This window comes from Capnocytophaga sp. H4358 (genome assembly GCF_002302515.1).
In the GTDB taxonomy this organism is placed as follows: domain Bacteria; phylum Bacteroidota; class Bacteroidia; order Flavobacteriales; family Flavobacteriaceae; genus Capnocytophaga; species Capnocytophaga canis.
This window is the reverse complement of record NZ_CP022380.1, coordinates 402,501-517,843: the sequence shown is the minus strand read 5'-3', so window position 1 is coordinate 517,843 and position 115,343 is coordinate 402,501. Positions and strand designations below refer to the sequence as shown.

Annotated in this window: 97 protein-coding genes, 1 rRNA gene and 1 pseudogene (2 of these 99 cut by a window edge); 64 read left to right on the top strand and 35 right to left on the bottom strand. The window is 35.2% G+C overall.

The window, feature by feature from the left end:
- From serC to CGC49_RS02060, 27 genes are all read left to right on the top strand, one after another.
- On the top strand, positions 1-104 hold the 3' portion of the coding sequence (serC, locus tag CGC49_RS02190; RefSeq protein ID WP_095893311.1) for a 3-phosphoserine/phosphohydroxythreonine transaminase. 958 nt of this gene lie to the left of the window's left edge; only the last 104 of its 1,062 coding nucleotides appear in the window; the start codon falls outside the window, past its left edge; its stop codon occupies positions 102-104.
- Positions 105-253: 149 nt separating this feature from the next.
- On the top strand, positions 254-643 hold the full coding sequence (locus CGC49_RS02185; RefSeq protein ID WP_231554060.1) for a helix-turn-helix domain-containing protein: 390 nt from the start codon (positions 254-256) through the stop codon (positions 641-643).
- Positions 644-722: 79 nt separating this feature from the next.
- Positions 723-3,017: a GH92 family glycosyl hydrolase gene (locus CGC49_RS02180; protein WP_095911749.1), complete on the top strand. Its 2,295-nt coding sequence runs from the start codon at positions 723-725 to the stop codon at positions 3,015-3,017.
- Positions 3,018-3,121: 104 nt separating this feature from the next.
- On the top strand, positions 3,122-3,811 hold the full coding sequence (locus tag CGC49_RS02175; protein ID WP_095893309.1) for a GLPGLI family protein: 690 nt from the start codon (positions 3,122-3,124) through the stop codon (positions 3,809-3,811).
- 14 nt (positions 3,812-3,825) lie between these two features.
- Positions 3,826-6,483: a carboxypeptidase-like regulatory domain-containing protein gene (locus CGC49_RS02170; protein WP_095911748.1), complete on the top strand. Its 2,658-nt coding sequence runs from the start codon at positions 3,826-3,828 to the stop codon at positions 6,481-6,483.
- 260 nt (positions 6,484-6,743) lie between these two features.
- On the top strand, positions 6,744-9,119 hold the full coding sequence (locus tag CGC49_RS02165; RefSeq protein ID WP_095911747.1) for a TonB-dependent receptor: 2,376 nt from the start codon (positions 6,744-6,746) through the stop codon (positions 9,117-9,119).
- 1 nt (position 9,120) lies between these two features.
- The gene (locus tag CGC49_RS02160; protein WP_095911746.1) at positions 9,121-10,023 is read left to right on the top strand and encodes a DUF4249 family protein; all 903 of its coding nucleotides are present in this window, start codon (positions 9,121-9,123) and stop codon (positions 10,021-10,023) included.
- A 123-nt stretch (positions 10,024-10,146) separates the two neighbouring features.
- Positions 10,147-11,136 carry a glycosyltransferase family 2 protein gene (locus tag CGC49_RS02155; protein WP_095911745.1) on the top strand — a complete coding sequence of 330 codons (990 nt, stop codon included), beginning with the start codon at positions 10,147-10,149 and terminating at the stop codon, positions 11,134-11,136.
- Positions 11,137-11,174: 38 nt separating this feature from the next.
- Positions 11,175-12,041 (top strand): OmpA family protein, encoded by an 867-nt coding sequence (locus CGC49_RS02150; protein ID WP_042008015.1) that lies wholly within the window; start codon positions 11,175-11,177, stop codon positions 12,039-12,041.
- A gap of 264 nt (positions 12,042-12,305) precedes the next feature.
- A complete protein-coding gene (locus tag CGC49_RS02145) occupies positions 12,306-13,247 on the top strand; it encodes an energy transducer TonB (protein WP_095911744.1) in 942 nt (313 codons plus the stop codon).
- 6 nt (positions 13,248-13,253) lie between these two features.
- Positions 13,254-14,297: a glutaminyl-peptide cyclotransferase gene (locus CGC49_RS02140; protein ID WP_095893303.1), complete on the top strand. Its 1,044-nt coding sequence runs from the start codon at positions 13,254-13,256 to the stop codon at positions 14,295-14,297.
- 245 nt (positions 14,298-14,542) lie between these two features.
- Positions 14,543-16,630: a carboxy terminal-processing peptidase gene (locus CGC49_RS02135; RefSeq protein ID WP_042342951.1), complete on the top strand. Its 2,088-nt coding sequence runs from the start codon at positions 14,543-14,545 to the stop codon at positions 16,628-16,630.
- 226 nt (positions 16,631-16,856) lie between these two features.
- Positions 16,857-17,597, top strand: a complete 741-nt coding sequence (gene cmk / locus CGC49_RS02130; RefSeq protein WP_095894424.1) for a (d)CMP kinase — start codon at positions 16,857-16,859, stop codon at positions 17,595-17,597.
- A 141-nt stretch (positions 17,598-17,738) separates the two neighbouring features.
- Positions 17,739-18,398 carry an ABC transporter ATP-binding protein gene (locus CGC49_RS02125; RefSeq protein WP_042008007.1) on the top strand — a complete coding sequence of 220 codons (660 nt, stop codon included), beginning with the start codon at positions 17,739-17,741 and terminating at the stop codon, positions 18,396-18,398.
- Positions 18,395-19,162 carry a TIGR02757 family protein gene (locus CGC49_RS02120; RefSeq protein WP_042008005.1) on the top strand — a complete coding sequence of 256 codons (768 nt, stop codon included), beginning with the start codon at positions 18,395-18,397 and terminating at the stop codon, positions 19,160-19,162. Before CGC49_RS02125 ends, CGC49_RS02120 begins: the two co-directional genes overlap by 4 nt.
- Positions 19,163-19,248: 86 nt before the next feature.
- Entirely contained in the window at positions 19,249-19,797 is a 549-nt protein-coding gene (locus tag CGC49_RS02115) for a glutathione peroxidase (RefSeq protein ID WP_042008003.1), read from the top strand.
- A 12-nt stretch (positions 19,798-19,809) separates the two neighbouring features.
- Complete coding sequence (gene bshB1 / locus CGC49_RS02110; RefSeq protein WP_042008001.1) at positions 19,810-20,526, top strand: bacillithiol biosynthesis deacetylase BshB1; 717 nt, start codon at positions 19,810-19,812, stop codon at positions 20,524-20,526.
- Between the two features lie 14 nt (positions 20,527-20,540).
- Complete coding sequence (locus tag CGC49_RS02105) at positions 20,541-20,732, top strand: hypothetical protein (protein WP_042007999.1); 192 nt, start codon at positions 20,541-20,543, stop codon at positions 20,730-20,732.
- A gap of 27 nt (positions 20,733-20,759) precedes the next feature.
- Positions 20,760-21,293 carry an RNA methyltransferase gene (locus CGC49_RS02100; RefSeq protein ID WP_042007997.1) on the top strand — a complete coding sequence of 178 codons (534 nt, stop codon included), beginning with the start codon at positions 20,760-20,762 and terminating at the stop codon, positions 21,291-21,293.
- A 232-nt stretch (positions 21,294-21,525) separates the two neighbouring features.
- Positions 21,526-23,265, top strand: coding sequence for an ABC transporter ATP-binding protein (locus CGC49_RS02095; protein WP_095911743.1), 1,740 nt, complete (start codon positions 21,526-21,528; stop codon positions 23,263-23,265).
- Between the two features lie 57 nt (positions 23,266-23,322).
- Positions 23,323-24,042: a dipeptidase PepE gene (gene pepE / locus CGC49_RS02090; protein ID WP_095911742.1), complete on the top strand. Its 720-nt coding sequence runs from the start codon at positions 23,323-23,325 to the stop codon at positions 24,040-24,042.
- Between the two features lie 273 nt (positions 24,043-24,315).
- Positions 24,316-24,807: a phosphoribosyltransferase family protein gene (locus CGC49_RS02085; protein WP_095911741.1), complete on the top strand. Its 492-nt coding sequence runs from the start codon at positions 24,316-24,318 to the stop codon at positions 24,805-24,807.
- 222 nt (positions 24,808-25,029) lie between these two features.
- Positions 25,030-25,569, top strand: coding sequence for a nucleotide exchange factor GrpE (locus CGC49_RS02080; protein ID WP_042007991.1), 540 nt, complete (start codon positions 25,030-25,032; stop codon positions 25,567-25,569).
- An 11-nt stretch (positions 25,570-25,580) separates the two neighbouring features.
- Positions 25,581-26,693: a molecular chaperone DnaJ gene (dnaJ, locus tag CGC49_RS02075; protein ID WP_095893301.1), complete on the top strand. Its 1,113-nt coding sequence runs from the start codon at positions 25,581-25,583 to the stop codon at positions 26,691-26,693.
- Positions 26,694-27,005: 312 nt separating this feature from the next.
- A complete protein-coding gene (locus tag CGC49_RS02070) occupies positions 27,006-27,764 on the top strand; it encodes a carboxypeptidase-like regulatory domain-containing protein (protein ID WP_095912663.1) in 759 nt (252 codons plus the stop codon).
- A gap of 471 nt (positions 27,765-28,235) precedes the next feature.
- Positions 28,236-30,941 carry a TonB-dependent receptor gene (locus CGC49_RS02065; RefSeq protein ID WP_095911740.1) on the top strand — a complete coding sequence of 902 codons (2,706 nt, stop codon included), beginning with the start codon at positions 28,236-28,238 and terminating at the stop codon, positions 30,939-30,941.
- Between the two features lie 742 nt (positions 30,942-31,683).
- The gene (locus CGC49_RS02060) at positions 31,684-32,886 is read left to right on the top strand and encodes an IS256 family transposase (RefSeq protein WP_095911739.1); all 1,203 of its coding nucleotides are present in this window, start codon (positions 31,684-31,686) and stop codon (positions 32,884-32,886) included.
- Between the two features lie 56 nt (positions 32,887-32,942).
- On the opposite strand, the gene CGC49_RS02055 is transcribed toward CGC49_RS02060, so the two are convergent.
- The 12 genes from CGC49_RS02055 to CGC49_RS02000 all read right to left on the bottom strand — a co-directional run bounded on the left by CGC49_RS02055 (position 32,943) and on the right by CGC49_RS02000 (position 48,977).
- Positions 32,943-33,683, bottom strand: a complete 741-nt coding sequence (locus CGC49_RS02055) for a carboxypeptidase-like regulatory domain-containing protein (protein ID WP_095893298.1) — start codon at positions 33,681-33,683, stop codon at positions 32,943-32,945.
- On the bottom strand, positions 33,670-34,389 hold the full coding sequence (locus tag CGC49_RS02050; RefSeq protein WP_095911738.1) for a hypothetical protein: 720 nt from the start codon (positions 34,387-34,389) through the stop codon (positions 33,670-33,672). Before CGC49_RS02050 ends, CGC49_RS02055 begins: the two co-directional genes overlap by 14 nt.
- Positions 34,390-34,475: 86 nt before the next feature.
- The gene (locus CGC49_RS02045; RefSeq protein ID WP_095911737.1) at positions 34,476-35,690 is read right to left on the bottom strand and encodes a metallophosphoesterase; all 1,215 of its coding nucleotides are present in this window, start codon (positions 35,688-35,690) and stop codon (positions 34,476-34,478) included.
- Positions 35,691-35,771: 81 nt separating this feature from the next.
- The gene (locus tag CGC49_RS02040) at positions 35,772-36,554 is read right to left on the bottom strand and encodes a glycoside hydrolase family 16 protein (RefSeq protein ID WP_095911736.1); all 783 of its coding nucleotides are present in this window, start codon (positions 36,552-36,554) and stop codon (positions 35,772-35,774) included.
- A 126-nt stretch (positions 36,555-36,680) separates the two neighbouring features.
- The gene (locus CGC49_RS02035; RefSeq protein ID WP_095911735.1) at positions 36,681-37,403 is read right to left on the bottom strand and encodes a copper homeostasis protein CutC; all 723 of its coding nucleotides are present in this window, start codon (positions 37,401-37,403) and stop codon (positions 36,681-36,683) included.
- A 5-nt stretch (positions 37,404-37,408) separates the two neighbouring features.
- Positions 37,409-39,772: a 3-hydroxyacyl-CoA dehydrogenase/enoyl-CoA hydratase family protein gene (locus CGC49_RS02030; RefSeq protein WP_095911734.1), complete on the bottom strand. Its 2,364-nt coding sequence runs from the start codon at positions 39,770-39,772 to the stop codon at positions 37,409-37,411.
- Between the two features lie 256 nt (positions 39,773-40,028).
- Positions 40,029-40,652, bottom strand: coding sequence for a PolC-type DNA polymerase III (locus tag CGC49_RS02025; RefSeq protein WP_042008091.1), 624 nt, complete (start codon positions 40,650-40,652; stop codon positions 40,029-40,031).
- A gap of 201 nt (positions 40,653-40,853) precedes the next feature.
- Entirely contained in the window at positions 40,854-41,444 is a 591-nt protein-coding gene (locus CGC49_RS02020) for a non-canonical purine NTP diphosphatase (RefSeq protein ID WP_095911733.1), read from the bottom strand.
- Positions 41,445-41,557: 113 nt separating this feature from the next.
- Positions 41,558-43,309 (bottom strand): DUF349 domain-containing protein, encoded by a 1,752-nt coding sequence (locus CGC49_RS02015; protein ID WP_095912662.1) that lies wholly within the window; start codon positions 43,307-43,309, stop codon positions 41,558-41,560.
- Between the two features lie 342 nt (positions 43,310-43,651).
- Positions 43,652-44,941, bottom strand: a complete 1,290-nt coding sequence (gene fucP, locus CGC49_RS02010) for an L-fucose:H+ symporter permease (RefSeq protein WP_095911732.1) — start codon at positions 44,939-44,941, stop codon at positions 43,652-43,654.
- 452 nt (positions 44,942-45,393) lie between these two features.
- Complete coding sequence (locus tag CGC49_RS02005) at positions 45,394-47,190, bottom strand: L-fucose isomerase (protein WP_095911731.1); 1,797 nt, start codon at positions 47,188-47,190, stop codon at positions 45,394-45,396.
- A gap of 251 nt (positions 47,191-47,441) precedes the next feature.
- Positions 47,442-48,977 carry a YifB family Mg chelatase-like AAA ATPase gene (locus tag CGC49_RS02000; RefSeq protein ID WP_042345736.1) on the bottom strand — a complete coding sequence of 512 codons (1,536 nt, stop codon included), beginning with the start codon at positions 48,975-48,977 and terminating at the stop codon, positions 47,442-47,444.
- A 716-nt stretch (positions 48,978-49,693) separates the two neighbouring features.
- Here CGC49_RS02000 and CGC49_RS01990 point away from each other — a divergent pair.
- Positions 49,694-50,890, top strand: coding sequence for a heparan-alpha-glucosaminide N-acetyltransferase domain-containing protein (locus CGC49_RS01990; protein ID WP_095911730.1), 1,197 nt, complete (start codon positions 49,694-49,696; stop codon positions 50,888-50,890).
- Positions 50,891-50,902: 12 nt separating this feature from the next.
- Here the strand turns inward: CGC49_RS01990 and CGC49_RS01985 are convergent, their stop codons facing one another.
- From CGC49_RS01985 to CGC49_RS01970, 4 genes are read right to left on the bottom strand one after another with little or no spacing between them, the layout of a single operon-like run.
- On the bottom strand, positions 50,903-52,117 hold the full coding sequence (locus tag CGC49_RS01985; protein ID WP_095911729.1) for a folylpolyglutamate synthase/dihydrofolate synthase family protein: 1,215 nt from the start codon (positions 52,115-52,117) through the stop codon (positions 50,903-50,905).
- Between the two features lie 2 nt (positions 52,118-52,119).
- Positions 52,120-52,977 (bottom strand): energy transducer TonB, encoded by an 858-nt coding sequence (locus tag CGC49_RS01980; RefSeq protein ID WP_095911728.1) that lies wholly within the window; start codon positions 52,975-52,977, stop codon positions 52,120-52,122.
- Positions 52,978-52,984: 7 nt separating this feature from the next.
- Positions 52,985-53,371: a biopolymer transporter ExbD gene (locus CGC49_RS01975; protein WP_042007961.1), complete on the bottom strand. Its 387-nt coding sequence runs from the start codon at positions 53,369-53,371 to the stop codon at positions 52,985-52,987.
- Positions 53,372-53,392: 21 nt separating this feature from the next.
- On the bottom strand, positions 53,393-54,091 hold the full coding sequence (locus CGC49_RS01970; RefSeq protein ID WP_042342983.1) for a MotA/TolQ/ExbB proton channel family protein: 699 nt from the start codon (positions 54,089-54,091) through the stop codon (positions 53,393-53,395).
- 168 nt (positions 54,092-54,259) lie between these two features.
- Here CGC49_RS01970 and CGC49_RS01965 point away from each other — a divergent pair, with 168 nt between their 5' ends.
- Positions 54,260-55,510, top strand: coding sequence for an IS4 family transposase (locus CGC49_RS01965; RefSeq protein ID WP_095893286.1), 1,251 nt, complete (start codon positions 54,260-54,262; stop codon positions 55,508-55,510).
- A gap of 141 nt (positions 55,511-55,651) precedes the next feature.
- Here CGC49_RS01965 and recO read toward each other — a convergent pair whose 3' ends face one another.
- The gene (recO, locus tag CGC49_RS01960) at positions 55,652-56,368 is read right to left on the bottom strand and encodes a DNA repair protein RecO (protein WP_095893285.1); all 717 of its coding nucleotides are present in this window, start codon (positions 56,366-56,368) and stop codon (positions 55,652-55,654) included.
- Between the two features lie 105 nt (positions 56,369-56,473).
- Between recO and CGC49_RS01955 the strand changes: the two genes are divergently transcribed.
- The 9 genes from CGC49_RS01955 (at position 56,474) to CGC49_RS01915 (ending at position 70,216) form a co-directional block, all read left to right on the top strand.
- Positions 56,474-61,924: an alpha-2-macroglobulin gene (locus CGC49_RS01955; protein WP_095911727.1), complete on the top strand. Its 5,451-nt coding sequence runs from the start codon at positions 56,474-56,476 to the stop codon at positions 61,922-61,924.
- A gap of 217 nt (positions 61,925-62,141) precedes the next feature.
- Positions 62,142-62,660 carry an inorganic diphosphatase gene (locus tag CGC49_RS01950; protein ID WP_042007953.1) on the top strand — a complete coding sequence of 173 codons (519 nt, stop codon included), beginning with the start codon at positions 62,142-62,144 and terminating at the stop codon, positions 62,658-62,660.
- Between the two features lie 17 nt (positions 62,661-62,677).
- Positions 62,678-63,760 carry a glycine cleavage system aminomethyltransferase GcvT gene (gcvT, locus tag CGC49_RS01945; RefSeq protein WP_095893283.1) on the top strand — a complete coding sequence of 361 codons (1,083 nt, stop codon included), beginning with the start codon at positions 62,678-62,680 and terminating at the stop codon, positions 63,758-63,760.
- Positions 63,761-64,271: 511 nt separating this feature from the next.
- Positions 64,272-64,472, top strand: coding sequence for a cbb3-type cytochrome oxidase assembly protein CcoS (gene ccoS / locus CGC49_RS01940; protein ID WP_042009732.1), 201 nt, complete (start codon positions 64,272-64,274; stop codon positions 64,470-64,472).
- 12 nt (positions 64,473-64,484) lie between these two features.
- Positions 64,485-66,662, top strand: coding sequence for a cytochrome-c oxidase, cbb3-type subunit I (gene ccoN, locus CGC49_RS01935; RefSeq protein WP_042009730.1), 2,178 nt, complete (start codon positions 64,485-64,487; stop codon positions 66,660-66,662).
- A gap of 6 nt (positions 66,663-66,668) precedes the next feature.
- Positions 66,669-66,866, top strand: a complete 198-nt coding sequence (locus CGC49_RS01930) for a cytochrome c oxidase subunit IV (RefSeq protein WP_042009728.1) — start codon at positions 66,669-66,671, stop codon at positions 66,864-66,866.
- Entirely contained in the window at positions 66,863-67,693 is an 831-nt protein-coding gene (locus CGC49_RS01925; RefSeq protein WP_042009726.1) for a cbb3-type cytochrome c oxidase N-terminal domain-containing protein, read from the top strand. The genes CGC49_RS01930 and CGC49_RS01925 overlap by 4 nt, the downstream gene beginning before the upstream one ends.
- A gap of 238 nt (positions 67,694-67,931) precedes the next feature.
- Positions 67,932-69,356 (top strand): cytochrome c oxidase accessory protein CcoG, encoded by a 1,425-nt coding sequence (gene ccoG / locus CGC49_RS01920; protein ID WP_095893280.1) that lies wholly within the window; start codon positions 67,932-67,934, stop codon positions 69,354-69,356.
- Between the two features lie 488 nt (positions 69,357-69,844).
- Entirely contained in the window at positions 69,845-70,216 is a 372-nt protein-coding gene (locus CGC49_RS01915; protein ID WP_095893279.1) for a hypothetical protein, read from the top strand.
- 187 nt (positions 70,217-70,403) lie between these two features.
- Here the strand turns inward: CGC49_RS01915 and metE are convergent, their stop codons facing one another.
- Together metE and metF are read right to left on the bottom strand one after the other, a co-directional pair.
- Positions 70,404-72,707, bottom strand: a complete 2,304-nt coding sequence (gene metE, locus CGC49_RS01910; protein ID WP_095911726.1) for a 5-methyltetrahydropteroyltriglutamate--homocysteine S-methyltransferase — start codon at positions 72,705-72,707, stop codon at positions 70,404-70,406.
- A 60-nt stretch (positions 72,708-72,767) separates the two neighbouring features.
- Complete coding sequence (metF, locus tag CGC49_RS01905; protein ID WP_042009719.1) at positions 72,768-73,724, bottom strand: methylenetetrahydrofolate reductase [NAD(P)H]; 957 nt, start codon at positions 73,722-73,724, stop codon at positions 72,768-72,770.
- A gap of 346 nt (positions 73,725-74,070) precedes the next feature.
- Here metF and CGC49_RS01900 point away from each other — a divergent pair, with 346 nt between their 5' ends.
- The 3 genes from CGC49_RS01900 to mazG all read left to right on the top strand — a co-directional run bounded on the left by CGC49_RS01900 (position 74,071) and on the right by mazG (position 77,249).
- Positions 74,071-74,853, top strand: a complete 783-nt coding sequence (locus CGC49_RS01900) for a hypothetical protein (RefSeq protein ID WP_042009717.1) — start codon at positions 74,071-74,073, stop codon at positions 74,851-74,853.
- Between the two features lie 97 nt (positions 74,854-74,950).
- Positions 74,951-76,285, top strand: coding sequence for a tRNA (N(6)-L-threonylcarbamoyladenosine(37)-C(2))-methylthiotransferase MtaB (gene mtaB, locus CGC49_RS01895; RefSeq protein WP_095911725.1), 1,335 nt, complete (start codon positions 74,951-74,953; stop codon positions 76,283-76,285).
- A gap of 181 nt (positions 76,286-76,466) precedes the next feature.
- Positions 76,467-77,249 (top strand): nucleoside triphosphate pyrophosphohydrolase, encoded by a 783-nt coding sequence (gene mazG, locus CGC49_RS01890; RefSeq protein WP_095911724.1) that lies wholly within the window; start codon positions 76,467-76,469, stop codon positions 77,247-77,249.
- A gap of 137 nt (positions 77,250-77,386) precedes the next feature.
- On the opposite strand, the gene CGC49_RS01885 is transcribed toward mazG, so the two are convergent.
- The gene (locus CGC49_RS01885; RefSeq protein ID WP_042344983.1) at positions 77,387-77,650 is read right to left on the bottom strand and encodes an Ada metal-binding domain-containing protein; all 264 of its coding nucleotides are present in this window, start codon (positions 77,648-77,650) and stop codon (positions 77,387-77,389) included.
- A gap of 250 nt (positions 77,651-77,900) precedes the next feature.
- On the opposite strand from CGC49_RS01885, the gene CGC49_RS01880 reads away from it, so the two are divergent.
- Positions 77,901-78,191, top strand: coding sequence for a DUF493 family protein (locus tag CGC49_RS01880; protein WP_042009711.1), 291 nt, complete (start codon positions 77,901-77,903; stop codon positions 78,189-78,191).
- 108 nt (positions 78,192-78,299) lie between these two features.
- Complete coding sequence (gene gldA / locus CGC49_RS01875) at positions 78,300-79,223, top strand: gliding motility-associated ABC transporter ATP-binding subunit GldA (RefSeq protein WP_042009708.1); 924 nt, start codon at positions 78,300-78,302, stop codon at positions 79,221-79,223.
- Here gldA and CGC49_RS01870 read toward each other — a convergent pair.
- The 7 genes from CGC49_RS01870 to panC all read right to left on the bottom strand — a co-directional run bounded on the left by CGC49_RS01870 (position 79,220) and on the right by panC (position 86,487).
- Positions 79,220-80,740, bottom strand: coding sequence for a sulfatase (locus CGC49_RS01870; RefSeq protein ID WP_042009706.1), 1,521 nt, complete (start codon positions 80,738-80,740; stop codon positions 79,220-79,222). The genes gldA and CGC49_RS01870 overlap by 4 nt on opposite strands.
- A 132-nt stretch (positions 80,741-80,872) precedes the next feature.
- On the bottom strand, positions 80,873-82,153 hold the full coding sequence (locus tag CGC49_RS01865; protein ID WP_095911723.1) for a replication-associated recombination protein A: 1,281 nt from the start codon (positions 82,151-82,153) through the stop codon (positions 80,873-80,875).
- Between the two features lie 12 nt (positions 82,154-82,165).
- The gene (locus CGC49_RS01860; protein WP_042009700.1) at positions 82,166-82,486 is read right to left on the bottom strand and encodes a translation initiation factor; all 321 of its coding nucleotides are present in this window, start codon (positions 82,484-82,486) and stop codon (positions 82,166-82,168) included.
- A 5-nt stretch (positions 82,487-82,491) separates the two neighbouring features.
- The gene (locus CGC49_RS01855) at positions 82,492-82,779 is read right to left on the bottom strand and encodes a hypothetical protein (protein ID WP_042009698.1); all 288 of its coding nucleotides are present in this window, start codon (positions 82,777-82,779) and stop codon (positions 82,492-82,494) included.
- Between the two features lie 8 nt (positions 82,780-82,787).
- Positions 82,788-83,747, bottom strand: coding sequence for a ribonucleotide-diphosphate reductase subunit beta (locus tag CGC49_RS01850; protein ID WP_042009695.1), 960 nt, complete (start codon positions 83,745-83,747; stop codon positions 82,788-82,790).
- A 213-nt stretch (positions 83,748-83,960) separates the two neighbouring features.
- Positions 83,961-85,439 carry a proline--tRNA ligase gene (proS, locus tag CGC49_RS01845; protein ID WP_095911722.1) on the bottom strand — a complete coding sequence of 493 codons (1,479 nt, stop codon included), beginning with the start codon at positions 85,437-85,439 and terminating at the stop codon, positions 83,961-83,963.
- A gap of 205 nt (positions 85,440-85,644) precedes the next feature.
- Positions 85,645-86,487 (bottom strand): pantoate--beta-alanine ligase, encoded by an 843-nt coding sequence (panC, locus tag CGC49_RS01840; protein WP_095912660.1) that lies wholly within the window; start codon positions 86,485-86,487, stop codon positions 85,645-85,647.
- 109 nt (positions 86,488-86,596) lie between these two features.
- Here panC and CGC49_RS01835 point away from each other — a divergent pair, with 109 nt between their 5' ends.
- The 5 genes from CGC49_RS01835 (at position 86,597) to CGC49_RS01815 (ending at position 92,130) form a co-directional block, all read left to right on the top strand.
- Positions 86,597-87,403, top strand: a complete 807-nt coding sequence (locus tag CGC49_RS01835) for a glycogen/starch synthase (RefSeq protein WP_042009687.1) — start codon at positions 86,597-86,599, stop codon at positions 87,401-87,403.
- A 32-nt stretch (positions 87,404-87,435) separates the two neighbouring features.
- Positions 87,436-89,019 (top strand): DUF4270 domain-containing protein, encoded by a 1,584-nt coding sequence (locus CGC49_RS01830; RefSeq protein WP_042009684.1) that lies wholly within the window; start codon positions 87,436-87,438, stop codon positions 89,017-89,019.
- A gap of 95 nt (positions 89,020-89,114) precedes the next feature.
- A complete protein-coding gene (locus CGC49_RS01825; protein ID WP_042009681.1) occupies positions 89,115-89,834 on the top strand; it encodes an ABC transporter permease subunit in 720 nt (239 codons plus the stop codon).
- Positions 89,831-91,507 carry a gliding motility-associated ABC transporter substrate-binding protein GldG gene (gldG, locus tag CGC49_RS01820; protein ID WP_095911721.1) on the top strand — a complete coding sequence of 559 codons (1,677 nt, stop codon included), beginning with the start codon at positions 89,831-89,833 and terminating at the stop codon, positions 91,505-91,507. The genes CGC49_RS01825 and gldG overlap by 4 nt, the downstream gene beginning before the upstream one ends.
- A gap of 86 nt (positions 91,508-91,593) precedes the next feature.
- Positions 91,594-92,130 (top strand): DUF4199 domain-containing protein, encoded by a 537-nt coding sequence (locus CGC49_RS01815; protein WP_095911720.1) that lies wholly within the window; start codon positions 91,594-91,596, stop codon positions 92,128-92,130.
- Between the two features lie 477 nt (positions 92,131-92,607).
- On the opposite strand, the gene CGC49_RS11335 is transcribed toward CGC49_RS01815, so the two are convergent.
- The 6 genes and pseudogenes from CGC49_RS11335 to CGC49_RS01790 form a co-directional block, all read right to left on the bottom strand.
- Positions 92,608-92,736: a hypothetical protein gene (locus CGC49_RS11335; RefSeq protein WP_255407631.1), complete on the bottom strand. Its 129-nt coding sequence runs from the start codon at positions 92,734-92,736 to the stop codon at positions 92,608-92,610.
- Between the two features lie 94 nt (positions 92,737-92,830).
- Positions 92,831-94,032 (bottom strand): annotated as a pseudogene (locus CGC49_RS01810) (IS256 family transposase).
- Positions 94,033-94,139: 107 nt separating this feature from the next.
- Positions 94,140-94,532, bottom strand: coding sequence for a DUF4252 domain-containing protein (locus tag CGC49_RS01805; protein ID WP_095911719.1), 393 nt, complete (start codon positions 94,530-94,532; stop codon positions 94,140-94,142).
- A gap of 14 nt (positions 94,533-94,546) precedes the next feature.
- Entirely contained in the window at positions 94,547-95,047 is a 501-nt protein-coding gene (locus CGC49_RS01800; protein ID WP_042345769.1) for a DUF4252 domain-containing protein, read from the bottom strand.
- An 18-nt stretch (positions 95,048-95,065) separates the two neighbouring features.
- The gene (locus tag CGC49_RS01795; protein ID WP_042344970.1) at positions 95,066-95,494 is read right to left on the bottom strand and encodes a hypothetical protein; all 429 of its coding nucleotides are present in this window, start codon (positions 95,492-95,494) and stop codon (positions 95,066-95,068) included.
- Positions 95,495-95,555: 61 nt separating this feature from the next.
- Complete coding sequence (locus CGC49_RS01790; RefSeq protein ID WP_095911718.1) at positions 95,556-96,083, bottom strand: RNA polymerase sigma factor; 528 nt, start codon at positions 96,081-96,083, stop codon at positions 95,556-95,558.
- A gap of 77 nt (positions 96,084-96,160) precedes the next feature.
- On the opposite strand from CGC49_RS01790, the gene CGC49_RS01785 reads away from it, so the two are divergent.
- The 6 genes from CGC49_RS01785 (at position 96,161) to bcp (ending at position 103,734) form a co-directional block, all read left to right on the top strand.
- Positions 96,161-97,654: a S41 family peptidase gene (locus CGC49_RS01785; RefSeq protein WP_095911717.1), complete on the top strand. Its 1,494-nt coding sequence runs from the start codon at positions 96,161-96,163 to the stop codon at positions 97,652-97,654.
- Between the two features lie 99 nt (positions 97,655-97,753).
- Entirely contained in the window at positions 97,754-98,794 is a 1,041-nt protein-coding gene (locus CGC49_RS01780) for a ferredoxin--NADP reductase (RefSeq protein ID WP_042344968.1), read from the top strand.
- Between the two features lie 124 nt (positions 98,795-98,918).
- Entirely contained in the window at positions 98,919-99,491 is a 573-nt protein-coding gene (locus CGC49_RS01775; protein ID WP_095911716.1) for a DUF3365 domain-containing protein, read from the top strand.
- Positions 99,492-99,557: 66 nt separating this feature from the next.
- Entirely contained in the window at positions 99,558-100,856 is a 1,299-nt protein-coding gene (sufD, locus tag CGC49_RS01770; RefSeq protein WP_095911715.1) for a Fe-S cluster assembly protein SufD, read from the top strand.
- A 319-nt stretch (positions 100,857-101,175) separates the two neighbouring features.
- Positions 101,176-103,071 (top strand): SLC13 family permease, encoded by a 1,896-nt coding sequence (locus CGC49_RS01765; RefSeq protein WP_095893259.1) that lies wholly within the window; start codon positions 101,176-101,178, stop codon positions 103,069-103,071.
- Positions 103,072-103,272: 201 nt separating this feature from the next.
- Positions 103,273-103,734 carry a thioredoxin-dependent thiol peroxidase gene (gene bcp / locus CGC49_RS01760; protein ID WP_042005812.1) on the top strand — a complete coding sequence of 154 codons (462 nt, stop codon included), beginning with the start codon at positions 103,273-103,275 and terminating at the stop codon, positions 103,732-103,734.
- Between the two features lie 90 nt (positions 103,735-103,824).
- On the opposite strand, the gene hemG is transcribed toward bcp, so the two are convergent.
- A complete protein-coding gene (gene hemG / locus CGC49_RS01755) occupies positions 103,825-104,349 on the bottom strand; it encodes a menaquinone-dependent protoporphyrinogen IX dehydrogenase (RefSeq protein WP_042345396.1) in 525 nt (174 codons plus the stop codon).
- A 9-nt stretch (positions 104,350-104,358) separates the two neighbouring features.
- Complete coding sequence (hemH, locus tag CGC49_RS01750; RefSeq protein WP_095912659.1) at positions 104,359-105,381, bottom strand: ferrochelatase; 1,023 nt, start codon at positions 105,379-105,381, stop codon at positions 104,359-104,361.
- 333 nt (positions 105,382-105,714) lie between these two features.
- Here hemH and CGC49_RS01745 point away from each other — a divergent pair, with 333 nt between their 5' ends.
- The 10 genes from CGC49_RS01745 to CGC49_RS01705 all read left to right on the top strand — a co-directional run.
- A complete protein-coding gene (locus tag CGC49_RS01745) occupies positions 105,715-107,355 on the top strand; it encodes a CTP synthase (protein ID WP_042005816.1) in 1,641 nt (546 codons plus the stop codon).
- A 133-nt stretch (positions 107,356-107,488) separates the two neighbouring features.
- A complete protein-coding gene (gene yidC, locus CGC49_RS01740; protein WP_095911714.1) occupies positions 107,489-109,354 on the top strand; it encodes a membrane protein insertase YidC in 1,866 nt (621 codons plus the stop codon).
- 148 nt (positions 109,355-109,502) lie between these two features.
- Complete coding sequence (gene gpmA, locus CGC49_RS01735) at positions 109,503-110,249, top strand: 2,3-diphosphoglycerate-dependent phosphoglycerate mutase (protein WP_042344794.1); 747 nt, start codon at positions 109,503-109,505, stop codon at positions 110,247-110,249.
- 636 nt (positions 110,250-110,885) lie between these two features.
- Positions 110,886-111,014, top strand: coding sequence for a hypothetical protein (locus tag CGC49_RS11330; RefSeq protein WP_255407619.1), 129 nt, complete (start codon positions 110,886-110,888; stop codon positions 111,012-111,014).
- Positions 111,015-111,202: 188 nt separating this feature from the next.
- Entirely contained in the window at positions 111,203-111,763 is a 561-nt protein-coding gene (locus tag CGC49_RS01730; protein ID WP_042007825.1) for a hypothetical protein, read from the top strand.
- Between the two features lie 312 nt (positions 111,764-112,075).
- Complete coding sequence (locus CGC49_RS01725) at positions 112,076-112,585, top strand: hypothetical protein (RefSeq protein WP_157908982.1); 510 nt, start codon at positions 112,076-112,078, stop codon at positions 112,583-112,585.
- 190 nt (positions 112,586-112,775) lie between these two features.
- Complete coding sequence (locus CGC49_RS01720) at positions 112,776-113,372, top strand: lipocalin family protein (RefSeq protein WP_095911712.1); 597 nt, start codon at positions 112,776-112,778, stop codon at positions 113,370-113,372.
- A gap of 21 nt (positions 113,373-113,393) precedes the next feature.
- Positions 113,394-113,822, top strand: coding sequence for a hypothetical protein (locus CGC49_RS01715; RefSeq protein WP_095911711.1), 429 nt, complete (start codon positions 113,394-113,396; stop codon positions 113,820-113,822).
- Between the two features lie 266 nt (positions 113,823-114,088).
- Positions 114,089-114,304, top strand: coding sequence for a hypothetical protein (locus CGC49_RS01710; protein WP_095911710.1), 216 nt, complete (start codon positions 114,089-114,091; stop codon positions 114,302-114,304).
- Positions 114,305-114,606: 302 nt separating this feature from the next.
- Positions 114,607-115,343, top strand: a 16S ribosomal RNA gene (locus CGC49_RS01705) (it continues 781 nt past the right edge of the window).

Below are 115,343 nucleotides of genomic sequence, written 5' to 3'. Positions count from 1 at the left end.
ACCGAAGTGTGGGAGGTTATCGAGCATCTATCTACAACGCAATGCCTTTAGAGAGTGTACAACTGTTAGTGGAAGTCCTCCAGTTACTTGAAAGAAAAAGCTGAAGGTAAAGGATTACATTAACTTTATCATCTCTCTCTATATAGTATCATTAATCCTTAGCCCTATCAGCTTTTCGAGGGTGCAAAAATAAATATTTTTTTGGAATGCCCAAAAATGTTTTTATATTTGTATGTTTAAAACGTATAATAATATGCAAAATATGTATAAAATAGGGGTAAACATTCGTAAAGTAAGAGAACTACGGGGGTATTCACAAGAATATGTGGCAAATAAACTAAATATCAGTCAAGCGTCCTATGCACGAATGGAAAGTGAAGATACTAAGATTACAGTGGATAGGTTATTTCAGATAGCCAAAATTTTAGAAACAAATGTGAGTGATTTCTTTGATAACAGCGGAATAAACATTCATTCACAGGTCTATAACGGTGAAGCCTACTGCAATGGATATATACAAAATTTGGTTGTAGAAAATAAAGATACGGTTAATAAATTAATTGAACTATATAAAGCACAGCTACAGGATAAAGATAATCAAATTCAGTATTTAAAAAGTCTTTTGGCTCAATTTACCCCCTGAAATATTGCTATTTTTTTGACAGTTTTCGAGCCAAAAGAAGTCAAAAAATATATCAACCGACCTAAAAAAATATAAATCTATGAAAATCAGACTTTTATTTTTGTTATCTTCTTTTTTTCTCTATGGATGTCACCACCAAGAGAAACCTATTTTGGAGGAGCAGACTCCACTGATTGACTATGTGAATCCTTTGATGGGAACAGATTCAAAGTTCGAGCTTTCCAATGGAAATACGTATCCAGCCATAGCTTTACCTTGGGGAATGAATTTTTGGACACCTCAAACCAATAAAATGGGCGATGGATGGACGTATCAGTATCAAGCCAACAAAATTCGAGGATTTAAACAAACCCATCAACCCAGTCCATGGATCAACGATTATGGAGCTTTTGCTTTGATGCCTGTGGTGGGCGATTTGAAAATTGAAGAAAGTGAACGAGCCTCTTGGTTTTCGCATAAAGCAGAGATAGTTAAACCGCATTACTATAAAGTATATCTGGCTGATTATGATACTACTGTTGAAATAGCTCCAACCGAAAGAGCAGCTCAATTTAGGTTTACATTTCCAGAATCGCAGAAGGCTTACATACTTTTGGATGCTTATTTCAAAGGGTCGATGGTAAAAATTATTCCTGAAAAACGGAAAATTATAGGTTATGCTCGGAATCATAACGGAGGTGTTCCTGATAATTTCCATAATTATTTTGTAGCAGAGTTTGATACTGATTTTGAGAATGTTAGTACTTGGGGCGATCAATGGAGATTGTTGGAAAACAATACTGAAAGTGAAGGAAATCACGTTGGAGCAATTGTGAAGTTTGCTACCAAACGGGGGCAAGAAGTGCGAGTGAAAGTAGCTTCATCGTTTATCAGTTGGGAACAAGCTGAGCGTAATTTGAACGCTGAAATAGGCAACGATTCGTTCGAACAAACCAAAAATAAGGCTCTGAACCGTTGGGAAGAAGAACTTACTAAGATACGTGTCAAAGATAGTAATATTGATAATATACGAACATTTTATTCATGCCTCTATCGTGTGTTACTTTTTCCCCGAACGTTCTATGAATTGGACGAAAAAGGCGAAATTGTACATTACAGTCCCTACAACGGAAAGATCGAGAAGGGTTATATGTTCACTGACAATGGTTTTTGGGATACATTTCGAGCTGTTTTTCCGTTCTTTAATCTGATGTATCCAGAGATGAATCAGAAATTTATGAAGGGATTGGTAAATACCTATTTAGAGTCAGGTTGGTTACCCGAATGGGCGAGTCCGGGGCATCGTGATTGCATGATTGGGTCAAATTCAGCTCCTATCATAGCTGATGCTTTTCTAAAAGGAAATATTTCCAATGAAGATGCCGAAATTTTGCTTGAAGCCATGTTGAAAAACGCTACTCAAAACGAAGGACGACCTGTCAAATCCGTGGGGCGTGAGGGTGTTGATTTCTATAATAAATTAGGATATGTTCCTTACAATGTGGGTATTAATGAAAATGTAGCTCGTACTTTGGAGTATGCCTATGCTGATTTTACCATTTACCAAATGGCTAAAGCGATGGGTAAAAACGACATTGCTCAGACTTACAAACAAAAATCGTTGAATTATCGCCATATGTTTGACAAAGAAAGTGGTTGGATGCGAGGAAAAAACGAAGATGGGACATTTCAATCACCTTTCAATCCACTGAAATGGGGTGATGCTTTCACCGAGGGTAATAGTTTGCACTACACTTGGTCAGTTTTCCATGACATTCAAGGATTAGCCAATTTGATGGGAGGAGGTGCTACCTTTGAGAAAAAATTAGATGAGGTTTTTGAAATGCCACCTCTGTTCGATCACTCGTATTATGGATTTACTATTCACGAAATCAGAGAGATGCAGATTATGGATATGGGCAATTATGCACATGGTAACCAACCGATTCAACATATGATTTATTTGTACAACTACGTTGGTAAGCCTCATAAAACCCAAGAGAAAATTCGTGAGGTAATGACCAAACTTTATGCTCCTACCCCCGATGGATATTGCGGAGATGAGGATAATGGACAAACATCGGCTTGGTATGTGTTCAGTGCGTTAGGATTCTATCCTGTGACTCCTGCCACTGATGAGTATATTATCGGAAGTCCAATTTTTGAGAAAGTAACAGTACAACTTCCAAATGATAAAAAGCTCATCATCAATGGTGTTAAAAACTCTTTGGAAAACAAATATATTGACCATGTCGTATTAAATGGAAAAACTTGGGATAAACCTTACATTCCTTTTGAGTTTTTCAAATCCAATGGACGTATTGATTTCCATATGACCCATATGCCGTCAGATAGTGGTATTGCAGGAGAAAAACCGTATTCAATTAGCAAGTGAAAATTGATAATTATTTTGAAAATTAGGTACTTTTATGATGAGATATCTATTTTAAAAATCATGTGAATATCTAAAAAGAAAGGAATCGCAAAAAAAAATAAATTATGAACCGAAATCTATTATCTCTGTTGTTTTTTATCATAAGTCTTTCCGCTTTTTCTCAGAATTACCAAGTGATTTATAAAACGGAAGTCAATATCGATAATCTCAAAAACATCAAAGACCCTATAATCAAAAATAATGTTGAGAGCAAATTAAAAGCAAAACGAAGCCACAGATTTCAGCTATTAGTTGCAGGGGACAAAGCGGTGTATTCATTTTATGAGCAAATGCTCCCTGAAGGAATACAACTTCCTAAGGTCGAAAGATTCTATTACAAAGGAAATCAGGTTGTTGCAGAAAGAGAAGGCGTATTTGTGAAATATGATTTGAATCATCATCAATGGACAATTACCGATGATTCGGTTACTATAAATGGTTATGTGTGTTATCGTGCTTTTACCAAACGGCCTCACCTGATAGAAGCCTTGGGAGATGAGGAACAGGAAATGGAAGCGTGGTTTTGTCCCGATTTTCCTGTCAAATACGGCCCTGAAGATTTTTTTGGACTTCCGGGGTTGGTACTTCTTGCGGGAACGAAGGGAGCGACAAGCAGTTTGGTAGTCGAGAAAATCATACCCCTAAAATCTGCTCCCCAATTGAAATTCCCAAAAATAGATAAAACGCTTACTCCTGAAGAATATAAAGTCTTTGTAAATAAAGAAGTTAATGAGTTTCTTGAAAAATTGAAATAAACTTCCCTTTTTGAATGCGTTTATTTTTCTTTCTGCTTATATTGTGTTATTTTTCAGGTTATTCCCAAGAAAGCGTGTTTGAAGGAACGGTCAGAGATAGCCTTGCTCCGTTGGAAAATGTAAACTTGTTGGCACGTCCTGCCCAAAAAGGAGGTCGAATATTGTTTGCTACGACCGACAAACAGGGGCGGTACAAATTTAACCTGCTTCGTAATGTGGAATATGTGATTTCAGTGTCCTATTTGGGATATACTCCTCAGAATGCTACGATTACGGCAACGGAACAACGTTTGGAACATCATTTCGTATTGAAAAATACGGGAGTTGAATTGACCGAAGTAGTCATTTCTGCCGAAAGGCTTCCTATCACTGTTAAAAAAGATACGACCGTTTATAAAGTTGATGCTTTTGTGTTGGGTAACGAACGCAAAATGAAGGAAGTACTGGAAAAACTCCCAGGTGTGGAGGTGGACGATGATGGCATAATCAAGGTACAGGGCAAACAAGTAACTCAAATGTTAGTAGAGGGACGTTCCTTTTTCGGAGGGAGTTCAAAATTGGCTGTTGAAAATATTCCTGCCGATGCGTTGGACAAAATTGAAGTAATTGACAATTTTAACGAGGTCAGTTTTTTGAAAAATGTATCAAGTTCTAATGAGTTGGCAATGAATGTTTTACTGAAAGAAGACAAAAAGAAATTCGTTTTTGGTGACCTCGAAGCTGGGGCGGGAAATGATAGTCACCACTTAGCACATACCGCCTTGTTCTATTACCATCCCGAATTGAATTTGAACCTTATAGGCGATGTTAACGATTTTGGAAAATCGGCGTTTTCTTTCCAAGATTTGATGCGTTTTCAAGGAGGACGCAGTCGGTTCACCAAGCAACGAGGTTTGTCAGTGAATCTTTCTACGTACAGCCAAAATAACCAAAATATGTACCGCCACAATGCACGTTTTTTAGCGTTTAATTACGGGTATATGCCTACCTCCAAACTCTATCTGTCGGGGTTTAGTATTTTTTCAAAATTGCTAACTAACTATAAAAAAGATACTTCCATTGAATATCTTACCAATCAGAAACCTCTTTTGGAATGGCAACAGCTTACTAACGAGCAACAGAATCTGTTGGGAATGGGGAACATCAAGGTGGATTACGCTCCTTCGTCTGATGAAAAATGGTTCTATAATGCTCAATTTGATGCTAATAACAATCACATTTCCAATGATTTAATTTCCGAATCACCTCTCCGAATTCAGAAGATACATTCATTGACCGATGCGGATAACATTTCATTTAAGCAATATGTGGAATGGCATAAGGTTTATAACCCTAAGGAAACGACTACCTTTGTCATAAATCATAGTTATGACAAAATTTCTCCTAATAATCAGTGGATTACGAATCAGTTGACTTCTTTACCGTCTTTGTTGCCATTGCTAACCGATACAGAATATCATTTGGTACAAACCAAACAGACCAAGAAACATCAAATAGATGCTATTTTTAAACACTATTGGACGATTAATGATTTGAATCATTTATATACCAATGTAGGTAGCAATTTGGAAATGAGTTTGTTAAATGGAAATGAGAAACAATTACTTACTGATGGAAGTTCTAATAACTTTGTTTCGGCAGGTTTTGGAAATATGTATGATTACACCTTGGCAGATGCTTTTTTAGGGTTGGAATATCGTTTTAAGATTAATAAATTGGTTTCAAAAATTTCTACATTTTTACGATATTATAGGCTTAAAAACAATCAATTAGTCAATAAAAGAACGTCTGATTTGTTGGCTTTTGAACCTGCTTTTGAAACTACCTATGAGTTTAGTAATTCAGAAGAAATTAAATTTCATTATGCCAAACGAAATATATTTCCTAAAGAAGAAATGCTATTAGAAAATTTTTCGTTACTGTCCTATAATGCCATTACACGGGGAAATCCTATGTTGGATAATGAGTTATTTCATTCATTTTCATTAAATTACAGAAAAAGTAGCTTTTTCAAAGGAATGACACTATTCGCCCATTTGTCATTCAATAGAAAAACGAAAATCATAGGTAGTGAGTATATTTTTGAGGATATTAATCGTTTTTCGTCTTGGTTTCTGAGCCATAAACCTCAAACTTCGTGGAATTTCATGACGACCTTTGAAAGGAAAATTTTGGGTATGCGATGGGGATTGACGTATTCAGGTTTATGGAGCGATTATACACAAAAAATGAATCGTATTATCACAGAAAATCATCGAATGAATCATAGTGTAAAGGCTTATACAAGAGTTACTTACAAGAAAGCAAATTTAGATGTTTCTTATACAAAAAGTTGGAATGAACATCGGGGAACTTCTTTGTCAAAACTCACGTCTGATTATTGGCTCGCTACGGCAGATTATCGTTTTACAAACGATTTTTCGACAAAATTGCAATATGCTTATTTTAAGAATGAGCAACTTAATTTAAATCAATCAGCTGATTTTCAGTATTTAAATATCTCGTTGGATTATCAGAAATCCAAAAGTTCGTGGGGGTTTCATTTGGCGGGGAATAATATTTTGGGAACAGAGACCAAGGTAAATAGCAGTATGTCAAATTATTATGTGGCGATGCAAACCACCTACGTGATGCCTCGAACGATTGTTTTTTCAATTCGGTATAAACTCTAATCTACATCGAAAACTTGAGTTCTGTTAGGTTAAACACATATTACAAATTGAATTATAGAAATATAGAGTTCATTTTATATTTCTACTTGGTTTAAAACAAATTGCGTAAACTTTATGTTTTTTCAACTTTGAAGGTTAAAAATACTTTAAATAAATAAATCAAAAGTTGATAATTTTTTGTGTTAAACCTAAAATTCCTATAAAACTGATATGAAAATTAAATAAAAAATGTACCTTTGTCCAAATATTCATATTTTAGCATGACAAGGAATTTTTTTTTGTTATTTTTTTTAGGCATATTCTTAACTACTTCGGTATATGCTCAGAAAAAATATACTTTTAGTGGGCATTTTGTTGATGCCTCAAATGGAGAGTTGTTGTTGGCAGTTAATTGTATTATCAAAGAATTAGGTACCGGAACAACTTCCAACGAGTATGGTTTTTTTTCCATTACACTTCCCGAAGGAAAATATACCATATCTATTGAGTCTATGGGATTTATGACCATTACGGAGGAATTGGTATTGGATAAAAATATCCGTAAAGATTACAAATTATCTGCCGAAGCAATTGAATTGGATGGAGTAGAGGTGTTTGCCAACACTTCCTCAAAGGTGGATATCCGAAAACCTGAGATGAGTACAGTTTCCGTCCCTATTTCGACTATTAAAAAGCTACCCGTACTCATCGGTGAAGTAGATATTATAAAAACTTTGTTACAGATGCCTGGAGTGAGTAACGCAGGAGAAGTGTCATCAGGCTTCAATGTGCGGGGTGGTGGAGCTGACCAAAATTTAGTACTTTTGGATGAGGCTACCATTTTTAATTCATCACATTTGTTTGGTTTTTTAAGTGTGTTCAATGCCGATGCAGTTCGTGATATGAAACTTTACAAAGGAGGAATTCCAGCGCGTTATGGAGGTAGAACTTCTTCGGTTTTAGATATTTACCAAAAAGATGGAAATCGGAATGATTTCGGAATGACAGGTGGTCTGGGGATTTTGTCCTCAAGGTTGTTAGCTGAAGGCCCTATCGTTAAGGAAAAGAGTTCTTTTCTCATAGGCGGACGCGCTTCGTATGCTCATTTGTTTTTGAAGTTTACAGATAATAAAAATTCGGCTTATTTCTACGATCTAAACACAAAATTGTCCTATAAACTGAATGATAACAATACACTCTATTTATCCGGTTATTTCGGTCGTGATTTTTTTGATTTGAGCGATAATTTGAGAAATGTCTATGGTAATGCTTTGTTTAATTTACGCTGGAATCATTTGTTCAACGACAAGCTTTTCTCTAATTTATCGTTGATTTTTAGTGATTATTATTACGGTTTTATGTTTAATTACATTGGATTTCAGTGGGATTCAGGTATCAAAAACTTCAATTTGAAATATGATTTTAAAAATTATATATCTGAAAAATTCAAACTTTCCTATGGAGTTCAAGGTTTGTACTACGTTTTTATACAAGGAAAATTATCCCCAAGTTCTCCCGACTCGAATATCAAAGAGCAATATCTACCTAATAAATATGCCTTTGAAAATGGGTTCTACATTGATGCAGAACATAGTATAACCTCTTCGTTGAATTTGTCTTACGGACTTCGATTAAATTCCTTCTACCATTTGGGAAGTCGAGAAATAAACCGTTATGCTAACGATCAACCAGTTACGTTCAATCCTAATCGAGGTGTATATCAAAAAGGAGTTCCTATCGGTACTGATTATTACCCTAATAATAAGATAATAGATTTGTTCAGTCACCTTGAGCCACGTTTGACCTTATCGTATGCTCTGAATGATAATCGTTCGTTTAAAGCAAGTTATGGTAGAAATGCTCAATATTTGCATCTCATTTCAAACACTTCATCACCAAGCCCATTAGATGTTTGGACGCCAAGTGACCAATATTTAAAGCCACAAGTTAGCGATCAGTATGCTGTCGGATTTGCTACTAACTTTGCTGAAGACAGGTATAGTTTTGAGGCTGAAACCTATTACAAAACTACCCGAAATAGGTTGGATTATATTGATGGAGCTGATTTGATTGCGAATAAAGCCATAGAACAAGTGGTGTTGAACGGGCATAGTCGTGCTTATGGTTTGGAGTTGTTGTTGCGTAAAAATACGGGAAAATTAACAGGATGGATAGCCTACACCTTGTCTAAATCCGAGCAACAAACCCCAGGTCGCACACCTCAAGAAACAGGAATTAACAACGGAGAATGGTATAGTACACCGTATGACAAACCTCATGATTTGTCCATTACGGCAACCTATGCTTTGAGTCCGAAATGGACTTTTGGGGCTGTTTTTAATCTACAAATAGGACTCCCTGCTAATTTCCCAGTGGGAACATATCAATATCTTAATATGATTGTTCCAAACTATAGCAAACGCAATGAATATCGTTTACCAACCTATCACCGATTAGATATTTCAGCAACTTACACGCCTCAAAAACAACATAAGCGCTGGAAAAGCGAATGGAATTTTGGAATTTATAACCTTTATAACCGAAAAAACGCTGTTTCTATTTCCTTTCGTGAAAATTCAGATACTCACTTGAATGAAGCTGTCAAGTTGTCGATTTTTGGGATTATTCCAAGTGTAACCTATAACTTTACTTTTTAAAATGAGAAAAATTTATACCATAATATGTATGCTTTCGTTCGCACTGAGTTCGTGTGAAGAAGTCATTACTTTAGACATAGATAATGAAAAACCTCAATTGGTGGTAGATGCCTATATTGATTGGAAGAAAGGAGATACTCAAGCCATTCCCGTAGTGCATTTGAGTTACACAACCGATTATTACAGCAATCTTCCTTCGCCAAAAGCCACTGGAGCAGCTGTTAAAATTACTACTTACCATAGTGAAGAATATATTTTGCAAGAGATTAGTCATCAGCAATTTGCAAATATTTTTCCACCGACAGAATACCCAACAGTATCCAACCATATAGGAGGAACTATTTACGCCTTTCCTGACGGAATTACTCCTGTTTTGGGGCGGGATTATATCTTGCATATTGAGTATGAAGGGGAAAAATACGTAGCTAAAGCTCGTATGAAGGAAACAGCTATTGTTGATGCCTCACGAACACAACAAAATGACAACGGAGGAATTTTTGGAAATAAAACCGAAGCTCGATTCTTCTTTAATGGATTTGCTAATGAAGAAAATGCTTATTTGGTGCGAATGAAACACAAACAGAAAGAAGATAGATATACTTTGGATGATAAATTCATCGCTGATCAAAAGTTCTTTTTCACAACCAATGGTTTCCAAGAGGAGTTGAAAAAAGGTGATCAAATTTATGTCTCTTTATATCGTATATCATATGAATATAAACAAATTATAGACTTTTTGGCGGACGTAGCCATTAACGACCAAGGTAGGGGAGCAGGACCTCCATCCAATAACATTCCTGCTCGTATTTTAGGAAATGTAACACATGAAACCAATCCGAAGAAAAATCCGTTAGGAGCTTTTCGTGTGGGGCAGTATTCTGAATTTCAATATATTGTTAAGTAGAAGTGCAATGTTTTGATTATTGTTCTGAGATTAAAAACATAAGTTTAATTTCATATTGGTTTTCTTGATATTTTCGAACTTTCGCCTTTGTTTAAGTTCTGCTAAATCGCACAAATATAAAAAATGAAAATAGCTGTTGTAGTTCTAAATTGGAATGGAAAGCATCTTTTGGAAAAGTTTTTACCTTCATTGGTAAAATATTCGCCTCAAGCATCTCTTTATTTGGTTGACAATGCCTCGACAGATACCTCTGTGGAATACGTTAAAAATACGTTTTCGGATGTTCATATTGTTAGTTTACCTACTAACGGGGGCTATGCTCGAGGGTACAATCAAGGGTTACAGCAGATTGAAGCAGATGTATATTGTTTATTAAATTCAGATATTGAAGTAACTGAAAATTGGTTGATTCCGATTGAAAAATTGTTCAAAAACCCTGAAATAGGGGTTGTACAGCCCAAAATATTAGATTATAAGGATAAAAACCACTTTGAATACGCTGGAGCTGCGGGTGGTTTTATTGATAAATATGGTTTTCCTTTTTGTAGGGGACGTATTTTTGATGTTGTAGAGCAAGATTTAGGACAGTACGATACTGAAATGGATGTGTTTTGGGCATCGGGAGCCTGTTTTTTTATTCGTTCAGATGTTTTTAAACAGATGAATGGATTCGATGAGGATTTCTTTGCTCATCAAGAAGAAATAGACCTTTGTTGGCGGATACATAGATTTGGAAAACGGGTTGTTTATACTCCAAAGAGTAAGGTTTTTCACGTAGGTGCGGCTACCCTGCCTACCGATAATCCTAAAAAGACCTATTTGAATTTCAGGAATGGATTGTTCATGCTACTTAAAAATTTGCCACAGAAGAGAAAATATCGAATTTTATTTTTACGAATGTTGTTAGATGGAATTGCAGGAGGACGTTTTCTTTTCCAAGGAAAAATAAGCTTTACATGGGCAATTTTCAAGGCTCATATGAGTTTTTACAGATATTTTTTTAAATTTAAAAACAAAAGAAAAGGAACTGATTTTCTGTTATATTATGAAGTAGAATCTATTGTTTGGGAATATTTTATTAAAAATAAAAGAACTTTTAACAAATTAAAATAGTATTTTTGCCTTTATATAAACCTTTAAAATTAAATATAATGAGAAAGATTTTTGTAGCTATTTCATTAGTGAGTTTGGTAACAGTTTCGTGCGTATCGAACAAGAAATATGCAGAGCTAGAACAAAAGTACAAACAAACAGATGAATTACTAAACACGGCAACTGTCAAATTGAATGCTTGTTTGAAAGATTATGAAAAATTGCAGTATCAAGTGTCAAGCCTAAAAAATGAAAATGATTTGTTGCGTGAAAACAATCAGCAATTGATTAATAATATGGGTAATTTGACAACCTTAACCCAAAAAGGAGCTGAAAATCTTGAAAAATCATTGGAAAGTCTTCGTGAGAAAGATTTGACAATCAGAAACTTAAGAGATGCAGTAACTCGTCGTGATTCTATCAACTTAGCCTTAGTGCAAAGTTTAAAGGGAGCCATTGGTAACTTAGACGACCAAGATATTGAAGTGAAAGTTGAAAAAGGAGTTGTTTTTGTAAATATTTCTGATAAGTTGCTGTTCAGCAGCGGAAGCTATGCAGTTACTAACCGTGCTAAAGAGGTGTTAGGTAAAGTGGCTTTGGTTGTGAAAAATAAGCCTGATTTTGAGTTTATGGTTGAAGGACATACTGACAATGTACCGTATAAAGCTAATACAGTTATTAAAGATAATTGGGATTTGAGCGTACTTCGTGCAACTGCAATCGTTCGTATATTACAAAAAGATTTTGGTGTAAGTCCAGAGCGTATGACGGCAGCAGGACGTAGCGAATACATACCAGTTACAACTAATGACACCAAAGAAGGAAAAGCTCAAAACCGTAGAACACGCATCGTAGTACTTCCTAAACTTGATCAATTCTATAATATGATAGAAGAAGGAATGAAAGATCCGGCTATTAATAAATAATTAAATAGTTTAAAGAAGCTGTCCAAAAAGTAATTTGTTGTTTTGTTATTTTAGTTTGTTGAGCTCTTGTTCAATTGTAGATATAAATCTTGCAAGTACAGATTTTCTAATTTCAACACGAGAATATTGCTCAACAGAATCTAAATCAATTGCAAGAGAAGAAAAAAAATACTTTTATGACAGCTTCTTTTTTATTGAAAGTTATTCCAATTTAATTATATTCAGTATCTTTGTCATTGGATTTGTTTAAGAATCCGATAGATAATGAAGAAAAAAAAGAGAAAATATAATAAAAAACCATCGGTTCAACCTCGAAAGTCTGATGTTACCACACCTCAATTACCGAAACCCAAAGAGGATGTTTCTGAGGAATCTAAACCTAAGGTAGACACTTCTCAAATTCCTATTGTAACAGATATAAACCCTAAAATACATAATTCAAGACCGCGTTCAAAGAAAAAAAGTAGAAGAGGGGATTGGCAAACTTTCTTACCAGAGGTTAGGAGGTTTATTGACATGCTCTCGCCTATAGAAAAATCGGTAATCATTACGCTTTCTTTCATAATATGTATTTTGGTCTTAATGTTGCGTGTTCAGCTTAAAGCTAAGGAAGTTGAAATTATGTTGGAAATGAATTTTACTCCAGAAGTTGCTCAATTTGATATTCCTCCCGAAGAAAGCAAGGCTGAACAAGGCATAACGGAACAAACAAGGATTACTATAAAAACTTATAATGAAGCAGATAGAGCTTTAAAACACGCTGATGAGCCTTTCAAAACCTTAGATGAAATTTTAGCAGAACGCGAAATGAAAGAGGCTAGTGAGTCATTGCTAACGGATAAAATTTCCGATGTTGTAGTTACAACAGATGTCGGGATAGAACAAAACCAGCAAGGCGTCAAAAGAGAAGAAGTTGTCAATAAAAACACTTTAATAAAGTATGCTTTAGTCGATAGAGAAGTCAGGGGCGATTTGCCTAATCCTGTATTTACGTGTGAGGAAGAAGGCAAGGTCGTTGTTGACATAAAGGTCAATGAAGAAGGCAAAGTAGTAACAGCTTCCATAAATCGAGAGCATTCAACTACCACTAATGGTTGCTTAGTTGAGAATGCTCTGGCGTATGCTCGTCAAGCACGATTTAATGTCTATTTGGACAGAAAAATGCAAAGCGGTACAATCACCTATTTTTTTCAATCTAAACGATAAAATCTTATGATAAAAAATGTAATTGTTTTTTTTACAATAGTTTGTGTGTTTTTCTCATGCAATGGTTTGGGATCACAAAAAACACGCAATTACAATCTCAAAGTTCAACCACAAAAAAAGGAATATCATCTAAACGATACCGTTCAACTCTCTGTTTCTGATAATGATTTTGGAGAAGCGGTGGCTTCGGTAAGTTATAAAATCAATGGAGAGGAGCTTACGTTCATGGAAGGATCTTATCTTTTAAAAAATATAAAATTAGGTAAGCAAATTATTGAAATTGAGGTGGTAACAGAGAGTGGGAAAGAATATACGTTCCAAAAAGAATTGACAATTTTGGCAGATAAAGCCCCCAAACTCTACACTTACAGAATTATAAATCAATACGATCATGATAAAACTGCTTATACCCAAGGGCTTGAATTTGTGGGAGATACTCTTATAGAAAGTACGGGGCAATATGGAAAATCAACTCTACGAAAGTGGAATGTTTTTACAGGACAAGAGTATAAAAAAATCAATTTAGCGTCTCAGTACTTTGGGGAAGGAGTTACTGTTTTTGATAATAAAATTTTGCAACTGACATGGCAAGAAAACTTAGGTATTGTCTATGATTTGGATTTGAATCAGCAGCAAACATTTGCCTACGGGAAAAGTAAAGAGGGTTGGGGTTTGTGCTACGATGGAAAAAAAATCTATAAAAGTGATGGTACGGAGAAAATTTGGATATTAAATCCGAATACGTATCAAGAGGAAGATTTTATACAAATTTCTACTGATAAATCCTTATTTTCAAATGCAAACGAGTTGGAATGGGTGAACGGGAAAATTTACGCCAATACCTACCAGAAAGATGGAATAATGATTATCAATCCCCAGAATGGGGCTATTGAAGGTATTGTGGATATGCGTGGGTTGAAAGAAAAAGTGGAACAAATACCTGAATTAGATGTGTTAAATGGGATTGCTTATCACCATAATAGAAAAACGTTTTTTATAACAGGAAAAAATTGGAATAAAATTTTCGAAGTAGTTTTTGAAGAAAAGTAGGGACTTAGTTTTCTACGTTTTTTCTCTATCATCACATACACGACCTGATTTTTAAAATCGTGAATAAATTCAACTTGAGGTTTAATTGGTTGGTATGTAGATAGTTAATAGGATAAAACTGATAAACCTTTTTGATAATACGTCATAAATCATTTTTTTTATGTAAGTTTGCCAAGTTACAAGTATATTTTGGCACTTATTTTGCCCTTTCACAGAGAATTAATTAATATAGAAAACCTGTAGTAATGAAAAAAATTTCAGCATCTTTACTTTTATTTTTCATATCCTTTGCATCCTGTAGTTTTGCAAAAAAGTTTGAAAATCCTGACAAAGACAAACTATTGTTGGAGATTGTACAGTACGTGCTTAGTAATGGACATTTCAGTCCTATGCAAATCAACGACGAGTTTTCTAAAAAAATGTACAAAAGCTATATCGAGCAATTGGATAGCCAAAAACGTTATTTTCTACAATCGGATATCAACGAGTTTAAAAAATACGAAACTCGTTTGGATGATGATTTGAAACGAGGCGATATTTCATTTTTTAATCTCACATACAGCCGTTTGATGCAACGAATGAAAGAATCGCAAGAAATTGCAAAGCAGATATTTAAAAAACCGATTGATTTTAATTCTAAAAAAACAATAAGCACTGATTTTGAAGAAATTCAATATGTTAAAACAAAAACCGAAATGCAAAATCGATGGAATCAGATCATCACTTTTTCGGCTATTTCCAATTATTTAACCAAAGAAAAGGAAGAAAATACAAAGTTGGAGAAAGATAGCACCTACAAAGTGAAGTCTGCTGAGGAATTAAAAAAAGAATCGGTGGAGAATGCTGAAAAAACACTCACAGAAATTTTTTCGATTTATGACGATATGCTCGAAGAAGAATGGTTTTCCATATATGTGAATGCTTTTGCTGAGACCTTTGATCCACACACCAACTATATGGCTCCCGACATCAAAAAAAGTTTTGATCAAGGAATGTCAGGAAAATTTGAAGGTATTGGAGCTCAATTACAGAAAAAAATTGACGGTATTCGAGTTACGACAATCATTTTAGGAGGGCCTGTTTGGAAAGCTAAAGCATTGGAAGTGGGAGATTTAATTCTCAAAGTAGCTCAGGGCAAAGAAGAACCTGTTGATGTTGTTGGAATGCGTTTGGATGAGGCTATTAAACTCATAAAAGGGCCAAAAGGGACTGAGGTGCGTTTGACTGTTAAGCGTGTGGATGGAACTATCGAAACGGTGGGTGTGATTCGGGACATTGTTGAAATGGAAGAAACCTATGCAAAATCAGTGATAGTGAATCATAACGGCAAAAAATATGGAATTATAGACTTACCTAAGTTTTATATGGATGTGGAGAACTACAATTCCAAAAATGCCGCAACCGATATGGCAATTGAGGTTGAGAAGTTAAAAAAGCAAGGTGTTGCTGGAATCATTGTTGATTTGCGAAACAATGGTGGTGGCTCGTTACGTTCAGTGGTCGATATTGCAGGGTTGTTTATCAAATCAGGGCCTGTGGTGCAGGTCAAATCTTCCCAAGGGCGTGTTGATAATCTCGCTGACACCGATTCACGTACGCAATGGGATGGTCCCTTGGTAATTATGACTAATGAATTGTCAGCTTCAGCATCCGAAATTTTAGCGGCTGCAATGCAAGATTATAAACGTGCTATTGTTATGGGGGGTAAACAAACTTTTGGGAAAGGAACGGTACAAACTTTTGCTGATTTGAATCAGTATGTTCGACAAAATTCATTCGGCGATTTGGGAGCTTTGAAGATTACGATTCAAAAATTCTATCGTATTAACGGGGGGTCAACTCAGCTCGAAGGTGTGAAAAGCGATATTGTTATGCCCGATAAATACAAGTATATTGATGTGGGAGAACGCGATATGTCTAATGCTATGGTTTGGGATAAAATTAAAAGTCAGCAGTACGTACCTCTGAAAAACGATGAGTTGTTTGCACGTGTAATAGCTAATAGCCAAAAGAGAATACAAGAAAATCCAAATTTCAAATTGATAGACGAAAATGCGAAATGGATTAAGCAACAACAAGATGAGAATATATTTCCATTAAACTATGAGGCGTACAAAAAACTCATGGAAAAAAATGAAGAAGAATCAAAGCGTTTCAAAGCTATTTCCGAATATAAATCAAACTTAAAGTTCTCTTCTTTGCCAAGTGATGAAGCTAAAATTGGTAAAAACGAAGATTTAAAGCTTCGTAGAGACCGTTGGCATGAAAACTTACAAAAAGACATTTATTTGGAAGAAGCCGTGAATGTTTTGGAAGATTTGGCTCAAAAATAACAAATGAAATATTGAGATTTAGAGTTTCTGAATCTCAATGTTTTTTTTAATCGATGTTTTCAGTTCCAATCTACGAAGTACTTTTATCAGACGACTAAGTGAATCTACACAAAAAGCGTTCTTTTGTACTCAAATTGAAATTAAGATTGTTGAGGTAAACATAGCGTTTAATATAAAAGATATTGAAACTAAAATTGTATATTTGCCGACAATAAAAGAAAGGGAAATGCAGAAAATAATTATCGCTATAGACGGATATTCATCCACGGGGAAAAGTAGTACGGCTAAGGTTGTTGCCAAGAAATTAGGGTATGTTTATGTGGATACTGGAGCAATGTACCGAGCTGTAACTTATTTGGCAATGCAAAAAGGATTTGTTGAAAAAAAAACAGTAGAAAACACTGATAAACAGCAAGATGAACAGACAGTTTATCTTAAAGAGCAAGAATTACTGACGGCTTTAAAAAATTCAGATATTAAGTTTAAATATAATCCCGAGTTACAGTTTTCTGAAATCTACTTGAATGATGTTAATATAGAGAAAGAAATCCGATCAATTGAAGTAGCTAATTTGGTGAGTGAAGTAGCAAAAGTAGCGAGTGTACGTGCTTATTTAGTTGATTTACAAAGGAAATTTTCAGAAGAGAAAGGCATTGTAATGGACGGAAGGGACATTGGTTCAGTAGTGTTCCCCAATGCAGAGCTGAAGATTTTCATGACAGCTTCCGAACAAATTCGAGCTGAGCGTCGCTACAAAGAATTGCTAGAAAAAGGCGAAGAAGTATCGTTTGAAGAAGTTTTAAAAAACGTTCAATATCGAGATTTTTTAGATACCACACGCAAGGAGTCTCCTTTGTTGAAAGCCAAAGATGCTGTTGAAATCGATAATTCCAATTTGACGTTTGACCAGCAAGTACAGAAAATACTCGACTTAGCAAACCAGCGAATTTCAGACGAAACAGTTTAATTCCTTTAACCAAAAAAATCAAAAGTTTCGTTTTGGAGCATATTCGAATTATTTAAATTAATTATCACTGAATTAATTATTAAATTCGTATTTATTCAAAAAATATAGCAATTTAAAGCTATAAAATCACTTTCTATATAAATGATAAAAGCAACTAATATACATAAAACATACAGCGGTTTAGAAGTACTCAAAGGAGTTGATATTCACGTACATAAGGGAGAAATTGTTTCGATTGTTGGAGCTTCAGGAGCTGGGAAAACTACGCTTTTACATATTTTAGGTACACTTGATTTAGCAAATCAACAGCAAGATAGTTCATTGGTAATCAATGACGTAAATGTTAATGAACTATCATCGAAGTCCTTGTCGAAATTCCGTAATGAGCATATTGGGTTTATTTTCCAATTTCATCAGCTACTACCCGAATTTACAGCACTTGAAAACGTGTGTATTCCCGCTTTTATTAAAGGAACAGCAAAGAAAGAGGCGGAAAACAGAGCTAAGGAACTGTTATCATTTTTAAATTTATCAGACCGTATTCATCATAAACCCAGTGCTTTATCAGGTGGAGAGCAACAACGTGTTTCGGTAGCAAGAGCTTTGATGAATCATCCAGCAGTAGTACTTGCTGATGAACCCAGTGGCAACTTAGATTCGGAAAGTGCCGAGAATTTGCATCACTTGTTCTTTGAATTGCGAAAAACTTTTAATCAGACTTTTGTGATAGTTACACATAATGAGGATTTAGCGAATATGGCAGACCGAAAATTAACAATGCTTGATGGTAAATTCATATGATAATTAGTGATTTAAAAGATTTTTTAGACGAGAAAGTACTGAAATATAATCGACCAGAATTTGTTGAGACCGATCCCTTACAGATTCCTAAAAGGTATTCCGCTAAGGAAGATGTAGAAATATCAGGTTTTTTAGTTTCGGTTATTGCGTGGGGATTGCGAAAGTCTATTATAAATAACGGATTGAAAATGATGGACTTAATGGGGAATGCACCTTACGATTTTGTGATGTCGCATACTCAAAATGATTTGAAACGTCTGCAAAATTTTGTCCATAGAACGTTTAACGGACAAGATTTCGAGCAATTTATTATCAGTTTAAAACATATTTATACGCATTATGATGGATTGGAAAACGCTTTGGCTGATAGTGTTGAAAACAACGATTTACAGTTAGGAATTTCAAATTTTAAAAGTTTGTTTTTCAAAGATTTAAAATATAATCGTTCTCTCAAACACTTGCCTGACCCTCGTAAAGGTTCCGTAGCAAAACGTATCAATATGTATCTGCGTTGGATGGTTCGCAATGACAATTCAGGGGTCGATTTGGGTATTTGGAAGCGTATTTCCCCTGCGATGTTATCCTGCCCGTTAGATGTACATTCAGGTAATGTGGCACGTTCTTTGGGGCTGATTACGCGTCCGCAAAATGATATAAAGGCTTTAACGGAATTGAACGGTCATTTACTACGATTCGACCCTAACGATCCCGCTAAATACGACTTTGCTTTGTTTGGATTAGGAATCTTTGAAGGTTTTGCATGATGGTAACTATTTATCTTATGGAAGTCTTATAAAATTTATAAATAATAAATCTTATTGAAGTTTAATTTAAAAAATAATTGTAAAAAATGAAAAAAATATTCACTATTTTAGCTTTATTGATGTTTGTATTGGTAAAAGCACAAACAGGAACGGAAAAAAATACTATTTATCAATTTACTGTTAAAGATATTAGTGGCAAAAAGTTTGATTTTTCGAAACTCAAAGGAAAAAAAATAATGATTGTCAATACAGCTTCCAAATGTGGGCTTACGCCTCAGTATGAGGGATTGGAGGCTTTGTATAAAAAATATAAAGACCAGAATTTTATAATTATTGGATTCCCTGCTAATGATTTCAAATCGCAAGAACCAGGTACAAATTTTGAAATTGCACAGTTTTGTAAAGTGAATTACGGCGTAACTTTTCCTTTGATGGAAAAAATTACAGTAAAAGGAGATGACATTCATCCCATATATCAATTTTTGACTCAAAAGAGTAAAAACGGAGTGCAAGATTCTGAAGTACAATGGAATTTCCAGAAATATTTAATCGGAACAAACGGAAAATTAGAAAAAGTAATTTCACCACGCACCCAACCGGATGATCAGGAGATTATCAATTGGATTGAAAATTAAGTTATTACATAGATGAAATTAGATATATTAGCTTTTGGAGCACATCCCGATGATGTAGAATTAGGTTGCTCAGGAACGATTGCTAAAGAAGTGTCTCTTGGTCGGAAAGTAGGAATTGTAGACCTTACACAAGGTGAGTTAGGTACACGTGGTAACGCGCAAATCCGTAAGCAAGAGGCTAGGGAAGGAGCAAGGATTTTAGGAGTGGAGATACGTGAAAATTTAAAATTTGCTGATGGATTTTTTGTTAATGATCAAGCTCATCAGTTGGAAGTTATCAAAATGTTGCGTAAATATCGTCCTGAAATTGTACTTTGTAATGCTATTGATGACCGGCATATAGACCATGGCAGAGGTAGCAAATTGGTAAGTGATGCTTGTTTTTTGAGTGGGCTTCGGAAGATAGAAACTGTACACGAGGGAGTTACACAAGAAGCATGGAGACCCAAGGTTGTTTATCATTATATTCAATGGAAAAATATTGAACCAGATTTTGTAGTTGACATTTCAGGGTTTATGGATAAAAAATTAGCATCGGTTTTGGCATATAAAACTCAATTCTATGATGCAAATAACAATGAACCTAATACCCCGATTTCTGATAAAAACTTTTTGGATAGCGTAACCTATCGAGCCAGAGATTTAGGTCGGTTGATTGGTGTGGATTTTGCTGAGGGATTTACAATGGAACGCGTGGTAGCTGTAAATACGTTATATGATTTAAAATAAAAATAGAAAGAAAAATGAAACTTATTTTATTGACAATAGGGATTTTAGCACTTTGTATAGCAGGAATAGCTATTAAAATATGGGCAAAAAAAGGTGGAAAATTTTCAGGTACGTGTGCCAGTCAAAATCCGCATTTAAACAAAACGGGAGAACCTTGTGGTTTCTGCGGAAAGATGCCTGAGCAACAAGAATGTGGTAAGGAGTAAATTCTCGAAAATTAGGATATTCACAAAATGCGAAAATTAGCAAATAGCGAATTGATTCGATTGGATGTTGATGCGTTTAAAAAAGCTCCAAAAACTCCATTAATAGTTATTTTGGATAACGTTCGGAGCCTAAATAACATAGGTTCTGTTTTTAGAACAGCAGATGCTTTTTTGGTCGAAAAAATATACCTTTGTGGCATCACGGCAACTCCTCCAAATAAAGAAATTCACAAAACAGCATTGGGAGCTACAGAAAGCGTCTGTTGGGAATATGCCGAAGATACACTTTCAGTAGTGAATAGTTTAAAGACTCAAAATGTGAAAGTTATCAGTATTGAACAAACTGAAAATGCTGTAATGCTCAATGAGTTTCAGCCTCAAAAGGAACAAAAATACGCTTTAATCTTTGGAAATGAAGTCAAAGGAGTGGAGCAAGAAGTGGTTTCGGCTTCTGATGGGGTCATTGAAATTCCTCAATATGGAACGAAGCATTCACTCAACATCTCAGTAAGTGCAGGAATTGTTATTTGGGATTTATGGCAGAAGATTTATGGTAATTAAATTTATCAAAAAACAAATGAATCGACAAAATGATATATACATTTGATTTATCATTTATCTGTAAAAATGTAACGACACGGCTAAAAGGCCGTGTTTTTTATTCCAAGTTTATGTATTAAGATTTAATCAATCGTTTTGAGAAGTTTGTATACTTATTGAGCTGAGGTAGCCGAATGAATCAATTTGTCATTTGCCAATTAATACGTACCTTTGCGGTCTAAATATACGAACAATGGCACATTTACGATATGTACGAAAATATTTTTTTAAATACCGATACCATCTGATTTTAGGGATATTCATCACGATTTTAGCACGTATTTTTTCGCTATTTATGCCTGAATATGTTCAAAATTCGATTATAGCCATTGAGGAATATGCTAAATCATCGGATAAAAATGGAAACATTGTTCAACTTTTGATACAATATGCTTTAATAATTATCGGAGCAACTATAATTTCGGCTATTCTTACGTTTTTTATGCGTCAATTAATCATAAATGTATCTCGATATATTGAATTTGATCTAAAAAATGATATTTTTGTTAAATATGAAGAGCTTTCATTGAGTTTTTACAAAAGAAATCGTACAGGTGATTTGATGAATCGCATCAGTGAGGATGTAAGTAAGGTACGCATGTATGTTGGTCCAGCTATCATGTACAGTGTTCAAACCATTACTTTATTTGCATGTGTTATTCCGTTGATGCTTTACACTTCGGTGGAATTGACGCTTTATACTTTAATTCCTTTACCGATTCTTTCAGCTTTGATTTATGTGATGAGTAGGAAAATAAACCGCGAAACTTTGGTTGTTCAGCAGTTTCTTTCCGATTTATCAACATTTTCGCAGGAATCTTTTTCAGGAATAAACGTCATTAAGGCCTACAATAATGAGCCTTTGGTTAATCAGCAACTTTCCGACCTAGCGGAACGAGGACGTCAGAAGAATATCAAATTAGCTAAAATTCAAGCTATTTTCTTTCCTACTATGATTCTAATGATCGGGTTGAGTTTGATTTTTGTGATTTTTATGGGAGGTCGGTTGTACTACTTAGGAGAGATTACCTCTATTGGAGTGATAGCCAAATTTAGTATTTATGTGATGATGCTCACGTGGCCAGTAGCTACGGTAGGGTGGGTAAGTTCGATAGTTCAACAAGCCGAAGCGTCGCAAAAACGAATTAATGAATTTTTGGCAGAAATTCCTGATATTCGTAATCATAATCCTAATATTGAAAAAATTAACGGGAATATTCGCTTTGAAAATGTGAGCTTTACATATGCAGATACAGGTATTGAAGCGTTGAAAAATGTATCATTTGATATTCCTAAAGGACAAACTGTAGCTATTATTGGAAAAACAGGTAGTGGGAAAACTACAATCATCGATCTAATTGCTCGGATGTATGATGTGTCGAAAGGAGAAATTTATATAGATAATAAGCCTATTAGACAGGTAAATTTGCACAGTTTGCGAGAAGCCATTGCTGTGGTGCCACAAGAATCATTTCTGTTTTCCGATACCATAAAAAATAATTTGTTATTTGCTAATAAACAAGCAACTGATACTCAAATTGTAAAAGCCACTCAAGAAGCAGTCGTACACGATAATATAATGGATTTTACCCATCAGTATGATTCTATTTTGGGTGAGCGTGGTGTTTCGCTTAGTGGGGGACAAAAACAACGGATTTCCATTGCACGAGCTTTACTTAAAGATGCAGAAATTTATTTATTAGATGATTCACTTTCAGCTGTGGACACAGAAACGGAGGAAAAAATATTACAGAATTTACACGACACATTAAAAAACAAAACAGTGGTTATTGTCAGCCATCGAGTATCGGTGGCTAAAAATGCAGATAAAATTTTTATGCTCAATGAAGGAGAATTGGTAGAAAGTGGTACGCATGAATACTTGTTGCAACAAAATGGATTCTACAAGGCGTTTTATGATTCTCAAGTGTGATTTTGATATTTCCGGATTTATTGCTACCTTGCGACGTTGTTTTTCTCAAATGATTCTATGAAAAAAATATTATTAGCCAGCACATCAACTATTTATGGAGGTACCTACTTGTCATATTTGCAGGAAGAGTTAGCCGTTTTTTTTGCAAATGTTGATGAAATTTTGTTTGTACCCTACGCACAGCCTAGTGGTGTGTCATATGATGAATATACGCAAATTGCTCAAAAAGGATTTGAGAGTATAGGTAAGAAAATTGTGGGATTGCATACTTTTGAAAATCCCAAAGAAGCAATTTATCGAGCCAAAGCCATTTTCACAGGCGGAGGCAACACTTTCCTATTAGTTACTCGGCTTTATCAGTTTGATTTGATGGGAACGCTACGAGAGGTTATTGAAAGCGGAATACCCTACTTTGGTACCAGTGCCGGTAGTAATATTGCAGGGCTAACGATGCAAACAACCAATGATATGCCTATAATTTATCCCCCAAGTTTTGATACTTTGGGAGTAGTACCTTTTAATTTGAATCCACATTATCTTGATCCTGATCCCGACAGTAAACACAAGGGTGAAACTCGGGAAACACGGATTAAAGAGTTTCATAAGCTTAATGATACTCCTGTGGTTGGGTTGCGTGAAGGTAGCAGTATTCTTTTCGAAAGTAATAGATTTATTTTAAAAGGGACATTAACTGCTCGTATATTTCTTAAGGACAAAGAGCCTTTTGAAGCTACTAATGAGGATTTTTCATCATTATTTAAGCAAATGGATAGATAATTTCAGAATTTTCAGTTTACGAGAATGCTCAGTATCAGTAATTGATTTTATGTTTTGAATCCATTGTAAGTCAAAAAGTTGCATTATAAGATTATTTGGTTGTGTTATAAAAAGTATGATGTTAGTTTTGATTGTCAGGCTGAGCGTAGTCGAAGCCTCGTAATTACAGGGCTTCGACTACGCTCAGCCTGACAGAAATATCCACTTTATTAAAAGTATCATACTTTTTACAACACTTCCGATTATTTGAACCATTCAATAAGAAATAATAAAATGACAACAATACTAAATCACCAAGATATAGAAAACAAAATTCGGCGTATTGCATATCAAATTTACGAAAAACACTTAAATGAATCGGAAATCATTTTAGCAGGAATTGAAGGTAATGGATATCTGTTTGCTGAGAAATTAAACGCTTATCTTTCAGAAATATGTTCGTTGAAAGTAGCGCTTTGCAAAGTGAAAATGAATAAACGAAATCCTTTGGAAGGAATTTCAACGTCTATAGATTCAGAGGATTATAAAAATAAATCGGTAGTACTGGTCGATGATGTACTGAACTCTGGTCTGACTTTGATTTACGGAGTTAAACATTTTTTAGAAGTTCCGCTAAAACGACTTACTACCGCTGTTTTGGTCAATCGTAATCATAAAAATTTCCCTATTAAGGCAGATTTTAAGGGTATTTCCCTATCCACCAGTTTGCAAGAGCATATTTCTGTGGATTTTACAGAAGGGAATTATGTTGCTTGTTTGAACTAGTTTAGTAGCTACAGAAGAGATTGGAAGAGTTTCATTTTTAGGGTGATGTTGTACAAATTATTTCATCCGTGTAGGGAAGTAAAGCGTTTTGTTTTATAAGTTTGCGATAAGCTTAGTTATAGAAAAATCAAATTTTTATATCACAATGCCAAATTGACATATAAGACGTCATTGGCATACTTTTTTATATATGATGGAGTAGTAAAATTAAATGAATAGATAATGAGTACAGAAAAACACGTTCAAGAAGAGCCTTTATCAAACGAAGAAGTTAAAAATGAAGGTATTACGAATGAAGCAATAGAGAATATAGAAGATAAAAGTTCCATTGAAGAAGAGTTAGCAAAGGAAAAAGATAAATTTTTGCGTTTATTTGCTGAGTTTGAGAATTATAAAAAACGTACAACTCGAGAGCGTGTTGAGTTATTCAAAACCGCAGGACAAGACATTTTGTCATCGATGTTGCCTGTGATTGATGATTTTGACAGGGCGTTGGTTGAAATTTCAAAATCAGAGGATAAAAACATGTTGAAAGGAGTGGAGCTTATTTATAATAAATTTATAAACACCTTAAAATCAAAAGGTTTAGAAAAGGTAGAGGTTGCTCCTAATGATGTTTTTGATAGCGAAATTCACGATGCCATTACGCAAATTCCAGCTTTGACCGAAGATATGAAAGGGAAAATTATTGATGTGGTTGAAAAAGGATATAAATTGGGAGATAAAATTATAAGATACCCGAAAGTAGTTGTAGGACAATAACTTATCATTAAATGAAAAAAGATTACTACGAAATATTAGAAGTTGAAAAAACGGCAAATGCCGCTGAAATAAAGAAAGCATACCGCAAACAAGCCTTGAAGTATCATCCGGATAAAAATCCTGGAGACAAGGATGCAGAAGAGAAATTCAAGTTAGCAGCGGAGGCATATGAAGTGTTGAGTGATGATACCAAAAGAGCTCAGTACGACCGTTTTGGACACGCTGCTTTTGAAGGAGCAGGAGGTGGATATCATTCCTCAATGGAGGATATTTTCAGCCATTTCGGGGATATTTTCGGAGGTCATTTTTCTGGATTTTCTGGTTTTGGTGGATTTGGAGGTGGAAGTCAAACGCGTTTGCGAGGTGAAAACTTGCGAGTTCGTTTGAAAGTTACCTTAGAAGATATCGTTAAGGGAGCCGAGAAAAAAATTAAAGTTAAAAGAAAAGTGAAGGCTGAGGGAGTTACCTATAAAACTTGTCCCTCTTGTAATGGTTCAGGTCAAGTAGTTCGCCAAATGCAAACCATGCTTGGAATGATGCAAACCTCAGCACCATGTTCGTCATGTCAAGGAAGTGGTCAGATTATTGAAAATCGACCTCCTGAATCTGATAGTCAAGGGCTTAAAATATTTGAAGAAACTATTAGTGTGAAAATTCCTGCAGGTGTAATGGAGGGTGTACAGCTTAAGGTTAGTGGCAAAGGAAATGAAGCGATGGGGAAAAATAGCGTTCCAGGGGATTTATTAGTTCTCATTGAAGAACAGGAACACGAGACCCTCAAACGAGAAGGAGAAAACTTACATTACGACCTATATATCAGCTTCCCAGAAGCTGTTTTAGGAGCTTCAAAAGAAATTGAAACGGTCACAGGAAAAGTGCGATTTAAGCTGGATGAAGGAGTGCAATCTGGAAAGATATTGCGATTGAAAGGCAAAGGGATTCCCAGTCTAAATGGTTATGGGACAGGTGATTTGATTATTCACGTGAATGTTTGGACACCTAAAAATTTGACTGAAAAACAAAAAGAATTTTTTAGAGAAATGCGAGATAATGAAAATTTCACACCAAAAGTAGAAAAAACGGATAAATCGTTTTTTGAAAAAGTGAAAGATATGTTTTCATAGAGAGATTGATTATGTTGTTTTATTAAGCTTCGACTATGTCCGTTTTATGAGCGATGTAGTCGAAGTTTGTTTTTTTTGAATAGCGAATCAACCTTTTGATTTACTTATATATCTTGTCTAAAAACAAGTACATTTGGTTAATGTTTATTAATCCTATATAACAAATTGAATAAAACGATGGGATATGCAATAAATGTTAAATAAATACAAAAAACAATATTTTTGAATAGTAATTTATTTTAGTTTACTATCTTTATCCGTCAGATAATTAGTATGACCAAAAAGGATATATTTGTTGAATTAAAAAAACGTATGAAAAAAGTTTTATTTGTAATGATAACCTTGTTTACAGGGATGTTATCAGCTCAATCCACCGAAGTAAAAGGAACTGTGTATAGCGTTCAAGATAACAAAGGGATAGCTAACGTACATGTGTTGAATTTGAATAGTGTTAAAGGAACAACAACCAACGAACAGGGGTATTTTTCTATAAAAGCGACAGTGAATGACACCTTGTATTTATCTTTTTTAGGGTATAAATCTATTAAAGTTTTGGTAACCAATGATATGATTCGCTTTCCTGATACTAAAATAGGGATGACTGAGTTGGCGTACGCTTTGGAAGAAGTGGTTATAACTCCTTATAAATTAACAGGTTATTTAGATATTGATGCTAAAAATGCGCCTGTTAATGAGAATAAAAGGTATAGTATTTCAGGATTGGAGATTGGATATGAGAGTAGAGCCAATGCAAGTATGGTTGGTCGTATATTGAGTTCTGTGATGAATCCTGCTGATATGCTGTATAGGTTGTTTAGTTCTAAAGGTCAAGAAGTCAGGAAGTTACAGAAATTGAAGGATGATAACAAGTTGAGTGATGCACTTTCGCAGCGTTACGATCGAGAAACTTTACTCGAATTACTACAAGTTGATAGAGCTGAATTAGAGAATATTATACGTTCGTGTAATTACTCTAATGAGTTTATTATGTCTGCTAATGACCTACAAATTTTGGATGCAATTAGCAATTGCTATGAAGAGTATCGTGTTTTGAACAGAAAGAAAAAATAGTTTTTGCAATTATAATTTAGTTTGCAAAAGAAATCTTTTATAAACTGTGTTGCAATTCCGTTTAGTCTCGAGTTGATTTTATTGAAGAGCTACATACTCCATAAAATAAAAAAGTGTGTTGGTATAAGTGGAGTAAAAAGTAATAAAAGTAGCTCAAAATGTTATCTTTTCAGTTATTAACAGTTCATTGTTGAAAAAAAATAACGAAATGAAGTGAAAAAAATAAAAATAAAACAGATTGAAAGAATCACATGTTTTCTTTTTGTTTAACAAATAAATGATATTAGAAATTGTTATTTAAAAGATAAAGGTGTCCTTTATTAACAAAAACGTTCAGAAAAACATTTTGTTATAAAATGCAAAGGCTTTGTTTTTTTTCTATTGATGGACAAAAGTCATTTGCATATTTCGATTAAAAAGCTATCTTTGTAGTGTTCGGATGGCAAATTTGAATTTTTAGAGAGTATAAATATGATAAAGAAATGGACGTTGACAATAGTATGTTTACTGTTGGGAGTTGTTGCTTATGGGCAATACGAAGTGAGAGGGGAAGTAGTCGATGCTAAGACTAAGAAGCCGTTGGTGGGAGCTAACGTGATTGTGCGAGGTAAACTTGTAGGTACAGCGACAGATATCAAAGGAGAGTTTATTTTACCAGTTTCTTCAAAGTCAGGAGAATTGGTGATCTCTTATATGGGGTATATTTCCAGAAGATCTTCGTATCGAATTTTGACTAATAAAAGAGGAAAGGTAAAGGTAGCACTACAATGGGACGAGAAAGGACAGACCTTAGCTGGGGTTATGGTTTCTGCACACTATAATATGTTTGATATTGCTGAAGAAAGGAAAACTCCAACTGCAGCGACTACTATTGATAGAATTGAAATCAAACGCCGTTTAGGAAACCGTGATTTTCCGGAGCTTCTTCGGCGAGTTCCATCAACGTATACAGTAAGAGGGGGAGGTTATGGAGATTCAAGTGTTAATATTCGAGGTTTCTCTAACGAAAACATCGCGGTAATGATTAATGGAATGCCTGTCAATGACATGGAGAATGGGCGTGTGTATTGGAGTAACTGGACAGGATTGTCCGACGTAACCACGGCTATGCAAGTACAACGAGGTCTTGGTGCATCCAAATTAGCCATACCTTCAGTGGGAGGAACCGTTAACATTGTGATGCGTTCTGCTTTCATGAAGCAGGGAGGAATGGTCAATGCCTATGTAGCAAATGGAGGTGAGTACAAAACTTCGGTGACGTACAATACAGGAAAAAACGAAAAAGGATTTTCATCTTCTTTCCTTTTTGGAAATGTAGGAGGCTCTAAATATGTAGATGGGACACAATTTAAGGGATACAATTATTTCTTAGCATTGGGGTATAACCCAGTAGAAAAACACGAATTCCAATTAATGCTTACAGGATCGCCTTTACAACATGATCAGAGTTCGTCATTAGTTTCCATTGCAGATGCCTTGAAATATAGTACAAATGGAAAACCAAATCGAAGATACAATGCAGATTGGGGATATTTGGATGGTAAGGAATTTAGTATCCGGAAAAATGTTTTCCACAAGCCTGTGTTCAGTTTTAATTGGGATTGGAAAGCAACAGATAGAGCCGAGGTCAACACTACTGCTTATGCTTCTTTTGGTCGTGGTTATGGAACTAACGACTATGGAGCAAGTAGAGGATTGAAAATCAATTCATTCCGAGATTTAGAGACAGGATTATACGACTTTGATAGAATTGTTCGAAACAATCAAGAGGCTACATCTCCAGATGATGTGTTGCTTCGTTACGCGAGGGTAAATTCACACGATTGGTTTGGAATTTTAACCAATTATAAACAAAAAATTTGGGATACAGTTACCTTGGATGTAGGGTTTGATGGTAGATACTATCAGGGATATCACTATGGAATTGTTGAGAATTTCTTAGGAGCGAAGAGTATCCGCGATAATTCAAACAAAAATATAGGTGAGAATAACGTCTCTACAGTCGTAAATAATTCAAGTATTTACAATGTTTTTAAGAGTATAGATCCGATAGAAAACTCGATAATATATAACAACATAGGTAGGGTATACTGGTTAGGAGTTTTCGGGCAATTTGAGTATGAAGAGGATGATATTTGTATGTTCGTCCAAGGTTCCATTTCTGAAAAAGGTTATCAACGCGTAGATAACTTTATGAAGGAAGGTACACATGTTCCTGGAACAACTATCGAGATGCCACGAACTACCGATTACGAAAGAATGTTGGGATTCAATGGAAAGGCAGGAATCAACAAAAATATAGACGAACGTCATAACGTGTTTGTAAACATAGGCTTCTACAGCCGACAACCTATTTTTGATGCAGTATATCGAGGTGATTTGAACTATGCAAGTCCAGACAATGTGAATGAAAAAGTTTTGGGTATTGAATTAGGATATGGCTACAAAACTGATTTTTTTAATGCTAAAGCAAATTTTTACCGAACTACTTGGACAGATCGATTCCTACGACGCGTGAACCTAAGAGATGTTGATATAAATCAGACGTCTTATTTTGCGGATATTTCTAATTTGAGTGAGGTTCATCAAGGAATTGAGTTAGAAGCTTCCTATATTGTGAATGAATATCTGAAAGTACGTGGCATGTTATCAGTTGGTGATTGGTTCTATAATGGAAATGCAGATGCAAAAACTTTTCGAACTGAAGACAGTCAGCCTTACATTTTGACAAATTCAATATCTGATAGAACTTCTCTATTGTTGGACAAATCAAAAATTGGAGGTACAGCTCAAACCACATTCGTACTCGGAGCAGAAGTTACCCCTATTGATAGGATTATAGTTAATCTGGATTGGCGATATGTGGATCGTTTGTATTCCAATATTGATATATATGCCTTTACGGATAGAAGTTTGGCAGAAAAAGGAGCTCTCCGTTTGCCTAGTTATAATTTGGTTGATTTTGGAGTTTCGTACAGGTTGCCATTATTTAAAAGTCATGTTATGAATTTTAGATTCAATGTTGATAATATATTTGATGCAACTTATATTACCGAGTCAAGCGATAGCGTTCACGCAACTGAACATAGTCAAGTTTATAAAGGAATTGATGTAAAAAACCGAGTTCGCTTTGGTTTCGGTCGAACTTGGAACTTCTCAATGCGATATTCGTTCTAAGAGGGTATAGAGATATGAAAAAGAGAGAGGCTGTCCGACTTTTCGGATAGCTTCTTTTCTTTTTTAGACACTTTTGTACAAATATCTCGAATGATTATTGTGATATAACATATGAATATTTGTGTTTTTCAGACAAACTTGAAACTCGGTAAAATGCCAAAAATTGGATTTTGTATAAAAAGTTCGATTGCGATGACACAAAAATTTGTGGCTTACAAACTATTTTTGAAGAAAAGTAGTTTTTTTTGCAGAATTTATCTTCGTTTTTAAAGGATTACAGACTTTAAATCGTGGGTACACACAGATGGTCGGAGGTAAAGAAATCAAATAAGTTGAATTTGGCAAGGCAAACAAAAATCTAAATAGACGATATTAGACTTGAGAGTATCTGATTTTCAGTTAATTTAACAAGAAATAAGATTAAAAAATATGTTTACAAGATAAAATTTTGCCCTAATTCTAAAAATAGGAGGGTTGTACCTTGTTTGGGGCAGGGGGAAGTCCTATTTTTATACTTCAAAGTTGATCCGAAGCATCTCAAACAGTAAAAATCGAACAGTAGGGATAAAAACTGATACATTTTTTACATATGCTACATTCAACTCGAAAAAGAGGAACAGGGGAGTATCCCATAATCTGTGTAAGTTAAAAAGTTATTCTGAAATTTTTTGAGCCCTTAAAAGCTCAAAAAAAATTTCGGAAATAACTTTTTAACTATTTTTGACCCATAATTTAAACAGATATGATTAACAAGGAAGAATTGCTCAACAGCAAAGAATTTTACAAGTCATTTAAGACTGCTGAGGACTTGACAGGTTTCTTTAAAGAACTCCACAAAAAAGCGGTGGAACATATGCTCAATGCCGAACTCGACGTTCACTTGGACAACGAAAAACATGACAAAACCAAAGATGGAAATTATCGTAACGGACACACTTCCAAGAAGATAAAAACTTCCTTTGGCGAAGAACAAATCCAAGTTCCTAGGGATAGAGACGGTAGTTTTAACCCAATGTTAGTCCCTAAACGCAAGAACGTTATCGATGGTTTGGAAAACATCATCGTATCGTTCTATGCCAAAGGAATGAGCGTAAGCGACATCGAAGAACAAATCCAAGAAATGTACGGCTTTGAAGTATCAACTTCCACAATATCAAGGATTACCAATGCGGTTACCAATGAAATGGTCGCTTGGCAGAACCGCCCGTTGGACGAGCTGTATCTGATTGTTTGGATGGACGGCATCGTTTTTAAAGTTCGTGAGAACTCAAAAGTTGTCAACAAAACCATTTACCTTGCTGTGGGCTTGAATCGAGAGGGAAAAAAGGAAGTTTTAGGAATGTGGCTCGGAAAGAATGAAAGTTCCGCCTTTTGGATGAGCGTTCTCACTGATTTAAAGGCTCGTGGAGTGGAAGATATTCTCATTACTGCCACCGATAATTTAAACGAATTTACGCAAACCATTCGCACGGTTTTTCCCCAATCACAAACGCAAATATGTGTGGTTCATCAGATTAGGAATGCTTGTAAGTATGTGGTTTACAAAGACAGAAAAGAATTTACAGCCGATATGAAACACATTTATACTGCCCCTAACAAGGAAGCTGCCAAGGTTGCTTTGGAGGATTTTGCCCAAAAATGGGAGTCAAAATACGGCTATGCTATCAAATCTTGGTATGACAATTGGGACGAATTGACCGTATTTTTCGATTTTCCGTTAGAGATAAGAAAAATTATTTACACAACCAATCTTATTGAGAATCTGAATGGTAAGATTCGGAAATACACCAAAAACAAGCTGTCTTTCCCAACAGACGAAGCTGTGCAAAAGTCCGTTTTCTTGGCTTTGAGAGAAGCTACCAAAAAGTGGAGTATGCCTATCCAAAATTGGGGGATTGTCTTAAACCAATTTATGCTTATATTTGCACAAAGACTCAAACTATAAAAACTTAACCCCAACTTTTTAACTTACACACTTAGAGGGATAGTGTCAGGAACAGACTATTTTCCTTTATTTTTTAACTTTTCAGATAAATCTGTAACCCAAATGTCCGTCAACATAAACTCTAATTGTTTGTCATTTTTTGATTTTACAAGATTATGAATATCAGTATTTTCCATTACGTAATATGCCAATACACTTATTTTTTCGTCATCTAAGCCAAGGTCTTTTTTCAAAAACCTATTCATATTATCAATAATGTAGTTAGCCACAGCTAAATTTGTCTCATTTTTTAAAGCTTGTTTGTAATATTTTCTTTTCCCTGAAATGGCATTCAATATAGCTAAAATATTAATGGGAGGGAATCCTGAACCTGCCCAAAAATTGTTATTAGCATAGCTACGTTTCTCTTCTAAAGTTCGTTTTTTGGGCGTATATCCTAAAAAATCTTTTGCTGTAACAGTTGTTTCTTTAACTTCAACCCCTTCTAATTCAACAACTTGCTCTTTCAGTTCTATAATAAGTAACTCGTTTTCTAAATCTTCCTTATTAACACTTCGATATAAGTCTTTTTTACCCACATGGGTAAATTTAAGTACGTTCCCTACTTCTCCATGAATTAAAAATAATCCTTCAGTATCCGTAGTTACAAATTTTTTCTTATCGATATTTTGGATATGTACTCCCGGCAAAGGTTGGTTATTATGAATAACTTTACCTTTGATAACAAGATCATTTTGAGCTATTAAAGGTAAGCTAACACAAAAACACAACCATAAAAAAAATTTATTCACTTTCATTGTTCGCTTCTTGTTGTATTTGTAGCCATGAATCTATCAACATAAATTGTAAAGTCTTCGATTCTTTATTTTGCGTTACTCGATGATATTCTGGATTTTCCATTAAATAATACGCTAAATAACGTATTTCTTCTTCATCTAAATTAAGTTCTTTTTTGAGAAATTCACTCATATTATCAATGATATAGTTTGCTACTTTTAAATTTTGTTCATTCATCAGTACCTTACGCAACATCTTGGTTCGACCCGAAATTTTGTTAAGTAAGGCAATAAAACCAAATCCTCCTGCTCTACTGGTGTAAAGTTGTTTTTCATTATAAGTACGTTGATTCGGAGTATGTTGCAAAATACCTAAGCTTTGAGCAGTAATATCAGGAGCTTTCTGAACCTCAACACCTTCTAATTCGTGAATGAGAGTACGCATTTTGATAACTACAACTGTACCGAAATCCGTCGCTTTCAGCAGACGATGTGTAGTCTGTAAACTTACATGGGTGAATTGCAAAGCATTATTTTCCGATGCAGATATGGTAAAATAACCTTCCTTATCAGTCGTTGTAAACTTTTTATTATGAAGATTTTGCACATGAACATCAGATACAGGAATGGAATCATTCATCACAATACGTCCTTGAAATATATCTTTATTCTGAGCGAAAAGCTGTACAAAAGACAAGATAAAAATAAGTATATAAAGTTTACGCATAATGTATTAAAATAATAAGCAAAACTCAGTGAAGGATTATTAATTTTACAAAGATAACTTAAGTAAAAACTATTTTTGTTTAACATTTATTGTTTTTTCCTCAATTCAATTACGGTAATTTCTGGCCAAATTCCTACACGTCCTGGAAATGCGTGATAGCCAAATCCGCGATTAACATTCAGTTTTTTTCCTGCTTCCTCATACATTCCTGCCCAATATTTGTAAGTCCATTTTGAAGGACTCCATTTCACAAGTCCCTCTATTTCAACACCTAATTGCATTCCGTGTGTATGTCCGCTGAGAGTTAGTTGGATATTTTTATTTTCAGGCAACACTTCGTACTCCCAATGCGTTGGGTCGTGACTTAAAAGAATCTTGAAATCTTCATCTGAAACGTTTTGCATTGCTTTTTCCAAATCGCCATACTTTGAAAATCGTCCGTGCCCCCAATTTTCAACTCCCAAAATGGCAATCCTTTCTCCATTTTTTTCAATATAACGATGGTCGTTCAAAATCAAATCGAATCCCATTTCACGTTGTATTTCTTTTAAATCTTCAAGGTTTTTTGCCTTTGCTTCGGGAGTTTCCCAAGAGGAATAATCTCCATAATCGTGGTTTCCTAAAACGGAAAAGACACCATCTTTAGCCTTTAATTGCTTCAAAATATTTTTCCAAGGAAGCAACTCACTAGCCAAATTATTTACGATATCACCCGTAATCATAATGGCATCACTCTGCTGTTGGTTAATCAAATCAATTCCATATCGGATTTTATCTTCACTATCAAGACTTCCTGCGTGAATATCAGATATTTGCGTTATCCTATATCCATCAAAAGCCTCTGGCAAATCGTCAAAATAAAGTGTGTATTTCCAAATTTTGTAATTATATTTTCCTTTTGTAACTCCGTAAACCACTGATAAAAAAGGAACTGAAGCCACCCCCAATGCCAACAAACTGACAAATTTCCTTCTTGATGGAATTGACTTATTACCCGCTGATTTATACCGAAATAACGCAACACCAATCCGTTGTATGTCCTCCAAAAATAAAATAAGAGATAGCACAACAAGTATGATAAACCAAGTAATTAACGCCCCCATCGAGTACTGCTGAAAGATAGTCCATACGGCTTTGGTACGAAGAAGCCACTGCAAAACTACATTTACAATAACCAAAACAGAAATCGCTCCAAAAACATACCTACCCTTTTGAGAAATTTTCAGCGTTTTCAGAGCTTGATTGGCATAACGTGCCAATAAAAGATAAACAACTATAAATAAAACGAGTATTACGTACATATTTTCAAATAAAATTCTTCTTCATTTTCGTAAGAAGCACAAAAACCGTTCCTAAAATTTTCAATTTTCACCTTATACAAATTATTTTTGATAATATCTAACCCAATCAACATACATACGAATTGGTTTTTCAAAATCAGGAACATCTCCAACCCAAGAGCCTCCTAACTGCATATCAATCAATAAATAAAAAGGTTTTCCAAAAGGGAATTGTTCTGGATTTCCTTCAATACGAGGATATGAAAACGTAAATTGGTCATTGACGTAAAAACGTAGTTCATTAGGCTGAATTTCTACTGCATAGGTATTATAATCGTCTGGATTTATGGGAAAAGTAGTGTAATGCTTAGGATTTTCCTTATTCTTTTGTGTGTATTGCGTATGTACGGTTTGATATACAAAATTATCAAAATTCAATCGTTCCAAAATATCAATTTCACCACCATAAGGCCATTTTCCTACCTTTGGAAGCATCCAAATTGCTGGCCAAGAGCCTTGTGTAGCTTCAAGTTTACAACGAATTTCTACCTTTCCGTATTCAAAATATTTCCCGTTTTTGGTAAAAACACCTCCTGTTACAAATTTAGAAGAATCATCTGGAGCGATGTCGTTTTTCTTCCCAATGAGTATCAGATTTCCATTTTTGATTTCAAAAAGTGATTCGTCCAAACTCATTGTGTTATTCCAATCAGATTTACCACGCGGAATTTTTGACCAAACACCTGTAGAAAAAATATCATCTCTTTCAAAATCATCTTCCCAAACCAATCGCCACTTCTTTTCTTTTTTGCTACCAATTTCAGAAGAAGTTTTACATCCCACCATCAGGGATACAGAACAAAGAAGCATCAAAATTTTTCTCATTTTCAAATAATTTTAGTTGAAGAATTTCCTTTCAAATAAACAACTGAAAATAAATCATTTAAAAGTAAAAAATATAAGGTTTTACTTGTAATTGTGTAAAACTTTCAGAAAAATAAACACAGAAGTTTACTTCAAGGCGTTCATAATAGTTTTTATCTGTTCGATTCCTGAAATTGGACGCACCGATTCATCTAAAAAACTTGCCGTATTGAAAGAAAAAGGCATTTCGTTAGCTGATTTCTCAAAAACAGTGCCTGAGAAATGTACTTCGTTAAATCCTGCTTCTTTAATCTTTAATATGGTTTGTGGATTAATTCCTCCTCCTGGCATAATGGTAATTTTTCCTTCAGCTTTTTGATTAAGTTTTTTAAGTACTTCCAACCCTTCCACAGCTGATTTTTTTCCTCCTGAAGTTAAAATACGTTTTACTCCCAAAGTTTTTAATAGATTTAAGGCTTCTTCTGGATTAGGAACGCAGTCAAAAGCTCGGTGATAGATGAAATCAATATCTCCCGCCGCCTCAATCAATTGTTGTGTACGCTCTTTATCTATGGTGTTGTCAGTATTTAAAACCCCTGTAACCACACCTTTACAGCCCAATTCTCTACAAAAAGTAATATCACGGAGCATCACATCAAATTCCTCATCTGTGTAAGTAAAATTTCCACTTCTTGGACGTATCAAAACACAATTTTCGATAGAAAGTTCGTCCATAACTTTTTTAATAAGCCCGTAACTTGGAGTAACTCCTCCTACTCCTAATTCACTACACAATTCAATGCGATTTGCTCCTGCCAATTGAGCGTTCCTTGCTGATTCAAAGGAACTTGCACATATTTCGTAAATCATATCTTTTATTTTAAAATTTTTGCTATTCGTTCTAATGTTTGTGGTTCAGTACACAGAGACAAAAATGCTTCACGTTCCAAATCTAACAAATATTGTTCCGAAACGAGGGTAGGTTCGGAAAGATCACCTCCTGACATTACATATGCCAATTTATCGGCTATTCTTTTGTCATAATCGGTTATATATTTTCCTTCTCGCATCGAATCCGTACCTACCAGGAAAGCTCCCAATGATTGTCTTCCAAACACTTTAATATCGTCACGTTCAATAGGACGGGTGTATCCTGCTTCTGCAAGTAACAGAGCATGTTTTTTAGCTTCGGCAATAAGTCGTAAACGATTAACTACCACTATATCTTTTCCTTTTTGCAAAATATCCCAATCAAAGGCCTCATAAGCTGATTTTGAAACTTTTGCCATTGCGATAGTCAGAAAATAATCCTGCAAACGATTCAATATTACATCTCCTTTTCGTAAACCATCTGAAGCCCTGACTGTCAATTCTTTAGAACCTCCTCCACCTGGAATTAACCCTACCCCAAACTCTACCAAACCAATGTAGGTTTCTGCAGCAGCAACCACCTTATCGGTGTGTAGACTCAACTCACAACCTCCCCCTAAGGTCATCCCATGGATTGCAGCTACCGTAGGAATTGACGAATAACGGAGTCGCATCATTGTATTTTGGAAATAGGCTATTGTTTGGTTCAATTTTTCGTATTCTTTTGCTGTAGCCATTGCATAGATCATCGCAATATTCGCTCCTACGGAAAAGTTCTCTGCTTGATTTCCAATAACTATTCCTTGGAATTTCTCTTCAGCAAAATCAATCGCTCGATGGATTCCCTCCAAAATTCCTCCACCAATGGTATTCATTTTAGAATGAAATTCTAAATTCAAAATACCATCACCCAAATTAATGATACTCGCTTCATCATTTTTCCAAAGGGTTTCCGAACGAAAATTATCAAGGATGATAAATCCTTCTTGTCCTACTTTTTTTCGATATTTCTTTGTTTTTATATCGTAAAAATATGTTGCCTCCTTAGTTAGCTTGTAGAATGATAGCTGATTGTTACGCAACATATCCTGAATCCAATCGGCTGTTTCATAACCCATTGATTGCATCAACTCAACTCCTTTGGCAAGTCCAATAGCATCCCAAATTTCAAAAGGTGCTATTTGCCAACCAAAACCTGCTCTAACAGCATCATCAATCTGATAAAGCGTATCTGAAATCTCTGGAATACGATTTTGGATGTAGGCAAACAATGCCGCAAAAGTCCGTTTATAGAACAACGACACATTATCATCCCCCTGAATTAGGAGTAAAAAACGGTCTTTCAGCTCCTCTTTTTTAACTTCATTCAACAACGGAAATACAACTTGCTGACAAGGAACATACTCCATAGCACGTAAATCCAACTCAAAAATTTCTTTATCTATTTTTTTGTAGAACCCTTGTCCTGATTTAGCTCCTAACCAATTGTTTTTTAACATGTTCAACACATAATCAGGAATTTGAAATAGGTGTTTATCTTGATTGTCTGTGGAGTTCTTTTCAACTCCTTTTGCTACATGTACCAAGGTATCTAACCCTACAACATCACCTGTTCGAAAAGTTGCTGATTTCGGACGTCCAATAATAGTTCCCGTCAAAGCATCAATTTCCGAAATTTTTAAATTTAACCATTTGATCTGATGCAAAGTATGCATCATAACAAAAATACCGATTCTATTACCTATGAACGCAGGTGTATTTTTAGCTAAAACAGGCGTCTTTCCTAAAAATTTATCAGAATAAAAAAACAAAAAATCAACCACATCCGACTGACAATCAGCGCTTGGGATGATTTCTAACAACTGTAAGTAGCGAGGTGGATTGAAAAAATGCGTAATTGCGAAATGTTTACGAAAATCCTCACTACGCCCCTCACTCAAAAAATGGACAGGCAATCCTGAAGTATTTGAAGTAATGAGTGTTCCCTGTTTTCGATATTGCTCCAGTTTTTCAAAGACTGATTTTTTGATTTCCAAATTCTCGGTCACAGCCTCAATAATCCAATCAACATCAGCTATTTTAGGTAAATCATCAGCTAAATTTCCGATTTCTATACGTTTAGCAAACTGTGGATGATATATGGGGGAAGGATTTGATTTTAGAATTTTTTCCAGATTTTCACTCGTTATTCGGTTTCTCACCACTTTGTCGGACAATGAAAATCCTTTTTTTTGTTCTATATGGTTGAGTTGTGTTGGTACAATGTCCAATAGCAAAACTTCCACACCGATATTCGCGAAATGACATGCAATGCTACTACCCATCACTCCTGAACCAATAACCGCTATTTTTTTTATTCGTCGCATAATCCTAAATACGTATGGGAATACCTATTATTTCTGATTTTCAAATCTCTTTTCCCGCTATATACATACACTTTTTACCTGAAAAAAAATTATATACGAAGATAATTGAGACCTCCCTTTCATTCCCCATATGCTTAAAACGCTTTAAATCTTATTGAATTAAATAAGGAAGCTATCGTTTTTTAAGTTCCATACAAGTGACAAATGTAATGATTTTTCGTATGTCAAACAATGCGTAAATCGACAAACTAAGAAAATTTTACAATTTTAATAATCTGCTTAGAGTTGTAATTTTCTTTGATTCAGCGAGTTTATGAAGTATCTTTAAGAAAGCAATCGCTGTTAGGAAAGCATCACCAGCTGCGTTATGTCGATCATGAGTGGTTATGTTCAACTCTTGACAAACCTCATCTAAGCTATAATTTTTATCATTTTTAAGAAGATAATTGATTACTTTGGTCTTTTTAAATAGATAGTTTGTGTCGATAAACTCATTTTTGAGAGTTGGTAGTTGATGTCGTTCGAGAGCTGTATTAATCATTTTAATGTCATATCCTACATGGTGTCCTACTAAAACGGCATCTTTAGCATAGTCTGAAAAAATGGTAACAGCCATTTTTTCTGGAACTTTGTTGTACTTATGCTCCTTGATAATTCCATGAATAGGAATACTTTCGGGGTTTGATTTTTCTTGTTGCAGAAAAATTTCGAAACTTTCTTTCACGTACATTTGATTATCCAAAATCGTAATTGCTCCAATAGATAAAATTCTATCCGTTGCGAAATTAAACCCTGTAGTTTCAGTATCGAACACCACAAATTTCACTTTATTGAGAGGTAAATCATCTTTTTGTCTTTTCGAAAATATATTGAATATTGACATTTTATGTTTTGTCTTTGATTGTTTTAGTCTTTTTGTTAGACTACCGAAAATTACTCTTAAATTCACTTAACAATTGAGAATGGTTATAAATACTCTAAATATCTTGATTGTATTCATTTTAGAAGAAATTTCACCAATTCATTAGTATTAAAGTGAGAATATCATACGATTTTTGTCAAAAACACAAAAAAAGTGAACGTTCTAACTTTTCTTATTTCCAAAAGACAAAAACTCTACTAACTGTTTAACCGCTTTTCCTCGGTGACTAATACCATTCTTTTCAGAAGCTGATAACTCTGCAAAAGTCTGATCATAGCCTTCTGGTTTAAAAATAGGGTCATAACCGAAACCATTCGTCCCCTTTGGTATTTGGGTAATTTCTCCTTCGGCAATGCCAATAAAAGTGTGTACTTCAGTTCCTATACACAAGGCTATCACCGTTTTAAACCTTGCTTTTCGGTTAGTTTGTCCTTGCATATTTTTCAACAAAAGAGCTATATTATCAGTGTCACTCCTATGGTTTCCAGCGTATCGAGCTGAAAAAACACCTGGTTGATTGTCTAATGTAACCACTTCTAACCCTGAATCATCTGCAAAAACGTCATATCCATAGTGCTTTTTGATATATTGAGCTTTTAATACTGCATTTCCTTCGATGGTGCTTTCGGTTTCTTCGATATCATCATTGAAATTGATATCTTTTAAACTTAAAACCTGTATACTATCAGGCATCAAAGCTTGAATTTCGTTGAGTTTATTGAGGTTATTGGTTGCAAAAACAATTTTTAACATATTTCAATCATTAAATAAAAAAAACGTAAAACAGTCAATAGTGAATATAATTAGAAAAGAGGCACACTATTTTAGTTGCCTCTTTTCAATCTTAACATCATGAAAACAACTATCTATTCTTCTGTTGATTCCTCTTCTTTAGATTGTGCATTTTGCAAGGTTCTGAGTTCTCGCAATTTTGCTTTCCATGTTTCAAGAGTTTCCTTTTGGTGATTAATGTTTCTGATTACATCACGAACCAACGGATTTTTATCATCTACATTACTGAAAAATTGAAGATTATTCTCTAATTGAAGCACTTCAGCCTTGATTTCGTCAATTTTTCGACGGACAAACATCATTTCATTGGTTAATAAATCCTCATTATCATCGTTTGCTAAACGTTCTAATTTGTTATTGTATTTAATCAACTCAATCTCTTGTTTGTCGAAATCTAACTTTTTGTAGAAGGAATCAATGATTTTATGGAACTTCAAATCAATACCTTTTTTAGCGTGTGGCACTTTCCCAAAGCTATCCCATTGCTCCACAAAACCTTGTAAAGTTTCAAGTTCTTTTTCTCGATTATCTCCCAGTTGGTATTCTTTTATCTTATCCAAGAACTCTTTTTTCTTTTCTAAAGCTTCAAACTCTTTGTTTTGATTGTTTCTTACAGCTTTATGATATTGATCAAAATAGTCGTTACATGCTTTTCGAAATTCTTTCCAAATTTTGTCCGTATTCTTTTTCGGAACGTTACCTATAGCTTTCCAATCCTCTTGGATTTTCTTCATAACTGGCGTTACGGCTTCCCAATCTTGACTGTCTTTGTTGTTTTTTGCTATTTCTAATAAGGCTAATTTTTTCTCAAGGTTTTCTTGTTGTTCTTTTTTGAGATTTTTATAGTAACTATTTTTCTTACGGTTAAATTCACGAACTACCTCCTTGAACTTATGCCATATTTCCTCGGTAAGCGTGTTAGGGACTCTACCTGTGTTTAAGAATTGCTCTCGCAAATTCTCAACCTCTTTAATACCTTTTTGCCAAGCTCCGTGGGTGGTAATTTTACGTTCTGCAACAGTTTTGAGTTTCTCTATTATTTCGTTTTTCTTGACGGCATTAGCCTCATACATTTTGTCTAAATTGTCGAAATAGTACTGCCTTTTCTCATGAACAGCTTTGGTGGCATTACTAAATCGATGCCAAATTTCCTCTCGGTGTTCACGAGCCACAGGGCCAATATCCTCTTTCCACACTTTATGTAACAACTGTAGCTCATGAAAAGCTTTTATTGGATCCACATCACTTTCAGCTAAAGCTTCCGCCTTTTCTACAATTTTCTGCTTTTCTTCTAAATTACGTTTAAAATCAATATCACGCAAATCACGGCTTAAATCTATAAAATCATAGAAATTCTCAACATGATGATAATAATTATTCCACAAATCATTGTACTCGGAATGAGAAACAGCCCCTGCCTTACGCCAACGATCTTGAAGTTGTTGAAAATGCTTGAAAGTAGTGTTGATATTCTCTTCTACGTTGATTAGGTTCTTTATTTCTTCAATAATTTCACGACGTTTTATTAGATTTTCCTGATGAACAACCTCTAAATCCTTATAATACTGATTTCTCTTGTCGCGATATTCGTTGATCAGAGTATAAAACTCCCGATGTAGCGGATGTTCATATTTAAAATCGTATTCCTCGCCTCCGTCAGCAATGTATTCCTCTTTCTTCTCCTCCAGTAACTCCTCATATTTTTTATCAAATTCATTTTTGATAGCATCGACATGTTTTTTAATTGCCTGTACCTTTTCAGTATGAAGCAATTTTTTGAACTCTTGTTTTAGAGCATCTAACGACATTGCCTCATAATGGAGCATGGGAATCTCATGCCGCTTCTTATTGTCTAAATCCTCGGCATCTTCGGCATTCTCTCGGTTGATTTCATTTAATATATGTTGCGTTGCATCACTGTTGTGAGTGACATTAACCTCTTGATTAGTACTATGAGGTGTTTTCGTTACATCTGGCAGTTGTTCATTGTTAAGTTCTGACATAAGCTAATGATTTATGTTACTATTTTCACAATTTTTACGTAAACTCGCTACTAAGGTACAATAAAATATTTAATAAATAGCTGATTTTTAGTTATTTTTTCATTTTTCAGTATAAAAAGTATTTCAAAAAACTGAAAATCAACAATATAAATAGTTTCATTTTTTTTAAGATTTTGCTAACTTTTTATACACACGGTAGCCATATATAGCAATCACTACAAAGCAGACAAATGGCAATATGAACGAAAAGTTTATTGCTGGTAACGATCCTACATTTCCTAAATCAATAATTGCTCCTTGTAAAGGAGGCATCAAAGCACCTCCTACAATCGCCATTACTAAACCAGCGGCTCCCATTGTTGCGTCTTTTCCGGTGTTCTCCAAAGCAATTCCATAGATAGTAGGAAACATCAATGACATAAATCCAGAGGTTAAAATCAAGCAATAGAGTCCGAACATTCCTCCAACAAAAATGACCATAGATGTGGTCAACATCCCTCCGATAGCAAAGATTGTAAGCAATACACTTGGTTTAACATATTTCATCAAAAAAGTGGTTACAAAACGGCTTGACAGAAAAATCACCATAGCTAATATGTTGTAATTCTGTGCCGTGGATTTGTTAATTCCAATGCTTTCAGCGTATTGAATGATGAACGTCCAACACATAATTTGAACAGCAACATAGAAACCTTGCGTAATCACACCTTCGCGATATGCTACATTTTTCGACAAACGCTTAAACGATCCTATTACATCTAATTTACTATTATTCTGTGTGTTAGGCATTTTTGATAAGGCGATGATAATAAAGAATAGCAATACTACAAAGCCCAATATAATATATGGTTTACTGATAATTTCTAAATCTTGAGTCCGTATGATTGCTTTTTCAGAAGCAGAGAGCGTCTCGAAAACTATATTTCCTGCAACGTCTCTTTTATCTGATTCTAAATGAGATAGAACAAAATTCGAGGCAACAAACATTCCTAACAGTGACCCAACAGGGTTGAATGCTTGAGCTAAATTTAGGCGACGCGTAGCTGTGGTTTCGCTTCCCATTGAAAGAATGTAGGGATTTGCTGTGGTTTCTAAAAAAGCTAACCCAAAGGTTAGGATGTAGAGCGAAATTAAAAAATAACTAAATTGCTCATATTTTGCAGCGGGATAAAACAATAACGCTCCCACGGTATACAAAATCAGCCCTAATAATATACCTTTTTTATAGCTGAATCTACTTGCAAAAATAGCTGCGGGAATGGCCATGGTTCCATACCCTCCGTAGAAGGCAAATTGAACCAAAGCAGCTTCTCTATTGGGAATTTCCATTACAGTTTTAAACGCTGCTACCATCGGATTGGTAATATCGTTAGCGAACCCCCATAAAGCAAAAAGACTGGTAATGATAATGAATGGTACTACGTAATGTGAAGGAACAATTTTTTCTTTTTTCATTGCAAAGAATAGTTTTGGTTGTGTTTATTTATAATATATCATCAGCTACAAAGATAAAAAAAATATATAAAAAAACATGCTTTTTTAACTTTTTTTTGAAGATGTTTCGAATCTTCTCGTAAGAAAAGAAAGTATATCGAAGCTACAGCCTTAACGAAATTTGAAGTATGTTATACAAATACATGATTATCAATATTTTTCAAAAATATTAAAATATCGGGAAGTGATGTAAAAAGTATGATACCTTAAAAAAAGAGGACATTTCTGTCAGGCTGAGCGAAGTCGAAGCCCTGTAATGATAAGGCTTCGACTTCGCTCAGCCTGACAATCAGAACTTCCATCATACTTTTTACAACACGACCAAATATCGTATATTCAAAAGTAAACCTGAAAAAATCAAAAAGGCTGTTGAAAATTCATTCAGACAGCCTTTTTTATTAAAAATCAATCAATTATTTTTTGATTCCGTACAAAGCTCCATAGGTATCACAAGCTCGGTAATCAGAACCTTCTTTATCCATTCCAAAAGCGGCCCAAGCTGATGGTCGGAAGATGTCTTTATCCTCCACATTATGCATCATCACAGGTATGCGAAGCATTGATGCTAAAGTAATTAAATCTGCACCTATATGTCCATAACTGATAGCTCCATGATTAGCACCCCAGTATGACATTACCGAATATACATCCTTAAAGTTATCTTTTGAAGGATCTAATCTCGGTACAAACCAAGTCGTTGGCCATGTTGGATTGGTACGTTCATCTAATGTTTTGTGTATATCCTCAGGAATTTCAACCGTCCAACCTTCTGCAATTTGCAACACAGGCCCAACACCTTTCACTAAATTGATTCGCGACATTGTTACAGGCATTTCTCCGACAGTTTTAAACTGAGACGAAAATCCTCCTCCACGGAAATACTCACGAATAGCTTGTGGCCAAAGCGTATTGTCTAAACAAGCCTGAACATCTTGCTCTGTAACTTCCCAATAGGGCTTTAGCAAATGGTTGCCTTCGCTGTCTTTCATTTGTCCAGTAGCATCCAAAGTAGTTGATCCTGAATTGATAAGATGAATAATTCCATTCTTAGCTCTGCCTTCAAGAGTTTTTCCTGTGATACGTTTTACAGCTTCTGGACTCCAATAGGTTCTCACATCTGAGAAAATCTGGGCTGTTCCTGTAAGTAAATGCCCAAATAACATACTTACACCGTTTAAACAATCATTTTCCGTTGCCACAACAAACGCTTGGCGGATGCCGTTCCAATCAAAAGATGAATTCAGAATTGCCTCAGGGAAGTCGCCATTAGGCATAAAATCAGTCCATTGGCGTTGTCCCTGGAAACCTGAAATTAAGGCATTACGCCCGTTCGATTCTTCTCCAAAACCTAACTCGCGTAATTTTGGGTTACCAATCATTAAATCACGAATAATAATTGTCATTTTCACAACAGTTTCCCACTCATAATCTTTTTGTTTTTCATCGACAATATTATGTGCATTATTCCAATTTTTACCCTCTTTGCAATGTTTACGAGTCCATGCTATAGCTTTTTTATATTCATCTTTGTCGTAGATTTCTTCTTTGATACGACGTTGGATTTCAGACATATCTACGAACTCGGTGCGTACACCAAGATAATCTTGTAAGAAATGAATATCAACCATTGACCCTGCTATTCCCATTGATGAATAACCTAATGACAGATATGATTTTCCTTTCATGTAAGCTACGGCCAAACCTGATTTTACAAAACGTAAGATTTTCGCTTGTACATCAGCAGGGATACTGGTGTCATCAGCATCTTGCACCTCACTTCCGTAGATTCCAAATGCAGGAAGTCCTTTTTGAGTGTATCCTGCCAAGGCTGCAGCCAAATAGACAGCTCCTGGACGTTCTGTTCCATTAAAACCCCAAACCGCCTTTGGAATTAATGGATCAGTGTCCATGACTTCAGTTCCATAACACCAGCAAGGCGTAACGGTCAATGAAACACCTACTCCCTCACGTTGGAATTTGTCGGCACAACGTGCTGCTTCCGCCACACCTCCAATGGTTGTGTCAGCAATAACACACTCCACCTGTTCTCCATTCGGGAATCGCAGAGATTTACTAATTAAATCGGCTGCCGCTTGAGCCATTTTCATACACTGAACTTCCAATGATTCACGGACACCTTGCTCTCGCCCGTCAATCACTGGACGAATCCCCACTTTAGGAAGTCGTCCAATTAATCTTTCTTTATTCATTTTTATGATATTAATTTTAACCTTATTAATCCGAATCCTTTCTATCTCTTTATCAAAGCCAAACTAAAGTTACTCGAACATACTTCTTTATTGGAGAAACTGTTCTTAGATAGAGTGATTTATATTGATTTTTAATCTCTTACATTTTTATTATTCTTTTCTTCCTTTCAAAACAAAATACATGCAAATGAGTTACTAATCTTTTTTATGGAATAATCAGCAACAAAAGAGCGTAATTTATTTCCAAAACACTATCCCAACCAACCTTCACGATCTAAACTTCGATATTGGATTGCTTCCCCAATATGATTTTGATTGATAGTTTCACTTTGGTCTAAATCGGCTATAGTCCGTGCTACTTTCAAAATACGGTCATATGCACGAGCCGAAAGATTCAAGCGACTCATTGCATCTTTCAACATCGAAAGTGAAGTTTCATCTAACTTGCAGAATTTTCGTATCTGTTTGGTATTCATTTGAGCGTTGTAGTGTATGTTTTCATACTCTCTAAATCGAGCAGTTTGTATATTTCTCGCTGCAATGACACGCTCTCGAATAGCGTTACTACTTTCTGACTTATGTTCTGATGACAATTTTTCAAACGGCACAGGGTTTACCTCAATGTGTATATCAATTCGGTCTAACAAAGGCCCTGAAATTTTACTCAAATAGCGTTGCATTTCGGCAGGTGTTGAGGTCATTGGAGCATTGGGATCGTTGAAATAACCACTGGGGCTTGGATTCATACTTGCCACCAACATAAAAGATGCAGGATAGGTTATGGTAAATTTAGCTCTTGAAATGGTTACTTCACGGTCTTCCAGAGGCTGTCGCATCACTTCCAAGACGGTACGCTTAAACTCGGGCAACTCATCTAAAAATAAAACTCCATTGTGAGCCAATGAAATTTCACCGGGTTGGGGATATGACCCTCCACCGACTAACGCCACATCAGAAATGGTATGATGAGGACTACGGAACGGACGGTGATACATCAAACCACTGTCTTTAACCCGCCCCACAATGCTATGTATTTTTGTCGTTTCCAAAGCTTCGTGCAAAGTCATTGGTGGCAAAATACTTGGTAAACGCTTTGCTAACATCGTTTTCCCAGATCCTGGAGGCCCTATCAGAATGATATTATGCCCTCCTGCTGCTGCAATTTCCATACAACGTTTGATTGATTCCTGCCCTTTAACATCCGCAAAATCGAACTCCGGTGAATCTATCTGTTTATAGAATTCCTCACGAGTATTAACAACCGTTTTTTCAAGTTCCTTTTCTCCGTTAAAAAAGTCAATAACATCTTTGATATTTTCCACTCCATAGACGTCCAAATCATTGACAATAGCGGCTTCCTTCGCATTTTGAACCGGTAGGATGAATCCCTTGAATTTCTCTTTTCTAGCTTGAATGGCTATCGGCAAAGCTCCTTTGATAGGCTGTAAACTCCCGTCTAAGGATAACTCACCCATAATTATATACTCCGAAAGGTGATCACTTTCCACCTGTCCGTTAGCTGCCAAAATCCCGATGGCAAAACTCATATCATACGCTGAACCTTCTTTACGCATATCAGCAGGAGCCATATTTATAGTGATTTTCTTTCCTGGAATTTTGTAGCCTATATTTTGAAGTGCAGCAGCAATACGGTAGTTACTTTCTTTGATGGCATTATCGGGCAAACCAACCAAATGGTACCCCACACCTTTGTCTATATTCACTTCAATGGTAATAGTGGTTGCTTCTACTCCAAAAACAGCACTTCCGTATATTTTTACAAGCATAAAATCCAATGTATTAGTTCTACAAAGGTATTTTATATTTTGAAAAAAAACAAGTTTTTAAAGCGTTGAAAATTATTTTATTCTAAAAGAACCCTTTTCATTGATTTTCATAATGAGTTGTTCCCGTTTACCTTGGAGTGTAAACGTACTTTTTAATTTTAGCTGTGATTTGGTAATTGCTACGATGGAATAACTTCCTTTGGGAAGAAAAAACGAAGATGAAGATGCTCCCGCAACGATGTTTTCAGAAAAATAGGGTTCAATACTGACAGAAACCGATTCAAAATAATTATTTCTGATAGTAAGATGATACTGTTCAGGTTCAATGGCATCTTTTCTGTGAAAAAATATATGCTATATCAGTAAAAAAGAGTGCTTGTTTGAATTTTTTTAAGATAATAATGTTAATCTTTTCTTAAAAAATAAACAGTTCAGGTTCATTTTTTGACCGTTCATGCAAAAATCACCTTTTTTGAACAGAAAATGTTAAAATTTCATGTGACACAAATTTGGTTAGAAGAAAATAGATATGTACATTTGTACCGCAAATTATCTCTTTGAGAGTACAAACTCTCAGAAGGAAATCATTAATCATCTCTTTATATGGAAAAGGTTGTCTATATTCAATAGCAACCTTTTTTCTTGTAAATAAAACCGTTTATCATTCATATTTTTTTGTAGCTTTGCACCCGTTTTATGAAAAACATATTTCTTAAATGAAAAATCCTGTATTCCGACTGTACTTTATTGATGTGATGAGAGCTTTTGCCATTTGCATGATGTTACAAGGTCACTTTGTTGATGGCTTGTTAGCAAATGAATTTCGAAACTCAGAAAATATTTTTTATTCTACATGGTTGTTTTTTAGAGGATTAACAGCTCCTGTATTTTTCACCGTATCAGGTTTTATTTTCATGTTCCTCTTAGCTAAAGAAAAAACAGACGAAAAAATAGGATGGAATCACTCACGTGTTATTAAAGGAATCCGCAGAGGTATTGTATTGATTATCACCGCATATCTACTCAGAACACATATTAGAAGTCTATTGGTTTACGGAAAAATATATCCAAACACCTATATGATTGACGTATTGCATTGCATTGGGTTATCTCTACTATTTCTAATTTCAATTTATTTGTTTTCCTATCGAAAGAAAATTTACGTAATGCCATCAATTTTGTTAGGTTTCACACTAATTTCTTTTGTCTTTGCACCTATCTATTCAGCGATGAACTACGATTTTCTACCGATAGCACTAGCAAATTATTTCACAAAAGCGAACGGATCGGTGTTTACGATTTTCCCTTGGTTTGGTTACGCTTCCTTTGGTGCGTTTATGGGCGTCTTGTTTAGTATCTTTCGTAATAATAAATATGTTTATAACTACGCAATTGTTTTCACATCTTTTTTCGGGTTGGTGCTATCCTTTATCTTTTCTCCATTTCTTTTATGGATGAATCAACTAACAAACAGCGATTTAGCATTGTTACTTGCCAAAAACGAGATATTCAATCGTTTAGGAAATGTTTTATTAGTATTTACAGTGTTCATGGCATTACGAAATGTGATTATGTCTGAAAAAATCCGCAGTATCGGACAAAATACATTGTCGATTTATATCATCCATTACATCATTCTTTACGGAAGTTTTACCGGATTCGGATTGTATCAGTATTTTCATTTTAGTTTAAATCCGTACATAACTATTATAGGAGCATTGCTCTTTGTAGCGTTAAACATCTGGATTTCATTCAGATACAATCACTGGAAATTTATTGTATTTGAAAAGCTGCAATTTGTTATCACTGAAATAAAACAAGCCTTCATCGAAGGATATCGCCTAAGTACTAGGTTTTTACTGAGACTCAAAAATCAAATATTATTACTACTATTGGCGTTCACTCGAAAATAAAATTGATGCCAACTAAACAATCTCAGCAACAACAAACGTACTGCCTCCTACGAAAATAAAATCTTCGGGGGTAGCATTCTTTTTTGCAAAAGTGAGTGCCAATTCTACCGAAGAGTAAGTATCTCCTTTTAAATTATTTTTGTTCGCCAATTCCTTTAAAAGATGTACATCCAACCCTCTTGGGATATTCGGCTTACAAAAATAATAATGTGCTGTTTTTGGAAACATTTTCAATACAGTTTCTACATCTTTTTCTTTTACAAACCCTAAAACAATATGTAAGTTTTTATAAGTTTGCTTTGCAATTTGGTCAAGAACATAGGATAACCCTGCCTCATTATGCCCTGTGTCACAGATAATTTTAGGATTTTCACCAAGTGTTTGCCAACGACCTTTTAAATTGGTATTTTTCACAACGCTTTTGAGTCCAATAGCGATGTTTTCTTCTGAAATATCCCAAAAATGGTTGCGTAAAAAATCTAAAACGGCAATAACCCCTTTAATATTTTTCTCTTGATAAAACCCTTTCAAATCGGTAGTTAAATGAGTTTTTATTTCATTAGCGAAAACAATTGGAGCGTTTTCTTCTTTTGCTTTTTGAATGAAGACATCTGCCGTTTGCTCATCATATTCGCTGATAACCACAGGTGTGTTTCTTTTAATAATTCCAGCCTTTTCAGAAGCTATTTTAGGAAGTGTATTACCTAATATATCCGTATGATCTTTTGAAATGTTTGTAATCAATGACACTTCAGGAATTATAATATTGGTAGAATCAAAACGTCCTCCCAAACCAACCTCAATCACAGCTATATCCACTTGCTGTTTAGCAAAATAATCAAAGGCAAGTCCCACGGTCATTTCAAAAAAAGAGAGATTGTTAGCTTCGAAAAAAGATCGGTAATTAGCAATGAACTCAACTACCTCTTCCTGTGGAATTTCAAAGCCATTAATTTTTATTCGCTCCCGAAAATCACGTAAATGAGGAGAAGTATATAACCCCACTTTATAACCTGCCTCTTGTAGGACAGATGCCAACATATGGCTTGAAGAGCCTTTTCCGTTGGTTCCTGCGACATGTATGGTCTTAAATTTCGTTTGAGGATGTCCTAATTCGGCAACTAATTTTTGAATGTTATCAAGTTTATGGTTCAAAGCGCTACGCCCTTGTTGTTGAAACATCGGTAGTCTATTGAACATCCAATTGAGTGTTTGTTGATAGTCCAAGGTTATTCTCCTAACTTAAAATTAACGACAATAAATCCAACTTGACGAGCAGGAGCATTGCTGTCGGCATTCCATTTGTGCTTGAAAGCTGTTTTCCGAGCTGCTTCAAGCAAACAAGGTTCTCTACTGGTTGTTCCACGAGCTCCTGGGGTAGCTTTCACAACATTCCCATTTTGGTCAACTTCGATTTGTACAACGACTACGCCTTCTTCATTGCAGTTTTGTATCTCTTTTCCTTCAGCTTGAATGCTACGACCTTTAAGCCCCCAACCCTTACCGCTAGTTCCGGAGCCTCCTGCTCCGTAGTAAGAATTTGCGTATGGATCACCATTCGGATCACCTTTGTATCCTCCAACCTTATCGTCACCCTGCCCTGATGTAGCATTACCACCAGCATTGGCTGCCCCCAGAATACTTGACAGTGCATCCGTAGCTTCTTTTGAAGGCTTAGGGGTTTCTTTTGGAGTTTCAGATGCAGTTGGTTTTGGATTCTCTTTAGGTTTCTCCTTTTTAGGTTCGTCTTTTTTCTTTTCTTCTTTCTTAGGTTCGTTTGTAGTAGCGACAACCTCTTCATCAGTATTCTCTTGAGCTAATAAGTTTTCTTTTACCTCTTCGATTTTAGTTTCTTGAGGCTGTGAAGGTTGTTCAACACGCGTGGACTCAGATCGAGAAGCACTGGGTGGCGGTGTACGCTGTCCACTTCCCATCAAATCTACACCAAAAATGACATCTACCCCATTTTCAGGCGGAGGGTCTAAATATTTCAGACCTGTAAAAAACAACAAAAAAACCATAATCGCCATAATAAATATGGTGATAACTAATGATTTACGTTTGTGTTTTGTATCTACTATACTCATATTTCCTTTACTTCGGGCGTACAGCCAAAATAACCTTATATTGATTTTGGTTAGCGATGTCCATTACTGTCACGGCGTTCTCTATCGGTACGCTTTCTTCTACTCTCAAAATGATTGTAGGCTTTTCTACATCTTTAAGAGCATTTCTCAATTCTGTTTCTAAATTTTCAACCGCAACAGGTTTCTTATCAATAAAATAATCTAATTTCTTATTGATACTCACAGAAACATTCTGCGTATTTGTTGATTTTCCTTTGGCTTTGGGCAATAGTAAATCCAGCGCATTAGGACTGTTAGCCGTAATCATAAAAAACACTAACAGCAAAAACACAATATCGGTCATTGAGGACATGCTAAATTCCGCACTTACCTTATTTCTACCTCTGATTTTCATTGTTTTACGAATGTTAAAATGTTATAGAGGTTCGTTCAACAAATCTAAAAACTCTACCACGTTTGCTTCCATTTGGTGAACCACTTTGTCAGTACGAACCACCAAGTGGTTATAGCCAATATAAGCAATAATTCCCACTATAAGTCCAGCTACCGTAGTTGCCATAGCCGTGTAGATACCACTTGCTAATGACCCCATTTCAGCCTGACCTCCTGCGGATGCCATCTCATGGAACGATAAAATCATACCAACAACTGTTCCTAAAAATCCAATCATAGGACCTGCTCCTGCAATAGTAGCCAAAATAGCAGTATTTTTCTCTAATTTATATACCTCTAATGTTCCTGCATTTTCAATGGCTTTGTTGATGTCATCAAGAGGCTTACCAATGCGAGAAATCCCCTTTTCAATCAAGCGAGATACCGGTGAATTTGACTGCAAACAAAACATTCGTGCCGCATCTAACTTCCCTGCTAAAATGCTATCTCTAATTTTCATCATAAAATTTCTGTCTACCTTGGAAGCTGCATTGATGGCAAATAATCGTTCAAAATAAATGAACAAAGCCACTGTAAGCATAGCAAATAGTACAGCAATGATGATAATACTTGAGGTACCACCATTAACAATTAAATCCATAACGGAAAGCGTTTTTTCCTCAACAAGAGCAGTTTCACTTGCAACACCAAGTGAATCAATAGATGTCTGTAATGCCATAATAATTAGTTAAGTTATTTCTTTAAACCCGCAAAAATAACAATTAATTTATTTATACCACAATATTTTTTATTGATTTTTTGTTTTAAATACACAACTATCCGAAACTTTTAAAATAAAAGTTGCCTGAGAATGTCGTATATTTGAAAAATTCCCATTTTTTTTTCAATTATGGCACTCTTCAGGCGAAGCAAAAATACAAATAAACCCGTAATCAGACAAATTTTAGATCTCATTCCTGCGCATATTTTAAGAGCGGAAATCGCTAAACATCAGTCCGATAAGGGAAAGTCTACCTATAAAACTCGCGACCAATTGGTGGCACTAACTTTCGGACAGCTGAATAAATGCTATACGCTATCCGACATAAGTTGCGGATTATCAGTAAGTAGCACTTTCCTAAGCGATCTCCAACTCAAACAAAGTCCCGCAAAATCAACAATGAGTGATGGAAACAAAGTAAGACATTATGCAGTATTTAAAGATTTGTATTCTAGTCTTTTAAAGTATTACAAACACTCTTTAAAAGCCAAACATCAAAGTCATATCATCGATGAAATCCAAAACCACAAAATAAAAATCATTGACAGTACTACCATTAGCCTGTGTTTAAGTCTTTTCAACTGGGCAAAATTTCGGACAGCTAAAGGCGGACTCAAAATTCACACCGTTTGGGACGATCAACTTGGATTGCCTGAAATGGTCAATATCACCGAAGCTAAAACACACGATAGCAAAGGATTACAACAAAATATCTATCCGAAAAACACCATCATTGTTGAGGATAGAGGCTATTTTGATTTTAGTTTGATGCTCGGCAGAATCCATTGCCAAAATACTTTTGTTACGCGAATTAAGTCCAACACGCTCTACCAAAGTTTTGAAGAACGAGACCTGCCTGATGAAAAAGACCACGACATCCTCAAAGATGAAATCATCGTTTTGACCTCAAAAAAGGCGGTAGAAAGTGGTATTGATCAAGAGAAATTACGTTTGGTAACGGTTTATAAGCAAGACGGCAACAAAACCATAGAAATCATCACCAATAATATGGATTGGACGGCGAGAACCATTGCGGATTTGTACAAAAAACGCTGGGATATTGAGTTGTTTTTCAAGGCGATGAAGCAAAATTTACAGATAAAAACTTTTCTTGGCACGAGTGAAAATGCGGTGAAATCACAGATTTATGTATCTTTGATTTGCTATCTTCTGTTGGAGTTGATAAAGCGATTTTATAGCGATAAAAAGACGGCATTTAGTAATTTTTGCGAGAAAATAAGGGTGTGTCTTATGCATTATTTAACCTTGAATTATGTATGCAATGAGCTGAAACCGATTGTAAAAAAAGCAAAAAAACCACCTGAAAACACACTCTTTGACAGAGATAATTCCGCACAACAAACAAGTCTGCCCTTATAAATAAAGGGTTGACAAGGAATTTTATGAGTTTTCAAAAAACTTTCGGACGGCTGTGTTTTAAATACTATAAATGTTCCTCTTCAGCATCTTGACTAAAAGAGAGAGATGATTTTATCTTGGAATGCACTTCCTAAAGTTAGATCAAAATAGCGTTTGCAGAACTTCCAAAGATTTATTTCTTTTAAAATTTGGAAAATGCCACTCGTAATATTTCAATAGACTGTTTAACAAACTATTACGAATAATTCTATTGGTTTTTACACTTTCTAAATCGGTATACGAAGTTTGAATGATACGTTTGAACAAAGCTAAAGCTTCGCCCGAAATGCTGTACTTACTCTGGTCAATAGTAGTAAAAATACCCTCCTCAACGTTGAAAAACAGATGACTATCATCGAAAGTATTAGGATAAAAACCTAAATAGTACGTCATATCAACTAAAAATTTTAGATGGAAATTTGCCGAAAATTCGTTTTCATCAAAAAAATGAAGTTTTTCTTCTAAAAATCGATAAAATTCAGGTTCCTTGTGTTCCACATTGCAAACAATAGCACTTATTTCCGAAAGCAACATCACCACTGAACTTTTCAAAACATTGGTGTGTAACGAACGGTAAAAGCGCTTTAATTTAGCTTCTTTAATGCGTCCCAATGTTCCAGAATCTTTGTTTAAGGCTATCAGCTCCAATTGTGTAAAAGGTTGAAAAAGAGCTATCTTTAAAGTTGTTTTCTTTGAGGATAATACACCTTGTAGCAGATAACTACGCATACCATATTCCTTTGTAAAACATTTGACAATCAAACTACTGTCAGTATATTTCATAGAGGAAATAACAATAGCATCGGTTTTTATATACATCGGTAGGATAAAACTTTGGTGGCAAAGATACAACTTTTTGTAACACTTTTCTTTGAGATTTTGATATTTTCTCGTACCTTTACGGCTCTTTTAAAAATAATCATTATGAAAAATAGTTTTATCATCTTATTCATCTTCTTTACAGCCTTGGGATGTAAAAAGGACGGTGCAAATTTTAACAGTAATCCATTGATTTACAAGGATTACATTACAGGATTTTCTAATGGATTAGTCTCTGCCGAATCTCACTTCAAAGTAACGCTGAATGAGGCTATCTCTCAGGAAAAGTTGGACAAAATTGATAATCTAAAACTTTTTGATATTTCTCCAAGAGTGAAAGGAAAGGTTGTGGCATTGAATAACCGACACATTGAATTTGTCCCAGAAGAACGTCTGAGTCAGGACACTGAATACAAAATTTCGTTTCAGTTGAAAAAATTATTTGACGTATCATCTGATTTAGAAGTATTTAACTTTACTGTTAAAACTTTTCAACAGGCATATAAAATTAAACAAGGAGATTTGCAGTCTTACAACGAAAACTTGTGTTTCTTAAATGCCGAATTGCTTACCAATGATGCACTTGCATATGAAGAGGTGCAGAAATTAGTAACTGCAAAAGTAGGAGACAAAAGCATTTCAGTTAAAGTATCACCACAGACGAGTGAGAATCGTTATCCAATTATTTTTGATAGTATCCCACGCACGGACAAAGAACAACGCTTGGTAGTGTCGTGGCGTAACGACCAAGTAGCCGAAGAAAACAAAGAACCTTTTGATTATTTGATTCCTGAAAAGGGAAATTTTAAAGTACTATCAATAGTTGTTGACGATAAAACCAACAAATCGTTTTCGGTGAATTTTTCAGAACCTTTGGAAAGAAACCAAAATTTTAATGGATTAGTTTCAAGTGTTTTAGGAACGGAACAAAAATACAGCACCAATGGGAATATACTGAAAGTATTTTTAGACGCTCCTGCTGAAGGCGATTACAAGTTATCTGTTTTTCAAGGTATTAAAAGTGTTTATAATAAACGTTTACGAACAGACTACACCACTAATATTTCTTTTTTACAACAGAAACCTGATTTGCGTTTTATTAAAAATGGTACAATTTTACCAAGTTCTGAAAATTTGAAAGTTAACTTTCAAGCAATCAACCTACGTGCAGTTCACGTAACAGTCTATCGTATCTACGAAAATAATGTACTTCAATTTCTACAAGAAAACTCTTTACAGTCAAGCAATTCCATTTACAGAGTAGGAAAACCTGTAGCTCGAAAAGTTATTGAATTGACTGAAAGTGCATTATATCCACTGAAGGAGTGGAACACCTATGCTGTAGACTTGTCATCAATCATCATGCCTGAACCAGGAGCTATCTATCGTGTTGAATTGGGAATGAAAAAGAATTACGCTCTTTATGGCTGTGGCAAAGATGATGAACCTTTGGATTATTCTTTTGAAGATGAACCTCTTGAAAAAGATAATTTCTATGATGATGACTATTACTATTGGGAAGGTAGTGACGATCCTTGTGAAGAATCATATTACACATATAGAAGTAAAACAACCAACATCTTAGCTTCCGATCTGGGAGTAATCGCTAAAAAAGGACAAAATAATAATTACACCATCGTAGTTAATAACATTTTGACTACTGAACCTGTAGCTGGAGCTTTGGTAGAAGTATTTGATTATCAACAGCAAAAAATCAATGAAGCGAAAACCGATAAAAAGGGAATTGCTAACTTTGATTTGTCATCACGAGCGTTCTTTGCAGCTATTAAGAAGGATAATAGCACAACCTACATTAAAATGGATGATGCTATTCCTCAGTCAGTTAGTAAATACGATGTAGATGGAATGCGTTTGCAAAAGGGATTGAATGGATTTGTTTATACAGAGCGTGGTGTTTGGCGTCCGGGAGATAGTATTTACGTTGGATTTGTACTTAACGATTTTGCTCAGAAAAACCCTGAGAAATTACCTGTAAAATTAACATTTACAGACCCTTATGGAAAAGTAGTTGCTGAACGTATGCAAAATAGCAATGAATCGAATCACTACATGTTTGGTTTAAGCACCTCACAAGATGCTCCAACTGGGAATTGGAGCGTAAATATTGCAGCAGGAGCTTCTCGCTATACCAAACAAATTAAGATTGAGACAATTAAACCTAACCGATTAAAAATAGAAAACAGTTTGCATGGACAACAAATTTCAGCACGAGGTTCCAACGCTCATTTACGTGTATCATGGTTACATGGAACACCTGCAGGAAATACCCAAGTGAGTATGAAAGCAAAATTCTATCCGATGGAAACTCTTTTCAAAGGATATGAAGAATATATATTTAACAACGAAGCATACCAGTTTGAAAATCAAGAAATTGATGTGTACGAAGGAAAAACTGATGAAACAGGGAATACTAGTTTCTTCTTTAAAACGGAGAATTTGGAAGCTCCTGGAATGTTGCGTGTCAATCTATTGACACAGGCTAGTGAAAGTGGTGGTGATTTCAGTACAGATGTTAGTACAGCGTCTTTTTCGCCATACAACAATTATGTTGGATTGGGCTTACCCGAGGTGAACAAATACGGATATTATGGTACCGAAAAAAAACATACATTCGAAACAATTGTAGTCTCTGAACAAGGTCAGCCATTACGTAACAAACACGTATCGGTTGCTATTTACAAAGTAGGTTGGAATTGGTGGTGGGATGCTTCTAATCAAAATATTTCAACTTACAACAGTTCAAGCAGTAATTCACTGTATGCAACTACTAGACTAACGACTGATGCCAGTGGAAAAGCTTCTTTTGACATAGAAATTCCTGACTCGGATTGGGGCAGATATTTCGTCTTACTTTCTAATGAAGACAGTGGACATAAGTCTGGAACTTCTGTTTATTTTGATTGGGATTCATGGAGTGGAAAATCACGTAATGTAAGTGGCGATGAGGCTGTAATGCTTACATTAGGAAGTAATAAAAAAGAATATAATGTTGGCGAAAAAGCTACTATTTCGTTCCCTTCAGATGAGGGAGGAAGAGCCTTGATTTCTGTTGAAAACGGAAGCAACGTTTTGGAAACATATTGGGTAGAAACGGACAAAAACGAAACAACCTATGATATTTCTATTACTGATAAAATGGGGCCAAATGTCTATGTTTACGTAACTTTGCTCCAACCTCATGCTAACACTGTAAATGATTCGCCTATACGCCTGTACGGAATTTTACCAATCTCAGTGATTGATAAAGAGACACAACTTACACCTGAGATAAAAATGCCTGAAGTATTGCGTCCAGAACAAAAAACGACTATCAAAGTAAGTGAAAAATCAGGAAAACCAATGACTTATTCTTTGATGATTGTAGAAGATGGTTTATTAAATTTAACAAGGTTCTCAACCCCAAATCCGTGGAAAACTTTCTTTTCAAAAACCGCTTTAGGAGTGAAAACTTGGGATGTTTATAACGATGTGATTGGTGCTTATGGAGGCACTATTAATCAAGCGTTTAGTATTGGTGGAGACGAAGATTTAGGAGGAGCTGAAGCTCAGAAAGCTAACCGATTCAAGCCTTTTGTAATCGTAAAAGGACCTTTTAAACTCAAAAAAGGAGGAACAAATGCACACGATATTCAAATTCCTAATTACATAGGATCAGCACGTGTGATGATTGTAGCATCGAATGTGGAGAAAAATGCGTATGGTTTTGCTGAGAAAAAAGAAGTGCCAGTTCGCAGTCCACTAATGTTATTAGGTTCACTGCCTCGCAAAGCCGTTCCAGGAGAGCGTATTACCTTACCTGTAACTGTATTTACAATGGAAAATAACATCAAAAATGTGTCTATATCCGTTGAAACTAATGAACAGTTCAAGGTGGTTAGTGATCGTTCACAATCCTTATACTTTGAAAAACCAGCTGAAAAAATGGCTTATTTCGAATTAGAAACCACAGCAGCTATGGGCATAGGAAGGGTTAAGATTACAGCTTCATCTGGTAACGAAAAAGCAGTTTATGAAGTGGAAATGGATGTTTATAATCCAAATCCAATGACATATCACATCAGTAAGGAAGTGATTAGCGAAGGAAAAACAGCTAATTTCTCAATGAAGGCGTTTGGTGATAAAGCCAATGCTGTATTGGAAATTTCGAGTTTCCCTGGAATTAATTTGCACCAGCGATTGAACTATTTGATTTCCTATCCACACGGATGTGCCGAACAGATTACTTCAGGAGCATTTCCTCAGTTATTCTTAACTGATTTTATGAATCTTACATCTGAAAAAATCGAAGAAACTAAGCGAAATGTAACTGCTGCAATTAGTAAACTACACGAAAACCAACTTACTAACGGAGGATTTTCGTACTGGAAAGGTAGCAACTACGCCGATGATTGGGCAACATCCTATATTGGGCAATTTTTTATTGAGGCTGAAAAACGAGGATACGTGCTTCCTTCAGGAAGTAAAAATAAATGGTTGACTTACCAAAACAATGCAGTACGTCAATGGAAATACGAACCACGTTATAGCAATGATTTTGCCCAAGCATATCGCTTATATACGTTGGCTTTGGCGGGAAATCCAAATATAGGTGCAATGAATCGTTTACGTGAAATGAAAGAAATTTCAGTCAAAACTAAACGTATGTTAGCTTCTGCGTACGCTGTAGCGGGACAGAAGAAAACGGCTGAAAATCTGTTCCAAACGATGAGTACAGACAATGATGGAGACTATTACTACTATGGTTCGGAACTTCGCAATAAAGCGATGGCATTAGAAACAGCCTTACTTATCGGTAAAAAACAGGAGGCTGCAGAATGGGCTTTCCAAATCGCAGAAAAATTGTCTTCGACAGATTGGTTGAGTACGCAAACCACCGCCTATTCGTTGTATGCAATGGCAAAATACGTGGCTGTGAACAAAAGTGGTTCTGATTTTTCAGCAGCATATGTGCTTAACGGGAAAACCGAAAATATAAAATCTGGTGAACCTATGGCGTCAATCACTTTACCAGTCAAAGGTGAAAAACAAACCGTTCAAGTAAAAAATAATTCAAAACAAACTTTGTATGCTAAATTGATTACCAGTGGTGTACTCCCTGTTGGGGAGGAATTAGCTATGCAAAACGGATTAGCAATTTCAACTACATTCCGAACTAAAGGTCAAAACACCGATATTAGCCAATTGCAACAAAGTACCGAATTTACAGCAATTATTGAAGTTAGAAATTTGACACAAGATTATGTAAATAATATAGCCTTAACACAATTAATTCCATCCGGATGGGAAATTGTCAATACTCGATTTACGGACTATGGAGGAGCTGAACAAAATAATCTTGATTATGTTGATTTTAGAGACGACAGAGCTAATTTCTATTTTGCATTGCGAGGTCAGGAAGTAAAAATAATTCAATTGAAGCTAAACGCTTCTTACGCAGGAAAATACTATTTACCTGGAACCTATGCGGAAGGAATGTACGACAATCGTTACAATACTCGAACTGAAGGCAAATGGGTAGAAGTAATAAGAAAATAATATTTAAGGGTAAATTCTTAAAATAATCTAAAAAAAATATATATTTTTGCGGGTAAAAAGTTCTAAATAACCTTTCTGAGGAGAGGGCATAATCTCAATTAACATCAATTTTAGTTGTAATTGGAATTATTTCCTCTCCTTGGTGTTGGGGTAGGGGAGATGCAACTGCAATTCGCCCGAGTAAACGAAAACAATTATTAACATATAAAATAAAAAAATGTCTAAACAAGAAAAACTATCATTCGATGTGTTAATCGAAATTCCAAAAGGAAGTAGAAACAAATATGAATATGATTTTGATTTGAAAAAAATACGTTATGATCGTATGATTTTCTCTTCCATGATGTATCCAGCCGACTACGGTTTTGTACCTGAAACCTTAGCATTAGACTCTGACCCTTTGGATGTGTTGGTTTTGGTTTCTGAACCAACTTTCCCTGGTTGTGTTATGGAAGTTAAACCATTGGGAGTCTTCCATATGGCAGATGAAAAAGGGCCTGATGAAAAAATGATTTGTGTACCAGTTTCTGATCCAGTTTGGAGTAAATTAAACACCTTAGAAGATGTTAATCCACACTTGATAATGGAAATTGAACATTTCTTTCAAGTGTACAAAGATTTAGAAAAAAAGAAAGTAGCTGTCAATGGTTGGGGAAATTTAGATGAAGCAATCGAGATTTACCACGAGTGTAGAAAACGCTATGAAACGAGTGAAAAGAAATATTCTATTCGATAATTTAATAAAAATATAAAATGAAAAATACAACTTTAACCGATGTACACATTGCTTTAGGAGCTAAGATGGTTCCCTTTGCTGGGTATAACATGCCTGTTCAGTATGAGGGGGTAAATATCGAACACGAAACCGTTCGTAATGGTGTTGGAGTGTTTGATGTAAGCCACATGGGAGAATTTTTCCTAAAAGGAAAACATGCTTTAGATTTAATTCAAAAAGTAACCTCAAACGATGCTTCAACGTTATTTGACGGACGTGCTCAGTACAGTTGCTTACCAAACAACGAAGGCGGAATTGTAGATGATTTAATCGTTTACAAAATAGCTGACGAACATTATTTACTGGTCGTTAATGCTTCAAATATCGAAAAAGATTGGGACTGGATTAGTAAACACAATACTTGGGGTGTGGATATGGAAAATGCTTCTGACCAGTATTCTTTATTAGCAATTCAAGGGCCAAAAGCCATAGAAGCAATGCAAAAACTTACACCTGTGAATCTTGGGGACATTAAATATTATCACTTCGTTATTGGAGAATTTGCAGGAGTTCAAGACGTGATTATCTCCGCAACTGGCTACACAGGAAGTGGAGGAATTGAAATATATGTTAAAAATGAGCATATTAAATATGTTTGGGATAAAGTTTTTGAGGCAGGAGCTTCATTTGGTATCAAACCAATTGGACTAGCAGCACGGGACACCTTACGTCTGGAAATGGGCTTCTGTTTGTACGGAAATGATATTGACGATACCACCTCTCCAATTGAAGCAGGACTTGGTTGGATTACCAAATTCAACAAAGAGTTTGTAAACTGTGAAACCATCAAAGCACACAAAGAAAACGGTGTAAGCAGAAAATTGGTAGGTTTTGAAATGCAAGAGAAAGCAATTCCTCGGCATGACTACGAAATTGTTGATGCAGATGGCAATATCATAGGAAAAGTTACCAGTGGAACCATGGCGCCATCACTGGGCAAAGGTATTGGTTTAGGCTATGTACCTACTGAATTTTCCAAACCTGGAAGTCAAATTTTTATCCAAATTCGTAAAAACAGAGTACCTGCCACAGTAGTCAAATTACCGTTCTACAAAGTATAGGTTCTAAAAAAAGAATTTAAAAAAAATATTCAAAAATCTTGGAATACTGAAGCAAGCAAATAAATTGCGTACATTTAATAAGTTTTAACACTTTGGTAATTCATAAATTAAATGTAATTTATCAAAAAAACTTGAATAAATTCTTAAATCAACATACCTAAACGGAATTAAAAAATAAAAACATCATTATTCATGATTGTTGTAGTTTTTTGGTTCCGTTTTTTTTTGGGGTACTGCTCACTGTTACCTATAGAAACTAATAGATAAGAACGATAAAAACTTTTTTTATTTATAAAACACACAATAACAATAATTTAATCAGTTAAAAAGGATATAAACAGAATATACCTTTGAACTGCTTATGCTATACGGATAAGGTATAAAGAGCATATGTAGAGCCGCTTCTTTTTTAGATTTATTCAAAATAGCAAAAAAGTGATTAAAATCATTTTTTTTACTGATTAAGATTATGTACTTTTGCCGCATCTATTATTCTGAATTTGATTTAACAATGAGTGTTATTTATATGTTAATAACTATAAGTATTGCTGTAGCGTTACTATTTTTCTTTCTGTTCATAACGGCAGTTCGTCGTGGTCAGTTTGATGATAGTCATACCCCAGCTGTGCGTATGTTATTTGAGGATGAGCTTGTTGGTTCGGAAGACACAGAAAGTAAACAATCTAAAACAGAGAAACTAACAGATAATTAATTTCAATAAATAATGGAGAAGCAACAATTTTACTATGACAACAAAATTGTAAGGAAGTTTCTTTTCGCTACCCTTGCTTGGGGAGTAGTGGGAACATTAGTTGGGCTTTGGTTAGCCTACCTATTTTTATTTCCGAATATGTCGAATGAAATTCCATGGTTGAGTTTCGGACGACTGCGTCCATTGCACACCAACGCGGTGATTTTTGCGTTCGTGGGTAATGCGATTTTTGCAGGGGTTTACTACTCTATGCAACGCCTTTTGAAAGCTCGTATGTACAGCGACTTTCTAAGTAACCTTAACTTCTGGGGGTGGCAACTCATCATCGTGGCAGCTGCTATTACTCTTCCGTTGGGTTACACTTCTTCCAAAGAGTACGCCGAATTGGAATGGCCTATTGACATTGCTATTGCTGTGGTTTGGGTGGCTTTTGGAGTGAATATGATTGGAACGCTTCTCAAAAGAAGACAACGCCACATCTATGTTGCTATTTGGTTCTACTTGGCGACATTTGTAACCGTTGCTGTGTTACACATATTCAATAACTTAGAGCTTCCAGTGACCATGTGGAAATCCTACTCTGTGTATGCAGGAGTACAAGATGCTTTGGTACAGTGGTGGTATGGACACAATGCGGTTGCGTTCTTCTTGACAACACCTTTCTTGGGACTAATGTACTATTTCGTTCCGAAAGCAGCAAACAGACCTGTTTATTCTTACCGTCTATCAATTATCCACTTTTGGAGTTTGATTTTTATTTACATTTGGGCAGGACCTCACCACTTATTGTATACGGCTCTACCAGAATGGGCTCAGAACTTAGGTGTTGTATTCTCTGTGATGTTGATTGCTCCGTCTTGGGGAGGTATGATCAACGGATTGCTAACTCTTCGTGGAGCTTGGGACAGAGTTCGTGAAAATCCAACTTTAAAATTCATGGTTGTTGCTATCACAGGTTATGGTATGGCAACTTTTGAAGGGCCTATGCTTTCATTGAAAAACGTGAATGCTATTGCACACTTTACTGATTGGATTATTGCTCACGTTCATATAGGAGCTTTGGCTTGGAACGGATTCTTGGCATTCGGTATGATTTACTATATCGTTCCTAAAATGTGGAAAACAAACCTTTACTCAATGAAATTGGCTAACTTCCATTTTTGGATAGGTACACTGGGAATTGTTTTCTATTGTCTTCCGTTATACGTGGCTGGATTCGTTCAAGCATCTATGTGGAAAGAGTTTAATCCAGATGGAACATTGGTTTATGGAAACTTTTTGGAAACCGTAACGCAAATCATACCAATGTACTGGATGCGTGCTATTGGAGGTACATTCTATGTTACAGGGGTAATAGTAGGAGCTTATAACGTTATCAAAACCTTGCAAACAGCTCCGAAATTACAAGATGAATTGGCAGAGGCTCCTGCATTGACAAAAATAAGCAATGGTAGATTGCAAGGAGAAACTTTCCACACTTGGTTAGAAAGAAAACCTATCCAAATGACTATTTGGGCTACGGTTGCGATCTTAATAGGTGGTGTCGTTCAAATTGTTCCTACTATTTTTGTAAAATCTAATATTCCAACTATTTCAAGTGTGAAACCCTATACTCCATTAGAGTTAGAAGGTCGCGATCTTTATATTCGTGAGGGGTGTGTCAGTTGTCATAGCCAAATGGTACGTCCGTTCCGCAGTGAAGTTGAACGTTATGGTGAATATGCAAAGGCGGGTGAATTTATTTATGATCGTCCATTCTTGTGGGGAAGTAAACGTACAGGTCCAGATTTGTTACGTTTGGGAGGAAAATACTCTGATAACTGGCATTTCAACCATATGTATGATCCAACAAGTACATCACCAAACAGTATAATGCCTGCTTATCCTTGGTTGACAAGAAATAAACACGACCGAAGCGATATCGAAGCTAAGATGCGTGCTTTAGTTAAGTTAGGAGTTCCTTACACCGAGGAAGATATTGCCAATGCTCACGCTTCTATGGAGGCTCAAGCTGCTAAAATTGAGCAAAATCTGCATAATGATCCTGATTTCGTGAAACAATACGAAGGGGCTAAAGCAAGTGCTCAACAAGCAGGAAAAGAATTTGTTCCGATGAAAGACCGAGAAATCGTTGCTTTAATCGCGTACTTACAGCGATTGGGAACAGATATTAAGTTGGAAAAAAAGTAACAAACAATGCTCAAATTTATTAAGGAACATATGGCGACGATTGATGGGATTGAGATTTTTCCCATCATATCTTTCCTGATATTTTTTATCTTTTTCTTAGCACTCTTCTGGTGGGTGTTCGGATATAAGAAAGAAACTATCGATACGATGAATAATATTCCTTTTGATAATGATGAGGACGAAAATAACAATACCTTACAATGAAAAAGAATTTAATACCATTTTTACGAGTAGTAACCATCGTTGGTGTTGTGGCTCTTTTCATAGAGTTGCTCTATGGAACTAAAGAAAGTACAGCATTTGCTAAATACTATCAAGTTCCGTTGTTTTTGACTTTCTTGTTCTTCTTACTTGTTTTTACAGAAGTAGTCTTGAAAGCAGTTCAGAACCTGATTTCGGGTATCAAATCTAGGTCAGGTGCAGAAGAAGGAACGCTTTGGCAGCGTTTTTATGCAGGAATGGTGGAACAAGTGCCTCTTGAAAAAGAGGGAGATATCCTTTTGGAGCATGAACACGATGGCATTCGTGAATTAGATAATACTTTACCACCTTGGTGGGTGTACCTTTTCTATGCTACTATTGTGTTCATGGTTATTTACTTGGTACGATTCGAGGTTCTAAAAGATGATAATCAAATTGACGAGTATAACAAAGATGTAGCTCGTTCAAAAATTGAAGTTGCAGAGTATAAGAAAAATAATCCTTTCGAAGTACGCTTGTTGGTAGATGATGCTTCAGTTGTTGAAGCAGGAAAAAAAGTATTCCAAACCAATTGTGTTGCATGTCACGCAATGGATGGTGGAGGTGGTATCGGACCTAATTTAACGGACGACCATTGGATTTTAGGAGGAAATATCAAAGATATCTACAATACTATATCAGAAGGTGGACGTGATGGAAAAGGAATGGTTGCTTGGAAATCACTATTGAAGCCTACTGAAATTGAGCAAGTAGCAAACTATATTAAAACACTGAAAGGAACCAAACCTGCAAATCCAAAAGGACCTGAAGGTGATCTGTACACCGAGTAAAAGTGTTTTCAAAACTTAATATTGGCAATAGGGAAATAGACCATATTCGCAATCGGATAAAAGCTATTGCCTATTGCCTATATTTTTTATTAAAAAAAGAACTCGAGTGGAGTTTTGTTTCATGGCAAAATCTTACAAACGACGGATGCTCCACCATCGCATTTAAAATCCTTTTATCAAAAATAGATATTATATTTCTTCCCAAAAGAAGCAAGATTCTCTATAAAAAACACTACACATGGAAGAACAAGATAAAGAAATATTCCGAGATTCCATCGGAACCATTGACAAGGAAGGAAAAAGGGCATGGGTATTCCCTAAAAAACCATCTGGACGTTTCTATAGATATAGAAAATACGTCAGCTATGTACTTTTGATTTTTTTATTGGTCAGCCCGTGGGTGAAAATAAACGGTAACCAATTTTTGTTGTTTAATATTCTCGATCGTAAATTCAATATCTTCGGATTGCCTTTTTGGCCACAAGATTTCTATCTATTTGTGATTTCGATGATTATCGGAGTTGTGTTTCTTGCACTTTTTACGGTTGTTTTCGGACGTATTTTTTGTGGATGGATTTGCCCACAAACCATATTTATGGAGATGGTTTTCCGTCGTATTGAATATTGGATTGAAGGAGATCGAGGTTCACAAATGCGACTTGATAAACAGGCATGGGACAAGGAAAAAATCAGAAAAAAAACACTCAAATGGAGTCTATTCTTTTTGATTTCTTTCTCGGTAGCAAACACTTTTTTAGCATATTTAATAGGTTCTGATGTTTTGTTAACCTACATCAAAGAAGGCCCAATAAACCACTGGGGAACGTTCATAGCATTGTTTATATTTACTTGTATTTTTTACTTCATTTTTACATGGTTCAGAGAACAAGTATGTATAATAGCTTGTCCTTATGGACGCTTACAAGGGGTTTTGTTGGACAATCGTTCTATCATCGTAGCCTATGACTATGTTCGAGGAGAATCGGATAATGGACGTAAAAAATTCCGAAAGAATGAAGATCGTCAAGCCTTGGGACATGGTGACTGTATTGATTGTATGCAGTGTGTACATGTATGTCCAACAGGAATTGACATTAGAAATGGAACTCAATTGGAGTGTGTGAACTGTACGGCTTGTATCGATGCTTGTGATGAGGTAATGGACAAAGTTGGTTTCAAGAGAGGGTTGATTCGTTTTGCAAGTGAGGAAAACATAGCTAAAAAAGCTCCTTTCAAATTTGATTTACGCATGAAAGGCTACACAGCTGTACTTACAATTCTGATTGGAATACTTATAGGAATGCTATTCATCAGAACAGATGTTCAGGCTGATATTTTACGTTTGCCTGGACAACTATATCAACATGAGGAAAATGGAGTGATTAGCAACGTTTACACTTATAAAATTATCAATAAAACTACTCGTGATTTTGAAAATGTAACGGTTAAAGTGGTTGGTTCTTTGGATGCTGAAGTAGTTATCGTCGGTAAAAATTCTATTTTCGTCCCAAAACAAGGTCTGGCGGAAGGTACACTATTCGTAAGAATAAAAGAATCTTCCTTGAAAGAAGAAAAGTTGAAGGTTCTTTTGGAGGTATATAGTAATGGCAATAAAATCGGTTCAACAAAAACGATTTTCTTAGGGCCAAGAACATTCCGATAAAATATAGGATTTGCTTTTTTGAATAATCATAAACTTTTAAAAAATGTTTTGATAAGGATGAAGGGTTGTTCATAGGAGGCTGTCTGAAAAGTTTGATGACATTACTAAATTGGAGGTGATGTAAAAAGTATGTTGCCTTAAAAAAGAAGTTTTTTTGTCAGGCTGAGCGTAGTTGAAGCCTCGTAATTACAGGGCTTCGACTACGCTCAGCCTGACAATCAGAACTAACATTATACTTTTATAACACTATCTTGATTTTAGTTATTTGATAGTAAAATATTGAAAAACAATAGATTGTTTTTTGGGACAAATCTTTTTGGACAGTTTCGAACAACATTCAATAGCCGTAAGAATGAAGAATGTTTCGCATCTATAACGAAACCGTACAGGTAAAATAAACATTTTTTCATGTGTAAGTAACACCACTAAAATCTAAAAGCAAACAATGAATTGTCACAGTAAAATAGAACAAAAAACTAACTCCTTAAATGTTTAGAAAAGATTATATAAAACGACAAATAGACCTGTTTTTTCAAGAACTGGCAAACCTTTTGAGTAAGAAAGTACCCAAAGAGGAAAAATTAAAAGAATTGGCAAATATGTCAGAGCGGTTTACGGGTAATTTATTAGTACATTTGCAGGAAAGGTCAGCAGAGGAATTGGTAAATACCTTTGAAAATGATTTGGATACGATAGAAATCATTTCAGAATTGTTATATCATTCCGAAGAAGAGAATACTAAAAATAATCTTTTAAAGGTAAAAAGTCTTTTGTTTTATATAAACCAAAAAAGTGCTGCTTTTTCGCTCAATAGAGACCAAAAAATGCAAGAAATTGAGCGAAAATTAAAGGAATTGTAATGTAGAAATGTTTGTCTCACTGTAAATATGCGATTTATTAGAGGCTTATTGTATAAAGCAAAACACGAAAAGGTCGTATAGAAATATTATTTACCAATTTTAAGAGACTGTCCGAAAAGATTGACTTTTTCGGACAGCTTCAATAAAAAAACTGCCTAAAAAATTTCCAGACAGTTTTTATTTATTTCTAGGCATTGTATTTAGCCCGTAATTCTTTTGCTGTATCAACCATTGCTACAAGAGCCTTTTTAGTCTCTTCCCAATGGCGGGTTTTAAGTCCACAGTCAGGGTTAATCCACAAGTTACGTTTTGGTATCACACCAATGGCTTTTTCCATCAAGAAAGTCATCTCCTCCACCGATGGAACTCGTGGTGAGTGAATGTCATAAACTCCTGGTCCAATTTCATTTGGGTATTTAAACTCCGCAAATACATCTAATAATTCCATTTGCGAGCGAGAACATTCAATCGTAATTACGTCAGCATCCATATCAGCTATTGCTTCAATCATATCATTGAATTCGGAATAGCACATGTGCGTGTGAATCTGTGTGCTATCTTCCACACCTGACGCCGAAATACGAAACGCACGAATTGCCCAATTGTAATATGTTTCCCAATCCTTACGGCGTAAAGGTAGCCCCTCTCGAACCGCTGGTTCATCAATTTGAATTACCTTGATACCTGCTTTTTCTAAATCAACCACTTCATCACGAATTGCCAACGCTATTTGGGTACATGTTACCGAACGAGGTTGATCATCACGAACGAATGACCATTGTAAAATTGTTACAGGTCCCGTTAGCATTCCTTTTACAGGCAGTGAAGTTAACGATTGAGCAAACTGTGACCAACGAACCGTCATTGGAGTTGGACGAGAGACATCCCCATAAATAATTGGTGGCTTCACACAGCGAGAACCGTAACTCTGTACCCAGCCAAACTTAGTAAATGTATATCCTTTGAGTTGCTCTCCAAAATATTCCACCATGTCATTGCGTTCGAATTCTCCGTGAACCAACACATCAATTCCTGCATCCTCTTGGAAACGAATTGACTCTTCGATTTCTTTTTTGAGTAATGTTTCATATTCTTCTAATGGAAGCACACCTTTATTAAAATTCGCTCTCCAACTTCTAACCTCCTGTGTTTGAGGGAAAGATCCTATTGTTGTTGTAGGAAACAGTGGTAATTTTAACGCTCCTTCCTGAATAACTTGGCGTTGAGCAAATCCACTCTTACGATGTGCATCTTTTTCAGTGATTGCTCCTACGCGTGATTTAACATCCTCATCATGAATCAACTTCGATGTCTTACGATTATCATTCGCTTTTTTATTTTGAGTCACTGTTTCTCGTTGAACTTCAGTTAAATCATTAGTTACTAAAGATTTAATTGTTGATATTTCAACTAATTTTTGTTTTGCAAAAGCTAACCATTGTTTGATTTCAGGAGTAAGTATCTTTTCGTTATTCTCATGTTCCAAATTACAAGGCGAGTGTAACAAAGAACAAGAAGATGCTACCAACACGCGGTCAATACCCAAAGCTTTTTGAACTTTTTCAATCAAAGTTACTGATTTTTGGAAATCGTTGATCCAAACATTACGCCCGTCTACAACTCCAAGAGATAATTTTTTATCTTTTGGTAATTTAGATAATATTTCATCTAATTGATTTTCAGCGCGAACTAAATCAATATGCAATACATCCAACGGAAGACTTAACGCTAAATCAGTGTTATCTTCCAAAGCTCCAAAATAGGTTGTTAAAATAAATTCTGTAGTAGGGAACGCTTCTTTCAGAATAGTATACACCTGTTTATAAGCCTCTTTTTCAGTTTTTGTAAGGTCAAGTACTAAACAAGGCTCGTCAATTTGAATAGTTTTTGCTCCAGCATCTACCAAACTCTGTACGATTTGTTTGTACACAGGTAACAAATTTTCAACCAGTTCAATTCTATGGAAACCATCCTCTTTTTCTTTCCCTAAAAGCAAATATGTTATAAGACCTAAAAGCACAGGCTTCGTTTCAAATCCATTGTTTTTTGCGAATTGATATTCTGCAAGAGCTTTGTTATATCGCAATTTAAACGATTGATTTTTAGTAAACTCTGGAACTAAATAGTGATAATTCGTATCAAACCATTTGGTCATTTCCACAGCCGTGATATCAATGCCATTCTTTTGGTAGCCTCGTGCCAATGCAAAATAAAGCTCCATGTCCGACAAATTGTCAATAGGAGCAAATCTACTTGGGATTGCATTTACCGAGAATGAAAAATCTAATACTTGGTCATAAAAGGAAAAATCATTGGAAGGCAACAAATCTATATTTGCTTCTTTCTGTAATTTCCAATTGTGAATTCTGATGGTATTTGCCACATCAAACAACTCATCTTCTGATATTTTTCCTGCCCAAAAAGCTTCGTTTGCTTTTTTAAGTTCACGTTTTTCCCCTATACGAGGATAGCCTAATAAATTGGTTTTCATATAATTCGTATGTATTTTTTTGTTTATTGTTCTAAAAAACTATGCTTCAGTACTATTCAATTAAAAAACTTTGGAAACAATGTCTACAATATTGTCTGATTTGCCCATTGAATAGTAATGCAAAGTAGGCACTCCCCACAGTTTCAATTCTTTACTCTGTTCGATAGCCCATTCTATTCCAACTTGTTTTACATCTTCGTTGGTTTTACATTTTTCCAATTCGGATACTAAAATTTCCGGTAAGTCGAGTTTGAACACTTGTGGCAACAAATTCAGATGTTTCTTTGTAGTTATAGGCTTAATTCCAGGAATGATAGGAATATCAATTCCCATGAGCCGTACTTTTTCTACAAATTCGAAATACTTTTGATTATCGAAAAACATCTGGGTAACAATATAATCCGCTCCGGCATCTACTTTTTCCTTCAACCGAGCCAAATCAAACGTCATTGAAGGAGACTCTATATGTTTTTCAGGGTAACCAGCAACTCCCACACAAAAATCAGTTCCATAGTCAGTCTCTATTACATCATGCAAAAACTTTCCACGTCCTAAATCTTTGATTTGCCTGACCAAATCTACAGCATAGGTATGACCATCTTTGGTCGGCTCAAAATAACGTTCCTCTTTCCGAGCATCGCCGCGAAGTGCCATAACGTTGTCGATTCCCAAATAGAAGCAATCTACCAACAAATATTCCGTTTCTTCTTTTGTGAATCCTCCACAAAGAACATGTGGTACGGTATCTACACCATATTTGTATTGAATCGCAGAACAAATCCCTACCGTTCCAGGACGCATTCGAGTAATTTTCTTTTCTAACAGACCATTAGGATGCTGTTTGTAAAAAAATTCCTCCCGTGAAGTGGTTACATCAATAAAAGGAGGCTTAAACTCTATCAAAGGTTCAATATTTCGGTAAAGTTCTTCAATACTATTCCCTTTTTTAGGAGGAACTATCTCAAAAGAAAAAAGTGTCTTCCCTTTGGAACGAGCAATATGTTCGGTTACTTTCATTTTTGTGTTAAGTAAAAAATTATGTTCACGGGGCAAAACTACGAACATTTTTTTATACTTCAAAATTATTTTAGAAAATAAATCCGAAAAAATTTTATATTACTATTTGTTTCATTGATTTTTTTAATCAAAAATAGAATATATTTCTTTTGTATTTTATTTGTGCAGAAATAACATACATTTAGAGTTAGTATTTTGACCATATATGAGAAAAATCTTCTTTTTTGCAGATACCAAAAAAAACATTACTTTTGCCAGATTGATGAGGCTCATTCAAAGGATTAGGACGCAAAAAATCAAAGTATTGAGTCCGAAATAATGAGAACTAATTAAAAAAATATAGCTAATGCATATTCATTTTACATCCTATAAGGATTTTCAAGCGGATTTAGTTTCTGAACTTTTAGCAGCTAATCACACCATTTCAGAAGGTGAATTAATAAATAAAAATGCTGATTTTGTAGTTATTAATAGAAGTAGTAAAGCAAATAGTGACCTCGAAAAAGAAGCCCAATTATTAGGCTTAACTACAGGAACGGAAAACGATTTTTTGCATACTTTTTTTAAAGATAAAACACGTGTAGTAATTGCAGGTAAAGGAAAAGAAAACGTGTTAAAAACGGTAGTACATACATTTGATTTTCACAATATTCCATTAAGTTTTTTTACCGAAAACCCAATTAAAGGAAAGTCTTTTCGTCTTTCAACCCATGCCGAATTTGTACTTTTCGACGGAAGTGAGGAAATAAATTCAATAGTTGACAAGCATCCAAAATATCTTACCTATCAACCTACTTTGGCACTATTAGAGAGCATCTCAGTGGATACAGAAAATTACGCCACTTTTGTGGATAGCATTACCAAAGGGGGGATTTTGGTATACAATGAAGAATGCGAGAATGTAATGAAAGTTGTGCAAAATACCGAGAATCCAATACGAAAAATAGCTTATAAAACTCCTGATTATGAAGAAAATAATGAATCTTTTTTCCTCATTACGGATGAAGGAGAGTTACCTCTGAACATTACCCAAAAAGAGGAAGTCCGTTATGTAGAAGCCGCCAAATGGATTTGTCAGAATATGGGAATTGATGCGGCAGATTTTTACGAAGCAATTGCTTCAATGTAAAAAAACAAATCGATCGAACATTCTGTCGTACGTAGTTCGTAGTTCATACATAACAAACTGAATACAAAATCATTAGATAGCATAGCTCGTATAGAAAATGATTACATTAGAAAATAAAAAAAAGGTAGCTTTTTACACGTTGGGTTGTAAACTGAATTTTTCAGAAACTTCCACCATAGCACGTAGTTTTGAAAACGAAGGTTACCAACGTGTTGATTTTGAAGATTTTGCAGACATATACATCATCAACACCTGCTCAGTTACAGAAAATGCTGACAAGCAATTCAAACAAATTGTACGTAAAGCATTGAAAATAAACGACAAGGCTTTTGTTGCAGCTGTAGGATGTTATGCTCAACTGAAGCCTGCAGAATTAGCAGCAGTTCATGGCGTAGACTTGGTACTGGGAGCAAAAGAAAAATTCGACATCACTCAATATATTGATGATTTGACCAAAAATAATGAAGGTCAAGTACATTCATGTGAAATTTCGGAAACAGATTTTTACGTGGGAAGCTATTCCATTGGCGATAGAACTCGTGCTTTTCTAAAAGTACAGGACGGATGCGATTACAAATGTACGTATTGCACAATCCCAATGGCACGGGGAATTTCACGTAGTGATACGATTGAAAACATTCTAAAAAATGCTCAAAAAATATCCGAGCAAGGAATTAAAGAAATTGTACTAACAGGCGTAAATATAGGTGATTACGGAAAAGGAGAGTTCGGGAATAAAAAGCATGAACACACCTTTCTGGACTTGGTACAAGCCTTAGATAAGGTCAAAGGTATTGAACGATTGCGAATTTCGTCTATTGAGCCGAATTTACTCAAAGATGAAACTATTGAATTTGTTGCAGGGAGCAAAGCTTTTGTTCCTCATTTTCACGTACCTCTCCAAAGTGGAAGCAATCATATCTTGAAAAAAATGAAGCGTAGGTATTTACGAGAATTATACGTCAGCCGAGTAGCAAAAATCAAAGAAGTGATGCCACATGCTTGTATTGGAGTGGATGTTATTGTTGGATTTCCTGGTGAAACTGACGAGCTTTTTTTAGAAACATATCACTTTTTGAGTGAATTGGATATTTCGTACTTGCATGTATTCACATATTCAGAACGTGACAATACGGAGGCTGTACTAATGGATGGAGTTGTTCCCGACGAAGTGAGAGCTAAACGTAGTAAAATGCTTCGTGGTTTGTCTGCTAAAAAACGTAATAATTTCTATGTAAATCAGTTAGGAACAGAAAGAACTGTACTTTTTGAAGGAGAAAACAAACAAGGTTACATACATGGATTTACCGAAAACTACGTGAAAGTGAAAACGCCTTGGAATCCAGAGTTAGTCAACACATTGCGTCGAGTAAAACTCACTAAAATTGACTCAGATGGAATGGTTCGATTTGATTTTGTAGATAATCCATAACATAAACATCTGACAAATAAAAATTTATTAAAATTTATAGCTAACCTTATTTGCATAATTCTTATATCTCTTTTAGATATTTCAGTTATGATCCTCCTACTAAAACATCAAAAGTTTCTAAGTAAAATGATGATTTTTTTCGTATATCTGACTGAATTTAACTAAAATTTTTCCATTACAAATGAAAAAAAATCGCCTACAACAACTACAAGCCTTTGAACGACTACTAGATATCATGGACGACCTCAGGGAAAAATGTCCATGGGACAAAAAACAAACACTACAATCACTTCGACACCTAACGATTGAAGAAACCTATGAGTTAGGAGATGCCATTTTGGATAATGATTTAAACGAAGTAAAAAAAGAATTAGGTGATTTATTGTTACACATTGTGTTCTACGCAAAAATAGGTAGTGAAACCAACGATTTTGATATTGCCGATGTGGCAAATACGGTTTGCAATAAACTCATTGAGCGACATCCACATATCTACGGAAATGTGAAAGTTGAAAATGAGGATGATGTTAAACGCAACTGGGAAAAAATTAAACTTAAAGAAGGTAAAAAAAGCGTATTGGAAGGCGTACCAAAAAGTTTACCTGCTTTGGTTAAAGCCACACGCATACAAGATAAAGTCGCTGGTGTAGGCTTCGATTGGGATTCTATTGATGGTGTTTTTGACAAAATCAAGGAGGAAATCAATGAATTACACCATGAAGTTACTCACAAAAATAAAGAAAATATCGAAAAAGAATTAGGCGACGTATTTTTCAGTTTAATCAATTACAGTCGATTTTTAAAAGTAAATCCCGAAGATGCCTTAGAAAAAACGAATAAGAAATTTATCAAACGATTTCAATACTTAGAAAACAAGGCTCAAGAACAGCACAAATCACTAAAAAACATGACCTTAACTGAAATGGAAGCATTTTGGCAAGAGGCTAAAAAGTTTGATTTGTAAATTCCTTTGTAAAAATGCGAAATTTTGATTTTATCAAAAATAACTGTTAACCTTTTTAATCTCATCTCTTAACTGATATCCATAAAGCAAAATTCCTCCTTAAGGCTGATTTTTAATGGCTTGTCAGTAAACATTATCTAAGGTTTACAGATTTTACAAGGAACATACCCTTGTTCGATAGCTGTTTTTCTGTTCTTTAACTTGGTTTTATTTTTATCTTTTATCTTATAAACTGAATTACAGTCAGTTCTGTGAAACTTTTTAGTATTTCGATTACCTACATAACTCTGCTGAATTTTTTCAACACATCCAATAACCGACTCATTACCATCAAGTGGAGCTACTTGTCGAATAAATGAGAGGTTGAAAATGAAAAGTAAAAAGAATATTTTCTTGAACATAGATTAATTTTATAGACTCCACGAAGGTACAAAAAATACTGATAAAATTCAAGTTTAAAACTTGTATCGTACTACAAAAATCCAATATCTTTGCGGAAAGAATGAAAATAAATATTTAATTTAATGGCTTTACGATTATTTTGTATACGTTATAAAATATTGTAAAACAATCATATAAAAAATTCATCGAATGCTAAAAAGCGTATTTTAAACTAATTCAAATTATTAATCATAGAAGTAATAGAATAAAATGAAAACAGAGCAAGAACAAAAAGAATTTTACGAGCGTTTAAAAAAAGAATTAGAAGAAACTTCTCAGTGGCCTTCAACCTATCTGTACAAATTCATCATACCTAACGATACTGAAAAAAAGCACACTCTGGAAGCTATTTTCGAAGGAAAAAAAGCTGATATCAAAACGCGTACATCATCAAATGGAAAATACACAAGTGTTTCGATTTCAATATTATTGCAAAACCCTGATGAAGTAATTGCATACTACAAAGAAGCTGGAAAAATTGAAGGTATTTTATCTTTATAAACCCATCCTTCTTCATTTGTTAATCACCAAGGATTATACGAAAAAAGATATTCTTAAAATAAAACTATTCAAGAATTTTCTTGAATTTTTTAGAAAACTAACGAAAATATGTCGATAGAAGTAAAACAACTAACAAAAACTTACGGCAAACAAGTAGCTGTTAATCAAATCAATTTTTCGCTAAATAAAGGTGAAATTACGGGTTTTTTAGGGCCAAACGGAGCAGGAAAATCCACTACGATGAAGATGATTACAGGGTCATTAATACCAACTAATGGGGAAATTTTTGTCAATGGGATAGATATGATCAAAAATCCGATTGAGGCTCAACGAAATCTTGGCTACCTACCAGAGCACAATCCTCTGTATTTAGAAATGTACGTACGTGAATACCTTTGGTTCATGGGAAAATTATACAAAAACATTTCGAAAAAAAGAATTGAAGAAATCATTGAAATTACGGGACTTACACCTGAAAGTAACAAAAAAATTGAGCAACTATCCAAAGGTTATCGTCAGCGTGTAGGACTGGCATCGGCACTGATTCACGATCCTGAAATTTTGATTTTAGATGAACCTACCACAGGTCTTGACCCTAATCAGTTAGTTGAAATACGTGGCATCATCAAAGAATTTGGAAAGAACAAAACCATTCTGTTATCATCGCATATTATGCAAGAAATTCAAGCAGTTTGCGACCGAGTGATTGTTATCAACAAAGGGAACATTGTCCTGGATCAGTCAATGAAAAACCTTCAAAATAAGGAACAAACCATTGAAGTAGCGTTTGACTTACGCGTGGAAGAACGTTTTTTACGACAAATTCCTATGCTAAAATCGGTAGTGAACATACACGAGTTCTTGTACCATATGGTATTTGACACACAAGAGGACATGCGTCCCAAACTGTTTGACTTTGCTAATGAAAATGGACTTAAAATACTGCAAATCAACCACAGACATAAGGATTTGGAGCAGTTATTCAGCGAACTAACACGAGATCAAACGAAAACTGCTCCAAAATCTATTTAATTCGATGAATGAAACACTTCTAAAGCTGTAGTGTCATCCAAAGCCTTAATTTCTTTTAATAATATGGATTTCATTCGCTTAGTTAACTTCTCTGTGGAACGTTTTCCATAAATATTATTCATCTCCTTAGGATCTTTCTTCAAGTCGTAGAGTTCCCATCCATTATGTCGCTTGTAGAACCGAATGAGTTTGTACCGTTTATTTTTAATTCCAAAATGTGGCGAAACAGCATGTTCCCCATTTTCATAGTAATGGTAATAAACTGTTTCACGAGAAGGTCTCTTAGAGCCTTTCAACACATTCAAAAACGATTTCCCCTGAATATCAGCTGGAATTGGAATACCTGCTGCCTCCAAAAGAGTTGGAGCTATGTCCACATTCATCACAAAACTATCTGTAGACTTATTTCTTTTGATATATGTAGGGTACTTTATAACCATGGGTGTTCTAAAGGATTCCTCATACATCCATCTTTTATCATACCAGCCGTGTTCTCCCATGTAAAATCCTTGATCTGAGAGATATATGAATATTGTGTTATCGGCTAAATTATTTTTATGCAAATAGTCATTCATTCTTCCTATGTTTCTATCAAGAGAAACCGCCGTTGCATAATAATCTCTCATATAACGCTGAAACTTCCATTCGGTAAGAGCCTTTCCTGTCAATTTTTGACTCTCAAATTCTTTTTGAATTTGGTGATAGAAATCATTATAGGCTTTACGTTGTGATGGCGTCATCCGATTGAAGTTACCATCTTTTTCTTCTTGATTAGGGGGAAACATTTTCAGGTCATAACCCATCTGTAAATCTTTAGCGATGGTCATTTCTTGCATGGTAGCAGGAATTCGCCCCTTATAATCATCGTAAAAATTGTCGGGAAGTGGAAAGTTTACTTTCTCAAAGCTTCCTAAATCTTGAATATCGGGCATCCATGTGCGATGGGTAGCCTTATGCCCTACTATGAGACAAAAGGGCTTACTCTTGTCACGGTTATCCAGCCACTGTTCGGCTTCATTTTCAACAATATCAGTCACGTACCCTTCTTCACGAACAACTTTTCCTCCAGGAACATAGAAATCGGGGTTAAAATAATGCCCTTGTCCGATTAAAATTTTAAAAAAATCAAATCCTTTTGGATCTTTTCCTAAGTGATATTTTCCAATCCACGCTGTTTGATAACCGTTTTCTTGCAAAATATTCACAAATTGCTGCTGATTTGAATTGTAGCGTGAAGTTTCATTATCGGTATATCCGTTCTTATGGCTAAACTTACCCGTAAGGATACAGGCTCGACTTGGACCACATATTGAATTAGCCACATACGCCTTATTGAAAGTCATCCCCTGCTCTGAAAGTTTATCGATGTGGGGTGTATAAGAAGTTTTCCCTTCGTTGTATGCTCCTATGGATTGAAAGGAATGATCATCGGAAATAATAATCACAATATTAGGCCTTTGCTGTGCTAAAACCACACAAGAAAAGAAAAAACTACATAAAAAAAATACTTTTTTCATTTTGATTTTTTATAAAATTTAATTAAACAAAACTTGAAGTGCCGACAAAGTTACAAAAAATATATATTTAGCACGATATTTTTTACGAATAATGAGACGAAAACAAAGTTCGAAGCACTACCCTAGCTTCTTTCAATATCCGTATCTTTTGCCCCATAGGTTTCTCAAATATTCTCTTAACCCATTTTCGCGAACGTTATCTGCGGGTTCATAAAAACGATACCCTTGTAACTCTTCGGGTAAAAAATCCTGAAAAACAAAACTTTGTGCATAGTCATGGGAATATTTATAATCTTTCCCGTAGTTGAGTTCTTTCATCAATTTAGTAGGAGCATTCCGCAGATGAATCGGTACAGAAAGATCTCCTGTTTGTTTAACAATTTGTTGTGCGGTGTTTATAGCCTTATACGACGCATTACTTTTGGGTGAAGAAGCCAAATAGATCGCACATTGACTCAAAATGATTCTCGCTTCCGGATATCCGATAGTAGTTACTGCCTGAAAGGTATTGTTTGCCAAGATTAACGCTGTAGGGTTGGCATTGCCAATATCTTCTGATGCTAAAATAAGCATCCGACGAGCGATGAATTTGACATCTTCACCTCCTTCAATCATACGTGCTAACCAGTAAACTGCTCCATTAGGATCGCTTCCTCGTATGGATTTGATAAATGCTGAAGTCAAGTCGTAATGCTGTTCACCTGTTTTGTCGTACAACACCGTATTCTTTTGAACAATTTGCGTCACTTTCTCATTAGTAATTTCGATGGTTTCACCTTCTGAAAAAGCATTTACAATAAGTTCGAAGGTATTTAGTAATTTTCTACCGTCACCTCCTGACAATCGAAACAGGGCTTCCTTCTCTGTGAGTTGTATCTTTTTTGTTCGTAAAATACTATCTTTCTCAATTGCATTTTTAAGCAATTTTTCCAAATCTGCCCGATCAAAAGCATTTAGTACATACACCTGACAACGCGACAACAAGGCTGGAATAACCTCAAAACTTGGGTTCTCAGTAGTTGCTCCAACCAATGTTATCCAACCTTTTTCAACGGCTTGTAACAAAGAATCCTGCTGAGTTTTATTGAAACGATGAATTTCATCAATAAATACAATAGGATTCTTAGCCGTAAACAAACCACTGCTATTTTTGGACTGCTCAATGACTTCGCGTACCTCTTTAATACCTGAACTGATAGCACTTAGCGTAAAAAAAGCTCGTTTGCTTTCCAAAGCGATAATGTTTGCCAATGTAGTTTTACCAGTTCCAGGAGGCCCCCAAAAAATCAACGATGGAAGCCAACCACTTTCAATTTGTTTCCGAAGAGATCCATTTTCTCCTACCAAATGTGTTTGTCCTACATAGCTCGACAGAGAATTTGGACGCATACGTTCCGCTAATGGTACATTCATCATTTCATGGATTTATCCTCCAACTCTTTTTACTTTAAATCCTTTATTTCTAAGGAATTGCATAATCTTATCTCGGTAATCTCCTTGAATGATAATTTTCTCGTTTTTCACCGAGCCTCCAACTCCTAAAAAAGTTTTCAATTCTTTCGATAAGATTTTGAAATCACTGTCTGCCCCATTGTACTCTTCAATAATGGTAACAGGCTTACCATTCCTTTTCTCATATTTACAAATCAAAGGATCGTCTTGTAACCAGACATTAGATGCTTCCTTTTCAGGGATTTCCTCTTCAACATGATTCGGAAATAAGTTTTTCAATTGATCTCGTAACATAAAAATTAATTGAATTCCAACATCAAAATCACTAAGGCTAATATCATAGAAGCCATGATAACACCTTTTGCTCTATTATCCTGCCCTAACCGTAAAAGAACAAAAAAAGAAGCCAAATCAAGCAATCCTCCTAAGGCAATCAACGCTCCTAAATATCCTTTAACATAAGCATCTCTTATCGTTAACTCAATGCTATGCCGTGAAAAAATTAGTATGTAGAGTAGAATACCTAAAGCATTAGCTATCAGCCCTACAAATAGACCAATGATGATATCTTTTTGATGTTTTTTCATCGTATAAATTAAAATAAATCATTTGCACTAATACTCTTATCGTGCTTTGTATAATCTACTGGACGTTTGGCAAAAAAATCATCTAACGAATTTGAAAAAACTTCTTCCTCAAACCACAGCATAGGCTTTGCTTGATCAGTTGTAATACCAAAAGGTTTCCCGAAACCAAGTTGTGTCAAGGAATCATCCAAGCGATAACGCATATAATTTGCCAAATCTTCTTTGGAAAAAAACTCAATTTCTCCTTCTTCAAAAATCCAATCTAACATTTTATCCTCCAACTGGATATAATTTCTTATGAACTCAGTTGCTTCCGTTTGAGCATGTTCTTTCATTGCAGGATTTTCTTCAAATATTTTTTTGAGAATGTATATTCCTGCGTTGGCATGTAGTTGCTCATCAACTGAAGTCCAAGCGATGATATTCGCTACATTTTTCATATATCCTTTAAAGCGTGTGAAAGACAAAATGGTAGCAAATTGACTAAAAAGAGAAGCGTTTTCGATGATAAGTGTAAAAAACAGGATACGTTGCATAGCATTCTCCTTATTTTTTGCCAAATATTCCTTTAAAACTAGATTTCTTTCCTTAAAAATAGGCACTTCCAACAAATTTTCAAATTCATTATTATAGCCCAACACTTCTAACAGACGAGAATATGCCTCACTATGCCGAAATTCGCATTCAGCAAAAGTAGCTCCTAATCCATTGAACTCAGGTTTAGGGAAAAGATCATAAAGATCGCCCCAAAATGTTTTAACAGAAACTTCCACTTGGGCTATTCCCAACAAAGCTCTTTTCACAGCTTCTTTTTCTACTATGGACAAGTTGGCTTTAAAATCCTGAATGTCTGCCGTAAATTCCACTTCTGAATGCACCCAAAATGATTTGTGCATTGCATTTACAAATTCCATAACCTCCGGATATTCAAAAGGTTTGTAACTTTCGCGTTTATCAAATATTCCCATAATCTATATTCTTTTTGACTGCGAAGATACAAGTTTTTTAGCCTTTAAAACAAATTTAAAATGCCATTAAAATGTTAATTTTTTTAATAACATGTTTTTTAGGAAGTTATGTTTTCGTAGACAAATTTACATTTTCCTGAGTTTTAAAAAACACCAAAGCAGAAACTGAATTGTTCAATTTCTGCTTTGATTTTTTTATGATTTAATCATGTACTAATACGCCTTTGCAAATAAAACTCTTTTTGCGGAAGGCTTACCCGTTACTATACAAACTCCTACTTCTTCTTTGGCTTCCAACGGAATACAACGTATAGTTGCTTTGGTTTCTTCCTGAATACGCTGTTCGGTTTCAGTAGTACCATCCCAATGAGCTGCAATAAACCCTCCTTTGCTTTCTAAAACCTCTTTGAACTCTTGGTATGAATTTACTTCGGTAATATGTGCATTTCTATAATCCAAGGCTTTTTTATAAATATTCTCTTGAATTTCCTGTAAGAGTTTCTCAATGTATTCTACGATGCTATCTCCAGAAACAGTTTCTTTGGTTAGTGTATCACGACGAGCGACCTCGAAGGTATTGTTTTCCAAATCACGTTGTCCAACTGCTAAACGTACAGGTACCCCTTTCAGCTCATATTCATTGAATTTGAATCCTGGTTTATGGGTATCTCTATCGTCAAATTTTACAGAAATACCTTGTTTTTTGAGTGTTGCCATTAGTGGTAGTACACGCTTACGAACAGCTTCCAACTGCTCCTCCCCTTTGTAAATAGGAATGATTACTACTTGAATAGGAGCTAATTTAGGTGGAAGTACCAATCCATTATCATCACTATGCGTCATAATCAATGCACCCATGAGTCGGGTAGATACCCCCCATGAGGTCGCCCAAACATAGTCCAATGTGCCTTCTTTGGAAGCAAACTTCACATCAAATGCTTTAGCGAAATTCTGTCCCAAAAAATGTGAGGTTCCTGCTTGTAGGGCTTTTCCATCCTGCATCAAAGCCTCAATACAATAGGTTTCATCAGCTCCTGCAAAGCGTTCCGATTCGGTTTTAAACCCCTTAATAACAGGAACACACATGAAGTTTTCGACAAACTCGGCATATACTTCTAACATTTTTTCAGCTTCCTCAAGAGCCTCTGCCTTGGTGGCATGAGCTGTATGTCCCTCTTGCCATAAAAATTCAGCAGTACGCAAGAATAAACGTGTACGCATCTCCCAACGTACTACGTTTGCCCATTGATTGATAAGAATTGGCAAATCACGATAGGACTGAATCCAGTTTTTGTACGTATTCCAAATGATTGCTTCCGATGTGGGGCGAACTACTAATTCCTCTTCCAACTTAGCTTCGGGATCAACCATGAGTTTTCCTTTTGCGTTTGGATCTGTTTTCAATCGATAGTGAGTTACAACAGCACATTCTTTGGCAAAACCTTCAGCGTTTTTCTCTTCTGCTTCGAAAAAACTACGAGGTACAAACAACGGAAAATAAGCATTCACGTGTCCAGTTTCCTTAAACATACGGTCAAGTTCAGCTTGCATTTTTTCCCATATCGCATATCCGTATGGTTTGATAACCATACAACCACGTACACCTGAATTTTCTGCCAATTCAGCTTTTACTACTAACTCGTTATACCACTTTGAGTAGTCCTCACTTCGTCTTGTTAAATCTTTACTCATATTTTTACTTGTAGATTTTTTTGTCTGTTATGCCTCTTCTCACAAAAATATCACTAACAGGAGTTAAGTTGTTTTACTCATGGTAGAATATCTCACACAGGCAAATTTATAAAATTATTGGATACTGTATGTTTTTTGTTTGACTTTTTTAATGTTCCTCAAAAGTTAATTGCCAAAATAATATATGAAAAAACAAATAATCCTCTTAAAGTTCCATGTTGTCTATAAGGCGTACTCCCTCAGCATAAACGGCAATGAAAGCTCGGTATCTTTTGCCTATTTCTTTAGCTGTAGCTGTTTGTAAGGTATCGGCTTCGGCTATGGTGAAATATTCTAATTCAAAATCCTTATCATCGGTAAAAGCTTTTGTTACATATTCGTTAATTTCAATAATATTTTTTGTAATAAACAGCTCTTTAACCTCTTGCAAAATTTTGTAAATGAATGTTGCTTTTCTTCGCATATGTTCACTAAGTAATTGATTTCTAGAACTTAAAGCTAACCCATCTGCATTTCTAACAATAGGGCACCCGATAATTTCAACTGGTAATTGAGTGATTTCTACCATCTTTTTAACGATAAGTAGTTGTTGATAGTCCTTCTGACCGAAATAGGCTTTTGTAGGAGTTACAATCTCAAAAAGTTTTTTAACAACTGTACCTACACCGTCAAAGTGTCCTGGGCGGAAAGCTCCCTCCATAACGCGATCTAATCCATGAAAATCAAAAAAATCTGAGCTTACATTCGTTCCATAGATATCTGAAATTTCAGGCGAATACACCAAAATATCTTTGCTGATAGTAGCTATTTTTTCAACATCAGCTTCCAATGTTCGAGGATATTTCTCCAAATCTTTTGGATTGTTAAACTGAGTTGGATTTACAAAAATACTAACCACAACAACATCGTTTTCTTCCAATGCTTTTTTCATTAGAGATAGGTGTCCGTTGTGTAAAGCTCCCATAGTAGGGACAAAACCGATGCTTTTTCCTGCCTTTTTAAAATCAGAAATCACGGTATTTAGTTTCTTCTGCTGAGTGTATATCATCATCATCCAAATATTAAAAAATGCAAACTTATAAGTTTTTTATGGATTTCTGCATATTTTTTTGTACTTTTGTGGCTTCCAAAGCTAACGAAAAAACAATTTACTTTTTATGACTGACAAAAAAGTGCTTTTTGTTTCCTCTGAGGTATTACCATATTCTCCTGAAAATGAAATCTCTAAGATGTCATTTGAGACCCCCAGAATGGTCAATAGTTACGGAGGACAGATACGGATATTTATGCCACGTTTCGGGAGTATCAATGAAAGACGACATCAGTTACACGAGGTCATTCGGCTTTCAGGAATGAATATTGTTATCAACGATATTGATGTGCCTTTAATCATAAAAGTGGCATCAATTCCGAAAGAGCGTATCCAAGTCTACTTCATCGACAATGACGAGTATTTCAAGCGAAAAGCTACGTTTGTTGATGAGGATGGGGTCTTATTCGCTGACAATGATGAACGTTGTATTTTTTTCGCAAAAGGAGTTGTTGAAACCGTTAAGAAATTGAATTGGTTGCCTGATATCATCCATGTTCACGGATGGTTAGCTTCGCTACTACCTTTATATTTAAGAACTTACTACAAAGACGAACCTATTTTTTCAGAGAGTAAAATCATAACTTCGGTTTTCAATCAAGATTTTGAAGGATCTTTAAGATCCGATATCACTAGCAAGGTAGCTTTTGATGGGATCAACAAAAAAATGGCTGAACATTTGGCCGAGCCTAACTATTTCAATATGATGCGTGTAGCTTCTAAATATTCGGATGGAGTCATTGTTGTTGGCGACAACGTGCCTGAAGATTTCAGCTCCTACATAAACGGATTAAAAAAACCTGTCCTTTTTAATTCCGACATGGAAACCTTCCAAGCTTCATACAGAGAATTTTACCAACAATTTTTAAAATAAAAACACTAAAATCAATAATATAGCATAATTATATGAATAAATCCAAATATGCAGGTATTTTTTCCTTTTTGGGATTGACCATCTTATTATCGTCTTGTACAGATGATTCTTTCAAAGAAATTAAGAGTGATTTACTGAAAGACCCTAATTTTGAAACGGCGGTGTTCGACGCCTCTGTGTCTGTCGAAAATATTGCTAAAAATAGAGTACAAACTAATGGGTTGGGTGGTTACCTATTAGGGGAGTACACGCAGAAGCCTTTTGGAAAGAAAAAAGCTAGTATTATAGCTCAAGTGCAGTTGCCTTCGGTAAGTCCCATCTTCGGTGATAAAGCTCAGAGTTCTGAGAATACGGATAATAAACCAGAAAAAGAAACTGTGACGGAAGCGTATCTGTATCTACCATATTTTAACCCATACAGCACTCGAAGCAACACGGCATATGTTACTGAAACGGAATATGCTCTCGATTCTATTTACGGGAATACAAAGGCATCATTCAAAGTAAATGTACAAGAATTAACCTATTTTTTGAGAGACATTGATCCTGCTCAAAATTTAGCTCCTCAGCGTTACTATTCTGATTTTGAAGTAAGTAATCATTTAGGTACTACTCTAACAAACGTAAATAATGCTGAAACTGTAACCATATCTAAAAAATCAATCACACGCAATCAGTTCGACAATCCAACTACCCCTGATGACGAATCAAAAGGCGTTGCAGATGTCTTAGCTCCAGGAATTAGAATTGCCTTAGACCCTGAATTTTTCCAAACGAAAATCATTAGTAAAGAGGGAACTACAGAATTAGAAAACCAAAATAACTTTAAAAATCACTTCCGTGGAATTGTAATTGATGCTGATGGTTTTTCCGATAATTTGATGATGCTTTTAGACATGTCAAAAGCTAAAATTGAGCTTGTCTACACCTATGAAACCGAATCGAATAATCAAAAGGCTACTTTGAAAAAACGATATGATATGAACGTAAATGGTATTACGTTCAATACATATACTACTGAGGATGAAAGTATCTCTTTGGAGACCGACAGTAATAACATTTCACGTATTTATTTGAGTGGAGGAATAGGTCAAATAGCTAATTTAAAACTCTTTACAGATGCTGAACTGGCTGAAATTCGGCAACGTGATGTGCTTATCACAGATGCGAGTTTGTATTTATATGTTGATCAGTCAGTTACCTACGGAAAGGAACCTGAACGTATTTTTATTTATAATGCGAAAACAGGTGCTGTTATTGCGGATTATGTCAACGACCCTACCAGCACACTCCAATCGGCTGAAGGTTCACATCTGATTCACTTAGGGAAATTACAGAAACAAAACAACAAAGGTAATTACTACCAAATCCGATTGACAACGCATGTGATCAACATTATCAAAAACAAAGTTGAGAATGTTCCTCTGGCAATTGCTGTAGCTTCAACTGTGAAAAACCCATACGTTGTAAATTATTTTGATTCTGCAAATAAAAAACGAGTAATTCCGACAACATCCGTAGTAACCCCCTTGAGTACGGTAATTTACGGAAATGACGCCAGTATTGATGACTCTAAACGTTTAAAGTTAAGAATCAATTATTCAAAATTGAGATAACACACCCATCATACTTGGATGTGTTATCTTAAAGATGTTCCAAAATAGAAATTCTCACAACAAAGGATACTACTTTGATCCTATATTTCGAATTTATGTTCGCTCTATTTAACAAAGAAATACGGTATTTTTTTACATCTGCCATTGGCTTTACAGTCATAGGGCTGTTCATAGTTTTGAATGGGATTTTCCTTTGGATTCTAAAAACTGACTATAATATTTTCAACGGCAATTCCGCTGATTTATTACCTTTTTTTCGTTTATCATCGTGGATTTTTGTCTTTTTAGTACCAGCACTCACCATGCGAAGCATCTCCGAAGAAAAACGTAGTGGTATGTTACAATTACTTTTTACTAAACCGATTAGTGTATTTCAGATTGTTTTAGGAAAATATTTAGGAATCTTATTCCTGTTATTTGTTACCTTACTCCCTTCATTATTGTACGTCTACATCATATGGATTTTAGGTAATCCTGTTGGGAATTTGGACATAGCAAGCACAGTCGGCTCCTATATCGCTTTATTTCTGTTGTCAGCAACCTTTGGTGCAGTAGGTCTGTGGTCATCCTCAGTGAGTAATAACCAAGTGATTTCCTTTATGTTAGCAGCATTCCTATGTTTTTTCTTTTTCTTTGGATTGGATCAGACAGCTATGTTACTCTTCCCTGACAGTGTTACAGCTTTTGGGTTTCAATCTCATTTTGATGCTATTAGCCGTGGAGTGATTGATACTCGTAATGTGTTCTATTTCCTTTCGTTTATTGCTTTTTTCTTATACACAACTACTTTATCATTAAAATACTACAAGCTATGAAAACATTTATTGATAAAATAGGAAGCAAAATCGGTATTGCCTTTATCATGCTACTTGTTTTCAATTGGATAATCTCACAATGGTACATTCGTTGGGATTTGACTCATGATAAACGCTATACACTCTCGGAAACTACGCGAAAAACATTACTAAAAATCAATCAACCTGTGGTGATTGATGTACTTCTGAAAGGAAATATCCCCATAGAGTTTAAAAAATTACAAACCGAAACCCTACAATTGTTAGAAGAATATGTCGCACAAAATAAAAATATTCATCTCAACTTTGTAAATCCTTTAGAAGAAGGAAACGACCCTCAACAAACCATTAATGAACTGATACAATTTGGATTAAATCCATTACAAATTTCGCAAACCGAAGCCGGAATGTCCTCAATTGAGTATATTTTTCCTTGGGCTGTGATTAGCGATAGTATTCAGTCGCAAAAAGTGTCATTGTTCGTCAATAAAATAGGGACAACAGATCAAGAGCGTGTACAAAATTCAGTTCAACTATTGGAATACAATATAACGGATGCACTCCACAAATTAACACTCAAAAAACATAAAAAAATAGCTATACTCAAAAGTAATGGTACATTAAACGATACGTACATAGCTGATTTTTTGAAAACTATGAAGGACTACTATTTGATTGCTCCATTCACATTGGATTCAGTATCCTCCCAACCCGAAAAAACTTTAGCTCATCTGCAATCGTATGATTTACTGATAGTTCCTAAACCAACAACTCCATTCACTGACCCTCAAAAGCAAGTGTTGGACCAATTTGTGATGAATGGAGGACGTGCCCTCTGGCTTATCGACCATGTAGGCATAGATATTCAGGATTTGTACACTCAAAACGGAACTGCCGTAGCGATGCCTATGAATCTGAATTTAGGAGATATGTTCTTTCAATACGGATTTCGAGTGAACTATACACTCATCAATGATCTGTATTTTTCTGACTTAATGATTGCCACAGGAGAAGGCAGTCAAACACGTTATATTCCAATTCCTTGGGTCTATAATCCCATGATACTATCACAAAACAACCACTTGATTAACAATAATTTAGATGCAATTCGTTTGCAATTTTCAAACAGTATTGATACTTTAAAAAATGGTATAAAGAAACGTGTATTACTAACAAGTTCACCAATTTCAAAAGCCGATGGAACGCCTCGAGAGGTCACGCTAAATGTAGATACCAAAAAGATGGACAAAAACGCTTATAAAAGTGGAAACATCCCCGTAGCAGTGCTTCTCGAAGGAGAATTTACATCGGTTTATAAAGACAGAATAACACCTATTGAACTGAAAAACAACTTACAAACCAGCAAACCTACTAAAATGATCGTCATTGCTGATGGCGATATTATCAAAAATGACCTTAGCAACAACACTCCTTTGGAACTAGGACTTGACAAATGGACTAATCGATTTTATGACAACAAAGCCTTTTTACAGAATTCTGTTAACTACCTCTTGGACGACACTGACTTCTTATCCCTACGAAATAAAAAAGTACAATTAGCATTTTTAAACAAAGAAAAAGTAGCTGATTATCAATCAAGTTGGAAAATAAAAAGTATACTCTATCCTCTGTTGTTCCTCATTTTCACAATCCTTGGGATTCGAATAATTTACCAACGGAAATATAAAATTTAACTTTTTATAGTGTATTCTTCACACTGCCTTTGGAGATTTCATTTTTTTATATTAGTTTTGGGCTGTAAATTTTAATATTTTTTATCATGGAAATTAGAAAAACAGTCAACGCAAAAGACATTATGCTGAAGTACGGGATGTATTTTGGTGTTGGTCTCGTTGCTATTAGCGTGGTAATGTATACCACAGGAATGATTTATTCGAAAAGTATGATGGTTGGATTAGCTGCCTCTGCATTAAACCTATTAGTTTCTATCTTAGCAATTGTTTATGGCATTAAAGCCTTTAAAACAAGGAATGGAGGCTTTTTAGCTATGGGGGAAGCTCTAAAAATTGGGGTTGGGATCGCTCTGATTGGAGGAATTATTTCCGTATTGTACACCTACGTTTTTGTGAACTATATTGAGCCCGATTTCATGCGAAAAATGACAGAATTGCGGTTTGAAAACATGGGAGAATTAGGTATGGATATGTCCAATGTAGATATAGATGCTACAGTAGAAATGAGTAATAAAATGAGTGCTTTGACCTATATTTCCTCGTTAGTTGGATATTTGCTTTTAGGACTTATCGTTTCGGCAATCGCTGGAGCTGTAATGAAAAAACAAGAACAAGTTTATTAATAAACTTCATAAAAAATAAAAAAGAAGCTGTCTGAAAAGGCAGTTTCTTTTGTTTTTTAGGTACAAAAAAAATGAAACTTCCTATAACCATTTCTGAAAATTAAAAATTCACTTCAATGATTTATTTTTAGAATTCAATTTCTTTAAAAAAACACAGACCTCCTTCGCTTTAACCTACTTTTTTCATTTTTTGTGATTTTCTGAAGCTAATGCCTAATAACCATTAGTAGAAATGAATTTCTACTTTTTTATAATCTTATTGTTGCTTATTTAGTTGATTTTAGTTTTTACTTATTTCTGGTATTTTTTTCACGAAGTTTTTCATAAAAATTTTACTAATGCCGTTATATTTAGGGTTTATAATAAGGTTTATTAGAAAAGTTTAAACAGGTTCATTGTTGAAATATTTTTCAATAAAAACTTTGTCAAACCTAAAAAAGTTTGACAAAGTTTAAAATTGTAAGAGATTTTCTGGTGTTAATACAAAAGTTGTCTGATTTCAGAGATGACATTATGAGCTTTGTCATGATCCACAGAATTTCCAATATCGGTCAAATCAGAAGAAAGTTTGGAGAGTTCATCAATATTTAAATTTTGAGTAATCATACGCATCAAAGCAAATTTTTCTTTGTTTTGGCTTACTAATAAAATTAGACACTATCCCTCTAAGTGTGTAAGTTAAAAAGTTGGGGTTAAGTTTTTATAGTTTGAGTCTTTGTGCAAATATAAGCATAAATTGGTTCAAGACAATCCCCCAATTTTGGATAGGCATACTCCACTTTTTGGTAGCTTCTCTCAAAGCCAAGAAAACGGACTTTTGCACAGCTTCGTCTGTTGGGAAAGACAGCTTGTTTTTGGTGTATTTCCGAATCTTACCATTCAGATTCTCAATAAGATTGGTTGTGTAAATAATTTTTCTTATCTCTAACGGAAAATCGAAAAATACGGTCAATTCGTCCCAATTGTCATACCAAGATTTGATAGCATAGCCGTATTTTGACTCCCATTTTTGGGCAAAATCTTCCAAAGCAACCTTGGCAGCTTCCTTGTTAGGGGCAGTATAAATGTGTTTCATATCGGCTGTAAATTCTTTTCTGTCTTTGTAAACCACATACTTACAAGCATTCCTAATCTGATGAACCACACATATTTGCGTTTGTGATTGGGGAAAAACCGTGCGAATGGTTTGCGTAAATCCGTTTAAATTATCGGTGGCAGTAATGAGAATATCTTCCACTCCACGAGCCTTTAAATCAGTGAGAACGCTCATCCAAAAGGCGGAACTTTCATTCTTTCCGAGCCACATTCCTAAAACTTCCTTTTTTCCCTCTCGATTCAAGCCCACAGCAAGGTAAATGGTTTTGTTGACAACTTTTGAGTTCTCACGAACTTTAAAAACGATGCCGTCCATCCAAACGATGAGATACAGTGGTCCAATGGGCGGTTTTGCCAAGAGACCATTTCATTGGTAACCGCATTGGTAATCCTTGATATTGTGGAAGTTGATACTTCAAAGCCGTACATTTCTTGGATTTGTTCTTCGATGTCGCTCACGCTCATTCCTTTGGCATAGAACGATACGATGATGTTTTCCAAACCATCGATAACGTTCTTGCGTTTAGGAACTAACATTGGGTTAAAACTACCGTCTCTATCCCTAGGAACTTGGATTTGTTCTTCGCCAAAGGAAGTTTTTATCTTCTTGGAAGTGTGTCCGTTACGATAATTTCCATCTTTAGTTTTGTCGTGTTTTTCGTTGTCCAAGTGAACGTCGAGTTCGGCATTGAGCATATGTTCCACCGCTTTTTTGTGGAGCTCTTTAAAGAAACCTGTCAAGTCCTCAGCAGTCTTAAATGACTTGTAAAATTCTTTGCTGTTGAGCAATTCTTCCTTGTTAATCATATCTGTTTAAATTATGGGTCAAAAATAGTTAAAAAGTTATTTCCGAAATTTTTTTTGAGCTTTTAAGGGCTCAAAAAATTTCAGAATAACTTTTCAACTTACACAGATTATGGGATACTCCTTAAAATTACTTCTTTAATGTTATCATCACTTCCAACGTAGTTTACATTGATTTTATACTCTTTGTTTGAAATCTGTATCAACTCTTCATATTTGTCCGTTTTCAGGAGTTGTTTCACTTCTTGATATTCCTTTTGAAAATCTCCATTGTTTTTCTTTTCATACATAAGAATATGAACATTCTCTATAACATTCAAAATGTTTTTTTCATCAACACTGCTTTCTCCCAATTTTAAAAAATCTTTTGGAGAAAAGGTAACTGATTTAAAATCCTTATTTTCAGAATTTTTAACGATGTAACTTTGTAAACTGTTCGAATTACAGGATATTATTGAAACACTGATAAGAAAAAACAATAAAAGATAAACTATTTTTTTCATAGTATAAGAGAGTATTAAATTTGGTTCATTTCTTTAGGCAATATGTTGATGTTTTTGGATAACACTCCGATTTTATTCAAATCAACTTCACCTGTTAGAATCATCAATACAGTTTCTTTGTCTTCCTGAACAAACATCACCAATTCCGAAACAATGTCCTTTGTTTTTCCCTCTTTGACGTAGAATTTCACATTTGTATTTTTTTCTTTCACACGCATAAATTCCGAAAGACTACCTCCTTTTACATAGCTTTCTACTTCCTTTTTCATTTGTTGCGAAACACTTGCAGTTTCGGTAGAAAAGATTTTCAACGCTTTAAGTTTGTTAGCTATTTCCATAAACTCCTTAGTGTCAGGGTCGTTACTGTCTATTTTTGATAGCATCTGAAACATCTTTTGTGAGATGACTACGGTGGTTATATTTTCATTATCTTCATATTTGTCGAATATGGATTGACCAAATAATGCTGCGTTGCAAAATAAAAAGCTTACTAAAAATAAAAATCTTGTTTTCATCGTATAATAATTTTAAAGTTACTCTAAGTTTTTGAATATTTTTTTTGTGTTTTTATCAAATTCGCCGAGATATACCATTTTTTCCGTACCTTTATTGTAGTTTACCGAAACAAGTTCCAAGGCGTATTTCACTTGCTGATAAATCAACTCGGCTTCTTGCTGTTCTCTTTGTTCTTTTACGTAAAACCATCCGAAAACGGCTGGAAAAATAGTTGCAGCGATTCCGATTTTCCAAAACAAAGAACGATTTTTAGGTGTTTTTACCGAAAATTCTTTCACAAGTCGCTCTTCTCTATTAGTTTTGAAATATGCAAACATCGGTTGATAATGTTTCAAATCTGATGCCACATTTTCAGAATTGAAATAGGTCTGTAAGGTTCTTTCTTCTTCGATTGAAGTTGTACCCTCGAAATATTTTTCTATTAATTCGTGTATTTTTTCGCTCATATTTTTTGTTAAATTGTTTTTTATTTTCTGCTGGGAAAATTTTTCATTATTATTTTTTCGGTTAATAAACTCGTGTTTGCTCTATCTTTGTTGTTAATTCTCCACGCAAGGATTCTCGGATGGTCTTTCTGGCTCGTGAGAGGATTACCCGAATAGTAGCCTCTTTAATTCCTGTAATTTTTTCGATTTCCTCAAATTCATATTGCTCAATATCACGTAATTGCATGATCATCCGCTGTTGCTCACTCAATCCATTGATTATGTTTTTTACTTGTTCCAAAAGATCTCTTGCTTCTACTTGTTTTTGCAAAGATATTTCATTTTCGGCTTGATAAGTAATATGGCTTAGTGAAATATTATCTGAACTTTTAGCTTTCAGCCTATCATAGCACAAATTTTTAGTAAGCGTCATGGCATAAGCTTCCCAATTCTTGATGGTTTCCATGGTGTTGCGTTGTTGCCATAATTTCATCAAAATATCTTGCGACACATCTTCTGCTTCGTCGGAAGACACCAGCAAACGTTTTGCAAATCGGAAAATTTTATCCTGAAAAGGGCGAATGCCATCTAAAAATGTTTGGTGTGTCATAACAAAAATAACTATTTTCTTTACTAAGAAGACGAATATATAAAAAAAATGTTACATTTGTGGTAAAAAAATATGTTATGAGAAAAATATTATCTATTACTTTGTTGATTTTCAGTGTTTTTTCGTGTAAAAAAGATATTGATGATACACCTAACGGAGGATTGATATCTCAACTGACTCCTGAGCAGCAAGTAGATTTACAGATAAAAAATTTTATTTGGAAAGGATTAAATTTATATTATCTGTGGCAGGCCGATGTTCCTAACTTGGCGGACACTCGCTTTGCACCTTCTTTAATGAAGACTGACTTTAACAATAAAGAGTATGTTGATTTTCTGAAAAAAGGACAAGCTCCTGATAATTTTTTCTACTCATTGCTAAACAACTATCCGAAAATTGATAGATTTAGTTTTATCACCGATGACTACGAAGAATTAGAAAGAACTTTTGCAGGTCAGGTATATAGTTCAGGGATGGATTTTGCTCTTTCACGTTATGGAACTCAAGGAGGTGTTTTAGGTATTGTTCGCTATGTACTTCCCGATACGGATGCAGCACAAAAAGGCATAAAACGTGGAGATGTTTTCACGCAGGTCGATGGACAAGCCCTTACGATAAACAATTATCGGCAGTTGTTATTCAACGATAAAACATCTATGGTCATTGACATCAATCGCATTAAAATAGTTAATGATAAACCAACCATTGTTTCGGAAAACAGAACCGTTACCATGGCGAAAAAAAGCATTAAAGAAAATCCTGTACACATTTCAAAAGTGATTGAAAAAGGAAGTCACAAAGTGGGCTATTTGATGTACAATAGTTTTGTTGCTGATTTTGATTTACAACTCAACGAGGCATTTGGCATGTTTAAATCTCAAGTAATCAACGATTTGGTATTGGACTTGCGATATAATGGCGGAGGGCGAATTTCATCAGCGGTGTATTTAGCATCTATGATTACAGGGTTGTCAAAACAAAACGTTTTTGCTAAAGAACGTTGGAACGACAAATTGCAACCAGCATTTAAAGATAGCGATATAACTAACTATTTTGCCGATAAAATCATAAAAGAAGGTGTAAGTTACCCAATAAATAGTCTTTCTGGGCTGAAAAGAATTTATATTTTAACCACAGAGAGAACAGCATCTGCCAGTGAATTGGTTATCAATGGATTAAAACCTTATATCGAAGTTATTCAAATAGGAGGAACTACTACAGGTAAAAATCAAGGGTCAATCACATTGTACGATAGTCCTGCTGGATACAACAAAAAGGGTGTTAATCCTAAGCATAAATGGGCGATGCAACCTTTGGTGTTGAAAATCGTAAATAAAGATGGAGAAGGGGACTATACCAGTGGTATTACTCCAAATCACGCCATTGAGGAAGATTGGGCAAACTTTGGTGAGTTGGGACAAGAAACAGAGCCATTTTTAGCAAAAGCCTTGGAGTTAATCACAGGAATCAATACTTCAGGAAAATCAATTCCTGCTCAGCCATTGATGCCTGTTAAACCGTTAGCAGACTCAAAAACATACAATTTCGGAGCAAACGAAATGTACAAATAAAACAAAAAAACAATAGGATAGCAAAGTTGTTCATTTATTGTTGTATTTTTGCAACCACTAAAGAATTCTTTGTTAAAACTCAATGGCTAATCGATTAAAATGAACAAATTTTATCAACTAACCGTAACAAAAATAGAAAAGCTAACGGCTTCGTCTGTGAAAATTACCTTTCAGGTGCCTGACCTTTTGCGTAAAGTGTTTTCCTACGAGGCAGGGGAGTATCTAACTCTACAGCAAACTATTGATAATCAAAAGATAAGAAGAGCTTATTCTATTTGTTCGGGCGTAAACGAGAACGAACTCAGTGTAGCGGTGAAGAGAGTTCCAAACGGAATCTTTTCAACATATGCCACCACCCAGCTTAAGGAAGGTGACACATTAGAAGTGATGCCTTCAAAAGGAGCTTTTGTTTTCTTTTACGATATATTTGGTAATAAGGATATTATGTTATTTTCCGCAGGAAGTGGTGTAACGCCTATGATGAGCATCGCAAAAACGGCTTTGGCAAAAACGAATATCAAAGTAGTGTTCGTCTACGGAAATAAATCAAAGGAAGAGACTTTGTTTTTTGATGAAATAGAGTCTTTACGAGCCACGTATCCCGACCGATTTTTAGTACATTACGTGTTTAGCCAAGAGATGTGGGGGGACAATCTTTCGGGACGTATTAATGATCAGGTAGTGTCTTATATTTTTGAAAAATATAAGGATTTGAATTGGGGACGCTACTATGTTTGTGGGCCTAATCAGATGGTAGTAAACGTTAAAGAAAATATCCTCAATCGAGGAATTACGAAGGATCGTATTTTTACCGAATTGTTTGAAGCGGAACCTGCCAGTAATGATTTTACACAATTGAGAGGAAACGTAACCGTTTTTTCGATACTTTCGGGGAAAGAAATCGTTTTTGAAAGCCCTAAAAATCAGACCTTACTTAATTCCATACTCTCACAAGGCGTTGATGCACCTTACTCGTGCTTGAATGGAGTATGCAGTAGTTGTATCGGTAAGGTGACCGAAGGAGAGGTAAAAATGGCAAAAAACGAAACTTTGGTTGAAAAAGAAATTTCCGATGGTCTGGTACTTACCTGCCAAGCCTACGCAATGAGTGATGTGGTGAGAGTTACTTTTGATTATTAATGGTGGATATTTTATTTCTATGTACATACGGAAGTCAAGTAATAAAAGCTAATTTTTTCCGTAATAATTTCAATAACAAATTTTTAAATAACAACAAATCATTCAAAAACAGAGAATCTAATTTATGAAAAAACTGTATTTTATTTTAATAGCTTTATTAGTAAGTTGCGTTAATACTCCTAAACCACTTACGGAAGCTCAACGGACGGAATATATCGCTTTAGCGGATAGTGTAACCACTGAAACTCAGAAACTTCTTTTAATGAATGTTTCTAAAAAAATTGGAGAAGTAGGTTTTGTTGGAGCAGTCGATTTTTGCAATGAAAATGCTGTTCCATTGACAAATTCATTCGCAGACAACAGGTTTGAAATTAAGCGTTTATCGAATAAAAATAGAAATTCCGATAACGCCATAGCTACTGACATTGATCTTCAGGCATGGAATGAAATCACAGCCTTGATGGGAGACAAAAACCAGCCTAAACATATCCTGTTGGAGGAAGAGAATAAGATCTATTTTTACAAGGCTATTCCGTTAGGTATGCCTACTTGTTTGGCTTGTCACGGAAATACTCAAGGGGATATAACCGCTGAGGTTCAGAAAGTTATAGCAGATAAATATCCAAATGATAAAGCCGTTAATTATACCATGGGAGAACTTCGTGGTTTGTGGAAGATGACATTTGAAAGACAATAAAAAAGGTGTATATTTGCACCGTTTTTGAAAAAAAATACTAACATAATAAAGATAAAATCACAGTAGATGAGTTTACAGAAAAAATGGGTTGATTCATTTCAATTGTTTGAAAATAAGGAAGATATATTAAAAAATAAACGTCAAGAGGCAATTGTTTTTTTTGAACAAAAGGGGTTTCCAACCAAAAAAGACGAAGCGTGGAAATATACCTCGCTTTCCACATTGTTAAAAAATGATTTTGAGATATTAGTTTCAAAACAAACATCATTGACATCTGAGGATGTGCGTCCATTTTGGATTCAAGAGGATAGTCACAAAGTAGTGTTTGTAGATGGGATTTATTCATCAGAACTCTCTCAGGTACAGGCTGATAGTTTTATGATTTCTTCATTCCGAGAGATATTAAAATCAGAGGATGCAGCTGATTTTACCTCAAAGTATTTTGATCGTGAGACTCGCAAGGACGATGTGTTTACGGCCCTCAATACAGCTTTTTCGAAAGATGGAATTTGTATCTATATTCCTAAAAATAAGGTGGTTGAAAAACCAATAGAATTACTTTTCCTTGCTACAGACTTAGGGAAAGCCATGTGTTATCAGCCTCGAAACATTATCGAAGTAGGGGAGAATGCGCAGGTGAAAATCATTGAAATGCATCATAATTTATCAACTCAAAAAGTGCTAACTAACGTAGTTACAGAGATTTTTGTAGATAAAAACGCTATTTTGGATTATTACAAAATTCAAAATGATAGTTTGACATCTTCAATGATTGATAATACCTATATCTCTCAAGAAGGAAACAGTAATGCTTCCGTGCATACGTTTTCTTTTGGAGGAGAACTTACGCGTAACAACCTTAATTTTTATCACCATGGAGAGCGCTTGGAGTCTACTTTGAAAGGGGTTACCATTCTTTCAGGTACACAACATGTTGATAATTACACACTTGTGAATCATGCAGAGCCAAACTGCGAAAGTCATCAGGATTACAAAGCTATTTTGTCCGACAATAGTGCAGGAGTGTTCAACGGAAAAATTATGGTAGAAAAAATCGCTCAGAAAACAAATGCTTATCAACAAAACGATACCATTTTACTTTCGGAAAAGGCTACCATAAATACCAAACCTCAGCTTGAGATTTTTGCCGATGATGTGAAATGTTCACACGGTTGTACTGTAGGTGAATTGGATAAAGATGCACTTTTCTATCTTCAAACTCGCGGAATCCCGAAAAAAGAAGGGGAGGCATTACTTACGTATGCTTTTGCAAATACTGTTTTGGAAAGTGTTCGTATTCCTGCGTTAGAGGATCGTGTTAGTGAAATGATTTCGGTTAAATTAGGTACTGGAGTTTTGATATAATTCCGTAAAATAGAAAATCATAAAATTGCGGAAATAATAACCCTAAAATCTACATTTTTGTACATTTTAGGGTTGTTTTTTTGAAAAATATTTATTACCTTTGGTGTCAAAATTGTTCTTTCATCGTCAACACTACCATATTATGAAAGGAAAATTAACTGAACCAAAGAAAAGTAATATATCAATAAAAAGCAAAGGGTAAAGTCTCATTGTTTGTTTTATACATCTTTAATAAGATATAAAGCAGACATTGGGATTTTTTCTTTTTAATTTGTTGTTAATTAGCTGATTATGTAAATTAATTATAAAAAATACAAGTATGATTTCGTTAAGCAGTACAATTTTAGGGTTTGATGCCTACGCTACTTTGGCAATTTTATTAGTAGCCGCGGTTTTTTTTGTCAGTGGGAAGGTGCGTGCCGACTTAGTTGCAGTATGTTCTTTAGTGCTTCTAATTACCTTTGGGATTCTTTCGCCCAAAGATGCTCTTTCAGGATTTTCTAATCCAGTAGTGATTATGATGTTAGGGCTTTTCATTGTTGGAGGGGCGATTTTTCAGACAGGATTAGCTAAAATGATTAGTAGCTACTTTCTTAAATTGGCAGGAGATAGTGAGATTAAATTGTTGATAATAATAATGTTGGTCACAGCTTCTATCGGAGCTTTTGTTAGTAATACAGGAACGGTGGCTTTGATGCTCCCCATTGTGATTAGCTTAGCTATGGCGAGTAACAAAATTAATATCAGTCGCTTGTTGATGCCGATGGCGTTTGCTAGTAGTTTAGGAGGGGTAATGACCTTGATTGGTACGCCTCCCAACTTGGTTATTGATGAAGTATTGATTGAAAAGGGATATCCACAATTGACATTTTTTTCGTTCACTTCTGTGGGAGTCATTGGATTGGTCGTAGGAATGTTGGTCATCATACCGCTGAGTAAAATTTTGATTAAAAAGAAAGAAAAAGTAGGGGAGGGAAGTGAAAAAAACGACAAAACTCCTTATGATTTAGTTCGAGAATATAAACTATCGAAAAATTTGTACAAAGTTCAGGTTCAAAAAGACTCTCCTTTTGTCGATAAAAGTTTAAAAGAGTTGCATACAACCGAGAAATATCATATCAATATATTAGAAATACGCCATAAATCACCTTTAGGAGCGCCTTTTTTTGAAAGTAATCATCAGGAGGTAGTAAATGCTAACTCAGTGATTTATGAAGGAGATATTCTTTATATTCAAGGAAAGAAAGACGATGTTCAGCAATTAATTGATGATAACAAATTACAACTTCTGGAGTTAAAAGGAAACAAAGATGAAACTGAAGTGCTAAAATTCTCAGATATTGGTATCGCTGAAGTATTGGTGATGCCTGCTTCAAAATTGGTTAATGTACCTGTTAAAAAAAGTCGTTTACGAGAGCACTTTGGATTAAACATTTTGGGAATTCAACGGCAAGATACGTATCTTTTACAGGATATTAAAGATGAAAAAATACATACAGGAGATATTCTTTTGGTACAGGGAACGTGGGACAATATTGTGAAGTTAGGAGCTGAACGTAGTCAATTAGTAGTATTAGGGCATCCACTTGAGGAGGCTTCAAAAGTCACGTTGACACACAAAGCGCCTATCGCAGCAGTAATTATGATTGCCATGGTAGTAGCTATGATGTTTGATTTTATTCCTATTGCACCAGTAACGGCCGTAATCATAGCTTCAATTTTGATGGTTGTTTCCGGAGCATTGCGAAACGTTGAAGCTGCCTACCAGACTATAAATTGGGAAAGTTTGGTACTTATCGCAGGAATGTTACCCATGGCAATGGCATTGGAAAAGACAGGAGTCTCACATTATGTTTCTGAAATGTTGGCACAGAATTTAGGGAATAATCCTTACATACTATTGGCAGGTATCTATTTTACAACTTCTGTATTAACACTTTTTATCAGCAATACAGCAACAGCCGTATTATTAGCTCCTATTGCATTTGAATCAGCTGTTTCCTTGAATTTCAGTCCATATCCTTTCTTATTTGCTGTGGCTGTAGCAGCAAGTTTGGCGTTTGCATCGCCTTTTGCTACGCCTCCTAATGCTTTGGTAATGTCCGCAGGACGTTATAAATTTATGGACTATGTCAAATTAGGGTTGCCGTTGCAAATTATTGTCGGGATTATTATGATTTTTGTATTACCTTTAATTTTCCCGTTGAATCCATAATGTTGATTTGAGATAATAAAAATTTATTTTATCACAATGAGGCTTTCCGTAAAAGTTAGTTTGAATTAGTTGTTTCATTTTAATTCTTTGATTTTTAGTTTTTTTGGGCAGAAATATTCAAATTCCATTTTTTTTCGGATAGTTTCATTGTGATTTTTAACTATCAGTTTTGTAAATAAATTGTGCATAAAATATTAAAATATGAATACTGTAAAAAAAGGAGATCAAATTCAAGATTTTCAGGGTACTGATCAACATGGAAATGTAGTGAAACTTTCGGATTTCCAAGGTAAAAAGGTGATAGTTTTTTTCTACCCGAAAGCCAGTACGCCGGGGTGTACTGCTGAGGCATGTAGTTTAGAAAGTGGTTATGAAATTCTAAAGCAGAAAGGATACGCCTTGCTTGGAGTGAGTGCTGATTCGGTAAAGCGACAAGCCAACTTCGCTACTAAAAATAAATTAAGCTATCCACTCATCGCTGATGAAGAAAAGAAAATAATTGAGCAATTTGGCGTATGGGGTCCTAAAAAGTTTATGGGGATGGAATTTGATGGTATCCACCGAAAGACTTTCGTTTTAAATGAAAATCATGTAGTTACTCATGTGATCGACAAGGTTAAAACAAAAAATCATACAGAACAACTTCTAGAATTTTTAGAATAATTGAACTTGTTTTGAACTTTCCGTAACTTTCAGGTTAGGACAATAAGTAAATAACGATGATTATTTGCTATTTGTTCTTTAACTTATTATCTACAGTTCTGCAAAATCATTTGCAAAGCGTTTTACTTCATCCCAATTTGTATAGTCAATTTCGGTAGGGGAGCTTGTAGGTCCTTTGGTGATAAACATAATAAGCTTGATGATTATTCTATCAAAAAAACCGTATATTTTGTAGTTTAATTTTCCTGCAAACACTTTGACTACAGAAGGCTTCCATTCAATATTTTTTAGAAATTTCACAACATACGGATTTGTCGTTTCTGTACTCTTTTCGGGTTTTCGAGCTACTAAGTTTACGGATATGAACGCTGCTTTTTTTATATTCAATACAGCGTAGTTTTCATTGATAAGTTTCAGAATGTCAGTATGATGCTTCCCATACCGGATGCTCGAAGCTATCAGAATTTTATCAAAAAAATGCAAGTTGCCATCAAAGGTTTGCACTGGTATCAACTGTACCTCTTTTTGTTTTGAAGAAAGCACTTCGTGTATGCTATCGCATATTTTTTTTGTATGTCCGTCAACAGTTGCATAAATAATTCCAATTTTTTCCATAGCTCAAATTTATTTGTTCTGCCATTCTTGAATCCAGGTAACTAAAGCACTTACCCAACTGTCGTCATCGTTCAAACAAGGAATCATTTTAAACTCTTCACCACCGTTATGTAAGAAATCCTCACCCGCCTCCATTTCAATTTCCTCAAGTGTTTCGATACAGTCCGCCACAAAGGCTGGGGTTATGACAGCTAATTTTTTAGTTCCGCTCTTAGCAAGTTCTTCGACTCTGTCCGAGGTAAAAGGTTCCAGCCATTTGTCTATTCCTAAACGCGATTGAAACGCCTGGCTGTAGTTACCCTCTTGTAATCCAAGTTTTTCAACTAACAGACGCGTGGTTTCAAAGCAATGTGTTCTATAACAGTATTTTGACTCTTCTGATTCTGGTGCACAGCAATATTCGTGATCAACGATTTTTTTATGATTTTTTGTACGCACAGTTTTGTACAGATGACGTTCAGGCACACCGTGATACGAGAACAATAAATGATCAAACTCATTAGCATCCAAATAGGTTTGGGTTACTTTCGCAAGAGCATCAATATATTCGGTACGGTTGTAAAAAGCTGGGAATTTGGTGATTTTCATTCCTTTGAATTTTGTTTGTACCAGTTTTTCAGTCAGTACCTCAATGGTTTGGGTGGTTGCCATGGCATATTGTGGATAGAGAGGCAACAAAAGAACATCTGTAACTCCCTTATTTTTTAATTGATTCAAACCATATTCAATACTCGGATTTCCGTAACGCATAGCCATTTCTACGGGGATGGAGGTTTGTGTTTGCACTTTTTCCAGCAATCGTTTTGTGATAACAATGAGTGGAGAACCTTCTTCCCACCATATTTTTTTGTAGGCAGCGGCTGTTTTTTTGGGTCGTATACGCAAAATAATTCCGCGGACGATCAAACTTCTCAGCAAGTAAGGAAAGTCAATCACTCGTTCATCCATCAAGAACTCGTCTAAATATCGTTTAACATCTCCCACTTCCGTGGAATCAGGAGAACCTAAATTGACTAATAGTACACCTTTCATTTTATGTATTGTATATTGTATTTGAATAGTTAGTTTGCAAAGATAGATTTTTTCTGTACAAAAAAAAGAAATTCCCATAGTTTTTATTTTTGAAGAGTCTAAAATTATCTCTTTTTTTTGTTTAAATGTTTATAATGAGCTACTTAGAGTCCATTATTTTGTTTCTTCTAAAAATGTTACAGTTGTTTGTGTGTTTCATGAGTAGTTTGTATTATTTTTTTAGTAGCTACACTTAAAGCAGAATCTGCTTGGAGGAATCCTATTTTTGTTGTTTTTTATTTCCAAATAAAAATCGTACTTTTGCCCGTTGGAATTTGAAATAACTAATAAGCTATGGCTAAGACCAAATATATTTTTGTTACAGGAGGCGTAACGTCTTCTTTAGGAAAGGGAATCATCGCAGCATCGTTGGCTAAGTTGTTACAAGCACGTGGCTATCGGGTTACGATTCAAAAGTTTGACCCTTATATCAATGTAGATCCTGGAACACTCAACCCGTATGAACATGGAGAGTGCTTTGTTACCGAAGATGGCGCAGAAACTGACTTAGACTTAGGACATTACGAACGTTTTTTGAACGTACCTACCTCTCAAGCAAACAATGTTACAACAGGTCGTGTTTACCAAAGTGTCATTGAAAAAGAACGTCGTGGGGAATTTTTAGGCAAAACAGTTCAGGTGATTCCACATATTACCAACGAAATCAAAGAACGAATGCAACTTCTGGGAAAAACGGGCGATTTTGACATTGTCATTACCGAAATTGGTGGTACGGTTGGTGATATTGAATCTTTACCTTACATTGAGTCGGTACGACAACTGTTATGGGATTTGGGAGAGAATAACGGAATTGTGGTACACTTGACCTTAGTTCCATTTTTGGCTGCAGCGGGTGAATTGAAGACTAAACCTACACAACACAGTGTTAAAACCCTGATGGAAAGTGGTATCAAAGCTGATATATTGGTTTGTCGCACAGAGCATGAACTTTCTGACGATTTACGCTATAAATTAGCTCTGTTCTGCAATGTAAAACGAGAGGCCGTTATCCAATCAATCGATGCTTCAACCATTTATGATGTGCCGAACATGATGCTTTTAGAAGGGTTGGATAAGGTAGCACTGAAAAAGTTAGATTTACCAGCACGTAATGAACCTAATTTAGTGCAGTGGAATGCGTTTTTGCAACGCCATAAAAATCCAAAGCACCGCATCAAAATTGGTTTGGTAGGTAAATACGTTGAGTTGCAGGATTCATATAAATCAATTTTGGAATCATTTATCCATGCGGGTGCAGAAAATGAAGTTCGTGTGGATGTGGAAAGTATTCATTCTGAGTATATTGATCAAGATAATGTACACGAAAAAATAGGTCATTTAGATGGAGTTTTGGTAGCTCCAGGTTTTGGAGGTCGAGGCATCGAAGGGAAAATCATCGCGATAAAATATGTTCGAGAAAACAAAATTCCATTCTTAGGAATTTGCTTGGGTATGCAAATGGCTGTGATAGAGTATGCTCGTCACAAGGCTAATTTGATCAATGCTAACTCTACTGAGATGAACCCTGAAGCTGACTATCCTGTAATTAATTTGATGGAAAGCCAAAAAGAAATAACTCAAAAAGGGGGGACTATGCGTTTGGGAGCCTGGGACTGTAAACTTAAAAAAGGTACATTGATTTATGAAGCCTATAAAAAGGAAGCTATTTCAGAACGCCATCGCCATCGCTATGAATTTAATAATGATTATAAGGAGCAATTGGAAAACGCAGGCTTGCAATGTTCAGGCGTGAATCCCGAAACTAATTTGGTGGAAGTTATTGAACTTAAAAAAGAAGAGCATCCATGGTTTGTGGGGGTTCAATATCACCCTGAATACAAAAGTACGGTTGCTAATCCACATCCGTTGTTTATAGCTTTCGTAAAAGCATCTTTGGAAAATAAAATCAGTCGAGAGCCTCGACACTCATTTTAGGGAATCTTACTTAGGATGCGTTCCGTATGTGAATAAGATACCAAAAGAAGAGCTATTTGAAAATTACATTTTGTATCAGTTTTTGTAGCTAAACCTTTAAATAATAATTTTTTAAGCAGATAATAATCAAAAGATGGAAGAAAAAAAGATAGATTTTAAAACAATTCTTGGGTTTGGAATTATATTTTTGTTGCTCCTGTGGATGAGCTATAATAACCAACCTACAGCAGAGGAATTGGCCAAACGAGAGGCTGAAAAGGAGCGCTTGGAAGCTGAACGAAATAGTCAAAATCAACTAACTTCAACTCAAACAAAACCAGCCACTATTCCAACTGATTCGGTAGCTTTGGCTCAGTATAAGTCAACCTTGGGAGCATTTGCTTATTCAGCTTCGTTACCATCGGCATCTGAAGGGGTAACCGTTTTGGAGAATAAGGATATTAAATTGGTTATCAGTAATAAAGGAGGACAAGTGAAACAGTTGTTCTTGAAAGAGTTTACAACTTATGATGCACAGCCTTTATATTTAATTCAAGATGACAACGCCTCATTTTCATTGAATTTCACTACAACTCAAAATCAAAACTTAGACACTAAGGACCTTTATTTTGAACCGACTACTACCGAAAAAGATGGTAAAAAAGTAGTTTCCATGAAATTGAAAGTGTCTGAAAATCAGTTTTTAGAGTATGTCTACGAGTTGAAATCCGAAGGATATATGGTCGATTTTTCAGTGCGTTCACAAGGTTTATCAGAAGTACTAAACGGTGCAAAACCTGTGGCATTACAGTGGGCTATGAAATCACGCCGTATGGAAAAAAGCGTAACGTATGAAAACCGTTACACACAGATGACCGTTCAGCATGAGGGTGACAAAATAGACCGCATGAGTGAAAGTGGAGATGATGATGAGCAATTGAAAAATGTTAACTGGGTTGCATTTAAACAGCATTTGTTTTCATCGATTTTAATCTCTGATACTCCTTTAGCGGAGGGAAAATTTGTTTCCAAAAATCTGGTCAAAGATGAAGGAGTAGATGTTCAATTTACTAAGGACTACGTAGCCTCTTTACCATTGACACTTAAAGGAGGTGAACTCGGTGAATCATTACATTTCTATTTTGGCCCGAGTGATTACAATGTTTTAAAACAATATGAAAATCATGACCTTACAGATTTAATTCCATTAGGTTGGGGAATCTTCGGATGGCTCAATAAATTTTTGTTTATTCCGTTGTTTAATTTACTTACTAATTATTTTTCCGTAGGAATTGCTATTATTTTAATGACCATCATTGTACGTGTTCTTCTATCGCCAATGGTGTATAAATCGTACATATCACAGGCAAAGATGAAGGTACTACGCCCTGAAATCAATGAAATCAACGAGAAATTTAAAGAACCGATGAAACGTCAGCAAGAAACGATGGATTTATATCGTAAAGCAGGTGTAAATCCGTTAAGTGGTTGTATTCCTGCGTTATTGCAGTTACCTGTTTTCTTGGCGTTGTTCAATTTCTTTCCAACAGCATTTGGGTTGAGACAACACAGCTTCCTATGGGCAGATGACCTTTCATCCTATGATGCTGTTATGGAACTTCCGTTTTCAATTCCTTTCTATGGAAGCCATATTAGTTTATTTCCAATTTTGGCATCGGTTGCTATTTTGATTTATTCTTTAATGACAATGTCGCAAAGTATGCAACAGCAACAACCAGGGATGCCTAATATGAAATTTTTGATTTATTTGTCGCCTATAATGATGTTATTTTTCTTTAACAACTACGCGAGTGGATTGAGTTTGTACTATTTTGTATCTAACTTGCTGACTATTTTGATCATGTTGGCAATCAAATACTGGATTATTGATGAGAAAAAAATCCATGCACGTATTGAAGAAAATAAAAAACAACCTAAAAAGGAAAGTAATTTCCAACGTAAAATGCGTGAAATGATGGAACAAGCCGAAGCTCAACGCAAGGCTCAACAAAAAAAATAAGTTTAGCTTAAATCAGTAGCAACTATCAATTTCATACTTAGATTGCATATTGGTGCAAAAAATGTTTCTTAGCTTAGGTGATTTCGAAAAAAAAAGGTATATTTGTCGAGTATTTTGTAGTAGCTAATAATTAAAAAGATAAAGATATATGTACAAAATTGTATTACTACGTCACGGATTGAGTGAATGGAACAAACTAAACCTATTTACAGGTTGGCAAGATGTTGATTTAACAGAACAAGGTATTGAAGAAGCTCGTGAAGCAGGACGAATCCTCAAAAAAGAAGGGTTTAAGTTTGACATAGCTTTTACTTCGGTGTTGAAAAGAGCTATCAAAACCTTAAACTATGCTTTAGAAGAGATGGGCGATTTATGGGTGCCTACTCACAAGCATTGGCGTTTAAACGAGAAGAGCTATGGAGCATTACAAGGTTTAAACAAAGCGGAGACAGCCGAAAAATATGGTGAGGATCAAGTGCTTTTATGGAGACGTTCGTACGATGTGAAACCTCCACTCATTGAAGAAACAGATGAACGTCATCCTTCACACGATCGCCGTTATGCTGACTTGCAACCCGAAGAAAAAACAGGTGGCGAAAGTTTGAAAGATACTTACGATCGTATGTTGCCTTTCTGGTTCAGTGAAATAGCTCCTGCTATTAAATCAGGGAAAAGCGTAATTATTGCAGCACACGGAAACAGTTTGCGTTCATTGGTTCAATATTTGGACGGACTTAGTGAAGAAGCTATTTTGAAACTAAATATTCCTACAGGAGTGCCATTGGTTTACGAGTTAGATGCTGATTTAAAACCTATAAAAAGCTACTACTTAGGCGACCAAGAGGCTATTGCAGCTGCCATTAACAGCGTTGCAAACCAAGGAAAAAGTAAGTAAGAAATTAATTTAAAAGAAAAACTTTGGAATCGGGACTCTCTCTATTCCAAAGTTTTTGTTTTTGAAATAGTGTAATTTTTTTTCAACAATATAGGAAATCAATTAACTATGTTAAAATTAACTAAAATTATTAACCTGTAGATAAATCTAAGACATTTAAAACTTTCGGACAGGAGTGGTGCCAAAAAGTTTTTATCTGTAAATTTTGCTTCATTGTCGTGGAAAATAGCAGTATTTTTAAATGTTAAACTTTTTACTTAGGTATTATTTGCTGATAGCTTTAAACTTATGTTGAGATATAAAAGTGTTATCAGTTTTGGTTATTTTTTCATTACAAATCACAACTATCCGAAACTTTTATTTTAAAAGTTTCGGATAGTTGTGATTAAATCCTTTGAAATAGTGTTTTTATATGAATTTTGGGTACATCTAACCATCGTACTTAATAAATATTCATGTAAATTTTAACATTCTACATGGGAATTAACTATTGTTTTGTTAATAAAAAATAATTAGCTTTGTCCCATGCAAAATCTCTTATAGAAAATTGTCCTCCTTTTTTGAACACTAACGTAGATTTAGGAAGTCTATTTTCATTATAGGAGATAAAATACACCTAACTTAGAAAAAAATATTATGAAAAACTTGTGTAATTCACATAAAATCAGTATATTTGTACGTGCCTTAGCACAGCACAGCACAGCACAGCACAGCACAGCACAGCACAGCACAGCACAGCACAGCACAGCACAGCACAGCACTTAAACAGCCAAAATAGTGTAGTTACTACACTCTGTAATATAAATCCGCTTGATGGAGAGCAATCTCCATCAAGCGGATTTTTTATTTTCCTTAAAGGAACGTTTTCTATTAATTCCTAAAAATCCTAATTTCTAATCTCCTGATTTTCTAATTCCCTAACTTTCTGAAATTAACAAAAAAAACATAAAGCAATGGCAGAATCTAAAAACAACATCATCACACACGGACTAAGTGGAAAAGTAGGTAATATGCTCGTGTTCAGTCAGCGTAACGGAAAAACGATAGTTTCTCAAAAACCTACTAAGAAAGCGATTACCTCCGAAAAGGTAAAGGAACAAATGGCAAAATTTCAACAAGCAACTATCTATGCCAAAACGGCACTCAAAAATCCTACTGTTAAGGAAGAATATCAATCAGTAGCCGATAAAAAGCAAGGAGTAACTGCCTATAACGTAGCGGTAGCCGATATGTTACAAGCTCCAAAGATTGAGCAGATTGACCTTTCGGACTATGCGGGTCAGGTAGGCGATACCATTAAAGTTAGAGCCTATGATGATTTCAAAGTAGCATCTGTAACGGTACATATCTACAATTCCGATGGTTCGTTGGTGGAAGAAGGCAATGCAGTGGATAATGGGTTGGATTGGGTCTATACCGCTACGCAAACCAATGCAGACCTTTCAGGTGACAAAATTGTAGTACGAGCAACCGATATACCTGCCAATACCACTGAGGCAACCAAAAACTTATAAGCAAGGGTTTGAGAGGCTTCGCCCGTTCAAAGTTCAAGGTTCAGCCCTTTAACTTTAAACCTTAAACCTTGAACCTTGAACTTTGAACCTTGAACCTTGAACTTTCCTCCTCCCGAGCTTGGATACACCTTGGGTAGAGCTTGGGTGGATAAACAACAGAAGAATGGACAAATTTTTAATGAACAATGAACAATCAGTGCAATTTGTCATTTGTGATTCGTCATTCGTCATTCGTAATTATTAATTGTCTGAGATAAGGCGTAACCCGAAAAGCCTGTAAGAGAGTAGGGGAGAATTTTAAATTTTATAAACATGAAAAAGAATGTATTATTATTAATGTTGTTAGCCATGGTATTGGTAACAGGATGTAAAAAAGATGAAGAAAATTTAGGAGAAGAGTTTGTAATATACAAAACTCTTGATGAGGTTAAACAGGCGGGAGAAGAGTTTGTTCTGGTTGTAGATGCAGAAAGATATTCAGAGTTTATACTCAATGGAACCAAAATTAATATGGGAGTGACAGAAGTATATGTTGCCATAGAGAAAGGGAAAAAATATGTGTTTAAATATAAAACTATTGTTTTTAAAAATTATTGTGATGATGGCTATAACGCGGGTAGTTATCCGCTATATATGATGAAAAATGATTCATATACTGAGAGAGGTTTATATAATTATGAATACTTGTATTTTGTGAAAAGCGAATATACTAATTATAAACTTTCTGAAAAATGTAAAGAAGGTAAATGGAAAAATAGAGACCCTTACATTACAGAGGGAGAGGGATACTTTACCATCACAGGAAATGATGAAGTATTTTAACTATTCTCATCGTTGAAAAAAGTTATTAATTGATTAATTTTCAATAATTAGACAAGTGTTTTACCAATTAACTTATTGAAAATTTGTTCATTGAAAAATTGTTATTTGTTAATTCAAAAAAGGCGTAACCCGAAAAGCCTGTAACAGAGTAGGGGAGTTTTAATTTTTTTACCATAAATTATAGAGTAAAATGAAGAAATTTTTAGTAATCGCAACTTTAATAATCGGAATTATCGGTTGCAGTAAAGATGATGATTCACAAATCAATACCGAATTGGTTGGCACTTGGAGTATTGTAGATGGGGAATTGAACGGACAACGAACCTCACAACTTCCTAATTTGACTTACGAGGATAGACAATCCAGAGATTGTGCAAAACGTTCTACCTTTAAGTTCTTATCCAATGGCGATTTCAGAGGCGTGTTTTATATGCCGGAAATAGCACTCGATTATTCCAACGGAAATTATAAGTTTGTTTATAGGGGGTGTAGAAGGGCTATTGATTTAGATGATTTAGCAGAAAAAGGAAGCATCAAATACAAAGTTGTGGATAAAAAAATCATTATATACGCCAAGGATAATGATGGAAGTTCAAATGAGGTAGAATTTTTTAAAATAGAGAGTCTTTCACGGGAAACATTAAAGGTATCCTATTCGGAAGAAATGAAACAAGAGCTACGTTCCGCCTACGAACAAGGAAAACAAATAGCTCAACAATATGGTATAGACGTACCTCATAATATTGAAGTTGCTCTAAACGGATACATTATAATGGAAAAACAATAAAAGTCTTTATTTTTTAATCAAATGAAACATATATTTAATTTACTAACAATTAGTATTTTGTGGGTAGCAAACAGTTACGCTCAAGATATTATTACTACCAAAAAAGGGGAAGATATTCAAGCGAAGGTTTTGGAAATCACACTTAAAGAAATCAAATATAAAAAGTTTGACAATCCTAATAGCCCCGTTTATACGTTGTTAAAATCTGATGTATTGCTTATTCGTTATGAAAATGGTTCAAAAGATATTTTCAATGAAGAAAAGATACAAGAGGAACATAAAAATATTTCGAGTCTTATCAATGTCATAGATAGACGCTATTATATAGATGGTGTTAAAGTAAGCTCATCAGAGGTCAAAAGGCTTATCTACAAAGATGAACAAGCTAAGGCTCTTTGGAAAAAAGCCGATGGGCTTCGAGTTGGAACCATCGTTTTTACGGGATCGTAACTTTATCTTTGGTCTTGGTTATGATTTAGGTCTGAGAGACTATGACAAAGATGAAGATATTACAGTTAATCTAAATGCCTTTAAAATAGGTGTAGGGTATCGTTTTTAGCTAATGTAGTTTCTTTTGCGTGTTTTTAATTATTTGATAATAAGTGTTTTATGTAAAAGTGAAAATGTTTTCAAAAAAAAACTTTCCAAAATTTTTGGTGTTTTATAAAAAAGTATTACTTTTGCACCCGCTTTGGAAGGCCGTTAGCTATTAGCTTATGTCGTATAGCTTACAGCGCGAAGCAAAACGCTCAAAAAAATATTTTGAAAAAAAACTTTGCAAAACTTTTGGTGGTTTAGAAAAAAGTATTACTTTTGCACCCGCTTTCGAAAAGCAGTTAGCTATTAGCTTATGGCGTATAGCTTACAGCACAAAGCAAAACGCTCAAAAAAAATATTTTGAAAAAAAGTTTTCAAAAGTTTTGGTAGTTTAGAAAAAAGTATTACTTTTGCACCCGCTTTCGAAAAGTAGTTGGCTATTAGCTTATGGTATATAGCTTACAGCGCGAAGTGAAAAGTTCAAAAAAAAATATTTTGAAAAAAAATTTGGAAGTAAAGGTAAAAAGTTATTATCTTTGCACCCGCTTTGAGAGCTAATAGCTGTTAGCTAGTAGCTAAAAGCGAAGAGTAATAAAGTTCATTGAAAAAATTGTTGACAGCACAAGAATAAGATTTAAAGAATTATCCTAAGAGTCGATTACTTATTTGTTAAAGGTTACGATATTAAAGATTTTTAACGATGAAGAGTTTGATCCTGGCTCAGGATGAACGCTAGCGGCAGGCCTAACACATGCAAGTCGAGGGGTAAGGAGAGCTTGCTCTCCCTAGACCGGCGTACGGGTGCGTAACACGTGTACAATCTACCTTTTACTAAGGGATAGCCCGAAGAAATTTGGATTAATACCTTATAGTATTATTTTATGGCATCATTAAATAATTAAAGCTACGGTGGTAAAAGATGAGTACGCGTCCCATTAGCTAGTTGGAGTGGTAACGGCACACCAAGGCTACGATGGGTAGGGGTTCTGAGAGGGATGTCCCCCACACTGGTACTGAGACACGGACCAGACTCCTACGGGAGGCAGCAGTGAGGAATATTGGACAATGGTCGGAAGACTGATCCAGCCATGCCGCGTGCAGGATGACGGCCTTATGGGTTGTAAACTGCTTTTATACAGGAAGAATAAGGTCTACGAGTAGATTGATGACGGTACTGTATGAATAAGCATCGGCTAACTCCGTGCCAGCAGCCGCGGTAATACGGAGGATGCGAGCGTTATCCGGAATCATTGGGTTTAAAGGGTCCGTAGGCGGGCGTATAAGTCAGAGGTGAAAGCACTGAGCTCAACTGAGTAACTGCCTTTGAAACTGTATGTCTTGAATAGTTGTGAAGTAGCTGGAATGTGTAGTGTAGCGGTGAAATGCATAGATATTACACAGAACACCGATTGCGAAGGCATGTTACTAACGACC

Bases quoted from the DNA above. Each gene is read 5' to 3' on its own strand.
- CGC49_RS02035 (WP_095911735.1), bottom strand. From the start codon at position 37,403: ATGATTTACGAAATATGTGCAAGTTCCTTTGAATCAGCAAGGAACGCT.
- CGC49_RS02045 (WP_095911737.1), bottom strand. From the start codon at position 35,690: ATGTACGTAATACTCGTTTTATTTATAGTTGTTTATCTTTTATTGGCA.
- CGC49_RS02150 (WP_042008015.1), top strand. From the start codon at position 11,175: ATGAGAAAGATTTTTGTAGCTATTTCATTAGTGAGTTTGGTAACAGTT.
- CGC49_RS01790 (WP_095911718.1), bottom strand. From the start codon at position 96,083: ATGACACACCAAACATTTTTAGATGGCATTCGCCCTTTTCAGGATAAA.
- CGC49_RS01955 (WP_095911727.1), top strand. From the start codon at position 56,474: ATGAAAAATAGTTTTATCATCTTATTCATCTTCTTTACAGCCTTGGGA.
- CGC49_RS02095 (WP_095911743.1), top strand. From the start codon at position 21,526: ATGGCACATTTACGATATGTACGAAAATATTTTTTTAAATACCGATAC.
- CGC49_RS02015 (WP_095912662.1), bottom strand. From the start codon at position 43,309: ATGCTCCATTATGAGGCAATGTCGTTAGATGCTCTAAAACAAGAGTTC.
- CGC49_RS01785 (WP_095911717.1), top strand. From the start codon at position 96,161: ATGAGAAAAATATTATCTATTACTTTGTTGATTTTCAGTGTTTTTTCG.
- CGC49_RS02080 (WP_042007991.1), top strand. From the start codon at position 25,030: ATGAGTACAGAAAAACACGTTCAAGAAGAGCCTTTATCAAACGAAGAA.
- CGC49_RS02000 (WP_042345736.1), bottom strand. From the start codon at position 48,977: ATGCTTGTAAAAATATACGGAAGTGCTGTTTTTGGAGTAGAAGCAACC.
- CGC49_RS02020 (WP_095911733.1), bottom strand. From the start codon at position 41,444: ATGTTAAAAATTGTTTTTGCAACCAATAACCTCAATAAACTCAACGAA.
- mtaB (WP_095911725.1), top strand. From the start codon at position 74,951: ATGATTACATTAGAAAATAAAAAAAAGGTAGCTTTTTACACGTTGGGT.
- CGC49_RS02085 (WP_095911741.1), top strand. From the start codon at position 24,316: ATGACAACAATACTAAATCACCAAGATATAGAAAACAAAATTCGGCGT.
- CGC49_RS02050 (WP_095911738.1), bottom strand. From the start codon at position 34,389: ATGCGTAAACTTTATATACTTATTTTTATCTTGTCTTTTGTACAGCTT.
- CGC49_RS02140 (WP_095893303.1), top strand. From the start codon at position 13,254: ATGATAAAAAATGTAATTGTTTTTTTTACAATAGTTTGTGTGTTTTTC.
- mazG (WP_095911724.1), top strand. From the start codon at position 76,467: ATGAAAAAAAATCGCCTACAACAACTACAAGCCTTTGAACGACTACTA.
- CGC49_RS11335 (WP_255407631.1), bottom strand. From the start codon at position 92,736: ATGATTACTCAAAATTTAAATATTGATGAACTCTCCAAACTTTCTTCT.
- CGC49_RS01745 (WP_042005816.1), top strand. From the start codon at position 105,715: ATGGCTAAGACCAAATATATTTTTGTTACAGGAGGCGTAACGTCTTCT.
- CGC49_RS02005 (WP_095911731.1), bottom strand. From the start codon at position 47,190: ATGAATAAAGAAAGATTAATTGGACGACTTCCTAAAGTGGGGATTCGT.
- gldA (WP_042009708.1), top strand. From the start codon at position 78,300: ATGTCGATAGAAGTAAAACAACTAACAAAAACTTACGGCAAACAAGTA.
- CGC49_RS01915 (WP_095893279.1), top strand. From the start codon at position 69,845: ATGTTTAGAAAAGATTATATAAAACGACAAATAGACCTGTTTTTTCAA.
- CGC49_RS01865 (WP_095911723.1), bottom strand. From the start codon at position 82,153: ATGAATGTACCATTAGCGGAACGTATGCGTCCAAATTCTCTGTCGAGC.
- CGC49_RS01880 (WP_042009711.1), top strand. From the start codon at position 77,901: ATGAAAACAGAGCAAGAACAAAAAGAATTTTACGAGCGTTTAAAAAAA.
- CGC49_RS02125 (WP_042008007.1), top strand. From the start codon at position 17,739: ATGATAAAAGCAACTAATATACATAAAACATACAGCGGTTTAGAAGTA.
- gldG (WP_095911721.1), top strand. From the start codon at position 89,831: ATGAAAACATTTATTGATAAAATAGGAAGCAAAATCGGTATTGCCTTT.
- CGC49_RS01725 (WP_157908982.1), top strand. From the start codon at position 112,076: ATGAAAAAGAATGTATTATTATTAATGTTGTTAGCCATGGTATTGGTA.
- CGC49_RS02160 (WP_095911746.1), top strand. From the start codon at position 9,121: ATGAGAAAAATTTATACCATAATATGTATGCTTTCGTTCGCACTGAGT.
- CGC49_RS02170 (WP_095911748.1), top strand. From the start codon at position 3,826: ATGCGTTTATTTTTCTTTCTGCTTATATTGTGTTATTTTTCAGGTTAT.
- fucP (WP_095911732.1), bottom strand. From the start codon at position 44,941: ATGAAAAAAGAAAAAATTGTTCCTTCACATTACGTAGTACCATTCATT.
- CGC49_RS01900 (WP_042009717.1), top strand. From the start codon at position 74,071: ATGCATATTCATTTTACATCCTATAAGGATTTTCAAGCGGATTTAGTT.
- CGC49_RS01805 (WP_095911719.1), bottom strand. From the start codon at position 94,532: ATGAAAAAAATAGTTTATCTTTTATTGTTTTTTCTTATCAGTGTTTCA.
- panC (WP_095912660.1), bottom strand. From the start codon at position 86,487: ATGATATACACTCAGCAGAAGAAACTAAATACCGTGATTTCTGATTTT.
- metE (WP_095911726.1), bottom strand. From the start codon at position 72,707: ATGAAAACCAATTTATTAGGCTATCCTCGTATAGGGGAAAAACGTGAA.
- yidC (WP_095911714.1), top strand. From the start codon at position 107,489: ATGGAAGAAAAAAAGATAGATTTTAAAACAATTCTTGGGTTTGGAATT.
- CGC49_RS01990 (WP_095911730.1), top strand. From the start codon at position 49,694: ATGAAAAATCCTGTATTCCGACTGTACTTTATTGATGTGATGAGAGCT.
- bshB1 (WP_042008001.1), top strand. From the start codon at position 19,810: ATGAAATTAGATATATTAGCTTTTGGAGCACATCCCGATGATGTAGAA.
- dnaJ (WP_095893301.1), top strand. From the start codon at position 25,581: ATGAAAAAAGATTACTACGAAATATTAGAAGTTGAAAAAACGGCAAAT.
- CGC49_RS01870 (WP_042009706.1), bottom strand. From the start codon at position 80,740: ATGAAAAAAGTATTTTTTTTATGTAGTTTTTTCTTTTCTTGTGTGGTT.
- CGC49_RS02120 (WP_042008005.1), top strand. From the start codon at position 18,395: ATGATAATTAGTGATTTAAAAGATTTTTTAGACGAGAAAGTACTGAAA.
- CGC49_RS11330 (WP_255407619.1), top strand. From the start codon at position 110,886: ATGAAAAACTTGTGTAATTCACATAAAATCAGTATATTTGTACGTGCC.
- CGC49_RS01925 (WP_042009726.1), top strand. From the start codon at position 66,863: ATGAAAAAGAATTTAATACCATTTTTACGAGTAGTAACCATCGTTGGT.
- CGC49_RS01950 (WP_042007953.1), top strand. From the start codon at position 62,142: ATGTCTAAACAAGAAAAACTATCATTCGATGTGTTAATCGAAATTCCA.
- CGC49_RS01980 (WP_095911728.1), bottom strand. From the start codon at position 52,977: ATGAGTATAGTAGATACAAAACACAAACGTAAATCATTAGTTATCACC.
- bcp (WP_042005812.1), top strand. From the start codon at position 103,273: ATGAATACTGTAAAAAAAGGAGATCAAATTCAAGATTTTCAGGGTACT.
- CGC49_RS02185 (WP_231554060.1), top strand. From the start codon at position 254: ATGCAAAATATGTATAAAATAGGGGTAAACATTCGTAAAGTAAGAGAA.
- CGC49_RS01850 (WP_042009695.1), bottom strand. From the start codon at position 83,747: ATGGGAATATTTGATAAACGCGAAAGTTACAAACCTTTTGAATATCCG.
- CGC49_RS02180 (WP_095911749.1), top strand. From the start codon at position 723: ATGAAAATCAGACTTTTATTTTTGTTATCTTCTTTTTTTCTCTATGGA.
- CGC49_RS01715 (WP_095911711.1), top strand. From the start codon at position 113,394: ATGAAACATATATTTAATTTACTAACAATTAGTATTTTGTGGGTAGCA.
- hemG (WP_042345396.1), bottom strand. From the start codon at position 104,349: ATGGAAAAAATTGGAATTATTTATGCAACTGTTGACGGACATACAAAA.
- CGC49_RS01825 (WP_042009681.1), top strand. From the start codon at position 89,115: ATGTTCGCTCTATTTAACAAAGAAATACGGTATTTTTTTACATCTGCC.
- CGC49_RS02105 (WP_042007999.1), top strand. From the start codon at position 20,541: ATGAAACTTATTTTATTGACAATAGGGATTTTAGCACTTTGTATAGCA.
- CGC49_RS01830 (WP_042009684.1), top strand. From the start codon at position 87,436: ATGAATAAATCCAAATATGCAGGTATTTTTTCCTTTTTGGGATTGACC.
- CGC49_RS02165 (WP_095911747.1), top strand. From the start codon at position 6,744: ATGACAAGGAATTTTTTTTTGTTATTTTTTTTAGGCATATTCTTAACT.
- CGC49_RS01965 (WP_095893286.1), top strand. From the start codon at position 54,260: ATGGCACTCTTCAGGCGAAGCAAAAATACAAATAAACCCGTAATCAGA.
- CGC49_RS01930 (WP_042009728.1), top strand. From the start codon at position 66,669: ATGCTCAAATTTATTAAGGAACATATGGCGACGATTGATGGGATTGAG.
- CGC49_RS02055 (WP_095893298.1), bottom strand. From the start codon at position 33,683: ATGAAAGTGAATAAATTTTTTTTATGGTTGTGTTTTTGTGTTAGCTTA.
- ccoN (WP_042009730.1), top strand. From the start codon at position 64,485: ATGGAGAAGCAACAATTTTACTATGACAACAAAATTGTAAGGAAGTTT.
- hemH (WP_095912659.1), bottom strand. From the start codon at position 105,381: ATGAAAGGTGTACTATTAGTCAATTTAGGTTCTCCTGATTCCACGGAA.
- CGC49_RS02115 (WP_042008003.1), top strand. From the start codon at position 19,249: ATGAAAAAAATATTCACTATTTTAGCTTTATTGATGTTTGTATTGGTA.
- CGC49_RS02100 (WP_042007997.1), top strand. From the start codon at position 20,760: ATGCGAAAATTAGCAAATAGCGAATTGATTCGATTGGATGTTGATGCG.
- CGC49_RS01775 (WP_095911716.1), top strand. From the start codon at position 98,919: ATGAAAAAACTGTATTTTATTTTAATAGCTTTATTAGTAAGTTGCGTT.
- CGC49_RS02040 (WP_095911736.1), bottom strand. From the start codon at position 36,554: ATGAGAAAAATTTTGATGCTTCTTTGTTCTGTATCCCTGATGGTGGGA.
- sufD (WP_095911715.1), top strand. From the start codon at position 99,558: ATGAGTTTACAGAAAAAATGGGTTGATTCATTTCAATTGTTTGAAAAT.
- CGC49_RS01800 (WP_042345769.1), bottom strand. From the start codon at position 95,047: ATGAAAACAAGATTTTTATTTTTAGTAAGCTTTTTATTTTGCAACGCA.
- cmk (WP_095894424.1), top strand. From the start codon at position 16,857: ATGCAGAAAATAATTATCGCTATAGACGGATATTCATCCACGGGGAAA.
- proS (WP_095911722.1), bottom strand. From the start codon at position 85,439: ATGAGTAAAGATTTAACAAGACGAAGTGAGGACTACTCAAAGTGGTAT.
- CGC49_RS01855 (WP_042009698.1), bottom strand. From the start codon at position 82,779: ATGAAAAAACATCAAAAAGATATCATCATTGGTCTATTTGTAGGGCTG.
- CGC49_RS01885 (WP_042344983.1), bottom strand. From the start codon at position 77,650: ATGTTCAAGAAAATATTCTTTTTACTTTTCATTTTCAACCTCTCATTT.
- CGC49_RS02145 (WP_095911744.1), top strand. From the start codon at position 12,306: ATGAAGAAAAAAAAGAGAAAATATAATAAAAAACCATCGGTTCAACCT.
- CGC49_RS01835 (WP_042009687.1), top strand. From the start codon at position 86,597: ATGACTGACAAAAAAGTGCTTTTTGTTTCCTCTGAGGTATTACCATAT.
- pepE (WP_095911742.1), top strand. From the start codon at position 23,323: ATGAAAAAAATATTATTAGCCAGCACATCAACTATTTATGGAGGTACC.
- gpmA (WP_042344794.1), top strand. From the start codon at position 109,503: ATGTACAAAATTGTATTACTACGTCACGGATTGAGTGAATGGAACAAA.
- CGC49_RS02175 (WP_095893309.1), top strand. From the start codon at position 3,122: ATGAACCGAAATCTATTATCTCTGTTGTTTTTTATCATAAGTCTTTCC.
- CGC49_RS01710 (WP_095911710.1), top strand. From the start codon at position 114,089: ATGTCGTATAGCTTACAGCGCGAAGCAAAACGCTCAAAAAAATATTTT.
- CGC49_RS02025 (WP_042008091.1), bottom strand. From the start codon at position 40,652: ATGTCAATATTCAATATATTTTCGAAAAGACAAAAAGATGATTTACCT.
- CGC49_RS01860 (WP_042009700.1), bottom strand. From the start codon at position 82,486: ATGTTACGAGATCAATTGAAAAACTTATTTCCGAATCATGTTGAAGAG.
- CGC49_RS02135 (WP_042342951.1), top strand. From the start codon at position 14,543: ATGAAAAAAATTTCAGCATCTTTACTTTTATTTTTCATATCCTTTGCA.
- gcvT (WP_095893283.1), top strand. From the start codon at position 62,678: ATGAAAAATACAACTTTAACCGATGTACACATTGCTTTAGGAGCTAAG.
- CGC49_RS01730 (WP_042007825.1), top strand. From the start codon at position 111,203: ATGGCAGAATCTAAAAACAACATCATCACACACGGACTAAGTGGAAAA.
- CGC49_RS01795 (WP_042344970.1), bottom strand. From the start codon at position 95,494: ATGAGCGAAAAAATACACGAATTAATAGAAAAATATTTCGAGGGTACA.
- CGC49_RS02065 (WP_095911740.1), top strand. From the start codon at position 28,236: ATGATAAAGAAATGGACGTTGACAATAGTATGTTTACTGTTGGGAGTT.
- recO (WP_095893285.1), bottom strand. From the start codon at position 56,368: ATGTATATAAAAACCGATGCTATTGTTATTTCCTCTATGAAATATACT.
- CGC49_RS01720 (WP_095911712.1), top strand. From the start codon at position 112,776: ATGAAGAAATTTTTAGTAATCGCAACTTTAATAATCGGAATTATCGGT.
- CGC49_RS02060 (WP_095911739.1), top strand. From the start codon at position 31,684: ATGATTAACAAGGAAGAATTGCTCAACAGCAAAGAATTTTACAAGTCA.
- CGC49_RS01975 (WP_042007961.1), bottom strand. From the start codon at position 53,371: ATGAAAATCAGAGGTAGAAATAAGGTAAGTGCGGAATTTAGCATGTCC.
- CGC49_RS02155 (WP_095911745.1), top strand. From the start codon at position 10,147: ATGAAAATAGCTGTTGTAGTTCTAAATTGGAATGGAAAGCATCTTTTG.
- CGC49_RS01780 (WP_042344968.1), top strand. From the start codon at position 97,754: ATGAACAAATTTTATCAACTAACCGTAACAAAAATAGAAAAGCTAACG.
- CGC49_RS02070 (WP_095912663.1), top strand. From the start codon at position 27,006: ATGAAAAAAGTTTTATTTGTAATGATAACCTTGTTTACAGGGATGTTA.
- metF (WP_042009719.1), bottom strand. From the start codon at position 73,724: ATGAAAGTAACCGAACATATTGCTCGTTCCAAAGGGAAGACACTTTTT.
- CGC49_RS01765 (WP_095893259.1), top strand. From the start codon at position 101,176: ATGATTTCGTTAAGCAGTACAATTTTAGGGTTTGATGCCTACGCTACT.
- ccoS (WP_042009732.1), top strand. From the start codon at position 64,272: ATGAGTGTTATTTATATGTTAATAACTATAAGTATTGCTGTAGCGTTA.
- CGC49_RS01815 (WP_095911720.1), top strand. From the start codon at position 91,594: ATGGAAATTAGAAAAACAGTCAACGCAAAAGACATTATGCTGAAGTAC.
- ccoG (WP_095893280.1), top strand. From the start codon at position 67,932: ATGGAAGAACAAGATAAAGAAATATTCCGAGATTCCATCGGAACCATT.